General features: G+C 68.7%; 113 protein-coding genes, 3 tRNA genes and 3 pseudogenes (1 of these 119 running past the window's edge). 51 read left to right on the top strand and 68 right to left on the bottom strand.

The annotated features are described in order from the left end of the window. From A5750_RS10830 to A5750_RS10865, 8 genes are all read right to left on the bottom strand, one after another. On the bottom strand, nucleotides 1-1242 hold a 1242-nt coding region (locus A5750_RS10830), incomplete at its 3' end, for a DUF6779 domain-containing protein (protein ID WP_231989171.1). An 86-nt stretch (nucleotides 1243-1328) separates the two neighbouring features. Next, entirely contained in the window at nucleotides 1329-1805 is a 477-nt protein-coding gene (locus tag A5750_RS10835; protein ID WP_066955524.1) for a DUF3180 domain-containing protein, read from the bottom strand. Beyond that, nucleotides 1805-2338 carry a 2-amino-4-hydroxy-6-hydroxymethyldihydropteridine diphosphokinase gene (gene folK / locus A5750_RS10840; RefSeq protein WP_066955527.1) on the bottom strand — a complete coding sequence of 178 codons (534 nt, stop codon included), beginning with the start codon at nucleotides 2336-2338 and terminating at the stop codon, nucleotides 1805-1807. The genes A5750_RS10835 and folK overlap by 1 nt, the downstream gene beginning before the upstream one ends. Then, entirely contained in the window at nucleotides 2335-2736 is a 402-nt protein-coding gene (gene folB, locus A5750_RS10845; protein ID WP_066955530.1) for a dihydroneopterin aldolase, read from the bottom strand. Before folB ends, folK begins: the two co-directional genes overlap by 4 nt. Beyond that, nucleotides 2729-3562, bottom strand: coding sequence for a dihydropteroate synthase (gene folP / locus A5750_RS10850; RefSeq protein ID WP_066955533.1), 834 nt, complete (start codon nucleotides 3560-3562; stop codon nucleotides 2729-2731). The genes folB and folP overlap by 8 nt, the downstream gene beginning before the upstream one ends. A 19-nt stretch (nucleotides 3563-3581) precedes the next feature. After that, complete coding sequence (folE, locus tag A5750_RS10855; RefSeq protein WP_066955536.1) at nucleotides 3582-4196, bottom strand: GTP cyclohydrolase I FolE; 615 nt, start codon at nucleotides 4194-4196, stop codon at nucleotides 3582-3584. A 15-nt stretch (nucleotides 4197-4211) separates the two neighbouring features. After that, complete coding sequence (ftsH, locus tag A5750_RS10860; protein WP_067262697.1) at nucleotides 4212-6599, bottom strand: ATP-dependent zinc metalloprotease FtsH; 2388 nt, start codon at nucleotides 6597-6599, stop codon at nucleotides 4212-4214. A gap of 322 nt (nucleotides 6600-6921) precedes the next feature. Further along, nucleotides 6922-7338 carry a VOC family protein gene (locus A5750_RS10865; protein WP_067262875.1) on the bottom strand — a complete coding sequence of 139 codons (417 nt, stop codon included), beginning with the start codon at nucleotides 7336-7338 and terminating at the stop codon, nucleotides 6922-6924. Nucleotides 7339-7469: 131 nt separating this feature from the next. Here A5750_RS10865 and A5750_RS10870 point away from each other — a divergent pair, with 131 nt between their 5' ends. From A5750_RS10870 to A5750_RS10880, 3 genes are read left to right on the top strand one after another with little or no spacing between them, the layout of a single operon-like run. Further along, nucleotides 7470-8441 (top strand): alpha/beta fold hydrolase, encoded by a 972-nt coding sequence (locus tag A5750_RS10870; RefSeq protein ID WP_369828686.1) that lies wholly within the window; start codon nucleotides 7470-7472, stop codon nucleotides 8439-8441. Continuing rightward, nucleotides 8438-9625 (top strand): LLM class flavin-dependent oxidoreductase, encoded by a 1188-nt coding sequence (locus tag A5750_RS10875; protein WP_066955542.1) that lies wholly within the window; start codon nucleotides 8438-8440, stop codon nucleotides 9623-9625. The genes A5750_RS10870 and A5750_RS10875 overlap by 4 nt, the downstream gene beginning before the upstream one ends. Then, the gene (locus A5750_RS10880; RefSeq protein WP_066955545.1) at nucleotides 9625-10638 is read left to right on the top strand and encodes a zinc-binding dehydrogenase; all 1014 of its coding nucleotides are present in this window, start codon (nucleotides 9625-9627) and stop codon (nucleotides 10636-10638) included. Before A5750_RS10875 ends, A5750_RS10880 begins: the two co-directional genes overlap by 1 nt. 4 nt (nucleotides 10639-10642) lie before the next feature. Here A5750_RS10880 and A5750_RS10885 read toward each other — a convergent pair whose 3' ends face one another. The 4 genes and pseudogenes from A5750_RS10885 to A5750_RS26315 form a co-directional block, all read right to left on the bottom strand. Further along, nucleotides 10643-10927, bottom strand: a complete 285-nt coding sequence (locus A5750_RS10885) for a WXG100 family type VII secretion target (protein WP_066955548.1) — start codon at nucleotides 10925-10927, stop codon at nucleotides 10643-10645. A gap of 30 nt (nucleotides 10928-10957) precedes the next feature. Further along, complete coding sequence (locus A5750_RS10890; protein ID WP_066955551.1) at nucleotides 10958-11254, bottom strand: WXG100 family type VII secretion target; 297 nt, start codon at nucleotides 11252-11254, stop codon at nucleotides 10958-10960. A gap of 74 nt (nucleotides 11255-11328) precedes the next feature. After that, nucleotides 11329-12423 carry a PPE family protein gene (locus tag A5750_RS10895; RefSeq protein ID WP_066955554.1) on the bottom strand — a complete coding sequence of 365 codons (1095 nt, stop codon included), beginning with the start codon at nucleotides 12421-12423 and terminating at the stop codon, nucleotides 11329-11331. 615 nt (nucleotides 12424-13038) lie between these two features. Continuing rightward, nucleotides 13039-13320: pseudogene (locus tag A5750_RS26315) on the bottom strand (PE family protein); the annotation flags it as partial. A gap of 173 nt (nucleotides 13321-13493) precedes the next feature. Between A5750_RS26315 and A5750_RS10905 the strand changes: the two are divergent. The 5 genes and pseudogenes from A5750_RS10905 to A5750_RS26320 all read left to right on the top strand — a co-directional run. After that, nucleotides 13494-13844 carry a hypothetical protein gene (locus tag A5750_RS10905; protein WP_066955561.1) on the top strand — a complete coding sequence of 117 codons (351 nt, stop codon included), beginning with the start codon at nucleotides 13494-13496 and terminating at the stop codon, nucleotides 13842-13844. 51 nt (nucleotides 13845-13895) lie between these two features. After that, nucleotides 13896-14609: pseudogene (locus A5750_RS25290) on the top strand (DUF222 domain-containing protein); the annotation flags it as partial. A gap of 39 nt (nucleotides 14610-14648) precedes the next feature. Continuing rightward, nucleotides 14649-15110 (top strand): DUF2834 domain-containing protein, encoded by a 462-nt coding sequence (locus A5750_RS10915; RefSeq protein WP_066956001.1) that lies wholly within the window; start codon nucleotides 14649-14651, stop codon nucleotides 15108-15110. Between the two features lie 389 nt (nucleotides 15111-15499). Next, nucleotides 15500-16330: a hypothetical protein gene (locus A5750_RS10920; RefSeq protein ID WP_156664311.1), complete on the top strand. Its 831-nt coding sequence runs from the start codon at nucleotides 15500-15502 to the stop codon at nucleotides 16328-16330. A gap of 37 nt (nucleotides 16331-16367) precedes the next feature. Continuing rightward, a pseudogene (locus tag A5750_RS26320) lies at nucleotides 16368-16589 on the top strand (hypothetical protein); the annotation flags it as partial. On the opposite strand, the gene A5750_RS10925 reads toward A5750_RS26320, so the two are convergent. After that, nucleotides 16561-17793: a PPE family protein gene (locus tag A5750_RS10925; protein WP_066955570.1), complete on the bottom strand. Its 1233-nt coding sequence runs from the start codon at nucleotides 17791-17793 to the stop codon at nucleotides 16561-16563. The pseudogene A5750_RS26320 and the gene A5750_RS10925 overlap by 29 nt on opposite strands. Before the next feature lie 10 nt (nucleotides 17794-17803). Further along, on the bottom strand, nucleotides 17804-18103 hold the full coding sequence (locus tag A5750_RS10930; RefSeq protein ID WP_066955573.1) for a PE family protein: 300 nt from the start codon (nucleotides 18101-18103) through the stop codon (nucleotides 17804-17806). Nucleotides 18104-18490: 387 nt separating this feature from the next. Here A5750_RS10930 and A5750_RS10935 point away from each other — a divergent pair, with 387 nt between their 5' ends. After that, on the top strand, nucleotides 18491-19237 hold the full coding sequence (locus tag A5750_RS10935; RefSeq protein WP_066955576.1) for an SIMPL domain-containing protein: 747 nt from the start codon (nucleotides 18491-18493) through the stop codon (nucleotides 19235-19237). A gap of 115 nt (nucleotides 19238-19352) precedes the next feature. Here the strand turns inward: A5750_RS10935 and hpt are convergent, their stop codons facing one another. The 4 genes from hpt to dacB are packed head-to-tail and all read right to left on the bottom strand — an operon-like array spanning nucleotide 19353 to nucleotide 23384. After that, nucleotides 19353-19964, bottom strand: a complete 612-nt coding sequence (gene hpt, locus A5750_RS10940; protein ID WP_066955579.1) for a hypoxanthine phosphoribosyltransferase — start codon at nucleotides 19962-19964, stop codon at nucleotides 19353-19355. 50 nt (nucleotides 19965-20014) lie between these two features. Next, complete coding sequence (tilS, locus tag A5750_RS10945) at nucleotides 20015-20977, bottom strand: tRNA lysidine(34) synthetase TilS (RefSeq protein WP_066955582.1); 963 nt, start codon at nucleotides 20975-20977, stop codon at nucleotides 20015-20017. Next, a complete protein-coding gene (locus tag A5750_RS10950) occupies nucleotides 20956-22002 on the bottom strand; it encodes a zinc-dependent metalloprotease (RefSeq protein WP_067262709.1) in 1047 nt (348 codons plus the stop codon). Before A5750_RS10950 ends, tilS begins: the two co-directional genes overlap by 22 nt. Further along, on the bottom strand, nucleotides 21999-23384 hold the full coding sequence (dacB, locus tag A5750_RS10955) for a D-alanyl-D-alanine carboxypeptidase/D-alanyl-D-alanine-endopeptidase (protein ID WP_067262712.1): 1386 nt from the start codon (nucleotides 23382-23384) through the stop codon (nucleotides 21999-22001). The genes A5750_RS10950 and dacB overlap by 4 nt, the downstream gene beginning before the upstream one ends. Before the next feature lie 114 nt (nucleotides 23385-23498). Here dacB and A5750_RS10960 point away from each other — a divergent pair, with 114 nt between their 5' ends. Continuing rightward, a complete protein-coding gene (locus A5750_RS10960) occupies nucleotides 23499-23987 on the top strand; it encodes an inorganic diphosphatase (protein ID WP_066955591.1) in 489 nt (162 codons plus the stop codon). A 64-nt stretch (nucleotides 23988-24051) separates the two neighbouring features. Further along, on the top strand, nucleotides 24052-24744 hold the full coding sequence (locus A5750_RS10965; RefSeq protein WP_066955594.1) for a hypothetical protein: 693 nt from the start codon (nucleotides 24052-24054) through the stop codon (nucleotides 24742-24744). On the opposite strand, the gene A5750_RS10970 is transcribed toward A5750_RS10965, so the two are convergent. Continuing rightward, nucleotides 24741-25820, bottom strand: a complete 1080-nt coding sequence (locus A5750_RS10970) for a DUF475 domain-containing protein (protein WP_067262879.1) — start codon at nucleotides 25818-25820, stop codon at nucleotides 24741-24743. The genes A5750_RS10965 and A5750_RS10970 overlap by 4 nt on opposite strands. A gap of 92 nt (nucleotides 25821-25912) precedes the next feature. Here A5750_RS10970 and A5750_RS10975 point away from each other — a divergent pair, with 92 nt between their 5' ends. Genes A5750_RS10975 through A5750_RS10985 form a run of 3 tightly spaced genes read left to right on the top strand, consistent with a single transcriptional unit; the run spans nucleotide 25913 to nucleotide 28253 of the window. Then, nucleotides 25913-27190, top strand: a complete 1278-nt coding sequence (locus A5750_RS10975; protein ID WP_066955597.1) for a hypothetical protein — start codon at nucleotides 25913-25915, stop codon at nucleotides 27188-27190. Between the two features lie 23 nt (nucleotides 27191-27213). After that, the gene (locus tag A5750_RS10980) at nucleotides 27214-27915 is read left to right on the top strand and encodes a glycosyltransferase family 2 protein (RefSeq protein ID WP_067262717.1); all 702 of its coding nucleotides are present in this window, start codon (nucleotides 27214-27216) and stop codon (nucleotides 27913-27915) included. Beyond that, nucleotides 27912-28253, top strand: a complete 342-nt coding sequence (locus A5750_RS10985) for a DUF2304 domain-containing protein (RefSeq protein WP_066955604.1) — start codon at nucleotides 27912-27914, stop codon at nucleotides 28251-28253. The genes A5750_RS10980 and A5750_RS10985 overlap by 4 nt, the downstream gene beginning before the upstream one ends. On the opposite strand, the gene A5750_RS10990 is transcribed toward A5750_RS10985, so the two are convergent. Beyond that, nucleotides 28250-29194 carry an NAD-dependent epimerase/dehydratase family protein gene (locus tag A5750_RS10990; RefSeq protein WP_156659636.1) on the bottom strand — a complete coding sequence of 315 codons (945 nt, stop codon included), beginning with the start codon at nucleotides 29192-29194 and terminating at the stop codon, nucleotides 28250-28252. The two genes, A5750_RS10985 and A5750_RS10990, sit on opposite strands and share 4 nt — an antisense overlap. Here A5750_RS10990 and A5750_RS10995 point away from each other — a divergent pair. Then, nucleotides 29160-30968, top strand: coding sequence for a hypothetical protein (locus tag A5750_RS10995; RefSeq protein ID WP_231989172.1), 1809 nt, complete (start codon nucleotides 29160-29162; stop codon nucleotides 30966-30968). The genes A5750_RS10990 and A5750_RS10995 overlap by 35 nt on opposite strands. 96 nt (nucleotides 30969-31064) lie before the next feature. On the opposite strand, the gene A5750_RS11000 is transcribed toward A5750_RS10995, so the two are convergent. Both A5750_RS11000 and A5750_RS11005 read right to left on the bottom strand, forming a co-directional pair. Further along, nucleotides 31065-31140 (bottom strand) — tRNA-Thr (locus A5750_RS11000). Nucleotides 31141-31194: 54 nt separating this feature from the next. Further along, nucleotides 31195-32403 (bottom strand): DNA polymerase III subunit delta', encoded by a 1209-nt coding sequence (locus tag A5750_RS11005; protein WP_066955610.1) that lies wholly within the window; start codon nucleotides 32401-32403, stop codon nucleotides 31195-31197. A gap of 106 nt (nucleotides 32404-32509) precedes the next feature. On the opposite strand from A5750_RS11005, the gene A5750_RS11010 reads away from it, so the two are divergent. After that, nucleotides 32510-34183, top strand: coding sequence for an adenylate/guanylate cyclase domain-containing protein (locus A5750_RS11010; protein WP_231989174.1), 1674 nt, complete (start codon nucleotides 32510-32512; stop codon nucleotides 34181-34183). Nucleotides 34184-34189: 6 nt separating this feature from the next. Here the strand turns inward: A5750_RS11010 and topA are convergent, their stop codons facing one another. From topA to cspA, 3 genes are all read right to left on the bottom strand, one after another. Continuing rightward, a complete protein-coding gene (gene topA, locus A5750_RS11015; protein ID WP_066955615.1) occupies nucleotides 34190-36988 on the bottom strand; it encodes a type I DNA topoisomerase in 2799 nt (932 codons plus the stop codon). 193 nt (nucleotides 36989-37181) lie between these two features. Further along, nucleotides 37182-37772, bottom strand: coding sequence for a hypothetical protein (locus tag A5750_RS11020; RefSeq protein ID WP_066955618.1), 591 nt, complete (start codon nucleotides 37770-37772; stop codon nucleotides 37182-37184). A gap of 143 nt (nucleotides 37773-37915) precedes the next feature. After that, nucleotides 37916-38119, bottom strand: a complete 204-nt coding sequence (gene cspA / locus A5750_RS11025) for a cold shock protein CspA (protein WP_066955621.1) — start codon at nucleotides 38117-38119, stop codon at nucleotides 37916-37918. A gap of 257 nt (nucleotides 38120-38376) precedes the next feature. On the opposite strand from cspA, the gene A5750_RS11030 reads away from it, so the two are divergent. Continuing rightward, nucleotides 38377-40707, top strand: a complete 2331-nt coding sequence (locus A5750_RS11030; protein WP_066955624.1) for a DEAD/DEAH box helicase — start codon at nucleotides 38377-38379, stop codon at nucleotides 40705-40707. A gap of 238 nt (nucleotides 40708-40945) precedes the next feature. Then, nucleotides 40946-41983, top strand: coding sequence for a PAS domain-containing protein (locus tag A5750_RS11035; protein WP_066955626.1), 1038 nt, complete (start codon nucleotides 40946-40948; stop codon nucleotides 41981-41983). Here the strand turns inward: A5750_RS11035 and A5750_RS11040 are convergent. Genes A5750_RS11040 through ssd form a run of 10 tightly spaced genes read right to left on the bottom strand, consistent with a single transcriptional unit; the run spans nucleotide 41980 to nucleotide 49254 of the window. After that, on the bottom strand, nucleotides 41980-43521 hold the full coding sequence (locus tag A5750_RS11040) for a radical SAM protein (RefSeq protein WP_066956010.1): 1542 nt from the start codon (nucleotides 43519-43521) through the stop codon (nucleotides 41980-41982). The two genes, A5750_RS11035 and A5750_RS11040, sit on opposite strands and share 4 nt — an antisense overlap. 5 nt (nucleotides 43522-43526) lie before the next feature. Then, nucleotides 43527-43961, bottom strand: a complete 435-nt coding sequence (locus A5750_RS11045) for a hypothetical protein (protein ID WP_066955629.1) — start codon at nucleotides 43959-43961, stop codon at nucleotides 43527-43529. Then, a complete protein-coding gene (locus tag A5750_RS11050) occupies nucleotides 43958-44743 on the bottom strand; it encodes a prolipoprotein diacylglyceryl transferase (RefSeq protein ID WP_066955632.1) in 786 nt (261 codons plus the stop codon). The genes A5750_RS11045 and A5750_RS11050 overlap by 4 nt, the downstream gene beginning before the upstream one ends. Before the next feature lie 29 nt (nucleotides 44744-44772). Further along, nucleotides 44773-45063, bottom strand: a complete 291-nt coding sequence (locus A5750_RS25825; RefSeq protein WP_369817289.1) for an Rv3654c family TadE-like protein — start codon at nucleotides 45061-45063, stop codon at nucleotides 44773-44775. Between the two features lie 31 nt (nucleotides 45064-45094). Next, nucleotides 45095-45397, bottom strand: coding sequence for a TadE family type IV pilus minor pilin (locus A5750_RS25830; protein ID WP_156659638.1), 303 nt, complete (start codon nucleotides 45395-45397; stop codon nucleotides 45095-45097). Nucleotides 45398-45420: 23 nt separating this feature from the next. After that, on the bottom strand, nucleotides 45421-45612 hold the full coding sequence (locus tag A5750_RS11065; RefSeq protein WP_066955635.1) for a DUF4244 domain-containing protein: 192 nt from the start codon (nucleotides 45610-45612) through the stop codon (nucleotides 45421-45423). Nucleotides 45613-45639: 27 nt separating this feature from the next. Then, complete coding sequence (locus tag A5750_RS11070; RefSeq protein WP_197505408.1) at nucleotides 45640-46236, bottom strand: type II secretion system F family protein; 597 nt, start codon at nucleotides 46234-46236, stop codon at nucleotides 45640-45642. Next, a complete protein-coding gene (locus tag A5750_RS11075; RefSeq protein WP_066955638.1) occupies nucleotides 46233-47036 on the bottom strand; it encodes a type II secretion system F family protein in 804 nt (267 codons plus the stop codon). Before A5750_RS11075 ends, A5750_RS11070 begins: the two co-directional genes overlap by 4 nt. Continuing rightward, a complete protein-coding gene (locus A5750_RS11080; RefSeq protein ID WP_066955641.1) occupies nucleotides 47033-48205 on the bottom strand; it encodes a TadA family conjugal transfer-associated ATPase in 1173 nt (390 codons plus the stop codon). Before A5750_RS11080 ends, A5750_RS11075 begins: the two co-directional genes overlap by 4 nt. Beyond that, nucleotides 48202-49254, bottom strand: coding sequence for a septum site-determining protein Ssd (ssd, locus tag A5750_RS11085; RefSeq protein ID WP_066956013.1), 1053 nt, complete (start codon nucleotides 49252-49254; stop codon nucleotides 48202-48204). Before ssd ends, A5750_RS11080 begins: the two co-directional genes overlap by 4 nt. Nucleotides 49255-49766: 512 nt before the next feature. On the opposite strand from ssd, the gene A5750_RS11090 reads away from it, so the two are divergent. Next, nucleotides 49767-50612 carry an HAD-IB family hydrolase gene (locus A5750_RS11090; RefSeq protein ID WP_066955644.1) on the top strand — a complete coding sequence of 282 codons (846 nt, stop codon included), beginning with the start codon at nucleotides 49767-49769 and terminating at the stop codon, nucleotides 50610-50612. A gap of 440 nt (nucleotides 50613-51052) precedes the next feature. Here the strand turns inward: A5750_RS11090 and A5750_RS11095 are convergent, their stop codons facing one another. Genes A5750_RS11095 through A5750_RS11115 form a run of 5 tightly spaced genes read right to left on the bottom strand, consistent with a single transcriptional unit; the run spans nucleotide 51053 to nucleotide 56864 of the window. After that, a complete protein-coding gene (locus A5750_RS11095) occupies nucleotides 51053-51811 on the bottom strand; it encodes an oxidoreductase (protein WP_066955647.1) in 759 nt (252 codons plus the stop codon). A gap of 22 nt (nucleotides 51812-51833) precedes the next feature. Continuing rightward, complete coding sequence (locus tag A5750_RS11100) at nucleotides 51834-53450, bottom strand: ABC transporter ATP-binding protein (protein ID WP_067262884.1); 1617 nt, start codon at nucleotides 53448-53450, stop codon at nucleotides 51834-51836. Next, complete coding sequence (locus A5750_RS11105; protein ID WP_067262723.1) at nucleotides 53447-54310, bottom strand: ABC transporter permease; 864 nt, start codon at nucleotides 54308-54310, stop codon at nucleotides 53447-53449. Before A5750_RS11105 ends, A5750_RS11100 begins: the two co-directional genes overlap by 4 nt. Then, nucleotides 54303-55229 (bottom strand): ABC transporter permease, encoded by a 927-nt coding sequence (locus tag A5750_RS11110; protein ID WP_067262727.1) that lies wholly within the window; start codon nucleotides 55227-55229, stop codon nucleotides 54303-54305. The genes A5750_RS11105 and A5750_RS11110 overlap by 8 nt, the downstream gene beginning before the upstream one ends. Nucleotides 55230-55232: 3 nt before the next feature. Then, nucleotides 55233-56864, bottom strand: coding sequence for an ABC transporter substrate-binding protein (locus A5750_RS11115; RefSeq protein WP_067262731.1), 1632 nt, complete (start codon nucleotides 56862-56864; stop codon nucleotides 55233-55235). Nucleotides 56865-56939: 75 nt separating this feature from the next. On the opposite strand from A5750_RS11115, the gene A5750_RS11120 reads away from it, so the two are divergent. Continuing rightward, the gene (locus A5750_RS11120; protein WP_067262735.1) at nucleotides 56940-57767 is read left to right on the top strand and encodes a hypothetical protein; all 828 of its coding nucleotides are present in this window, start codon (nucleotides 56940-56942) and stop codon (nucleotides 57765-57767) included. A gap of 6 nt (nucleotides 57768-57773) precedes the next feature. Here A5750_RS11120 and A5750_RS11125 read toward each other — a convergent pair whose 3' ends face one another. Then, entirely contained in the window at nucleotides 57774-58316 is a 543-nt protein-coding gene (locus A5750_RS11125) for a DUF4232 domain-containing protein (RefSeq protein WP_197505409.1), read from the bottom strand. A 115-nt stretch (nucleotides 58317-58431) separates the two neighbouring features. Between A5750_RS11125 and acs the strand changes: the two genes are divergently transcribed. Then, complete coding sequence (acs, locus tag A5750_RS11130; protein WP_066955662.1) at nucleotides 58432-60390, top strand: acetate--CoA ligase; 1959 nt, start codon at nucleotides 58432-58434, stop codon at nucleotides 60388-60390. 12 nt (nucleotides 60391-60402) lie between these two features. On the opposite strand, the gene A5750_RS11135 is transcribed toward acs, so the two are convergent. Next, nucleotides 60403-61101: a peptidase gene (locus tag A5750_RS11135; protein ID WP_066955665.1), complete on the bottom strand. Its 699-nt coding sequence runs from the start codon at nucleotides 61099-61101 to the stop codon at nucleotides 60403-60405. A gap of 351 nt (nucleotides 61102-61452) precedes the next feature. Here A5750_RS11135 and A5750_RS11140 point away from each other — a divergent pair, with 351 nt between their 5' ends. Continuing rightward, nucleotides 61453-61980: a phage holin family protein gene (locus A5750_RS11140; protein WP_066955668.1), complete on the top strand. Its 528-nt coding sequence runs from the start codon at nucleotides 61453-61455 to the stop codon at nucleotides 61978-61980. Further along, a complete protein-coding gene (locus tag A5750_RS11145) occupies nucleotides 61981-62934 on the top strand; it encodes an alpha/beta fold hydrolase (protein WP_067262739.1) in 954 nt (317 codons plus the stop codon). Here the strand turns inward: A5750_RS11145 and marP are convergent. From marP to nth, 4 genes are read right to left on the bottom strand one after another with little or no spacing between them, the layout of a single operon-like run. Next, a complete protein-coding gene (gene marP, locus A5750_RS11150) occupies nucleotides 62927-64120 on the bottom strand; it encodes an acid resistance serine protease MarP (protein WP_156664312.1) in 1194 nt (397 codons plus the stop codon). The two genes, A5750_RS11145 and marP, sit on opposite strands and share 8 nt — an antisense overlap. 11 nt (nucleotides 64121-64131) lie before the next feature. After that, nucleotides 64132-64956 (bottom strand): CoA pyrophosphatase, encoded by an 825-nt coding sequence (locus A5750_RS11155; protein ID WP_066955677.1) that lies wholly within the window; start codon nucleotides 64954-64956, stop codon nucleotides 64132-64134. A gap of 29 nt (nucleotides 64957-64985) precedes the next feature. Next, nucleotides 64986-65633, bottom strand: coding sequence for a TlpA disulfide reductase family protein (locus A5750_RS11160; protein WP_066955680.1), 648 nt, complete (start codon nucleotides 65631-65633; stop codon nucleotides 64986-64988). 12 nt (nucleotides 65634-65645) lie between these two features. Further along, the gene (gene nth / locus A5750_RS11165; RefSeq protein WP_067262746.1) at nucleotides 65646-66326 is read right to left on the bottom strand and encodes an endonuclease III; all 681 of its coding nucleotides are present in this window, start codon (nucleotides 66324-66326) and stop codon (nucleotides 65646-65648) included. 173 nt (nucleotides 66327-66499) lie between these two features. Here nth and A5750_RS11170 point away from each other — a divergent pair, with 173 nt between their 5' ends. Further along, nucleotides 66500-66895 carry a hypothetical protein gene (locus tag A5750_RS11170; RefSeq protein WP_066955686.1) on the top strand — a complete coding sequence of 132 codons (396 nt, stop codon included), beginning with the start codon at nucleotides 66500-66502 and terminating at the stop codon, nucleotides 66893-66895. A gap of 98 nt (nucleotides 66896-66993) precedes the next feature. Further along, nucleotides 66994-67668: a cAMP-activated global transcriptional regulator CRP gene (gene crp, locus A5750_RS11175; RefSeq protein ID WP_044508824.1), complete on the top strand. Its 675-nt coding sequence runs from the start codon at nucleotides 66994-66996 to the stop codon at nucleotides 67666-67668. Between the two features lie 80 nt (nucleotides 67669-67748). On the opposite strand, the gene A5750_RS11180 is transcribed toward crp, so the two are convergent. From A5750_RS11180 to A5750_RS25835, 3 genes are read right to left on the bottom strand one after another with little or no spacing between them, the layout of a single operon-like run. Further along, nucleotides 67749-68540, bottom strand: a complete 792-nt coding sequence (locus tag A5750_RS11180) for an MBL fold metallo-hydrolase (RefSeq protein ID WP_067262750.1) — start codon at nucleotides 68538-68540, stop codon at nucleotides 67749-67751. Then, nucleotides 68537-69001: a RidA family protein gene (locus A5750_RS11185; RefSeq protein ID WP_067262753.1), complete on the bottom strand. Its 465-nt coding sequence runs from the start codon at nucleotides 68999-69001 to the stop codon at nucleotides 68537-68539. The genes A5750_RS11180 and A5750_RS11185 overlap by 4 nt, the downstream gene beginning before the upstream one ends. After that, a complete protein-coding gene (locus A5750_RS25835) occupies nucleotides 69002-69163 on the bottom strand; it encodes a DUF4177 domain-containing protein (RefSeq protein ID WP_073871548.1) in 162 nt (53 codons plus the stop codon). Between the two features lie 77 nt (nucleotides 69164-69240). Here A5750_RS25835 and A5750_RS11190 point away from each other — a divergent pair, with 77 nt between their 5' ends. Next, complete coding sequence (locus tag A5750_RS11190; RefSeq protein WP_067262756.1) at nucleotides 69241-70263, top strand: ArsA-related P-loop ATPase; 1023 nt, start codon at nucleotides 69241-69243, stop codon at nucleotides 70261-70263. Further along, the gene (locus A5750_RS11195) at nucleotides 70260-71429 is read left to right on the top strand and encodes an ArsA family ATPase (RefSeq protein ID WP_067262760.1); all 1170 of its coding nucleotides are present in this window, start codon (nucleotides 70260-70262) and stop codon (nucleotides 71427-71429) included. The genes A5750_RS11190 and A5750_RS11195 overlap by 4 nt, the downstream gene beginning before the upstream one ends. Before the next feature lie 18 nt (nucleotides 71430-71447). On the opposite strand, the gene A5750_RS11200 is transcribed toward A5750_RS11195, so the two are convergent. Next, nucleotides 71448-71798 (bottom strand): WhiB family transcriptional regulator, encoded by a 351-nt coding sequence (locus tag A5750_RS11200; RefSeq protein ID WP_067262763.1) that lies wholly within the window; start codon nucleotides 71796-71798, stop codon nucleotides 71448-71450. A gap of 363 nt (nucleotides 71799-72161) precedes the next feature. Here A5750_RS11200 and ponA2 point away from each other — a divergent pair, with 363 nt between their 5' ends. The 5 genes from ponA2 (at nucleotide 72162) to A5750_RS11225 (ending at nucleotide 77524) form a co-directional block, all read left to right on the top strand. Beyond that, nucleotides 72162-74591, top strand: coding sequence for a transglycosylase/D,D-transpeptidase PonA2 (gene ponA2, locus A5750_RS11205; RefSeq protein WP_067262766.1), 2430 nt, complete (start codon nucleotides 72162-72164; stop codon nucleotides 74589-74591). 68 nt (nucleotides 74592-74659) lie between these two features. After that, a complete protein-coding gene (locus A5750_RS11210) occupies nucleotides 74660-75619 on the top strand; it encodes a metallophosphoesterase (protein WP_067262770.1) in 960 nt (319 codons plus the stop codon). Next, on the top strand, nucleotides 75616-76731 hold the full coding sequence (locus A5750_RS11215) for a PLP-dependent cysteine synthase family protein (RefSeq protein ID WP_066955712.1): 1116 nt from the start codon (nucleotides 75616-75618) through the stop codon (nucleotides 76729-76731). The genes A5750_RS11210 and A5750_RS11215 overlap by 4 nt, the downstream gene beginning before the upstream one ends. Before the next feature lie 61 nt (nucleotides 76732-76792). Beyond that, a tRNA-Pro gene (locus A5750_RS11220) sits at nucleotides 76793-76866 on the top strand. Between the two features lie 82 nt (nucleotides 76867-76948). Beyond that, the gene (locus A5750_RS11225; RefSeq protein WP_066955715.1) at nucleotides 76949-77524 is read left to right on the top strand and encodes a hypothetical protein; all 576 of its coding nucleotides are present in this window, start codon (nucleotides 76949-76951) and stop codon (nucleotides 77522-77524) included. A gap of 41 nt (nucleotides 77525-77565) precedes the next feature. On the opposite strand, the gene A5750_RS11230 is transcribed toward A5750_RS11225, so the two are convergent. Both A5750_RS11230 and A5750_RS11235 read right to left on the bottom strand, forming a co-directional pair. Next, nucleotides 77566-77868, bottom strand: coding sequence for a DUF4193 domain-containing protein (locus A5750_RS11230; protein ID WP_066955718.1), 303 nt, complete (start codon nucleotides 77866-77868; stop codon nucleotides 77566-77568). Nucleotides 77869-77943: 75 nt separating this feature from the next. After that, a complete protein-coding gene (locus A5750_RS11235) occupies nucleotides 77944-78234 on the bottom strand; it encodes a hypothetical protein (protein ID WP_067262774.1) in 291 nt (96 codons plus the stop codon). Between the two features lie 369 nt (nucleotides 78235-78603). On the opposite strand from A5750_RS11235, the gene A5750_RS11240 reads away from it, so the two are divergent. Beyond that, on the top strand, nucleotides 78604-79296 hold the full coding sequence (locus A5750_RS11240) for an HAD family hydrolase (RefSeq protein WP_067262777.1): 693 nt from the start codon (nucleotides 78604-78606) through the stop codon (nucleotides 79294-79296). On the opposite strand, the gene A5750_RS11245 is transcribed toward A5750_RS11240, so the two are convergent. Together A5750_RS11245 and A5750_RS11250 are read right to left on the bottom strand one after the other, a co-directional pair. Beyond that, nucleotides 79264-79764, bottom strand: coding sequence for a DUF6328 family protein (locus A5750_RS11245; RefSeq protein WP_066956023.1), 501 nt, complete (start codon nucleotides 79762-79764; stop codon nucleotides 79264-79266). The two genes, A5750_RS11240 and A5750_RS11245, sit on opposite strands and share 33 nt — an antisense overlap. Nucleotides 79765-79945: 181 nt before the next feature. After that, nucleotides 79946-80314 carry an STAS domain-containing protein gene (locus A5750_RS11250; protein ID WP_156659645.1) on the bottom strand — a complete coding sequence of 123 codons (369 nt, stop codon included), beginning with the start codon at nucleotides 80312-80314 and terminating at the stop codon, nucleotides 79946-79948. A gap of 162 nt (nucleotides 80315-80476) precedes the next feature. Here A5750_RS11250 and A5750_RS11255 point away from each other — a divergent pair, with 162 nt between their 5' ends. From A5750_RS11255 to A5750_RS11280, 6 genes are read left to right on the top strand one after another with little or no spacing between them, the layout of a single operon-like run. Next, nucleotides 80477-81376 carry an STAS domain-containing protein gene (locus tag A5750_RS11255; RefSeq protein WP_066955729.1) on the top strand — a complete coding sequence of 300 codons (900 nt, stop codon included), beginning with the start codon at nucleotides 80477-80479 and terminating at the stop codon, nucleotides 81374-81376. Nucleotides 81377-81398: 22 nt separating this feature from the next. Beyond that, entirely contained in the window at nucleotides 81399-81788 is a 390-nt protein-coding gene (locus A5750_RS11260; protein ID WP_066955731.1) for an STAS domain-containing protein, read from the top strand. Then, nucleotides 81778-82188: an anti-sigma regulatory factor gene (locus tag A5750_RS11265; RefSeq protein ID WP_066956026.1), complete on the top strand. Its 411-nt coding sequence runs from the start codon at nucleotides 81778-81780 to the stop codon at nucleotides 82186-82188. The genes A5750_RS11260 and A5750_RS11265 overlap by 11 nt, the downstream gene beginning before the upstream one ends. Continuing rightward, nucleotides 82181-82807 (top strand): SpoIIE family protein phosphatase, encoded by a 627-nt coding sequence (locus A5750_RS11270; RefSeq protein WP_066955734.1) that lies wholly within the window; start codon nucleotides 82181-82183, stop codon nucleotides 82805-82807. The genes A5750_RS11265 and A5750_RS11270 overlap by 8 nt, the downstream gene beginning before the upstream one ends. Further along, a complete protein-coding gene (locus A5750_RS11275) occupies nucleotides 82804-85020 on the top strand; it encodes a SpoIIE family protein phosphatase (RefSeq protein WP_067262781.1) in 2217 nt (738 codons plus the stop codon). Before A5750_RS11270 ends, A5750_RS11275 begins: the two co-directional genes overlap by 4 nt. Before the next feature lie 49 nt (nucleotides 85021-85069). Further along, nucleotides 85070-86089: an iron-containing redox enzyme family protein gene (locus A5750_RS11280; RefSeq protein ID WP_067262886.1), complete on the top strand. Its 1020-nt coding sequence runs from the start codon at nucleotides 85070-85072 to the stop codon at nucleotides 86087-86089. Here the strand turns inward: A5750_RS11280 and A5750_RS25305 are convergent. The 10 genes from A5750_RS25305 to selD all read right to left on the bottom strand — a co-directional run bounded on the left by A5750_RS25305 (nucleotide 86037) and on the right by selD (nucleotide 97345). Further along, nucleotides 86037-86285 (bottom strand): CDGSH iron-sulfur domain-containing protein, encoded by a 249-nt coding sequence (locus A5750_RS25305; RefSeq protein ID WP_082959087.1) that lies wholly within the window; start codon nucleotides 86283-86285, stop codon nucleotides 86037-86039. The two genes, A5750_RS11280 and A5750_RS25305, sit on opposite strands and share 53 nt — an antisense overlap. After that, nucleotides 86282-86971 (bottom strand): HemK2/MTQ2 family protein methyltransferase, encoded by a 690-nt coding sequence (locus tag A5750_RS11285; RefSeq protein WP_066955740.1) that lies wholly within the window; start codon nucleotides 86969-86971, stop codon nucleotides 86282-86284. Before A5750_RS11285 ends, A5750_RS25305 begins: the two co-directional genes overlap by 4 nt. A gap of 99 nt (nucleotides 86972-87070) precedes the next feature. Then, nucleotides 87071-87625: a type 1 glutamine amidotransferase domain-containing protein gene (locus A5750_RS11290; RefSeq protein ID WP_067262784.1), complete on the bottom strand. Its 555-nt coding sequence runs from the start codon at nucleotides 87623-87625 to the stop codon at nucleotides 87071-87073. 25 nt (nucleotides 87626-87650) lie between these two features. Further along, nucleotides 87651-88823 (bottom strand): zinc-dependent alcohol dehydrogenase, encoded by a 1173-nt coding sequence (locus A5750_RS11295; RefSeq protein WP_067262786.1) that lies wholly within the window; start codon nucleotides 88821-88823, stop codon nucleotides 87651-87653. Further along, a complete protein-coding gene (locus tag A5750_RS11300; protein ID WP_067262790.1) occupies nucleotides 88820-89749 on the bottom strand; it encodes an SRPBCC family protein in 930 nt (309 codons plus the stop codon). The genes A5750_RS11295 and A5750_RS11300 overlap by 4 nt, the downstream gene beginning before the upstream one ends. Before the next feature lie 179 nt (nucleotides 89750-89928). After that, complete coding sequence (locus tag A5750_RS11305) at nucleotides 89929-90915, bottom strand: LLM class F420-dependent oxidoreductase (RefSeq protein WP_067262794.1); 987 nt, start codon at nucleotides 90913-90915, stop codon at nucleotides 89929-89931. Between the two features lie 46 nt (nucleotides 90916-90961). Next, on the bottom strand, nucleotides 90962-92047 hold the full coding sequence (nrfD, locus tag A5750_RS11310; RefSeq protein WP_067262798.1) for an NrfD/PsrC family molybdoenzyme membrane anchor subunit: 1086 nt from the start codon (nucleotides 92045-92047) through the stop codon (nucleotides 90962-90964). Between the two features lie 7 nt (nucleotides 92048-92054). Then, on the bottom strand, nucleotides 92055-93026 hold the full coding sequence (locus A5750_RS11315) for a 4Fe-4S dicluster domain-containing protein (protein WP_067262801.1): 972 nt from the start codon (nucleotides 93024-93026) through the stop codon (nucleotides 92055-92057). After that, entirely contained in the window at nucleotides 92989-96312 is a 3324-nt protein-coding gene (gene fdh / locus A5750_RS11320; RefSeq protein WP_082959088.1) for a formate dehydrogenase, read from the bottom strand. Before fdh ends, A5750_RS11315 begins: the two co-directional genes overlap by 38 nt. A gap of 40 nt (nucleotides 96313-96352) precedes the next feature. Then, a complete protein-coding gene (gene selD, locus A5750_RS11330) occupies nucleotides 96353-97345 on the bottom strand; it encodes a selenide, water dikinase SelD (RefSeq protein ID WP_067262812.1) in 993 nt (330 codons plus the stop codon). A 27-nt stretch (nucleotides 97346-97372) separates the two neighbouring features. On the opposite strand from selD, the gene A5750_RS11335 reads away from it, so the two are divergent. The 3 genes from A5750_RS11335 (at nucleotide 97373) to A5750_RS11345 (ending at nucleotide 100463) form a co-directional block, all read left to right on the top strand. Then, nucleotides 97373-97467 (top strand) — tRNA-Sec (locus tag A5750_RS11335). An 18-nt stretch (nucleotides 97468-97485) separates the two neighbouring features. Beyond that, nucleotides 97486-98766: an L-seryl-tRNA(Sec) selenium transferase gene (selA, locus tag A5750_RS11340; protein ID WP_067262816.1), complete on the top strand. Its 1281-nt coding sequence runs from the start codon at nucleotides 97486-97488 to the stop codon at nucleotides 98764-98766. Then, nucleotides 98754-100463, top strand: coding sequence for a selenocysteine-specific translation elongation factor (locus A5750_RS11345; RefSeq protein ID WP_067262821.1), 1710 nt, complete (start codon nucleotides 98754-98756; stop codon nucleotides 100461-100463). The genes selA and A5750_RS11345 overlap by 13 nt, the downstream gene beginning before the upstream one ends. On the opposite strand, the gene A5750_RS11350 is transcribed toward A5750_RS11345, so the two are convergent. Beyond that, nucleotides 100447-100911 carry a GatB/YqeY domain-containing protein gene (locus tag A5750_RS11350; protein WP_066955779.1) on the bottom strand — a complete coding sequence of 155 codons (465 nt, stop codon included), beginning with the start codon at nucleotides 100909-100911 and terminating at the stop codon, nucleotides 100447-100449. The genes A5750_RS11345 and A5750_RS11350 overlap by 17 nt on opposite strands. On the opposite strand from A5750_RS11350, the gene A5750_RS11355 reads away from it, so the two are divergent. From A5750_RS11355 to A5750_RS11375, 5 genes are read left to right on the top strand one after another with little or no spacing between them, the layout of a single operon-like run. Continuing rightward, nucleotides 100910-102214, top strand: a complete 1305-nt coding sequence (locus A5750_RS11355) for a hypothetical protein (protein ID WP_197505410.1) — start codon at nucleotides 100910-100912, stop codon at nucleotides 102212-102214. The genes A5750_RS11350 and A5750_RS11355 overlap by 2 nt on opposite strands. A 14-nt stretch (nucleotides 102215-102228) precedes the next feature. Next, entirely contained in the window at nucleotides 102229-102882 is a 654-nt protein-coding gene (locus tag A5750_RS11360) for a DUF4129 domain-containing protein (protein ID WP_066955782.1), read from the top strand. After that, a complete protein-coding gene (locus tag A5750_RS11365; protein ID WP_066956034.1) occupies nucleotides 102882-104027 on the top strand; it encodes a DUF4350 domain-containing protein in 1146 nt (381 codons plus the stop codon). The genes A5750_RS11360 and A5750_RS11365 overlap by 1 nt, the downstream gene beginning before the upstream one ends. Then, a complete protein-coding gene (locus A5750_RS11370) occupies nucleotides 103922-105001 on the top strand; it encodes an AAA family ATPase (RefSeq protein ID WP_369828693.1) in 1080 nt (359 codons plus the stop codon). Before A5750_RS11365 ends, A5750_RS11370 begins: the two co-directional genes overlap by 106 nt. After that, nucleotides 105001-106323 (top strand): DUF58 domain-containing protein, encoded by a 1323-nt coding sequence (locus A5750_RS11375; protein WP_066955789.1) that lies wholly within the window; start codon nucleotides 105001-105003, stop codon nucleotides 106321-106323. Before A5750_RS11370 ends, A5750_RS11375 begins: the two co-directional genes overlap by 1 nt. 250 nt (nucleotides 106324-106573) lie before the next feature. Here A5750_RS11375 and A5750_RS11380 read toward each other — a convergent pair whose 3' ends face one another. Continuing rightward, nucleotides 106574-107566, bottom strand: coding sequence for a stage II sporulation protein M (locus A5750_RS11380; protein ID WP_066955792.1), 993 nt, complete (start codon nucleotides 107564-107566; stop codon nucleotides 106574-106576). Nucleotides 107567-107602: 36 nt separating this feature from the next. On the opposite strand from A5750_RS11380, the gene A5750_RS11385 reads away from it, so the two are divergent. Further along, the gene (locus A5750_RS11385) at nucleotides 107603-108481 is read left to right on the top strand and encodes an RDD family protein (protein WP_066955793.1); all 879 of its coding nucleotides are present in this window, start codon (nucleotides 107603-107605) and stop codon (nucleotides 108479-108481) included. On the opposite strand, the gene A5750_RS11390 is transcribed toward A5750_RS11385, so the two are convergent. Continuing rightward, complete coding sequence (locus A5750_RS11390; RefSeq protein WP_066955797.1) at nucleotides 108478-108870, bottom strand: hypothetical protein; 393 nt, start codon at nucleotides 108868-108870, stop codon at nucleotides 108478-108480. The genes A5750_RS11385 and A5750_RS11390 overlap by 4 nt on opposite strands. Nucleotides 108871-109078: 208 nt before the next feature. On the opposite strand from A5750_RS11390, the gene A5750_RS11395 reads away from it, so the two are divergent. After that, nucleotides 109079-109795 (top strand): PadR family transcriptional regulator, encoded by a 717-nt coding sequence (locus A5750_RS11395; protein ID WP_067262825.1) that lies wholly within the window; start codon nucleotides 109079-109081, stop codon nucleotides 109793-109795. Nucleotides 109796-109822: 27 nt separating this feature from the next. Here A5750_RS11395 and glpK read toward each other — a convergent pair whose 3' ends face one another. After that, a complete protein-coding gene (gene glpK / locus A5750_RS11400) occupies nucleotides 109823-111343 on the bottom strand; it encodes a glycerol kinase GlpK (protein ID WP_082948014.1) in 1521 nt (506 codons plus the stop codon). Nucleotides 111344-111427: 84 nt separating this feature from the next. On the opposite strand from glpK, the gene A5750_RS11405 reads away from it, so the two are divergent. Beyond that, nucleotides 111428-112900 (top strand): glutamate--cysteine ligase, encoded by a 1473-nt coding sequence (locus A5750_RS11405; protein ID WP_066955802.1) that lies wholly within the window; start codon nucleotides 111428-111430, stop codon nucleotides 112898-112900. 20 nt (nucleotides 112901-112920) lie between these two features. Beyond that, a protein-coding gene (locus A5750_RS11410; RefSeq protein ID WP_067262829.1) for a class I SAM-dependent methyltransferase crosses the window boundary here: on the top strand, nucleotides 112921-113432 show its 5' portion. 169 nt of this gene lie beyond the right edge of the window; only the first 512 of its 681 coding nucleotides appear in the window; the start codon lies at nucleotides 112921-112923; its stop codon lies off the right edge, out of view.

A 113432-nucleotide genomic window follows, 5' to 3' on the forward strand; every position in this document is an offset into this window, starting at 1 on the left:
GCCACCCCCCGCCGCCGAGCAACCACCGCGCCTGGCACCGCCGCCCGCGCCGGAACACACGCCCCGACACGGCGGCGGTGGCGGGGGCGTGGCCGGAACGGGCGGCGGCGGTGCGAAGGCCGGCTCGTTCGTGGGCGTGAAATTGCGCACGCCATAGTCGCGGTATTCCGCCGAGTGGCGCGATCGCGCCCGGCGACCCGATTCGCCGTACGGCGGCGTCACCGGCTGGGCGGGCGGGCCGGCCCAGGCCTCGTCCGACTCGGTCTGCCGGGCGCGCCGCCGCCGGCCCGATGTTTCGTCGGCCGGTGTCACGGACGATTCGGAGCCGGTCCAGCTACTGCCCGGCGTTCCGGGCGGCAACCACAGTCCCGACGCACCCGCCGGCTGCCAGCCCTGCACTTGCGGCTGAGGCGCCGGCTCCGGCTGCGGCGGGGGCGGTGGCGGCTGCTGCTGCTGGGGCGGCGGAGGGCGAGGTTCGAACCGCGGCTCCGGCTGGGGCGGCGACGCGCTGTACGACGGCTCCGGCTGGGGCGGGGGCGCCGGCTCCTGCGGCGCTTCGTACTGGTGAGGTACCCGCTCGCGGCGGGGCTGCGCCTGCCGGGGTGGCAACAGCGGTTCCTCGGGCACGTCGATGATCGCCGTTTCGTCGGCACGGCCCGGCTGGTTGTCCTGGGGGACGGAGGTGACCCGGTCGCTGGCGACCCAGTCATAGGGCGCGTCACGCGGGGTTTCGCCGTTGCGGTCCCACTCGCTGTAGGCGCGCTCGCGTGGCGCCTCGGTCTCTGGCGTCTCCAAGGCCGGGCGCTGCGCGAGGTCGGTGTCGAACAGGATCTCCAGGCTGGTGCGCAACGCGCTCAACTCCGCCCGCAGCTCGGCCAGGTCGTCGGCGGCCTGAGCGCGCAGCTCGGAAGCCAACTCGCGGCGCAGCTGGGACTCCACGGTCAGTTCATACTCGCGACGGGCCGAAATTTCGCGATCCAGCTGCAGGTCGTACACCAGCTTCAGGTCGCGGACGCGGGATTGATCCGCGTCGCTCTGGCGGCGGTACAGCACCGATACGAAGGCACCGGCGACTGCGGCCCACAGCGCCAGGATTACAGCGAGCTTGAGGAGTTCCACCCGATTGGTGAAAACCAGTGCGGAACTGGCCCCCATCGCGAGGACCAGCAACGCGGTCAAGAGCACCCAACCCGGCCTGCGGCCGCCGCGCCGAACGCGGGCGCCGCGGGACAGAACGGTCATGGCCTGACTGTACCTGCGCGAGGTCATTCAGCGTGTCGCCCTAGTCCGGCGATTCTCACGCGGGTTGTCGACGGCATACGTGTGGGCTAGTTTTCCGCGCCTTCACCGTGCTCGGTCTGATCCGGCGGGGACTTGCAGCAATGCTGCAGCCACAGCGCGGCGACGAGTAACGCCAGCGCGCTGACGGCCGCGACCACGGCGCCGCTGGTGTCCTCGGCGGCCGAACGCAGCCAGGACCGCCGCGGCAGGAAATACACGAGCACGCCGACCCACCAGCCCAGCACCAGCGCGCCCACCCAGGCCGACGCCTTGGCGACCATGAGGCTGCGCGCCACCGCCAGCGGGTGCAGCCAGCCGGTGCCAACGCCGATTTCGCCGTCGGTGATCTTGGCCCGCACGTGGCGCGCCCATAAGGCTTCCGCGATGGCCACCGCCAGCAGCGACAGGCCCGTCCAGACCGTGATGGGCGGAAACCACCGGTAGAGGGCATTCACCAGCAGATAACCCACCACCGCAGCGGCGACGACCGCGGCCGTGAGGTCACGTTTGCGGGTCGGGCCCATCAGGCTTCCGGTCCCGGGCCGGCCCGGTCGAGCGTCAGGCTGGTCAACCGAACGCTTTCCCGGTCGGCCGGCTCCAGTTCGGCGAGCAGGCTCGCAACCGGTCGCGGGCCCTCGCCGACGGTCAGCTGGGCATCGGGGTCGATGGCAATCCACGGGATCATGACGAAGGCCCGCAAATGGGCCAACGGATGCGGCAGCGTCAGGTTGTTCTCGCGGGAGACCACCTCCGCCTCGCCGTAACAGGCGATCAGGTCGACGTCGAGGGTGCGCGGGCCCCAGCGCTCGCCGCGCACGCGGCCCGCCGCCCGCTCGAATTCCTGGGCTCGGCGCAGCCAGCACTGCCCGTCGCACCCCGGATCGTTGGCGATCAGCACCGCGTTGAGAAACGGCGCCTGATCGACCCGGCCCCACGGATCGGTCTCATACACCGGCGACACCGCGAGCACCTTCTCATCCAGCCCGTCGACGACCGACTGCAGGCGCGCCAGTCGGTCGCCCAGGTTGGAGCCGATGGACAGCACCACCCACGTCATAGGCGCCGCTCCACCGGAACCACCGAACCGCGACCACCGCGCCGCGACCGCCGCACCACCACCGCGACGTCGGCGAACTGCTGCGGGATCGGGGCCTGCGGCTTGTGCACCACCACCTCGACGGCGTGCACTCTGTCGTCTTCCATCACCCGGTCGGCGATCTCGCCACCGACCGCTTCGATCAAGTTGCGCGGCGGTCCGGCCACGACGTCGGTCGCCAGCTCGGCCAGGGCGGCGTAGTCGTAGGTGTCGGCCAGCTCGTCGCTGGCGGCGGCCCCGGCGAGGTCGATCCACACGGTCATATCGACAACAAACTCTTGCCCGTCGGCCCGCTCGTGATCGAAAACTCCGTGTCTTCCACGAATCGTCAACCCCCGCAATTCGATTCGATCAGCCATTGTCTCCAGCCAGGTCGGTCTGCTGCGTTTCGCTCTGCGTCCAGGTCCCCACCACCTTGAGCGCGTCGGTCGTGGCCCGCACGTCGTGCACGCGAACACCCCACGCTCCGTACAACGCTGCCAGCGCGGAGATCACCGCGGTCGCAGTCTCGCGGCCGGCGGGCGGGCGCGGCGAGCCATCCGGCCCGGCTAACAACGTACCGAGGAACCGTTTGCGTGAGGCGCCCAGGAGCACCGGGATCCCCGTGTCGACCAGCTGCGGCAACGCGCGCAGCAGCGCCCAGTTGTGTTGACCCGTCTTGGCGAACCCGAGCCCCGGATCGATCACCATGTTGGCGGGGTCCACGCCGGCGGCCACCGCGGCATCAACGCTGGCGAGCAGCTCGGCGCGCACTTCGGCGACCACGTCGTCGTAGTGCGGGGCCGCATGCGGGCGATCGGCCGACACCGACCGCCAATGCATAAGCACCCAGGGCACCCCGGCGTCGGCCAGCAGTGGCGCCATCGCGGGATCTGCACGACCGCCCGACACATCGTTGACGATCCGCGCGCCATTCTGCAGCGCCGCCCGCGCGACGCCCGCGTGCATGGTGTCGATACTCACCGTAATTCCCTCTGCCACAAGCTCTTTGACGACGGGGATCACACGAGCGGTCTCCACCCCCGGGTCGATCCGGGTGGCGCCGGGGCGAGTCGACTCCCCCCCGACATCGACGATGTCCGCGCCGTCGGCGGCCAGCGCCAGTCCGTGCGCCACTGCGTCGCCGGTGTCGAGATAGCGGCCGCCATCGGAGAACGAGTCGTCGGTGACGTTCAGGACTCCCATAACCCGCACAGGCGCCGACTCACTTACGCAGGATGAGATCGAGGGCTTCGGCTCGGGAAGCGGCGTTGGATTTGAACTGTCCGCGTACCGCCGAGGTGGTGGTGACCGCGCCGGGCTTGCGGACGCCGCGCATGGCCATGCACAGGTGCTCGGCCTCGATCACGACGATCACGCCGCGCGGATCGAGTTTCTTCATCAGGGCGTCGGCGACCTGGCTGGTCAGCCGCTCCTGCACCTGCGGTCGCTTGGCGTAAAGGTCGACCAGTCGCGCGATCTTCGACAGCCCGGTCACCCGGCCGTCGTTGCCAGGGATGTAGCCGACGTGGGCCACACCGTGAAACGACACCAGGTGGTGCTCGCAGGTGGAGTACAGCGGGATTTCCTTCACCAGCACCAGTTCATCGTGGTCTTCGTCGAACATCGTGTTCAGCACGCTGTCGGGATCGGTGTAGAGCCCGGCGAACATCTCCTGGTAGGCACGGGCGACGCGAGCCGGCGTTTCCCGCAGACCGTGCCGGTCCGGGTCCTCGCCGATGGCGTACAGCAATTCCCGGACCGCGGCTTCGGCGCGCGCCTGGTCAAACACCCGAGTCGTGGGAGTGGCTGTGTCGGGCCCCAAACCAGTTAAGGCCATCGAATCCTCCGTTCGTCAGCCGTGCGCCGGTGGGTTGGATCGGCTCACGTCGTCGTCCTGCTGGTCGGGAGACTTTCCACCATTCGGGTCGGGCAGCCCGGGCGGCGGGTAAGGCGGATACGGCGGGTAAGGGGGCTGCGCCTGACCCTGCGGACCGTGCTGACCCGGACGAGCGGGGTGGCCCGGATAACCCGGGTGGTTCCCCGCCGGCTGCGGCCAGTAGGGCTGCTGCGGGGCCTGGGGCGGCGGATACCAGTTGGGCTGTTGATCATGTGGTGGCCATCCCGGCGCGTGCCAGCCCGCCGGCGCACCGTAGTCCGGTTGGGTGGGGCCGTGCGGCACGCCCGGGCGGGGGCCGTTCCCTTGAGAACCATTGCCGCCGTTGTTGTTTCGGTCGGCGTCCGCTCCCGCGGCCGCGGCGGCTTGGCTGGCCGGCGCGATGGCCGCCTTGAAAGCCGGTTCGGGAACCGGTGGTGGCCACGGCTCGCCGCGCTCGATGGCCAGCTCGCCGGGCGTCTTGATCGGCGGTTTGTCGGACGGGATGCGGCCACCGAAGTCGTCGAACATGGTGAGTCGGGGCCGCTTTTCGACGTCGGCGAAGATGCCCTCCAACTCGGCGCGGTGCAGCGTTTCCTTTTCCAGCAGCTCGCCGGCCAGCGTGTCGAGTACGTCGCGGTATTCGGTGAGGATCTCCCACGCCTCGGTGTGGGCCGCCTCGATGAGCTTGCGGATTTCGTCGTCGATGTCGCGGGCGACCTCGTGGGAGTAGTCGGCCTGCGTCCCCATGGTGCGGCCCAGGAACGGGTCGCCGTGTTCGGTGCCGTATTTGACCGCACCCAGCTTGGAACTCATCCCGAACTCGGTGACCATCGCGCGGGCCACCTTGGTGGCCTGCTCGATGTCGGACACCGCGCCGGTCGTCGGCTCCCGGAACACCAGTTCCTCGGCCGCACGCCCGCCCATCGCGAACACCAGCTGCGCGATCATCTCCGAGCGTGTCCGCAGGCCCTTGTCTTCCTCGGGCACCGCCACCGCGTGACCGCCGGTGCGTCCGCGGGCCAGGATCGTGACCTTGTAGATCGGCTCGATGTCGGGCATCGCCCAGGCGGCCAGGGTGTGGCCGCCCTCGTGGTAGGCGGTGATCTTCTTTTCCTGCTCGCTGATGATGCGGCCCTTGCGGCGCGGCCCGCCGATCACCCGGTCCACCGCCTCTTCGAGCGCGGCGGTGGTGATGACGGTGCCGTTCTCCCGTGCGGTCAGCAGCGCGGCCTCATTGATGACATTGGCCAGGTCGGCACCGGTCATGCCGACGGTCCGCTTGGCCAATCCGTCGAGGTCGGCGTCGGGGGCGATGGGCTTGCCCTTCGAATGCACTGCCAGCACCGCGCGGCGACCCGCCAGGTCCGGGTTGGACACCGGGATCTGCCGGTCGAAGCGGCCGGGCCGCAGCAGCGCGGGGTCGAGGATGTCGGGCCGGTTGGTGGCCGCGATCAGGATGACGCCGGCCCGCGGGTCGAACCCGTCCATCTCGACCAGCAACTGGTTCAGCGTTTGCTCCCGCTCATCGTGGCCACCGCCGAGCCCGGCGCCGCGCTGGCGGCCCACCGCGTCGATCTCGTCGACGAAGATGATGCACGGGTTGTTCTGCTTGGCCTGCTCGAAAAGGTCGCGTACCCGCGACGCGCCGACGCCGACGAACATCTCGACGAAGTCGGACCCGGAAATGGTGAAGAACGGAACTCCCGCTTCCCCGGCCACGGCACGGGCCAGCAGCGTCTTGCCGGTCCCGGGTGGGCCGTAAAGCAGCACGCCCTTGGGGATCTTGGCGCCCAGCGCCTGATAGCGGCCGGGGTTCTGCAGGAAATCCTTGATCTCGTAAAGCTCTTCGACGGCCTCGTCGACGCCCGCAACGTCGGCGAACGTGGTCTTGGGCATGTCCTTGTTGAGCAGCTTGGCGCGCGACTTGCCGAAGCCGAAGCCCATGCGGGCGCCGCCCTGCATCCGGGAGAACATCACGAACAGGCCCACCAGCAACAGCAGCGGTAATACGTAGACCAGCAGCTCGCCCAGGATGCTGCCCTGGTTGACGACCGTACTGACCTTTGCGTTCTTAGCGCTCAGCGCGTTGAAAAGGTCGACCGCGTACCCGCTCGGGTATTTGGTGATGACCTTGTCGGAATTGTCGGTGTCGTTGTTGCCCTTTTTCAGGGTCAGCCGCAGCTGCTGCTCGCGATCGTCGATCTGAGCGCTCTTGACGTTGTCGCCGTTGATCTGCGCCACCGCTACCGACGTGTCGACTGGCTTATAGCCGCGGGTGTCGTCGCTGAAGTAGAAGAACGACCAACCGAGCAGCACCACGACTGCAATCGCCGTGATGGTGCGAATAACGTTTTTCCGGTTCATCAATCATCGGCCTTGCCGGCCAGGTCCTTCCCCGATATACACGCAGCTAGAAACGTCCAGGTTACCGCTAGTGGCGATCGCCAGCTCCGGCAGAGCCGGAGCGCAACGGGTCGCCACCATTGTCGCCGCGGCGATCGCCAGCTCCGGCAGAGCCGGGCGCTGGGGGTACCGCCCGCTTGCGGGGGCCGGGTCATCGCCGTTGTCGATATAACGAGCGGGGGTTCCCCCGGGGGCGTGCCGAGCGTCACGCCAGCGCGACGGTGGCCGGTGGTGGCCACGCCAGCGTGACGTTCGATGGCGGGCGGACCCTTCTAGAGTTTCGCTACTCGTAATACCGGGCCTCGATCACATTGCCGTCCGGATCGGTGAAGTAGTACCCCTGCGGCGCCCAGCCGCGGGCCCCAAAAGTGCGACTCAACCGCGCGCTGGTGTCCACTCCTTCGGCTTGCAGACGCTGATCCAGTGCCTCGTACTCGGCCTTCGACAAAGCCAGGCAAACGTGGTTCACCGGATAGCCGGCGCTGCCTTGCGCCCGTGTCATCGACTCGGTGGTGGCGACAGCGGCACGCGGCGACAAGCCGATGATCGATTCCTCACATACCCGCACGCTGGGGAACGGCGCATCGCCCGCCTCGAACTCGGCAAACCGGACCGGCTCCAAGCCAACCACCCTGGTGTAGAAATCCATCGACGCGCGCGGATCTCGCGTCCAGAGGACGACGTGGTCGAGCCGCTTCATTTCCGGGTTCACCTGCCTTCAGTCGTGCGAGCGCTCACGGCGATATCTACCAGGCGACCAAAGCCGTTGGAATGCAAATCGCGATCAAACGCGAATACTTCTCAGCCCGGTGGGGGGTGTGCTTTGGTGACATGGTGCTCAAATCAACCGAACGGTTAGTCGAGACCAACGGTGTGCAGCTGCGGGTGGCTGAGGCGGGAGAGCGCGGCGCACCCGCGGTGATCTTGGCCCACGGCTTTCCCGAACTGGCCTATTCGTGGCGCCACCAGATACCGGTCCTCGCCGAGGCCGGCTACCACGTGCTGGCACCGGATCAGCGCGGCTACGGCGGCTCCTCGCGCCCGGACGCCATCGAGGCTTACGACATCCACCAGCTGACGGCCGACTTAGTCGGTCTTCTCGACGATGTCGGCGCCGAACGCGCTGTCTGGATCGGACACGACTGGGGCGCCGCCGTGGTGTGGAATGCGCCATTGCTGCACCCGGATCGGGTCGCCGCCGTCGCCGCGCTCAGCGTCCCGGCGGTGCCCCGCTCGCACGTTGCGCCGACGAAGGCGTGGCGCAAGATGTTAGGCGACAAGTTCTTTTACATCCTGTACTTCCAGGAGCCGGGCGTCGCCGACGCGGAGCTCAACGGTGATCCCGCCCGCACGATCCGCCGGATGCTGGGCGGGCTGCGCACGTCGGATGACCCGCTCTCCGCGGCACGCATGGTAGCGCCGGGTACCGAGGGATTCATCGATCGCCTTCCGGAACCCGACCGGCTGCCGGACTGGCTCAGCCAGGATGAGCTCGACCACTACATCAGCGAGTTTTCTCGCACCGGGTTCACCGGCGGCCTGAACTGGTATCGCAATTTCGACCGCAATTGGGAGACCACCCCGGAGCTGGCCGACGCCAAAATCACTGTGCCTGCGCTCTTTATCGGTGGGACCGCCGATCCGGTGCTGACGTTCACCCGCGCCGACCGCGCGTCGCAGTTGATCACCGGCCCCTACCGTCAGGTCATGATCGACGACGCGGGACACTGGCTGCAGCAGGAGCGCCCGGACGAGGTGAACGCGGCCCTACTGGACTTCCTCAACGAATTGGAGCTGCGATGAGTGCCCCCCTGCGCTTCGGTGTCTTCATCACACCGTTTCACCCGATTGGCCAATCGCCAACGGTGGCTTTGGAATACGACATGGAACGCGTGGTCGCGCTGGATCGGCTCGGCTTCGACGAAGCCTGGTTCGGCGAACACCACTCCGGTGGCTACGAATTGATCGCCTGCCCGGAAGTTTTCATCGCGGCGGCGGCCGAGCGGACGAAGCACATCCGGTTGGGCACCGGGGTGGTTTCGCTGCCCTACCATCATCCGCTGATGGTGGCCGATCGCTGGGTGTTGCTCGACCACCTCACCCGCGGCCGGGTGATGTTCGGCACCGGCCCCGGCGCGTTGCCATCGGATGCCTACATGATGGGCATCGACCCGGTCGACCAACGGCACATGATGCAGGAGTCGTTGGAAGCGATCCTCGCGCTGTTCCGCGCCGGGCCCTCCGAGCGAATAGACCGTCATGCCGACTGGTTCACCTTGCGTGACGCGCAGTTGCACATCCGGCCCTACACCTGGCCCTACCCGGAAATCTCAACGGCGGCAATGATTTCGCCGTCCGGGCCGCGGCTGGCGGGTGCACTGGGCACGTCGTTGTTATCACTGTCGATGTCGGTGCCGGGTGGCTACGCAGCTCTGGAAATCACCTGGGACGTGGTGCGCGAGCAGGCCGCAAAAGTCGGACGCGACGAGCCAAATCGGTCCGACTGGCGTGTTCTGAGCATCATGCACATCGCGGACAGCCGCGAGCAGGCCATCGACGATTGCACCTACGGGTTACAGGATTTCGCCAACTACTTCGGCGCGGCGGGGTTCGTCCCGTTGGCCAACGCCGTGGAGGGCGCCCAGACACCGCACGAGTTCGTCGAGGATTACGCGGCCAAGGGCAATTGCTGCATAGGTACCCCCGACGACGCGATCGCCCACATCGAAGACTTGCTCGACCGCTCAGGCGGGTTCGGCACGCTGCTGATGCTCGGCCACGACTGGGCGTCCCCCGAGGCGACTTATCACTGCTACGACCTGATGGCGCGCAAGGTGATTCCCCATTTCAAGGGCCAGCTCGAGGCGGCGCGGTCATCCCACGACTGGGCCAAGGGCAATCGCGACCAGCTGATCGGCCGAGCGGGTGAGGCCGTGGTGAAAGCCATCACTGAGCATGTCGAGGAGCAGAAGGGCGCGGGAAGCTGATGCGCGCGGCGGTACTGCGAGATGGACGGATGGTCTACCGGGACGACGTGCCGGAGCCCGTGCCCGAGGCAGGGCAGGTGCTCGTCGGCGTGCGGGCGTGCGGAATCTGCGGGTCCGACCTGCATTTCGCCGCTCACGGCGCACAGGTGCTGGAAATGAGCAATCGAGTGGCCGCGGGTGCGGGCGGCATGCACGTCGACCTGGGCCACGACGTCTTCATGGGACACGAGTTCAGCGCCGAGGTGCTCGACGCCGGGCCCGACACCGAAACCCACCCGCCGGGAACGCTGGTCACCTCGCTTCCGGTCTTGCTGTCCGCCAAGGGCGTGGAGCCAATCGTTTACAGCAACAGCACAATCGGCGGCTACGCCGAACGAATGCTGCTCTCGGCACCGCTGCTGCTCCCCATCCCGAACGGCCTGGACTTCAAACATGCGGCGCTGACCGAGCCGATGGCGGTGGGGTTGCACGCCGTCAACAAGTCCAACATCGCGCCGGGCGAGACGGCGCTGGTCATCGGCTGCGGCCCGATCGGCATCGCGATCATCGCTGCCCTGCGTGCCCGAGGCGTCGAAAACATTGTCGCGGCGGACTTTTCGCCGAAGCGGCGCGAACTCGCCGCCGCCATGGGCGCCCATCGGGCGCTCGATGCCGCACAGGGTTCGCCGTTCGACTCGGTCAAACCCGCGGTGGTGTTCGAGGCGGTGGGAGTGCCGGGGATCATCGACGACGTGTTGCTTCGGGCCCGGCCCGGCACCCGCCTGGTAGTCGCCGGTGTTTGCATGCAGCCCGACACAGTGCATCCGTTCTTCGCGATTGCCAAAGAGATCAGTGTTCAATTCGTGCTCGCCTACACCCCGGAGGAGTTCACCGACTCGCTGCGCGCGCTGGCCGAGGGCGACATCGACGCGACCCCGCTGATTACCGGCGAGGTCGGCCTCGACGGGGTCGGCGCGGCCTTTGACGACCTCGCCGACCCCGAGCGACACTGCAAAGTCCTCGTCACTCCTTAGGCCGTCAGGCCCAGCTGGAGCCGACGGCGCTGTCGGTGCTGGCCATGTTGCTGCCGGCGCTCTGCACCTTCTGCCCGTGGGCGTTGGCCTGCTCATAGATCACCTGGAAGTTGCGGCCCAACTGGGTGATGAACTCCTGGCAGGCCACCGAACCGGCACCGCCCCAAAAGTCCCCGGCCGCAAGCACATCGCGAACGATGGCCTGGTGCTCAGCCTCCAGAGACGCGGCCTGCGCGCGGATGGTGGCCCCGTGAGTGTCGACATCGCCGAATTGATAGTTGATGGTCATCGTCAATCGTCTCCTGTTTTGGTTGGTGGGCTAGCTGCCCAGGATCTGCTGTGAGGCCTGCTCTTGCTGCTCGTAGTTGTTCGCGTCTCGAACCAGTCCGTCGCGGACGCCGTGCAGCATGTTGACGATGTTGCGGAACGCTTGATCGACCTGACCCATGGTGTCGTACGAGGTGGCCTGCGCCTGACCGCTCCAGCCGGAGCCGGCGATGTTCATCGAGGACGCCCACATCTTGCGAGCCTCATCCTCAACCGTCTGGGCGTGCACCTCGAAGCGGCCCGCCATCGCCCGCATTTCGTGCGGATCGGTCATGAATCGTGTTGTCATTACATGTCTCCTTCGAAAGTTGTTGTCAAGCTGGAAGTTTGGCTGCCGATGCGTTCAGTCTTTTCTCCTTTCCGTTATCCGACCACGCGCGGCAATACGCTGGCAGGAGCCGGCATGGTGGCGCCGAATCCGCGCATCTCCATGCCGCCCGTTTGGGTCGCGGAGCTATGCGGGGGTCTCAGCATTCGAGCCGCCGCGCCGGCTCCCGACAGGGGAGCCCCGGCGGGTGCGGCAACTTGGGAAGTCGCCGCGGTCCAGTTCGGGGGAACCGAGAGGCCCCCGACGGATGAGGCCTGGCCGAAACTTGCCGCCGGCGACAGCCTCTGCGGTGCGGGTACTAGCGGCTGGCCGGGACGGAAACGTTGCATATCGGCCAGCCCCACCGGGGAGGATGCGCCCACGCCGCTCGCAAGGCCCGCGTTGGACGCGGTGATCCCGCCCAGTCCCGATGTGGCGGTGCCGCCACCCTGTCCGAAGGGCATGCCGAGCAGGCCGGTGAGACTGCTGATCGCCGACGGGAAGCTACTGGCCAGCGACGAGGCGGACGAACTGAGCGTCGACGGCAACCCCATGGTCGCTTGGGTGGCCAACCCCTGCATGTTGGCCTCGCCGGCCGCCATGGCGCTGGCCGCGACCCCGCCGGGATTGGTGGTGGGCGGGGCGACCGTCATCGGCGCCAGCATGGCCGCCGCCGCCGAGGAGCCGGCGTAGGCGTACATGGCCATCGTGTCCTGGGCCCACATCTCGCCGTACTGCGCCTCAGTGGCCGCGATCGCCGGTGTGTTGATGCCCAGAAAGTTGGTCGCGATGAGCTGCATCAGCAAGGCGCGGTTGGCCGCGATCACCGGCGGAGGCACGGTCGCCGCAAACGCCACCTCGTGCGCGACGGCGGCTGCGGTCGCCTGCATACCAGCCTGCTCGGCCTGCGCCGCCGTGGCGTGCATCCAGGCCACGTAGGGGGATGCGGCGGCCGCCATCGCTTCCGACGACGGGCCCTGCCAGGCGGCATCGGTGAGCTCGAGGATCGCCGTCCCGTAGCTCGTCGCGGCTGAACGCAGCTCCGCGGCGAGCCCCTCCCACGCGGTCGCCGCCGCCAGCATTGACACTGGGCCGGGGCCCGCGTACATCAGGCCCGAATTGACCTCCGGGGGCATCGCACCGAAATCCATGACTACCTTCCTTTTCTCTATGTCGTTTCGCTATGCCAGCGCCGGCATGGGCTTCGGGCCGGCAGCTTTGAGGGCGGCGTGCGCCTGCACGACGTGTTCGTTGGGCATGCCGGCGGGCAGGTGCATGGGGGCGACGTGTTCGGCCGGTATCGCGGCGGCCGCCAGCGGCATCCGGTGGACGGGCGCCGTCGGCGCCAGCTGCGAAGGCGAGATGTGCTGACCGGCCGCCAATTCCGCACCTGCGACGTGGCCGGCGGGCGCCGGGTGAGCGCCGTAATTGGCATTGGCGTATCCGCCGTGCTGCCGTGTCATGTGGCCGTAATTGGCATTGGCATAGCCGCCGTGCTGCGGTGCGGGGTGGGCGCCGTAATTGCCAGCGCCGTAACCGCCGCCCCCTTGCCAGCCCGCGCCGACGGGCGTCGCCGCCCCCAGGGGTCCGGGCGCGGCCGGGCCCGAGCCGACCGGGGCGCCGGGCACTGCCCGGCCCGGGGCGTTCGGGGTCACGCGGCGCGGCGCAGGTGGCGAAACGTGAGCGGGCGCGGCGGGTGCGGGGCGAGCGGGCGCGACAGGCGCCATACGGGCGGGGGCGACGTGGCCCCCCACCATCTGCGTCCGATTGGCAGCCTCGGTGGCTGCGTACGAATCGGCGCTGCGTCCCAACGCGCTGACGAACTGCTCATGAATCATGCTGGCCTGGGCGCTGATCGCCTGATACTGCTGGCCGTAACCGGCGAAGGCGGCCGCAGTCATCGCCGAGACTTCGTCGGCCGCCGCCGGAACCACTCCGGTGATCGAAAACGCGGCCATCGAGTTCGCGGCGGTTACCGCGGAGCCGATCGCCTGCAGCTGGCCGGCCGCGGCTAGCAGCAGGTCCGGCTGTGTGGTCACGAACGACATGTGTCTTCTCCTCATTGAATGCCTGGATCTGGGGTGTCCCGTCGTGCTTCCGGAGACTATGTCATAAATTAGGAATCTATGTCTAGTACTAAGTACTAATTTCTTATTTTTCGTCATCGACTCGCAGATCTAGATGCTTTGCCCGTCTTTCGGCACCGGGTTACTCTGGACGGATGCCACGCACTAACTCCGCAGGCTGGGGACTCAAGCGCCTGCTCGAGGCGACGCTGAACCGCGACATCACGGTCGAGCAGTTGCGCGACGCCTGTGGCGTCACCAAAGGACGGTGGTATGGGGGCGCCGGTCGCGCGAACGCCGACGACTTCCCCGACGCCGAGGAGGCCAGGCGCGCCGCGCACGCGTTCGGGCTCAGCGCTACCTGGCTACAGGTGGAACTGGGCCTGATCACGCCCGAAGATGTGCATGCGGCGTTGGGTGACGGGCAGTCGCTGGATCCGTTCCGCGCCACGACCCGCCAGCGAGTGTTGATGCCGAATCCCACGGCGGAGGGCTCGGGCGGCTGAGTCGCTTCCGGTCGACGCTGCGTGTCAGTGCCGGGGCATGCTATCGAGCGTATGTTCGATACACCGCCGAATCCCGCCGCCCTGGTGGAGCTGATCGAGTAGTCGCACCGGCAGGAACCATGCTGGTGGCCCGCCGGCTGGCTGCGGTAGCAGCATTGCTGCGGCATCGGGTGGCCACCGCCGAGCGGCCCGAGTTGGACCATAAATACGCGGCAATCGACGGCTTCGAGCAGACCGCTGCCGAGGTCGCCGCCGCGATGAACCTCTCGCCCGTGGCGGCGGGCTATCTGGTGTCGTACGCGGAGGCGCTGGACACCAGGCTGCCGAAAGTTGCGGCCCTGCTCGGGAAGGGCCGGACGGACTGGCGCACGGTGCGCTTGATCATCAGCCGCAGCGATCTGGTCACGACGAGAAACTGATCAGGTGGTCATCAACGTGGTGGCCAGCGAACGGACCGTCCATTCCGATGGCGCCGAGCCCGGCTACTGGAGGGCGACGGCGTCATCCGCCGAGCAAGTGCGCCAACTGGCCGCGGCCGCATCCTTTCGTCGCCGATCCGATGACGAGTCCGGTCGAGGCCCTGCGCTATCAACCGTCCGCCGTCCGGTGCCGCGATCTCACCTGTCGCTTCCCCGGGTGCAGCCGGCCGGCCGTTGTCTGCGACCTCGACCGCACCATTCCGTTCAGCCACCGCAATCCGGCTGCGGGTGGCGGACCGTCGCGGACAACCTCAAATACCTTTGCCGACAACATCATCGGTTCAAATTGCTTTAGCGAGCGGTCGTGTTCCTCTAGCGTGTGGTCGTGACAACAACAGAGCAGGTGCAACCGGCATCCATTCCCACGTCCCGCAAAGTGTTGTGCGCCGTGTACGCGCTGATCGCGGTGCTGGCGCTTGTTGCGACGTGGAGTCAGACCGTCGCGTACACACACAGCGGCCTTGCCGCGTTCTTCGACAATTTCTGGCACGACACAAGGGTCAACGCGTCGTCGCGCAATCTCACCGCCGACGCCCTGATGCTAGGTATGTCCGTCGCCATCCTCATGGTCGTCGAAGCCAGGAAGTACGGCGTGCGATTCGTCTGGCTCTACATCGTCGGCGGGTTCTTCGTCGCCATCAGTGTGACGGTTCCACTCTTCCTTATCGCTCGCGAGATTCGGATCGGTGCAGCAGAACCCCCGCGTCTTCGCCCGTTCGATGTGATCCTCCTGGCCGTGGCTGGTGCCGGTGTCTTGGCCCTGACCTTTTGGGTTGACATGGGGTGAATTACTCAAGAGAGTAATTCCGCGTCGCTCCCATCATCGACTTAAACCCTTCGGCGAGTGGCGCGATAAGCAACTGGCCGACGGCACGGTAACTCTTGCGGGATATCCGCTCTCAAAACGGCGCCGCGGCGCGACTTCAAATCAGAAACCCCATAGCTGCACGCCGTTAGACGAATATCCCTAAAATCCTGTGCAGTCAGCCATATCACCCGACATCGTCGACAAACAGGTACGGACATGACTGAAGCGAACCAAAAGGGCGAAAGCGTTAGTCATCCGGAAGTGTGGGCAGCGTGAGCCAGCCAACGGGCACGGGCGGCCAAGGCCCGCGTCGGACTCCCATGACGCTTGCCATATACCGTGACTTACGCGTCGCCATGGTCGTACTAATGGTGATGCTCGCTGCGGGCGTGATCATCGAAAGGATATCGGCACCCTGCTGGCAATCGGCCATCAGCACTTACTATTACACGTCCGCGCACAGCATCGTCGTCGCCGCGCTCCTGGCGCTCGGCACGCTATTCATCATCTATAGGGGCAGCACCGACACCGAGGATGTCTTGTTGACTCTGGCCGGGGTCAGCGCATTGACCGCCGCGATAGTGCCGCAGCCTCGACCCAACGACCTGTGCCCCGGGCCAGCTAATCTGCCGCTCGACTTCGACGACAATGCCAAGGCCGCCATGCTGCCCAATGTTTGGGCGGTCGCCATCGCATTGGGTCTGGGCTATTTGGTGATCTGGTCGGTGATGCTGGACCAATGGAGGCGCGGTCGCCCCCCGCGGAAGCGAAGGCCGGGGGGAATAGTGTCGCTGTGCGTTTTCTGGCTGATTATGGTGCTCGGCCTGATTGCGCTGATCTTCTTTCGGGACACGTTCAAGGAGTACGCACACGGTGCAGCCGCAGTACTACTGCTCTCGGCCTTCATCGCCACCACGTTCTGCACCGCATACGTCGTCGGGCGAGAGGACCCGTCGAAGTCACCGCATCAGCGCGGTTACAAGCGCATCTACTGGGGGATTGCCTGGCTGATGCTGGCTACGTTAATTGCAGTTCTCTGGGTTCATTACTCAAGAGGGTTGGGCGGCCATTGGGGCCTTCTGGCCGAGGTGGCGCTGATCCTCGAGTTCGCCGCGTACTGGGTGGTTCAAACGATCGACCTGTGGACAACACCTGACCGGATTATGCGCTTTACCAAACGTCCTCCGCCGTGTCTGTAGTGCTGGCCGTCGCGGACGGGCACGAAATCGCGGCGCGCAATTCCGTAATCACATGCGCGACATGCTCTTCGCATTCAAAGGCACACCTAGCACCAGCCCCTTCTGCACTTGGGTGAACGATCCCAAAGAGCCCGAAGAACTACCGCCGGACTGGATTCCCGACGAGCCGGCCGTGGAACCCGTCCCGGACGATCCCACCCTTCTGACGCGCGGAGCGAGTGCGTCTCGAATCAGCCCCCCGCGGGTGGTTGAGCAATGACCGTGGGCTTGAAACCGTATCGCGGCGCGACGAAGTGGGCCGCTGCACTACGCCCCGTCCCGCCAACAGGCATCATCGGCACCCCGCCAACCGCGTTCGTGGCAGGTTCCATAGCCGACGCAGCAGTGAGGCCGTTGAGAGCCAAGGTGACCGGTGGCGCCGCCGGGGCCGCGCTGGTCCATGCCGCCGGCACCGACAACCCACCGATCGATGCGGCCTTGCCGACGGCTCCGCCGATCGAGCCGATCGAACCCAGGCCCGGCCCTGCAATGGCCGCGGGCAGAGCCGCTTCCGCGGCTTTGGCGGCACCCTCGGCCGCGGACTTCGCGGCGGGGATCATGCCCTGGGCAATACCTTGGATGTCTTTGAACGAGGTGGTGAATAGCCGGGTCGGCGAAATCAACCGGATGAACGCGTCAAAGGGCGTACTGGCGTCAAGGGTTTGCGACCCGGTCAGACCCTCCAACAAATCACCCAACGGACCGCTGACGACGAGCCCGTCGCCCTCGGGGTTGAGGGCGATTCCGCCGAGGGAAAACGCGGGATTGGGATTGTTCGCCGACCCGGCCAGCGACGACAACGCCTGAGGCACCGTGTCTAGCCCCTGCATGCTGTTACCTCCACCGCTGCCGGCCGCTTGGGCCACCGCCGCGGCCTGATTGGCGGCCCCGGCCGGGTTGGTGCTGGGCGCTGCGGGCTCGAACGGTGCCAACGTCGACGCCGCGGCCGACGTGCCGGCGTATCCATACATCGCGGCGGCGTCTTGAGCCCACATCTCGCCGTATTGCGCCTCGGTCGCCGCGAGCGCCGCGGTGTTCTGCCCGAGGAGGTTCGTCGCCAGCAACTCCATCAGCAGCGCCCGGTTGGTGGCAATCACCAGCGGGGGCACCGTTTCGGCGAACGCCGCCTCGTAGGCTCCCGCTGCCGCCACCGCTTGGGCGGCGGCATGTTCCGCCCGCCCCGCGGTGCCCCGTAGCCACGCCACTTGCGGCAGGGCCGCCGTCAGCATGGACGACGCAGCCGGCCCCTGCCATGGCCCGTCGGTAAGGCCCGCAATCGCCGAGCCGTATGAGGATGCTGCGGAATGCAACTCGGCGGCCAGCCCGTCCCAGGCCGCCGCGGCGGCCAGCAGCGGTCCCGAGCCGGGGCCGGAATACATCAGCGCGGAGTTGACCTCCGGCGGCAACTGCGCGAAATCCAGCATGTGTGCTCGCCTAACCGACCGCGGCCGTGTTGGCCATCTCCGTGGCGGCGTACGAGCCGGCACTGATGCCGAGCGTCGTCGCCAGCTGATCACGAACCGCGGCGGCCTCGGCGCTGATCTCCTGGAAGAGCTTTGCGTGCCAGGAGAACTGCGCGGCGGTCAGCATCGACACCGCATCAGCGGCGGCGGGAACGATCCCGGTCGTCGGGCCTGCCACGGCCGAGTTGCCCTCCCGCACGGCCTCATTGATGCTGTGCAGTTCACCGGCCGCCGCATCCAGGATTTCCGGTTGCGCCATCAGATAAGACATTTCCCCTCCTCTAATTCCCTTCGAATCAACAGCTTTCAGCCCGCACGCATGCATCGAGCCGGGCGCCTGGCCACGTTAGGTCAGTCGCGTCCAGAGAAGACAGTCTCAGGCTCGCCAATTCATTACCGAGTCGATAACTGTTCACTTTGCTGGACAGAAATGCTGGAACATTTGGGTTGGATATGAAAGATATTGCAAACCAATATGTTTGGAGTCATATATGTACTTATATGTGGCCGCCACGCCAGCCCGAGAGATTTGCCATCCACGGCGAGAGCAACTGAAACGCTTGCACAACAATCGTTTTCGAACCCGTACGCCAGCCGAACAGGACGGCGGGGGCCGGCCCGTAGCATCTGCGGCGCCCCAGCGGCTAGGGTGCCAGGCATGCCGGTCGCAAATAAAGCCCCGAGGTTTGCCCGCACGCTGATCGCCTTGGCCGTCGCCGGATTGGCGGCCGCCATGGTGTCGGCCTGCGATTCCCCGCCTTCCGCGCCCGCGCCGGGGGTCAATCCCCGTCAGGTCACGGTCTTCGGATCGGGGCAAGTCCAGGGCGTCCCGGACACCCTGACCGCCGACGTCGGAATCGAGTTCACGGCACCCGACGTGACCGCAGCGATGAACCAGACCAACGACCGACAGCAAGCGGTCATCAACGCGCTGGTCGGCGCGGGCGTCGACCACAAAGACATCAGCACGACCGAGGTCACGCTGCAGCCGCAGTTCAGCAATCCCGGACCCAACGGCACCGAGACCATCACGGGGTACCGCGCGACCAACGCCATCACGGTCAAGATCCACCCCCCCGACGCCGCGTCGCGGATGCTGGCCCTGATCGTCGGCACCGGCGGCGACGCCACCCGGATCAAGTCGGTCAGCTACTCCATCGCCGATGACTCGCAGCTGGTCAAGGATGCCCGCGCGCGGGCGTTCAACGACGCGAAAAACCGCGCCGAGCAGTACGCCCAGCTGTCCGGACTTCGGCTGGGCAGGGTGCTGTCCATTTCGGAGGCGACGGAACCAACACCCGGGGGACCACCCGCGCCCCCGAAGGCCATGCCGAGCATGGTCCCGCTGGCACCCGGGCAGCAGACGGTGAGCTTTTCGGTGACCGCGGTGTGGGAGTTGGACTAGCGCGATGGCGGCGACCCGCCGCGCCCGGCTTCGCCGCGCTTGCGATCGCCGACTAGCGCGATGGCGGCGACCCGCCGCGCCCGGCTTCGCCGCGCTTGCGATCGCCGACTAGCGACTACTGCTGGTACACCCTCGGGTCCAACGTGCCGATGTACGACAGGTCGCGGTAGCGCTCGTCGTAGTCCAGGCCGTAGCCCACGACGAAGTCGTTCGGGATGTCGAAGCCGACGTAGGCGATGTCGACGTTGGCCCCCTTGGCATCGGGTTTGCGCAGCAACGTGCAGACGCGCAAGGAACGCGGATGGCGGCTGGTGAGGTTGCGCAGCAGCCACGACAGCGTCAGGCCCGAGTCGACGACGTCCTCGACGATCAGCACGTCGCGGCCCTGGATGTCGCGGTCCAAGTCCTTGAGGATTCGCACCACACCCGAAGACGACGTCGAGGTCCCGTAGGAGCTGACGGCCATGAACTCGAACTGGGTGGGCACCGGAATCGCCCGGGCCAGGTCGGTGACAAAGATCACGGCGCCTTTGAGCACGGTGATCAGCAGCAGATCCTGGCCGGTCTCGGTCATGGCGTCGCGGTACTGCCCGCCGATCTCCTCACCGAGTTCGGCGATCCGCGCCTGGATCTGCTCGGCAGTAAGCAGCACTGACTTGATGTCCCCCGGGTACAGCTCCACAGGCTGGGCGGGGGTGATCGCCGAGGAGATCTGGGCCACGCCCACAGAGTGCCACGCCAACGGCCGAATAACCAACGGCGACCCCGGTATTGCACCTATCGAACCGGTTCGCGCCACAGAGTGAGCAGGCCGTCGCGCCGCCCGGCGATCAGCCGCTCGTCCCGCAGTGCGGACCCGACCGCCACCCCGCCCTGCCCGCGCCAGGCGGTGACAAGGGCGTCGACGGAGCGGATCTGCTTGTCGGTCAGGCCCGTTGCGCCGCCCGCCAGGAGCCAGCCGCGGATCACCCGGCGCCGAACCGGGACGGGCAGCACGGCCAGCGCCTGCGTCTGCAGTCCCGCGCCCGCCTTCGCCTCGGGCAGCGCCTGGGCCGCGAGCGAGTCGATGAGCTCGGTGTCCTCCCGCAACGCCGTGGCCGTGCGGGCCAGCGCCTCGGCCACCCCACCGCCCAGCACATCCTCGAGCAGCGGCAGCACCTCCAGGCGCAGCCGGGTCCGGGTGAAGCGGTGGTCGACGTTGTGCGGGTCCTGCCACGCGGTCAGCCCCAGCTCGCGGCACGCGGCGTGGGTCACAGCGCGCCGCACACCCAGCAATGGCCGGCCCCAGGGCGCGTCGTACGGGCGCATCCCGGCGATCGACCGCACGCCCGACCCGCGGCCCAGCCCCAGCAGCACCGTCTCCGCCTGATCGTCGAGCGTGTGGCCCAACAGCACCGGTCCGCCGTGGTACGCGCTCAACGCCGCATACCGGGCGGCACGGGCGGCGGCCTCTGGACCGCCTTCATTTCCGACGTGCACGCGAACGACCTGTGCCGCAACGCATCCCAAGGTGACGGCTTGCGCCCGGGCGGTCTCGGCGACCGCGGCGGAGTCGGGTTGCAGGCCGTGATCGACGATCACGGCGGTGGTGGGCAGCAGCTGGGCCGCCACCGCCGTGAGCGCGAGGGAATCCGGGCCGCCGGACAGCGCCACGCACCATTGTTCGGCCGTGGCGACATGGGCCTGGATGAACGCCTCGACGGCAGCGCGCAGCTGCCCTACAGCACCCTGTCGATCCATCGCTGGGGTTCCTCGATTTCGGCGGGCAGGGGCAGCGTATCGGGACCCGTCCAGATCGCGTTGAACCGTTCCATGCCGACCTTCCCCACCACGTGGTCGACGAACGCCTTGCCGCGCGTGTACTGGTTGAGCTTCTCGTCGAGCCCCAACAACGCGCGCAGCAGGCGCTGCAGCGGCGGTTGCTTGCGATTGCGGCGCTCGTCGAATCGACGGCGGATGGTGGTCACCGACGGCACCACCATCGGCCCCACGGCGTCCATCACGTGGTCGGCGTGGCCCTCCAGCAGCGTGCCGAGCACCAGCAGCTGATCGAGGGCCTGCCGCTGCGGCTCGGACTGCACCGCACGCACCAGACCCACGATTCCCGACGAGCTGCCGTCGGCCGTCCCGTTGCCGCGGGTGCGGACGTACTCAGCCAGCCGGCTCGCCACCTGCGCGATGTCTTCACCGGCGTCCCGCGTCAACAGCGCCAAGGCGCGGGACATGTGCTCGGACAGCCACGGGTTGGCGGTGAACTGCACCCGGTGGGTCACCTCGTGCAGGCAGACCCACAACCGGAAGTCGGAGGGATTGACCCGTAGCTGCCGCTCGACGGCGATGACGTTCGGATACACCAGCAGCAGGCAGCCCTCTTTCGCGGCGGCGAACGGGTCGTACTGACCGAGGATTCCGGACGACACGAACGCCAGCACGGCGCCCGTCTGCGCGCCGGTGACGCGGCCCGTCAGGAACCCACGCGGCTTCTCGGCCCCGTTCATCATCACCCGCATCGACTCGGCCGCCGCGCCGATCCATTCGGGGCGGTCGACGATGCGGGCCGCGGGCACGACACCGTTGGTGACCAGGCCCGTGACCTCGCGCACCGGCGGTTCGGCCTTGGCGGCCGAACTGGTGAGCTCGTCGATCACCTGACGCCGGGTGTATTCACTGGACGGCGGACCGGGCCGGGCCAGCCGCTGACCGACGGTGGCGGCGAAGCGCCAGTCGACAGCGGTACCGAGGGTCAGCTCCGAGGGCGCGCTCATGAACAACCACACGACCAGAGCCGGCTGGCCAGGGCGTCCATCACGTTGCGGCCGTTCGGACCGGCGGCGTTGGAGATGAAGGCGAACGTGAGCACCCGCCCGCTGCGGTCGGTGAGCACCCCGGCCAGGGCATTGATGGCGGTCAACGAGCCGGTCTTGGCGCGCAACCAGCCGGCCGGCCCCTGATTGGAGGCCGCGTCGGTGAAGCGGTCGGCCAGCGTCCCGCTACCGGCGGCGATCGGGAGCAGATCCAACAGCGCCCGCAGCGTCGGCTGGTCGGGTCCGGCGGCGGCCTGCAGCACACCATCGAGGGTCTTGGCGGTGAGCCGGTCGTCGACGGAAAGGCCGCTGGAATCCATCAGCGTGACGCCCCCGGTGTCGACGTGGGCGGTGCTCAACCGGTTCGTCACCGCGTCGGCCGCTCCGGCGAAGCTGCGCGGGCGGTTGATCGCGGCCGCCACCTCGCGGGCGATGCACTCGGCCATCACGTTGTCCGAGTGGTCCATCATCTCGGACAGCCGCTGCACCAGCGGCGCCGACTGCACGACGGCGAGCTGCCGCGCCCCCGAGGGTGCCGTCGCGATCGTCACGGCGCCGGGATCGAGGCCCAGCGCCTTGGCCAGCTCTCGCCCGGCGTCGAGCGCCGGGGTTCGCGACCGCCGGGAGTTGACCGTGCTCGGCTGGATGCGCCCGGCGTCGATCATCACCGACTCGATCGGCGCGATGTCGCCGTTGTCGACGTCGGCCCCATCCCAGCCCTGCGCCATCGTCGGCCCGGCGAACGCCGAGGTGTCCACCTGCACCGCCGTCGGCGTCACGCCGCTGCGGCGGATCTGCTCGACCAGGTCGCCGAGCCGAGCGGATCCCCGATACCAGGTGTCCACGCCGGGCGGCGCCGCCGACAACACCGGGTCGCCGGCACCGACCAGCACGACGGGGCCCTGGGCGTTCTGGCTGCCGGCCACCACCCGCGTGCTGATCCGCGCCTGGTGGTCCAGGGTCAGCAGGGCCGCCGCCGCGGTCAGCACCTTGTTGGTCGAGGCCGGCACCAGCGGCATGTCGTCGGCCACCTGCCAGAGCTCTTTCCCGGTCAGGGCGTCGGTGACCCGGGCGCCCAACCTGCCCAGGTTCGGATCGGCCGCGATGGGCGCCAGCGCGGCGGCCACCCCGGCCGGGCTCGGTGTCTCGGCGGTGTCACTGACCGGGATCATCCCCGGCTTGACCGTCGGCGCATGCGGGGGCGGTATCGGGGCGTGCGAGCTGTTGCCGCCGTGCCCCGCCGAGGTGAAAAACGTTGCCGCCGCCACCACGGCGGCGACAAACGCCAGCACGGCCAACCCGACGAACACGTGGGTGGATTTCTGCCAGCGAGTGGGACCCATCGCTCTCCTGACTCTCTTCAGCCCATTCTGCCGAATCCGCCGCAAATGCCTCGACTAGGGTGATCCCCGACGCAGACGGACCACCGCGATACGCCCAGATCTAAGGAGCACACAGTGCAATTCGACGTGACCATCGAAATTCCGAAGGGCCAGCGCAACAAGTACGAGGTCGACCACGAGACCGGCCGGGTGCGTCTGGACCGCTACCTCTACACCTCGCTGGCCTACCCCACCGACTACGGCTTCATCGAGGACACACTGGGTGAGGACGGCGACCCACTGGACGCCATGGTGCTGCTGCCGCAGTCTGTGTTCCCGGGCGTGATCGTCGAGGCGCGCCCCGTGGGCATGTTCCGGATGGTCGACGAGGCCGGGGGCGACGACAAGGTGCTGTGCGTGCCGGCTGGCGACCATCGGTGGGACCACATCCAGGACATCGGCGACGTGCCCGAATTCGAACTGGACGTGATCAAGCACTTCTTCGAGCAGTACAAGGCGCTGGAGCCGGGCAAGTTCGTCAAGACCGCCGACTGGGTCGGCCGCGCGGAGGCCGAAGCCGAGGTTCAGCGTTCGGTCGAGCGGTTCAAGTCGAACGGGCACTGACCGCTTACCTGCGGTAACGCTCGTGGCATAACCGCACGCCGATTTCCGGTGGCATCCTGGCGATGTGACCCCGGTGCTGCATTTCGCCACCAATTTCTGGTGGCTGGTTTTCCCGCTGGGCGGTGCGATCGGCGGCGGCCTTCGGGCCATAGCCGCCGCGAATGAGCGTCGGGCCGAGCGTCGGCTGGAACGATATCGGCTGAAGCAGCAGGCCAAGATCGCGGTGGCCGAGGCATCGGGCCGGGCACGGACCAACGACGAAAGTGATCGGCGAGAGATCGCCAAACTCGTTGCGGCGCATGACCGTACCGACATCCGGTGGTTCGACTACGAAGTCGATATCGCGCGATTGCTGGATTTCCCGATGATGACCGATATGCGGGCCCCGCTGACCATCGCGTTCCATCGGGCGAAGCGGCACGCGGATTTGCTGCGGCCCGAACCGCCCGAGAGCCTGGTCGGCAACCGGGACGCGTTGGTGGAATACCGCGACGCCGTCCACGAGTACATCAGTGCGTTCGAGATCGCCGAGGCCGAGGCGATCCGCCGGCGTCGCAGCGACTTCTCTGCGGACGAGCAGCAACGGATGGCGCGGGCCCAGAGCTTGCTGCACCTGGCGCAGGACGAGGCGGCCACCCGCGACGAACGACAGAATGCCTACGCGCGGGCGAGCAAGGAACTCGACGGCCTGATCGTGCTGCCGGCCCCCGCAAGAGCCGGCATCGAAAGGCGCATCGCGGGCCAGATCGAGGCCTAAGCGGCCGACGCGGCCTTTGCGTTGCGCCGATTGCGCAGCACGCTCCAGCTCAGCGCCGCGCCGATGAACACCACTCCCACCGACGCGGTGATCGCCTCGGGAACCTGGTATCGCGGGTTGACGGAGAGCAGCATTATCACGGCAAGCACCCCGATCGCCCAGTGTGCGCCGTGCTCCAGGTACACGTAGCGGTCCAGCGCATCCTGCTTCACCAGGAAGATGGTGATGGACCGGACGAACATCGACCCCACCAGTCCGAGGCCCAGCGCGATGACGATCGGGTCCGACGTGATCGCGAATGCGCCGGTGACCCCGTCGAACGAGAAGGCGGCGTCGAGGACCTCGAGATACAAGAACAACGTCAAGCCGGCCTTGCCGACCGCCGTGCCGGCCGACGCCGCCTCGAGGTCCGGCGGGCGAAACGCCCGACTGAGACCGTTGACGACCAGATAGGTCACCAGGCCCAGCAGTCCCGCGGTGAGCACCGTCTGGCCCTCGTCGGTGGAGTGCGTCAATCGCGTCCCGACGAGCACCAGCGTCACGACGGCCACCGCCACCGATACCTGCCCCAGCCGCCCGATGCGGGCGAACGGAGCCTCAATCCACTTGAGCCATTTGATGTCTCGGTCGTAGACGATGAAGTCCAAAAACAGCATCAGCAGGAACGTCCCGCCGAACGCCGCGATCTGTGGGTGCGCGGCGACGATCAGCTTTTCGTAGCTGGGCGAGCCATCGGGGAACTCCAGCGCGCCGTGCGGCGGCGGGTGCAGCGCCAACTCCATCGCCCGGACCGGATCGAGGTGCGCGGTGGCCCAGACGATCAGCAAGGGGAAGATCAGCCGCATCCCGAACACGGCGATGAGAATCCCGACGGTCAGGAACATCTGCCGCCAGAACGGGCTCATCTGCTTCAGAATCGCGGCGTTGATGATGGCGTTGTCGAACGACAGCGACACCTCGAGGGTGGCCAGCACCAGCAGGAGAAAGAGGTCCTTCAGGCCGCCGTGGGCATACCCGACCGCGAGGGCCGCGATGCTGACCAACAGCGAGATCCCGAAGATGCGCAAGGCGGCCAAGGTGTCCTTTCCGACAGCCGCCCACGATAGCGAACCCCGGTCGCCGCCACCGACCAGCATCCACGGCCACTTACTATTTTCGAATTGTGGCCATGCCCGAAGTCGGCGGTACCCAAGCCTCCACTGGCGCCGGTCCGATCACGCGCGGCAGCGTGGCCCGGGTCGGCGCCGCGACGGCGCTGACCGCCCTGTGCGGTTACGCCGTGATTTACCTGGCCGCCCGTGACCTGGCGCCGGGCGGCTTTTCGGTATTCGGGGTGTTCTGGGGGGCATTCGGCCTGGTCACCGGCGCCGCGAACGGGTTGCTTCAAGAGACCACCCGGGAGGTCCGCTCCAGCCGCCACCTCCCGGCGGCCTTGCCGGGCGGAGACGAACCCCGGACCCATCCGCTGCGGGCCGCCGCGCTGGTCGGCCTGGGCGCGGCCGTGGTGATCGCCGGTAGCTCGCCGCTCTGGAGCGGGCGGGTATTCGTCGAGCAGCGCTGGCTGTCGGTGGCGCTGCTCAGCGTCGGGCTGGCCGGGTTCTGCGTGCACGCCACCCTGCTGGGCATGCTGGCCGGCACCGATCGGTGGACCGGGTACGGGGCGCTGATGGTGACCGACGCCGTCATCCGGGTGACCGTCGCCGCGGCCACCGTCGTGCTCGGCTGGCGCCTGGTCGGCTTCCTGTGGGCCACCGTCGCGGGCGCGGTCGCCTGGCTGATCATGCTGGTGGCGTCGCCGTCCGCGCGGGCAGCCGCCCGAATGCTGACGCCCGGTGGCGCCCAGACCTTCCTGCGCGGGACCGCCCATTCGATCACCGCCGCGGGCGCGAGCGCGATTCTGGTCATGGGTTTTCCGGTGTTGCTCAAGCTGACCAGCAACGAGCTGGGAGCCGAAGGCGGGGTCATCATCCTCGCCGTGACGTTGACGCGGGCGCCGCTGCTGGTGCCGCTGACCGCCATGCAGGGCAATCTGATCGCCCATTTCGTCGACGCGCGCAGCAATCGGGTTCGTGCCCTGATCGCGCCGGCAGGGATCATCGGCGGCATCGGTGCGGTCGGCGTGGTGGCCGCCGGGATCGTGGGCCCGTGGCTGCTGCGGGTCGGCTTCGGGCCGCAGTACCAGGCCAGCGGCGCGCTGCTGGCCTGGCTGACCGCGGCCGCGGTGGCGATCGCCATGCTGACGCTCACCGGCGCCGGCGCGGTAGCGGCGGCGCTGCACCGGGCGTACTCGCTGGGCTGGGTCGGCGCGACGGTGGCGTCGGGGTTGCTGCTACTGCTGCCGCTGCCGCTGCAGACGCGGACCGTCGTCGGCCTGTTGTGCGGTCCGTTGGTGGGAATCGGTGTTCATCTGGTGGCGCTCTCGCGCGCCGAGCGCTTGACCGGCTGATCCTGGCTAACCTTGTGGGCTAGATGGTTACTGACTCCAAATACTCGGGCGCCTGGATCGTCATCCCCGCCTTCAACGAAGCCACCGTCATCGGCGAGGTGGTCGCCGATGTGCGCTCGATCTTCGACAATGTCGTCTGCGTGGACGACGGCAGCACCGACGGCACCGGCGAGGCGGCCAGGCGGGCCGGTGCTCATCTGGTGCGGCATCCGATCAACCTGGGCCAGGGCGCGGCCATCCAGACCGGCGTCGAATACGCCCGCAAACAGCCTGGGGCGCAGGTGTTCGCCACGTTCGACGGCGACGGGCAGCATCGGGTCAAGGATCTGGCCGCGATGGTGGACCGGCTTTGCGCGGAGGACGTCGACGTGGTCATCGGGACGCGGTTCGGCGCGCCCGGTGGCACCCGGCCGCCGTTCGTGAAGCGGCTGGTTCTGCAGACCGCCGCGCGCCTGAGCCGTCGTGGTCGCCGACTTGGCTTGACCGACACCAACAATGGGTTGCGGGTCTTCAACAAGAAGGTTGCCGACGGACTGGATATCACCATGAGCGGCATGAGCCACGCCAACGAGTTCACCATGCTGATCGCCGAAAACCATTGGCGCGTTGTCGAACAACCGGTCGAGGTGCTCTACACCGATTACTCCAAGTCGAAGGGACAGCCGCTTCTCAACGGCGTCAACATCATCTTCGACGGGTTCCTGCGAGGGAGGATTCCAAGATGAACTGGATCCAGGTGCTGCTGATCGGGTCGATCATCGCGCTGCTGGTCTATCTGCTGCGGTCGCGGCGGAACGCGCGGTCCCGGGCCTGGGTCAAGGTGGGCTACATCGTCTTCGTGCTGGCCGGTGTCTATGCCGTGCTGCGGCCCGACGACACCACGGTCGTGGCGCAGTGGTTCGGGGTGCGCCGCGGCACCGACCTGATGCTGTACGCGCTCGTGATGGCCTTCTGCTTCACCACGCTCAGCACGTATATGCGGTTCAAGGACCTGGAACTGCGATATGCCCGGCTCGCCCGCGCCCTGGCGCTCGAGGGCGCGCAGGCGCCCGAACACAGCTAGACCGTCTGGCCGCTGCGGAAGTACTCGACCGTGCGGCGCACGCCGTCGTCGAGCCGGACCTGCGGACGCCACCCCAAAACCCGTTCGGCCAAACCGATGTCGAGGCACGACCGCCTCAGGTCGCCCAGGCGGTCCGGATGAAACTCCGGGTCGTCGGGCCCCCCGACCGCCGCGGCCACGGCCGAATGCAGTTGCCGGTCCGAGGTTTCCATTCCGGTGCCGATGTTGAACCGCTGGCCGCCGCCGGCCTCCCCCGCGGCCTTGACGAAGGCGTCCACCACGTCGTCGACGAACACGTAGTCGCGGGTCTTGCTGCCGTCGCCGAACACCTTGGTGGGCTTACCCGACAGCAGCGCCTGGGCGAAGATCGCCACGACGCCGGCTTCGCCGTGCGGGTCCTGCCGCGGTCCGTAGACGTTGGCCGGAGCGATGTGCGAGCAGTCCAGGCCGTAGAGGTGGCGGAAGGTGTTCAGGTAGATCTCGCCCGCCACCTTTCCCGCGGCATACGGCGAGGCCGGGTCGGTCGGCACCGTCTCGGGCGTCGGGTACACCGGCGGGGTGCCGTAGATGGATCCGCCCGACGAGGTGTGCACGATCTTGCGCACCCCCGTCCGCCGCGCCGCCTCCGCCACGCGCACCGTACCGATCACGTTGACCGAGGCGTCGAATTGCGGGTCGGCCACCGAGTGCCGCACGTCGATTTGAGCCGCCAGGTGGAACACCACCTCGGGCCGGTGCTCGTCGAGGATGGCCTGCAGATCGGCGGTGACGATGTCCGCCTCGACAAAGACGTGCGCGGGGTTGTCGGCCAGGTGCTCGAGGTTGGTCGCGCGACCGGTGGCGAAGTTGTCCAGCCCCACCACGGTGTGGCCGTCGGCCAGCAGACGGTCGACTAGCGTCGACCCGATGAATCCGGCTGCCCCGGTAACCAGTGCGCGCACCGGCCCACCATACATACTGGCCCTGGCCGCGGCGCTGATCGCCATTCAGCTGGGCATACGCGCGGTGCTGGCGTTCGGCGGCTATTTCTACTGGGACGACCTGATCCTCATCGGGAAGGCCGGCACCCACAACCTGCTCTCGCCGGCGTACCTGTTCGACGACCACGACGGCCACGTCATGCCGGGCGCTTTCCTGCTCGGCGGCGCCATCGTCCGGCTGGCTCCGCTGAACTGGACCGGGCCGGCGATCAGCCTGCTGGTGCTGCAGCTGCTGGCCTCGCTGGCGCTGCTGCGCGCCCTGTACGTCATCCTCGGCCGGCGGCCGGTGCTGCTGGTCCCGCTGACCTTCGCGCTGTTCACCCCGTTGGCGGTACCGGGGTTCGCGTGGTGGGCGGCGGCGCTGAACTCACTGCCGATGCTGGCGGCGCTGGCATGGGTGTGCGCCGACGCCATCCTGCTGGTGCGGACGGGAAACCAGCGCTATGCGATAACCGGGACGCTGGCCTACTTCGGTGGGCTGCTGTTCTTCGAGAAGGCGGCGGTCATCCCGTTCGTCGCGTTCGCGGTGGTAGCGCTGCTGCGTCACGTCGACGGCGACCGGGCGGCGCTGCTGACGGTGTGGCGCGCCGGGCGGCGGCTATGGGTAGCGACGCTGGCGCTCACCGCGGGCTGGATCGCGCTCTACCTGGCCGTCGTCAACCAAGGCCGGTGGAGCTCGGACCTGGCGATGACGGCGGACCTGCTGGCGCGATCGATCACGCACGGCATCGTCCCCGGGCTTGCCGGGGGCCCGTGGCACTGGGACCGGTGGGCGCCGGCCTCACCGTGGGCCACGCCCCCGCCGCTCGTGATGGCGCTCGGCTGGCTGGTGCTGGGCGGCACCGTGGCGGTCTCGCTTGTGCGCAAGCAGCGCATCGTACCGGTGTGGCTGACCGCGGCCGGCTACGCCGTCGCCTGCCAGGTGCCGATCTATCTGATGCGCTCGTCGAAGCTGACCGCGCTGGAACTCGCCCAAACCTTGCGCTATTTCCCGGATCTCGTCTTCGTGTTGGCGCTGCTGGCCGCCGTCGCGTTCTGCGCGCCGAACCGGCCCGCCGCGCCGCGCTGGCTGGACGCCTCACCCAGACGCACCGCGGCGACGCTGGGTGTGACGGCGTTGTTCGTGGCCAGCAGCCTGTATTCGACGGCGACCTTCTTGATCAGCTGGCGGGACAACCCGGCCCAGCGCTATCTACAGAACGCCCGGGCCGATCTGGCCGCGGCGCACGCGGCCTCCACGGCGCCGCTGCTGGACCAAGAGGTCGATCCGCTGGTGCTGCAACGGGTGGCGGCGCCGGAGAACCTGGCCAGCCACCTGTTCGCCCTGCTGCACGACCGGCCCGAATTCGCCTCCGCCACAACTCAATTGCGCATGCTTGACAGCTCGGGCCGACTGGTCAAGGCGCGGGTGACCTGGGTGCGGACCATCGTGCCCGGCCCCATGCCGCAGTGCGGCTACTTCGCGCAGCCGGACAAGCCGGCGCGCCTGGTCCTGGACGGCCCGCTGCTGCCCGCCGACTGGAGCGTCGAGCTCAATTACCTGGCCAACAGCGAGGGAACGATGACGCTGGCGCTGACGCAGGGACCCGACGTCAAGGTCCCCGTGCATCCCGGGCTCAACCGGGTCTTCGCCCGGCTGCCCGGCGCCGGGGACGCGATCACCGTGCGCGCCAACACCACCGCGCTGGCGTTATGCGTCGCGTCGGGTCCGGTGGGGTTCCTGGCGCCGGCCTAGCCGCGCACTCGCCGAGCCATCGGCACCGACGGTCACGCCGGCGTGGCGCTGGACGCCGAACGTCGCCCTGGCGTGATGCTGGGTGGAGAAGAATTGTGGAGCCGCCTGGGGGAATCGAACCCCCGACCTATTCATTACGAGTGAATCGCTCTACCGACTGAGCTAAGGCGGCACACCCTCACGCCGGGCGGCACGAGTCTACGGCAGGCGGGCGGGCGCGACGAAATTAATCGCGCAGTTCCTGGCCAAAGGTGGCCACCATGGCGTCGACGGCGAACTTGGGCTTGACGTTGATCGCCAACGCCTCGCGGCACTCCAGCACCGCCTCGATGCAGCGCAGCAACCGCTGCGGCGGGGCGTGGGCGGCCAGCGCCGCCACCCGATCGGCCATATCCGGATGATTGGGCCGCACCGAGCCCGCGCCCGACGAAACCATGAGCGCGTCCCGGAAATAGTTCGCCAAGTCGATCAGCGCCCGATCCAGCGCGTCGCGTGAGGCCCGGGTTTGACGCGACTTCTGGCGCCGTTCCAGGTCTTTCATCGCGCCCGTGGCGCCCCGCATCGCCCCGGCGGTGCCCTTACCCGTGCCGCCGGCGCCCAGCGCCGTACGCAACTCCTCGGTCTCGGCCTCGGCGCGGTCCGCCGTGAGCACCAAGGCCTCGGCTTCGGCCGCGGCCACCAGCTCCTCGGCGGCGGCGTACGCCCGCGACGGCGTCGCGGCGTCGCGCACCAGCGCCAGCGCCCGCTCGCGGCGTTCCCGGGCCTCGGAATCGGTGGCCAGCCGGCGCGCCCGGCCCACGTGGCCGCCGCTGACCGACGCCGCCCAGTTCGCGGTGTCCGGAGTCAAGCCGTCGCTCTCGATCAGGACGCGCGCGATCGCCTCGGTCGGCGGGGTGACCAGCGCGACGTGCCGGCAGCGGGAACGCAACGTGATGGCGATGTCCTCGGGATCCACCGACGGCGCGCACAGCAGGAACACGGTCGACGGCGGCGGCTCCTCGACGACCTTGAGCAGCGCGTTGGCGGCGCCCTCGGTGAGCCGGTCGGCGTCCTCGATCACCACGATCTGCCGGTGCCCGGTGGCCGGACGCCGGGACGCGATCTGCACGATGGCACGCATCTCGTCCACCCCGATGGACAGCCCTTCGGGGATCACCCGGCGCACATCGGAGTGGGTGCCGGCCATGGTCGTCGTGCACGCCCGGCATTGCCCGCACCCCGGTTCCCCATCGGAGGTGCACTGCAGCGCGGCGGCGAAGCACAGCGCCGCGACCGAGCGCCCCGACCCGGGGGGACCCGTGATCAGCCATGCATGTGTCATAGTCCCGGCGCCCGCTTCGCTGTGAACCAGATCACCGCGCGCCGCCCTCGCGGCGGCGAGCAGTTCGGCCGTCACCACGTCCTGGCCTACCAGCCGCGTAAACACCCCGGACATCACGGGTAACAGTAGCCACCACCGCCGACATATACCGATCGGCCACCGTATTGGGACAATCCCGTTACATTTCGGCTCTTTTCGGCCCGAATGGGGGCCCGCCGAGATCGTTGTAAGTTTCCGACAAGTCCCTGCTGACCGATACGGTGGGATCGTGGCAACAGCGGGAGCACTGCCCGGGCGGATCAGCGCATTCGTCCGGTGGGTGGTGCGTACCCCGTGGCCGTTGTTCTCGCTGAGCATGCTCCAGGCCGACATCATCGGCGCCCTGTTCGTGCTGGGCTTCCTGCGTTACGCCCTGCCCCCCGAGGATCGCATCCAGTTGCAGGATCTGCCGGTCCTGAATCTGGCGGTCTTCGCGACCGCGCTGGTGGTGCTGTTCCTGGCCGGCTGGATGGTCAACCTGAAGCTGCTGATGCCGGTCTTCCGCTGGCAGCGCCGCGACAACCTGCTCGCCGAGGCCGACCCGGCCGCCACCGAGCTGGCGCGCAGCCGCGCCCTGCGAATGCCCTTCTATCGCACGCTGATCAGCATGGCGGCCTGGTGCATCGGCGGCGTGGTGTTCATCATCGCCAGCTGGTCGGTGGCCCGATTCGCCGCTCCCGTCGTCGCCGTCGCCACCGGGCTCGGCGCCGCGGCGACCGCGATCATCGGCTACCTGCAGTCCGAGCGGGTGCTGCGGCCGGTGGCCGTGGCGGCCCTGCGCAGCGGCGTGCCCGAGAACGTGCAGGCGCCCGGCGTCATCCTGCGGCAGATCCTGACGTGGATGCTGTCCACCGCCGTCCCGGTGCTGGCCATTGTGCTGGCGGTGATGGCGGACAAGGCATCCCTGCTGCACGCCACGCCGGAGAAGCTGTTCACCCCCATCCTGTTGCTGGCGCTGGCAGCGTTGGGCATCGGCTTCGTCAGCACCCTGCTGGTGGCCATGTCGATCGCCGACCCGCTGCGCCAGCTGCGCTGGGCGCTGTCCGAGGTGCAGCGCGGAAACTACAACGCGCACATGCAGATCTACGACGCCAGCGAGCTGGGCCTGCTGCAGGCCGGCTTCAACGACATGGTGCGTGACCTGTCCGAGCGGCAGCGGCTGCGCGACCTGTTCGGCCGCTATGTCGGTGAAGACGTCGCGCGCCGCGCCCTGGAACGCGGCACCGAGCTGGGCGGTCAGGAGCGCCACGTTGCGGTGCTGTTCGTCGACCTAGTCGGCTCCACCAAGCTGGCCGCGACCCGCCCGCCCGCCGAGGTGGTCCACCTGCTCAACGAGTTCTTCCGCGTGGTGGTCGAAACCGTGGGCCGGCACGGCGGTTTCGTCAACAAGTTCCAGGGCGACGCCGCCCTGGCCATCTTCGGTGCGCCGATCGAACACCCCGACGCTTCCGGCGGGGCGCTCGCCGCGGCGCGCGAGCTGCACGACGAGCTGCTCCCGGTCATCGGGTCGGCGGAGTTCGGCATCGGCGTCTCGGCGGGCAGGGCGATCGCCGGGCACATCGGCGCGCAGGCCCGCTTCGAATACACCGTGATCGGCGACCCGGTCAACGAGGCCGCTCGGCTGACCGAGCTGGCCAAGCTCGAGTCCGGCCACGTGCTGGCGTCGGCGATCGCCGTCAGCGGCGCGCTGGACGCCGAGGCGTTGTGCTGGGACGTGGGCGAAGTCGTCGAGCTGCGGGGCCGCACCGCCCCCACTCAGCTGGCCCGGCCGGTCAAGCTGGCCGGAGTCACGGACTCCCAGCCCGTGCGGGCCCCCGAAGAGGTGCACAGCGAGTCGATCGGTCCGGGCTACTAGCCCGGGCTAGCTGCTGCGCTTGGCGGCCTTCTTGGCCGGGGCCTTCTTGCGGGCGGCCTTCTTCGCGGGACGCTTCACCGGACCACGGGCCCGCCGATCGGCCAGCAGTTCGGCGGCGCGTTCGTCGGTGATCGACAGGACGTCGTCGCCCTTGCGCAGGCTCGCGTTCGTCTCGCCGTCGGTGACGTAGGGACCGAATCGGCCGTCCTTGATCACCATCGGCTTGCCGGTCGCCGGGTCGGCGCCCAGCTCCCGCAACGGTGGCGCGGCCGCGGCCTGCCTGCCGCGGCGTTTGGGTTCGGCGTAGATCTTCAGCGCCTCGTCGAGCGTGATCTCGAAGATCTGGTCCTCAGTAGCCAGTGAACGAGAGTCGGTGCCGCGCTTGAGGTATGGGCCGTAGCGGCCGTTTTGTGCGGTGATCTCCTCACCCGTCTGCGGGTCCACGCCGACCACCCGGGGCAGCGACAGCAACTTCAGCGCGTCCTCGAGGGTGACGGTCTGCAGGTCCATGCTGCGCAGCAGCGAGCCGGTGCGCGGCTTGGGTCCCGTCGGCTTCTTCCCCTTCTTGGCCGGGGCGCCGCCTTCGTCGTCTTCCGGTGGCGGCGGGAGGATCTCGGTCACGTAGGGGCCGTACCGGCCGTCCTTGGCGACGATCTCGTGACCAGTCTCCGGGTCGACGCCCAACGCGCGTCCCTCTTGCGGCGTGGCGAACAGCTCCTCGGCCACCTCCAGGGTCAGCTCGTCCGGCGTCAGCGAATCGTTGAGATTGGCGCGCTGCGGCCCGAGCTCACCCTCGTCGTTGGTCACCATGCGTTCCAGGTAGGGCCCGTTCTTGCCCACCCGGACGTACACGGGGCGACCCTGATCGTCGTCAAACAGCTTGATGGAGTTGACTTCTCGGGCATCGATGCCTTCGAGGTTGACGCCGACGAGCTTCTTCAGGCCGCCGGAGCGCGCCACCGAATCGGCCACTCCGTGGTCGCCGCCGAAGTAGAAGCGGTTGAGCCAGTCGGTGCGCCGCTCCTGCCCCGAGGCGATCGCGTCGAGCTCGTCCTCCATCGCGGCGGTGAAGCCGTAATCGACCAGCCGGCCGAAATGGCGCTCCAGCAAACCGATTACAGCGAACGCGACCCACGAGGGCACCAGGGCGCTGCCCTTCTTGTGCACGTAACCGCGGTCCTGGATGGTCTTGATGATCGACGAGTACGTCGACGGCCGGCCGATGCCCAGCTCCTCGAGCGCCTTCACCAGCGACGCCTCCGTATAGCGTGCCGGCGGGTTGGTGGCGTGGCCGTCGGGCGTCAGCTCGATGGCGTCCAGCCGCTGGCCCTGCGTCAACTGCGGCAGCCGGCTCTCGGCGTCATCGGCCTCGCCGCCGGCCAATTCGTCGACGGTCTCCACGTAGGCCTTCAAGAAGCCGGCGAAGGTGATGGTGCGCCCGCTGGCGCTGAAGACGACCTGGCGGCCGTCGGATTCGCCGTTGATCCGCAGGCTCAGCGTCGTCCCGCGCGCGTCGGCCATCTGCGAGGCCACGGTGCGCTGCCAGATCAGCTCGTAGAGCCGGAATTCGTCGCCGTCGAGCTCGCGGCGCACCGCGTCCGGGGTGGCGAAGGTCTCACCGGCGGGCCGGATCGCCTCGTGCGCCTCCTGAGCGTTCTTCACCTTGCGGGTGTACTGGCGCGGCGACGGGGAGACGTACTCCTCGCCGTAGAGCTGCCGCGCCTGCGTGCGCGCGGCGTTGATGGCCGACTGCGACAGCGTCGTCGAGTCGGTACGCATATAGGTGATGTAGCCGTTCTCGTAGAGCCGCTGGGCGATGCTCATGGTGCGCTCCGAGGAGAACCGCAACTTGCGGCCGGCCTCCTGCTGCAGCGTCGACGTCATGAACGGCGCGTAGGGCCGGCGGGTGTAGGGCTTCTCCTCCACCGAGGCGACCGACAGCTGCGCCCCGTGCAGCCCGCTGGCCAGCTCGGTCGCCCGGGCCTCGTCCAGCACGGTCACCTCGTCGGCCTTGCGCAGCTGGCCCAGCGAGTCGAAGTCGCGGCCGGTGGCAACGCGCAGGCCGTCGACGCTGGTCAGCCGGGCGGTGAAGGTCGGCGGTGCGGCCTGCGGGTCGGACACGCTGGCGTCCAGCCGGGCCAGGATGTCCCAGTAGGAGGCGCTGCGGAACGCCATGCGGTCGCGTTCCCGCTGCACGATGATGCGTGTGGCCACCGACTGGACCCGCCCCGCCGACAGCTTCGGTGCCACCTTCTTCCACAGCACCGGGCTGACCTCGTAGCCGTACAGCCGGTCCAGGATGCGGCGGGTTTCCTGCGCGTCGACCAGGTCGATGTCCAGGTCACGGGGGTTCTCGGCGGCCTCCAGGATCGCCGGCTCGGTGATCTCGTGAAACACCATCCGCTTGACCGGGACGTTCGGCTTCAGGGTCTCCAGCAGGTGCCAGGCGATGGCTTCGCCCTCGCGGTCACCATCCGTGGCCAGGTAGAGCTCGTCGACGCCCTTGAGCAGGCCCTTCAGCTCGCTTACGGTGCTCTTCTTCTCGGGGCTGATGATGTAGAGCGGCTCGAAGTCGTGATCCACGTTGACACCGAGGCGGGCCCACGGCTCCGACTTGTATTTCGCCGGCACGTCGGCCGCGGCGCGGGGCAGGTCGCGGATGTGGCCACGCGAGGATTCGACGATGTAGTTGGAGCCCAGGTAACCGGCCAATTTGCGCGCTTTGGTCGGCGACTCGACGATGACGAGTCGCCTACGGCTCCCAGCCCGGCCGCTCTCGCGGTCCTTGAGATTCGGGTCGGCCAACTACGCTTACGCTCCATCCTTGATCCCGGCCCCCCTGCGAGGCCGCCCCGCAGAAGAATGACAGGCCGGCGTCAAAAATTCCGCGGAAATTCAGATACGCCAGCGTTCCTTCGCCCTCGGGCACCTGACAATTTCGCACCCTGAGGCGCGACTGCGCAAACCGGCCGCCGGAAACACAAATCTTTTTCGACGGTTATACCCGCGGCCACACCGATGACGCGTCGACGCCGTCGGGGGCGTCCCCCACGTTCTCTACCAGGCGCGATAGCCGGCGACGGCCGCTGATCCGCAGTGCCGGCCTGCCGCCGCGGGTGCCGATCAATGTGGGGGCGATTCCGACCCGCATCAAAGCCGACGCCAGTGGGGAATGGGTATCGGGCGCGTGGGGATCCAGGCCCAACAGGTAATGGTCGCCCTCGGGATGACCGGCCGCCAGCGTCCAGGCCCGCAATTCCCGCGGCCCGGGCAGCCAGCGCGGCGGCACCGTTTTGACCGCGCCGCGCGTCCATTCGGCGGCCAAACTCACCAATGCGGCGGTGACCGCCGTCCGCACCAGCGGGGTGTCCTCGTCGGTGTGGCCGATCTCGGGCTCCAGCCCCGCTTCGCGGATCATCTCGGCCAGCGCGGCGGCCCGCCAGGCCTGGTCCACCACCACGGAAAGTCGCGCGCCCTGCGCCCCCGGACCGCCGACCATGACGATCTGACCGGAAGCCGCCAGCACCCCGGAGAGATCGGCTACCGCGGGCGGCACCGACTCCGCTGTGAAGAAGGAAAGCTGGCTCACGCCACCGACAGTAGGCCAGGTCGACCATCCGCGTCTTGAGGCAACCGGCGCGGCGGCGCTTCGGGACCGGACGGAATACGAAAACCCCCCGACGGGCCCGCTGGGCGGGACTGCACGGGGGGTTCGTGGAAGACCTGCTCCGGTTAAGCGGGGCGGACTCCGGTGGCCTGGGGGCCCTTAGGGCTGTGGCCGATTTCGAACTCGACCTTCTGGTTTTCTTCGAGGGTACGGAAGCCCGAACCCTGGATCTCCGTGTAGTGGACAAAAACATCTGCGGAACCGTCTTCGGGGGCAATGAACCCGAAGCCCTTCTCCGCGTTGAACCACTTCACAGTTCCCTGTGGCATCTCTCGATCTTTCCTTTTCTTCTGGGTGCGGGGCACCGCCTGCCGATGCCCCGGGCCTGGTACGACCGCCATACCTCGCTCAGTCGCCGGAACTTCACCCGACCGATTAACCTCGCAGGAACCGCGGCCGCAACGTCGATCCTGCGAAAGTTTGCACGAACACAGAAGCTGCGACCGCGAATAGTCAACCATGTTCATCGCTTCGGCGACAGACTTGCGTCTTGGACTCATTCCAAGCCGATCCCAGGAGGGTGCGAATGGCGAGTTTCGGCAGCGACCTGCTCGCCGCCGCGCTCGCCGGTACCGACGCCGACGAGCATCCACTGCGGCACGTCGCCGAACTGCCGCCACGAAGCGGCCGTCCGCACAGTTGGCCGGGTTGGGCCGAGCCGGACGTGGTGCGCGCGTTCACCGACCGCGGGGTGATTTCGCCCTGGTCACACCAGTCGGCCGCCGCGGAACTGGCGCACGCCGGCCGTCATGTGGTGGTGAGCACCGGGACCGCGTCGGGCAAGTCATTGGCGTATCAGCTTCCCGTTCTCAATGCGCTGACCATCGATCCGCGCGCCCGGGTGTTGTATCTGTCCCCGACGAAGGCGCTGGGCCACGACCAGTTGCGGGCCGCGCACGCGCTGACGGCCGCCGTTCCACGGCTGCATGACGTGGCGCCCACCGCCTACGACGGCGACAGCCCCCCGGAAGTCCGCCGGTTCGCGCGGGAGCGATCCCGGTGGCTGTTCTCCAATCCCGACATGATCCATTTGTCGATTCTGCGCAACCATGCCCGCTGGGCCGTGCTGCTGCGCGGTCTCCGCTTCGTGATAGTCGACGAATGCCATTACTACCGTGGGGTTTTCGGCTCCAACGTGGCGATGGTGTTGCGGCGGTTGCTGCGGCTGTGCGCGCGCTACTCGTCCGCGCCCACGGTCATCTTCGCCAGCGCGACCACCGACGAACCGGGCGCGACGGCCGCCGAGCTCATCGGGCTACCGGTCGAGGAGGTCACCGAGGACGGTTCGCCGCAGGGCGCCCGGACGGTCGCGTTGTGGGAACCGGCGCTGCGCGCCGACCTGCTCGGTGAGAATGGCGCGCCAGTGCGTCGCTCGGCCGGAGCGGAGGCGGCGCGGGTGATGGCCGACCTGATCGCCGAAGGGGCGCAGACGCTGACGTTCGTGCGGTCGCGCCGCGCCGCTGAGTTGACGGCGTTGGGCACGCAGGCGCGATTGGACGAGATCGCCCCCGGGCTCTCCGGCAAGGTGGCGTCGTATCGGGCCGGGTATCTCGCCGAGGACCGCACCGCGTTGGAGCGGGCCCTCGCAGAGGGCCGGTTGCGCGGCCTGGCCACCACGAACGCCCTGGAGTTGGGTGTCGACATCGCCGGGCTGGACGCGGTGGTCCTCGCCGGGTTCCCGGGCACGGTCGCCTCGTTCTGGCAGCAGGCCGGCCGGTCGGGCCGGCGCGGGCAGGGCGCGCTGGTGGTGCTGATCGCCCGCGACGATCCGCTGGACACGTATCTGGTGCACAATCCCGCCGCGCTGCTGGGCAAGCCGGTCGAGCGGGTGGTGATCGACCCCGCCAACCCCTACATTCTGGGGCCCCAACTGCTCTGCGCCGCAACCGAAATGCCACTCGACGAGGCCGAGGTGCGCGACTTCGGGGCAACCGAGGTGGCCGAGGGTCTGATCGACGACGGACTGCTGCGGCGGCGCAACGGCAAGTACTTTCCCGCGGCAGGCCTAGAACCGCATGGGGCGGTGGACATCCGGGGGTCGTCGGGTGGCCAGATCGTCATCGTGGAGGCGGACACCGGGCGGCTGCTGGGCAGTACCGGTGTCGGTCAGGCCCCGGCATCGGTCCATCCGGGCGCCGTCTACCTCCATCAAGGGGAGAGCTATGTCGTCGACTCGTTGAACCTCGAGGATGCGATCGCCTTCGTGCACGCCGAGGACCCCGGGTACGCGACGTTTGCGCGGGAAATCACCGACATCACCGTCACCGGTACCGGCGAACGCACGCGGTTCGGGTCCGTCACCCTGGGTCTGGTGCCCGTCACCGTCACCCACCAAGTGGTGGGGTATCTGCGTCGCCGCCTTTCCGGTGAGGTGATCGACTTCATCGAGTTAGACATGCCGGAACACACGCTGGCGACTACCGCGGTCATGTACACCATCACCGAAGAGGCCTTGCTGCGCAAGGGGATTGATGCGCCGCGGATCCCCGGATCACTGCACGCCGCCGAGCACGCGGCGATCGGCCTGCTGCCGCTGGTGGCCAGCTGCGATCGGGGCGATATCGGCGGCTTGTCCACCGCGGTGGGACCGGACCCGGCCGGTCTGCCCAGTGTCTTCGTGTACGACGGGTATCCGGGCGGCGCCGGGTTCGCCGAGCGCGGTTTTCGCCAGGCGCGTACCTGGCTGGGAGCGACCGCCGCCGCCATCGAGGCATGTGAGTGCCCCCGGGGTTGTCCGTCCTGCGTGCAGTCCCCGAAATGCGGCAACGGCAACGACCCCCTCGACAAGGAGGGTGCGGTGCGGGTGTTGCAACTGGTCCTCACGGAGCTGCCGCACGTCGAGCAATCCGGCGGATGACGACCGACCCCTCGACGGTCGACCCCACGGATGCCAGCTGACGGGCCAACGGACGCTCATCGGTGAGCGGCGACACCCCGACCTCGCGGGCGCAGCAGCAAACTACCAAGGCCACAACAACATTGGCAAGTTTCACCGGCTCACCGGCGGGGCGACGCTGAAGGCCCGCGGACGGCGCCGACATGGCCGGTAGGCCCGAGGTCCCAACAATGCGGGCCGTCGCCGTAAAATCGGCGGCATGGGCCACGACTGGTTGCTCGTGGAGACGCTGGGGGGTGAACCCACCGTGGTGGCGCAGGGACGCCAATTGAAAAATCTCGTCCCGATCACCACGTTCATGCGCCGCAGTCCCTATCTCTCCGCGGTTCGGACGGCGATCGCCGAGTCGGTACAGACTGGTCAGAGCTTGACCAGCATCACTCCCAAGCGCGACCGCGTCATTCGCACCGAACCGGTGGTGATGTCCGACGGCCATATCCACGGGGTGCACGTGTGGACCGGCCCCGCCGACGTCGAGCCGCCCGAGCGGCCGACCCCCGGGCCGCTGAAGTGGGACCTGACCATGGGTGTCGCCACCGACACCCGGGAGTCGTTGGCCAACAGCGGAAAAAATCCCGAAGTCGAGGTCACCTTCGGCAGGGCCTTCGCGGAAGACCTTCCCTCGCGCGAGCTCAACCCCAACGAGACCAAGGTGCTGGCCATGGCCGTGAAGGCCGAGCCCGACCAAACACTGTGCAGCACTTGGGATCTCACCGATTGGCAGGGCAACCCCATGCGGATCGGCTTCGTCGCGCGCACCGGCCTGGAGGCGGGGCCCGACGGCCGGGACCACCTGGTCGCGCGGGCGATCAATTGGCGTGCCGAACTCAAGGGCCCGGGGGTCTCGACAGACGATCTGGCGCAACGGATCCTGAGCGGGCTCGCTCAGGCCGGCGTCCACCGCGCGCTGATCGACCTGAAGAACTGGGCTTTGCTGAAATGGCTGGACGAGCCCTGCACGTTCTACGACTGGCGCGGCAGTGAGACCGGCAAGCCGAAGGTTCACCCCGACGATCAGCACTTGGTGTCCTCGATGACCGAAGAATTCGCCCACGGTGCGACCAGCCGGGTGCTGCGAATGCCCGGCCATGACAACGATTGGGTGCCGGTGCACGTCACGGTCAACAGGGTGGAACTCGAACCGGATACCTACGCCGGACTGGTCTCGCTGCGGTTGCCCTCGGAAGAGGAACTCGCCGCCGCCGGATTTTCGGGCGGCCCCGACCCGACGGCCTAACCCACGACGGGCAGCAAGCGGTCGGCGGCGACCGACAGCCGCTGGCCCCCGAGTTGCGGCCACGCCTGCACCGCGCAGAACGGCGCGCACTGATCCTGCGACGACCTCGTGCCGACGTGCACGCAGCACTGCACCAGCCGCTCTTCGATCATCGTGGACATGTCCATGAACGGTTTGACCGTGACCCGAACGACACGCTCACCCAGCATCCGCCTCAGTTGGCGTCGCCGCCCCGGCAGGGCGGCCGACGCCACGGTGAGCAACGTCGCCATGCCCAGATCGCAGTTCTCGCAGATCATGCGCCACACGTCCGACATCGCAGGATGCGACAACGAAGACTGCTCCGACAGCAACCCCATCAGGGATTCCCGTACGGCCAGCCGCAATTCCCGGGGAATGTCGGAGTCGGCGATCCGGTTGGCGATCAACCCCAGCTTGTCCTTGAGGTTGTCGTGGCCCATCAGTGCGACCAGCGAGCGCCAGTTCCCGTTGTCCTCACGAAGCAGGTACCCGACCGAGCAGCAATGGGGGTGCGAGCATGGCAGCGCGGTCAGATCCCGCCAGGTGACCAGGCCGGTCGTCTGCGGTCCCAACCGCTTCAGCACACCGGTGTGGGTGAGGCGGCTGGCCGGGTCAATGAGACCCGAACGCCCGGAACCGAATTGCGGCTGGATGCAAACACCACCGACATAGGGCGTGTCCAGCGCCAGCTTGACGATGTCGCCGATCTCGGTGTCGTTGACACCGAGTGCCGCCGTCATCACGAGCGTGGTGAAGACCTCGCGTTCGGAAAGTCGCCGCAGCGCCGACTCCTTGAGGCGCGATAGGTCGCCGCCACGGTGATAGCGGTGCGCGGCCGGCGAGAGCCCGTCGTACTGCAGGTACACCTCGGTGCGTTCCCGGTGCTCGGTGAGCAGGTCGAGCAGCTCGTCATCCTGAGCTATCCGGATACCGTTGGTGTTCAGCAGGATTCGTGTTATCGGTCGCGAGCTGAGCTCGGCGAGCAGCTCGGGCAGCTGCGGGTGCAGGCTGGGCTCGCCACCGCTGAGCATCACCACATCCAGGCGGCCGTTCTCCCGTGCGAGCCGCTGGTCGACGTTGGCCAGCACGTCACCCACCGCGACGACATTGCGGAGGTCCGGCGAGGAATCGGCGAAACACGTTGGGCAGCGCAGGTTGCAGGTCGCGGCGATGTCCTCCAGCAGGATGCAGGTGTGTTGAGTCTGCATCGGCGGCAGGCCGCGTAGATAGGCCGACGGGATCGGGTCGAAGTTGTCCGGCTCATCGGGGACATGCGCCTTGGTGGGCGCGGTCCACTCCTCGAGGTAGGCAAGGATCTCGGGGTCTTCGTCGTACAGCGTTCGAACGAGCCCGTGTCTCGGGCAGCCCCGTTCCAGCCAGACCTGCCCGTCGCCGCGCACGGCCAGCCAGCCGCTGAGCCGTGCCACGTCGCCCAGCGGACGATCGGGTTCCTCGGCGTGACACTGGGGGCAAAACGCGTTGACGTAGCGGTGGATTCGGTCGCCCCGCAGTTCCATGCCGCTCATCGGGTGATGTGATAGAGCATCGGGTTCAATCCGGTACAGATGCCGACGGTGAAGATCGAGGTGAGTGCCCAGCCGATCATCAATCCCATGCCGATTCCCCTCGCCCAGGCACTCGTCTTCACGAACAACAGCGCTCCCCCGCCTGCGAACGCGATCAGCCCGAGCATGACGGCTCCGGCCGCGAAGGCGATCTTCGGAGCGACGGCATTGGCGAGCCCGAACAGCACCAGCGGGCCGACGACGGTGTTGATTCCGGCATACAGCGCCATCCCGGCGATGGCCGCGCCGAAGATTTCGCCGCCGCTCGGCTTGCTCGGCGGCGGTTGCCAGCCGGGGTAGGGCCGGTTCATGTCATAGGGATAACCGGGTGGGGGCCAGTCCGGGGGGCGCCAGCCGTCCGGCGGAGGCGGACCCGGCGGTGGGTTCGTCATGCGGGAACCGCCTCCCGTCGCAGCAAGGTGTCGTAGTGGCCCCGCCGATACCCCAGGCGCAGCCGGATGGCGATGAGCAGGAGCGAGGGCAGGAGAAACCACTGCGGCCGGGTCAGGCCCAGCCACACGGTCTCGTTGGCCCGGACGAACTCGACCAGGAACCGGAACACCGCATACCCCGCCACGTAGAGGACGAACAGCTCACCCGGATGACTTATCCGGTTGCGCAACCACAGCAGGACCGCGAACGCGGCCAGCTGAAAGGCGATTTCGTAGAGGAACGACGGGTGCATTGCCACGCCCGCGAGGCAACCGGGACATTTCGGTGTGCCGGCCGGGGCGTGGATGCCCCACGGCAGGCCGGTCGGGCGTCCCGGCGCTTCGGTGAGGTGGCAGCCGACGCGGCCGATCGCCATGCCCAGCGCGACCGCCGGAGCGAACAAGTCACCCGTCTTGCCGGTGTAGCCGCCGATGCGCTTGGCGATCAGGACGCCGAGGTAGGCGCCGCACAGTCCGCCCAGAATGCTGCGCGACCCGAATTCCCAGGCCTGTAGCAGCGACGGGTTGAGGCGGACGTCGAGGTGCTCGGCCCAACCGGAGAGGCGCATGCCCACCGCGCCACCGACCAGGGCGCCGGTCACCGCCACCAACGATTGTTCGTTGACCGCTCCGCGCCGGCGGGCCTCGACGATGAACACGACGGCGGCGGCCAGGACGCCCAGCGCGACGAAGACACCATGCACCGGCAACACGAACGGGCCGATCCGCCACTGCGGCACCACGTCGACAGACTATTACGCACGGGCCCGCGTCAGCCGCTAACGGGCCCCGCCCGCGCGGCGGCGATCGCCGCGCCGCCGAAGACCGCCACCCGGACCCTGACGACGACGTCGAGATCGTCCACGGCACAACTGGCGTCGCCGGTTTGCATCTGGTGGGCCACCGCCGTCGCGCGGGCGCAGGCGGCTTCGGCCCCCGCCGGCAGCCGGGCCGCCGCGGCCAACGCCGCCAGATCGGCCGCCGCCTGCGCGCGATGCCGCGCCACCACCACCGAACCGAGGTACGCCCCGCCCCCCGTGACGCACAGCAGCACCGCGACCATCCAGGCCGCGACCAGGGTGGCCGAGCCCCGATCATCCCGACGGCTCCGCCATCGAGACCGCTTTGGCCGCGATGTCGAGCGCCGGCAACAACTTCGAGCGCGCGACGACGGTGGCCACCAGGAACTCGCCGTCGCGCTGCACCTCGACCCGCGCCCCGCCGGGGGCGATGCGGCGAGCCGCGCCGAGCGCCGTGCGTTCGTCGCCGCGGGCCGCGAGCCGGGCCGCCTCGCGGGCGGCGTCCACGCAGCGAATCTGCATCGACACCGCGGTGACGCCGGCCAGACACAGCACCAGCACGACGACCAGCGTGGCGACGCCCAGCGCCGCCTCCACGGTGCTGGCACCCGCACCGCCGGCTAGACCTTGGTGTTGAGCGCGCGACCGATGATGTTGGTCAGCGCCGACACGACGGAGTCGCCGGTCACGACTGTGTACAGGATCGCACCGAAGGCGGCGGCGGCGATCGTGCCGATGGCGTATTCGACCGTGGACATGCCCGACTCGTCGGACACCAGGACCGTCACGCGGGCCAGTAGCCCTCGAAACATGTTGTGCAGCAATGCTTCCCTTTCTTCTCACCACAATCCCGACTGCAAGACGTTGCCGGCGAGCCCGGCCACCACCGGAACGATCCCCAGGCACACGAAAGCCGGCAGGAAGCACAATCCGAGCGGTCCGGCGATCAGCACCCCCGCGCGCTCTGCGGTTGCGGTGGCCGCGTGCGCGGCGTCGTGACGGGCCTGGTCGGCCAGGTCGGCGACACCCTCGGCCAGCGCCGCACCCGAGGCCGCCGACCGCCGAGCCAGCCGCAGCAACGCTTCGGCCTGGGCATCAGCGGAGTTGGCCCGCGCATCCGGCGTAATCGTCCAGGCGACAACGGGATCGGCGCCCAGCGCCAACAGATCGGCCGCGCGCCGCAGCACGCGGGCCAACGTCGGCGGTGCGGACGCCGCGGCGGCCGCCGCGGCGGTGGCCACCGCCATGCCCGCTCCCAGGCACACGGCCAGCACGTCGAGGCAGGACGCCACCGCCAGCGGGTCGGGCCCGTGCGCCGGCCCGCTCCCCGGGCGCGCTCGGTGCTCGCGGACCGGCATCCGCGCCCGCGCCCGCACCAGCGACGGACCGGGGCCGATCCACGCGGCCACCGCCAGCAACACCGCCGCCGTCGTCATGACTCGAGCCGATCGGTGATGCGGTCGGCCCACAACAGGCCGCCGCACGCCAGGGCTGAACCGACCACCAAGAGCCATCCGCCCGCGTGCCCGCCCAGCAGGAAGGCCAGCGGTCGCGCCCCGATCAGTTGGCCCAGCAGCACGCCGAGCACCGGCAGGCCCGCCAGGATCACCGCGGTTGCGCGCGCACCGGCCATGTTCGATGTCACCCGCGCCGAGAACCGTTGCCGCTCAGCGATGTCGCGCTGCGCGGCGCGCATCAGGGTGGCTATCGCCAGGCCGTGATCGCTGGCCAGTTGCCAACACAGCGCGAGGCGATCCCATTGTGCGGGCAGCGCAGACGACTTCGCCGCCACGCGCAGGCCGGCCGCGACGTCGGCCCCCAACCTGGCGCGGGCGGCCACCGCCCGCAACGACTCCGCAACCGCGCCGGCGGATTCACCGGCGGCCACGCCGAATGCGCGCACCGGATGCGACCCGACCCGCAATTCGCCGACGAGCACGTCGAGTGCGCCTTCCAGCGCGTGGCCCTCGCGCTGGGCGGACCGGATGCGGTGGCGGCGGTGATAGCGCAGGCCCGCAGTCGCCGCAACGACCGCGACCGCCAGCAGCGTCGTCAACGGCACCAGCACGGCGGCCGCGCCCACGACCGCCGCGGCAAACCAGCCGGCCCCACCCGGCCCGGTGCGCGGGCGCCACCGACTGCCCGACGGCGCCGGCGCGAGACGGCGCCGCGGTGACGCCGGAAGGACGACGAGCGCGAGCGCCAACAGCAGCGCGCCCGCTATCGGGCCGTTCATGCCGGCATCCGGCTTTGCAACAGGCGATGCAGGAGGTCGGCGTCGTCGGTCAAGCCCGCCTCGGCATGCCACACCGTGACCGCGCGGACTCGTCCCGCAATCTGGCGCAGCACGGCGACTTCACCGAGCCGGCGCCGCCCGCTGCGATCCCGGGTGACATGCAACAGCACCTGCACGGCCGCGGCGAGTTGACTGTGCAGCGCCGCGCGATCGAGACCGCCCAGCGCGCCCAGCGCCTCCAGCCGGGCGGGAACTTCGGCCGGATTGTTCGCGTGGACCGTGCCGGCTCCCCCGTCGTGGCCCGTGTTCAACGCCGCCAGCAGATCAACCACCTCGGCGCCCCGCACCTCGCCGACCACGATGCGGTCGGGCCGCATCCGCAACGCTTGGCGCACGAGTTGGCGCACCGGAACCTCGCCGACGCCCTCGACGTTGGCGCACCGCGCGACCAGCTTCACCAGGTGCGGATGCCGGGGCGCCAGCTCGGCGGCGTCCTCGACGCACACGATCCGTTCGGTGGGCGCGACGGCACCGAGCATTGCCGCGAGCAAGGTCGTCTTGCCGGCGCCCGTGCCGCCGCACACCAGGAAGGCCAGCCGGGCGGCGATGATGTCGGCGACCAGGGCGGCCGCCTCGGGAGTCAAGGAGCCCGCCGCGGTCAGGGCGGCCAGGTCCTGGCTGGCCGGCCGCAACACCCGCAGCGACAGGCACGTGCCGGCGGCCGCCACGGGCGGCAGCACCGCGTGTAAGCGCACCGCGAACCCGGCGCCGATGCCGGTGAGCTGGCCGTCCACCCACGGCTGCGCGTCGTCCAGCCGCCTGCCGGCGGCCAGCGCCAGCCGCTGTGCCAGGCGCCGCACCGCCGCCTCGTCGGCGAACCGAACTTGCGTGCGGCGCAAACCATTCCCGTCGTCGACCCACACCGCATCGGGCGCGGTGACCAAGACATCGGTGGTGCCGTCCGCGCACAACAACGGTTCGAGGATGCCGGCGCCGGTCAGCTCGGTCTGCAACACCCGGAGATTGGCCAGCACCTCCGTGTCGCCCAGCATCCCGCCGGACTCGGCCCGAATCGCGGCGGCCACGGCGCTCGGCCCCACGGGAGCGCCCAGCGGGGCGGCTTCGGCGGCCAGCCGCTCACGCACCCGATCGATCAGCGAACCACTCACGCGGCCCTGCCGTTTCGTGCCGGCCCTGACGAGGCACGCGGTAATACGGCTAGCACCTCGCGGGCCGCGGCGGCGAGCGCGGATCGCCGTCCGACCCGTAGGCCGCCGCGCTCCAGCTGCTCGGCGAAGCGCGGCTCCGCCCTCATGGACGCCAGCAACGGAAGCCCGGTGATGTCGGCGATCTCGCCCGCACGCAACCCACCCGGCGACGGACCGCGCACCACCAATCCCACGTTGGGGTTGACGGTGCCCAGCACCGCAGCCAGTGCGCCGGCCGCTGCGCACGAGCGCACATCGCACCGGCTGACCACGACCACGAGGTCGGCGGCATCAAGCGCCGCCTGCACCGCATCGGTGAGGCGACGCGGAAGGTCGCAGACCACCGTGACGGGGCCGCGGCGACCGGCATCGACGATGGCTTGCACGGGCCCCGCCGCCAACTCGTATCCGCGCCGCGTGCCGGACAGGAAGCTGACTCCGCGGTGCCGCGGCAGCGCCGCACGTACGGACGGCCAGTTGAGGCGGCCGCCCTGCAGCGCCAGATCCGGCCAGCGCAGGCCCGGCACGCTCTCGGCGCCCAGCAGTAGATCGATGCCGCCGCCCCACGGGTCGAGGTCCACCAACAGCGCGTCGGTGGCGGCCTGCGTCAGGGCGACCGCCAGCGACGAAGCGCCTGCCCCGCCACACCCTCCGGTGACGGCGACGACTTCGCCGCGCGACCCGTCGTCGCGCGACGACTCGGCGGCCTCGGCGAGCGCGCCTACCAATTCGCGCTCCTGCTCGGGCAGCCGCAACACAAGCCCGGCCCCCACCGCAACGGCAGCCGCCCATGTCGCGGTCGCCGGGTCGGCCGCCGTGAGCACAATCACATGCGGGCGGCGGGGAAGCGTCGCCCGCCCGCACCTGTCGGCCGCTGCCTCGTCCAGCACCACGGCCGCGGCGGCAGACCACGTCTTGCGACTCAGGGCGCCGCCGGCGTGGACCACCCGGACACCGACGGCCGCGGCCACGCGATCCAAATCCCCGCGCAGTCCCGGGTCCGCCAGCACCGCCAAGAGGCCCGCGGAAGCCCCCACTTCGGGCGGGGAGGTGCTCGTCACGCGCCCACTCTGGCGGGTTCGCGATGTTGGACGCCAGTCCCAAATGCGGATCTGGGGATAGAGACGCGAGTGTGCACAAAGACATCGACCGGCGCTCGGTCGGCGTAAAGGAGATGGAATGTCCGCAACCAATTGAGCGGTCGCGTCGCGCGGTCCGTATGCGCGGAACCGGCCTTGAAAAGACCTGAAAAATACCCCAGAAAAGGGACGACCCCCGCCAGGGGGGGAGGAGGCGAGGGTCGTCGTGCATCAGCCCCGGGGGGTCGGGCTGATACACCCTCGGCTCAGGCCGAGTAATGCTTACTATACACATGACAAGCCGCGATAACGCAATAGCTCTTTCTATGAAAGAACACGTTGAGCCGCAAAAACACTGGCGTTACCAGTGGTCCCACTTTGCTGAGCGGCCTTTTCGGGCCCAGAATCTCGGCGCCGCCGCGCGACCGACCTATGCTGGGTCGGTGACCGTCTTCGACCCGGCCGCGGAGCAGCACACGGCGGCAACGTCCGCTTCCCGGGCCCGCACCGCGGCCTTCTTCGATCTGGACAAGACGATCATCGCCAAGTCCAGCACGCTGGCGTTCAGCAAACCGTTCTTCAACCAGGGACTGCTGAACCGCCGCGCCGTGCTCAAGTCGAGCTACGCGCAGTTCATCTATCTGCTCTCCGGTGCCGATCATGACCAGATGGACCGGATGCGCCTCCATATGACCAACATGGTCACCGGGTGGGATGTCGATCAGGTCAAGTCGATCGTCAACGAGACGCTGCACGACATAGTCACGCCGCTGGTATTCGCCGAAGCCGCGGACCTGATCGCCGCCCACAAACTGTGCGGCCGCGACGTGGTGGTGGTCTCCGCCTCCGGCGAGGAGATCGTGGCTCCGATCGCGCGGGCGCTCGGCGCCACCCACGCGATGGCAACCCGCATGGTCGTCGAGGACGGCCGGTACACCGGCGAGATAGCGTTCTACTGCTACGGCGAGGGCAAGGTGCAAGCGATCCGCGAGCTGGCCGCCCGCGAGGGCTACCCGCTGGAGCATTGCTACGCGTACTCCGACTCGATCACCGACCTGCCGATGCTCGAATCCGTCGGCCATCCCAGCGTGGTGAATCCAGACCGCGGATTGCGCCGGGAAGCCGTCGAACGTGGTTGGCCGGTGCTGTCGTTTTCGCGACCGGTATCGCTGCGCGACCGCATCCCGGCGCCGTCGGGGGCGGCGATCGCGACGACCGCGGCGGTGGGCGTCAGTGCGCTGGCCGCCGGCGCGGTCACCTATTCGCTGTTGCGCCGCTTCGCGTTCTAGCCCCGGCCAAGGAAGTCAGCAAACACATTTCGGCATGGCTTCGCAATTTTTGCAAAATTGGGCCTTGCTGCGCTAAGGGTCTAGTAGTACAAAGGAACCACGGAAGCCCGGTGAGGCCTAGGTCGATCCGGAGGAGAAGGTTCGATCTCCCGACCCGGGCGCCCAGCACGGTGCTCGGCACCCACGCGGAGTCATAGCCGCGATAATGGCAGAAGTGTTGCGGGCCTGCGTAATTGCGAAATGTGGACGGTGTCGACGGCCCTTTGGGTGGGGTTGCGACCGGAAGCATCGCAAGATCGCCGAGGCCAACCCACGCAGCCCCGAAATGCACGCATGGTAACCGAGTTCCGTGCTAGCGGGCGGCGGACCGAATACTTCGGGACGTCGCCCGCTTCGTATTGTCCGGTGGCGTTTCTGCGGCCGCCCGGCTACCGATTCAGCTATCGGTTCGACAGCGACTCGGCGATCGTCACAGCCTCCTGCGCGCCGGCCCGCATCGCCCGGCAACACAGCACCAGCCAGGCTCCCACCCCGGCCGGCGTGCCGTCCGCGAAGCCTTGTGCGGCGTCGCGATAGTCGGCCGGCTGGCGCATCCAACTCACCTCGGGCACACCCAATCCGTGTGGATCCAACCCGCTGGCAATGGTCACCAACCGCGACACCGCGCGGGCGACCACACCGTCGGCGCTGCCGAACGGCTTCAGCGTCAGCAGTTCGCCGTGCGCGACCGCGGCGACCACCGGCGCAGGCGCCTGGGTGCCGCCGCTTACCAAATCCGCCAGCAACTCCAGTCGCGGCCCGACGCCGGCATCGGCGCGGGGCCGGCCCAGCCGGTCCTCGTCCACCTGGTCAGCCGCCGCCAGCATGTGCAAGCGGGCCAGCGCCTGCAGTGGTGCCCGCCGCCAAATCCCGACCAGGGGGCCCTCTCCGCCTTCCAGCGCCTGGGCCACCCGCAGCGCCCCGCCGAACACCGGATCGCTGACGGCCCCGGCGTCCGCGAGGTCTTCCAGCCGGACTGGACCACCGTCCAGCACCGACGAGGCTCGGGCCGCCCGCAACGCCGCTTCGGCTGCGGTCACCGGCCATCCGCGCAGGTTGGCTCGGTGCCGGTGGGCGCGGCCCAGCGCGTCGCGGGCCCGGTCGCTGGCCTCGGCGACGCCCGGCAACTCCATCAACGGAGCGAGTGGATCAGCCGTCACAGGTTGCCAACCTATCCCGGCTTCAACGATCGGATGCCGGCACGTGCGGGATGGCCTCCAGCAGCCGGCGGGTGTATTCGTGCCGGGGCCGGGTGAACAGCTCGTCGGTGGCGGACTGCTCTACCACCCGACCGGCGCGCATCACCAAGACGTCGTCGGCGATCTGCCGGATCACCGCCAGGTCGTGGCTGATGAACAGGTACGTGAGGCCCAGTTCGGCCTGCAGCTCGGCCAGCAAATCCAAGATCTGGGCCTGCACCAGCACGTCGAGCGCGGAGACCGCCTCGTCGCAGACCAGCACCTCGGGCCGCAGCGCTAGCGCCCGGGCGATCGCGACTCGCTGCCGTTGGCCACCCGACAGTTCCCGAGGCAGCCGCCCCAGAACCGATGACGGCAGCGCCACCTGGTCGACGAGTTCATGCACCGCTCGCGCGCGTTCCCCGCGGTCGCCGACGCGGTGGATGCGCAGCGGTTCCTCGATGGCGCGAAACACCGTGTACATGGGATCCAGGCTGCTGTAAGGATTTTGGAAGACCGGCTGCACCCGCCGCCGGAAGGCCAATTGCTGATCCCGGCCCAGTGCGTCGTCGATGCGGGTGCCGTCGAAAACGACCGTGCCCGAGCTCGCCGGCAGGAGGCCGAGCACCATCTGCGCCAGGGTGGACTTGCCAGAACCCGACTCCCCGGCGATCGCCAGCGTGCTCGCCCGCCGCAGCCGAAACGAAACCCCGTCGACGGCACGAAATTCCGCTCGCCGCCACGGCGCGCCTTGCGACTCGCGGTAGACCTTGGTCAGCTCCGAGGCGACCAGGATGTCGTCGGACGCCCCGCGATCCGCCGGACGCTGCCGGGCCGGGCTGTGCACCGTCAGCGACGGCGCGGCGGCCACCAGCCGCCGGGTGTACTCGTGCCGCGGCTCCCGCAAGATCGACCGCGTCGCACCGGATTCCACCACGACGCCCTCGCGCATCACGACGACGGACTCGGCGCGTTCGGCGGCTAGCGCCAGGTCGTGGGTGATCAACAGCAGCGCGGTGCCGAGCTCCGCGGTGAGCTCCTGCAGGTGGTCGAGCACCTGGCGCTGGACGGTGACGTCGAGCGCGGACGTCGGCTCATCGGCGATCAGCAGCCGCGGCCGTCCCGCCAACCCGATCGCGATCAGGGCCCGTTGACACATGCCGCCGGACAGCTGATGGGGATAGCGACCCGCTTGTTTCGCCGGGTCCGCCATGCCCGCCTGCGCGAGCAGCTCCACCGCGCGCCGCCGCGTCCGCCGGTCGGAGGTGTTGGCCCGCAACGCTTCCGATACCTGGAATCCGACCTTCCAAACCGGGTTGAGGTTGGTCATCGGGTCCTGGGGTATGTAGCCGATCTGGCGCCCCCTGATGGAGCGCAGCGTCCGGCGGTCGGCCCGGGCGATGTCCGATCCGTCGAAGACGATGCGCCCGGCGGTAATTCGGCCGCCGGGGGGAAGCAGCCCGAGGATCGCCGCCGCCGTGGTGGACTTCCCCGATCCCGACTCGCCCACCACCGCGACCGTGTGGCCCCCCAAGACGGTGAAATCGACGCCGCGGACCGCAGCGTGATCGCCGAAGCCTACTTTGAGGCCCTCGACCGACAGCAGCGGCGTGTCGTTCATGGCCGCCACGCCCGCGACGCCGGATCGAGGGCGTCGCGCAATGCGTCGCCCATCATCATGAAGGCCAGCACCGTGGTCGCCAGTGCGCCGGCGGGATAGAACAGGATGGGTGAGCCCGCCCGCAACCGCGTCTGGTCGAGGTTGATGTCGCCGCCCCAGGACACCACCGACGTTGGCAGTCCGACGCCCAGGTAGGACAGCGTGGCCTCGGTGACGATGAAAACGCCCAGGGCGATGGTGGCCATCGCGATGACCGGACCAAGGGCGTTGGGCATTGCGTGGCGCACCAGAATTTGAAAGCGGCTCAGCCCCAGCGCTTTCGAGGCGAGCACGTAATCGCTGCTGCGCACTGCGAGCACCGATCCGCGCGCGATGCGGGCGATCTGCGGCCAGCCGAACAAGGCCAGGATGGCGATCACGGTCCACACCGTGCGGTGGTGCATGACCTGCATGAGCACGATGGCGGCCAGCAGCAGCGGCAGGCCGAAGAACACGTCGCTGATGCGGGAGACCACCGCGTCGATCCAGCCTCCGTAGAACCCGGCCACTGCGCCGAGCGCACCGCCGACGACGAACACGACCAGGGCAGCCCCCAACCCGACGGTGACCGAGGCCCGCGCGCCGTAGACGGTGCGGGCGTAGACGTCGTGACCCTGCAGGTCGGTGCCGAACCAGTGCGCGCTCGAGGGCGGAAGGAGGCTCTGGCCGGGGTCGGCGTAGGTGGGGTCGGCCCCGGTGAACAACGCCGGAAACATCGCGACCGCGACGATGAACAGGATCAGCAGGCCGGCCACGACGAACTTCGGGCGGCCGCGCAGCCCGCGCCACGTGTCGCGCCAAAAACCCGACCGCTCAGCCATACCGGATCCTCGGGTCCAGCGCGGCGTACAGCAGGTCCACCGCCAGATTGGTGATCAGGTAGATCAGCACCAGCACCGTGACTATCGACACCACTGTCGGCGCCTCCTGCCGGGTGACGGCCTGATACAGCACACCGCCGACGCCGTGGATGTTGAAGATGCCTTCCGTCACAATGGCTCCGCCCATCAGCGCCCCCAGGTCGGCGCCCAGGAAGGTGATCACCGGGATCAGCGAATTGCGCAGGATGTGCACCGTCACCACGCGCTGCCGGGACAACCCCTTGGCGGTGGCGGTGCGGACGTAATCGGCGTGCGCGTTGGCGGCCACCGCGGACCTGGTCAGCCGCACCACATAGGCGAACGACACCGAGCCCAGCACGATGCCGGGTAGCAGCAGACGCCCGAACGTCGAGCGCTCCCCCACGGTGACCGGTGCGATGCCCAACCGCACCCCGAAAACGAATTGGGCAAGGAACCCCAGGACGAAAATGGGGATCGCGATGATGACGAGTCCGGCGATCAGGACGGTGGAATCGAAGCCTCCCCCCGTGCGCAGTCCGGCGATCACGCCGAACCCGATGCCCAGCACCGCCTCGACGGCCAGGGCTATCAGCGCCAGCCGCACCGTCACCGGAAAGGCATGTGCGAGAACGTCACTCACCGGCAACCCGGAGTAGGACCGGCCCAAGTCGCCGTGCAGCACGCCGCCGAGGTAGCGGAGGTACTGCACCAGGAACGGATCGTCGAGGTGGTAGCGGGCCCGCAGTTGCGCGGCGACCTCGGGCGTGAGCGGGCGGTCCCCGGCGATCGCGGCCACCGGGTCACCGGGCAACAGGAAGACCATGCCGTAGATCAGCAGCGTGGCGCCGAGGAAGACGGGCACCATGACGGCGATCCGGCGCGCGATGTACCAACCCATCTGTCAAGCCTTGACGATGTTCTCGTAGTCGGGCAGACCGTTCCAGGTGAGCTTGACGCTACCGACCTGTGGCGACCATCCGACCACCGCGATGTAGTACCACAGCGGCACAGCGGGCATGTCGTGCAACAGGATTCGCTGTGCCTCGTTGACCAGCACATCCGCTTGCTGCAGATTTGGCGCGGCCTCGGCGGCGGCCAACCCGGCGTCGAATTCCCGGCTCGAGTACCCGACGTCATTGGATCCCGCCCCCGTGGCGTACAGCGGGGCCAGGAATTCGATCATCGACGGGTAGTCACCGATCCAGCCCGCGCGGAACGCGGTATCGATGGTGCGGTTGGTGATCTGGGTGCGGAAGCCCGCGAACGTGGGGTGCGGCGCGCCGACGGCGTCGATGCCCAGCACGTTCTTGATGCTGTTGGCCACCGCGTCCACCCATTCCTGATGGCCGCTGTCGGCGTTGTATGCGATCCAGTACCGCCCGCTCCAGGGCGAAATCGCGTTGGCCTGCGCCCAAAGTTGGCGTGCCCGTTCGGGGTTGAAGTCCAATGCGGCGCTGCCCGGGATGTTCCGATCGAAGCCGGGCAACGAGCTGGCGGTGAAATCGCGGGCCGGGCTGCGGGTGCCGTTGAAGATCTGCTGGCAGATCTGCGGCCGGTTGATGGCCGCCGACAGCGCCAGGCGGCGCAGTCGGCCTTCTGCGCCGCCGAAGTGCGGCAACCGCAATGGCGTGTCGAGCGATTGGCTGACCGCGACGGGCCCACTCGCGGCGTTGCCGCCGAGGTCACGCTGGTAGATCGTCAGCGCGCTGGACGGAATCGTGTCCAGCACATCCAGATTGCCGGACAGCAGATCGGCGTAGGCGGTGTCCAGGTTGGCGTAGAACTCGAACCTCAGACCTTTGTTATGGGGTTTGCGATTGCCGTGGTAGTCGGGGTTGGGTTTCAAGTCGATCTTGACGTTGTGTTCCCAGGCCGGCCCGTCGGGACCGTTCGCCAACTCGTACGGCCCGTTGCCGACCGGGTTGCGGCCGAACGCGGCCATGTCCCGAAAAGCCTTGTCCGGTAACGGGTAGAACGCATTGTGTCCAAGCCGCAACGTGAAGTCGACGGTCGGCGCCTTGAGCCGCACATCGAACTCGAGATCGTTGACCACTTGCAGCCCGGACATGGTGGTCCGGGTCGGCTTTCCGCCACCGGTCAGGCCGGCGACCTCGTCGTACCCGACGATCGGGCTGAAGAAGCTTTGTTGCAGTTGGGCATTGGTACTCAGCGCCCCGTAGTTCCACGCGTCGACGAACGAATGGGCCGTCACCGGTGAGCCGTCGGTGAACTTCCAGCCGGGCTTGAGGATGATTCGGTAGTCGATGTTGTCGGTTGTCTCTACCGACTGCGCCACCTCCGGCGACGGCTTGCCCGCGGAGTCGTAGGACACCAAACCGGCGAACAGCCGATCCAGGATCCGCCCGCCGAGGCTGTCGTTCGTGCCGGTCGGAATCAGCGGGTTCGGCGGTTCACCGCCGTTCACCACCACCGACTCAGGGGTCAACGCGCCGCCGCCGCACGCGGCCAGCGACGCGACCGCCAGGAAGCCGGCGGCCGCCATCCCGGCGGAAAGGGCCCGCATGCGACGCATGACACCCGACCCTAGGGCCTGCCACCCGCGGCCGGTGAAGTGCCCGCGCCCACTTCATCAACCTAGAATCCCGTCGTGACCGTCGCGTATCTGGCCTCGGACGAATCGGCTGAGCTAGCCGGCCGATTGATCTTCGCGGTCGGCCTTCCCGCAGTCGGCTTGGTCTGTCTGATCATTGGCCTTCTAGAGCGCTCGCGCAGGCGTCGGCAGTCCCCGCCGCCGTACCACCCCGGCTACCCGTATCGGCCGCCGCCTCCGGCCATCGAGTATCCGGGCCCGTATCCCGCTCCACCGCCCTATCCCGGTTACCCTCCCGCGGTACCGCCACCGCGGCCGGCGAGCAAGTCGGCCATCGCGCTGATCACCATCGGTATCGTGCTGTTGACGTTGGGCGGGCTGAACGTCCTCGTCCACGTTGCGCGCGCCGTGTCGCGCGACGATCGTGGCTCGCACACGACCGCCCAGCCAACCCCATCGGCCAGAGCCGCGATGCCCGAAATCGGTCAGTGCTTCACCGAATTCGAGGTCCAAATGGGTTCGCTCAACCAACCGACCGACTGCGGTGATCCTGTGGCGACCTATGAGCTCGCCTCCATAGGCGGGCCGACGGCGACGTGCCCCGACAACAAGCGCGGCGGCTCTGTTTACGCGCGCCTCACCAACGAATCCCACACGCTGTGTTTTGTCCCGAACCTCAAACAAGGACTCTGCTACCTGAGGACGGGCCAGCGTGAGACGACGACGTTGACACCGGCCGATTGCGGTGAAGCACGCTACGCAAGATTAAGGGTCGACAAGCGCATCGACGGCAGCGCCGACGAAACGCAGTGTCCGCCGGGGACAAAGGCCAACGCGTATCCCACGCCGCCGCGGGTCTACTGCTTGGTGCAAGCCGAGTCGTGACGTCGATCAGACGGGCGTTACCGGATGCACCTGCAACGCGCAGGCATCGATGGCGGCCGGCACAGTCAGCACCACGGTCGTGTCCGGCGGGTTGACCAGCAGCTCGGTATAGGTGGGGCAGGGCTCGCCGTTGACGTCGATGGCGGTGCCCTCAACGATGGCCTGCGCCTGGGTGGACAGGGACAGGATGACGGTGGGCGGCACCTCGGCGCCCCCCGGCAGGCCCCCCATGTAGCCGCGCAGCGTGGGCTGGGCGTGTATGGGCGGCCCGCCCGCGCCCGAGTCGACCCCGGGGTACCCGGTCAGCGTGCAGGGCTCCGCGCCCCCGGCGAGGCTGAACACCAGGGTCGCCGCGCGGTGGCCGACCGCGGCCTGCGTCGACGAGGCGGTGACCGCGATCTGGTCCGACCAGCATGGGGTGGGCGCGTCGGCGGTGTCGGTCGGCATGGCCCACGCCGGGGATCCCAGCATGGCGGTGGCCGCGTAACCCGTTGCGGCCGCGGCGAAGCTGGGAGCTAGTCGGCGGTTGCGCCGCCCGTGACCGGGCACACCGGTGATTATCCGCTACGGGGCCGGCTTTGACCTTCGATTTGCAGCTTCGCTTTTCACCTTGTGGGGCTAGGCTCTCTGACGATTGACGAGCCTCGACACCAGGAGGAAGCCAGTGACCGCCACAGACGCCGTAGGCCCGTCGTCGTATCCGCCGCCGCCGGCGTTCGCCGAACAGGCCAACGCGGGTGAGGAGCTCTACCGCGAGGCCGACGAGGACCGGCTGGCCTTCTGGGCCAAGCAGGCCAATCGGCTCTCCTGGTCGACGCCGTTCACCGAGGTGCTCGACTGGTCGCAGGCGCCCTTCGCCAAGTGGTTCGCCGACGGCAAGCTCAACGTCGCCTACAACTGCGTGGACCGTCACGTGGAGGCCGGCCACGGCGACCGCGTGGCCATCCACTGGGAGGGCGAGCCCGGCGACAGCCGCAGCCTGACCTACGCCGACCTGCAGGCACAGGTGTGCAAGGCGGCCAACGCGCTGACCGGCCTGGGCCTGGTCGCCGGTGATCGGGTCGCGATCTACATGCCGCTGATTCCCGAGGCGGTGATCGCGATGCTGGCCTGCGCCCGGCTCGGCGTCATGCACAGCGTCGTGTTCGCCGGTTTCACCGCAAAGGCGCTGCGGGCCCGGATCGCCGACGCGCAGGCCAAGGTGCTGATCACCAGCGACGGGCAGTTCCGCCGCGGCAAACCGGCACCGCTGAAGGACGCGGCCGACGAGGCGGTCGCGTCGGGCACAGACGGTGACAGTCCCGTCGAGCGCGTTCTGGTGGTGCGGCGCACCGGGATCGACGTGTCGTGGAACGACGATCGGGACCTGTGGTGGCACGACGCCGTCGACGCCGCGTCGCCCGATCACACGCCGGAGCCCTTCGATGCCGAGCAGCCGTTGTTCCTGCTGTACACCTCCGGCACCACCGGAAAGCCCAAAGGCATCGTGCACACCAGCGGCGGCTACCTGGCCCAGACCTCCTACACGCACTACTACGTCTTCGATCTCAAGCCAGAGACGGACGTGTTCTGGTGCACCGCCGACATCGGCTGGGTAACCGGGCACACCTACGGTGTCTACGGCCCGCTTTCCAACGGCGCCACCGAGGTTCTCTACGAGGGCACGCCCGACTCACCCACCCAGCACCGCCATTTCGAGATCATCGAAAAGTACGGTGTGACAATCTATTACACCGCACCGACGCTGATCCGGACGTTCATGAAGTGGGGTCGCGAGATCCCTGACGCCCATGACCTGTCCAGCCTGCGGCTGCTGGGCACGGTGGGCGAGCCGATCAACCCCGAGGCGTGGCGCTGGTACCGCAAAGTGATCGGCGCCGAGCGCCTTCCGATCGTGGACACCTGGTGGCAGACCGAGACGGGCGCGGCGATGATCTCCCCGCTGCCCGGGGTGGCCGCGGCCAAACCGGGCTCGGCGATGCGGCCGCTGCCGGGCATTTCGGCGAAGATCGTCGACGACCACGGCGTCGAGCTGGTGCCGGGCATCCACAAGGGCGAGCACGTCACCGGCTACCTGGTCCTGGATCAACCGTGGCCGTCCATGCTGCGCGGCATCTGGGGTGATCCCGACCGATACGTCGAGACGTACTGGTCCCGGTTCGCCGAGCAGGGCTGGTACTTCGCGGGCGACAGCGCCTATTACGACCGCGACGGCGCCATCTGGGTGGTGGGCCGCATCGACGACGTGATGAACGTTTCGGGGCATCGGCTCTCGAGCGCCGAACTGGAGTCGGCGCTGGTCGGTCACCACGGGGTGGCCGAGGCCGCGGTGGTCGCGAAGACCGACGAGACCACGGGCCAAGCCGTCTGCGCGTTCGTCGTCTTGTGCGCCGAGTACGAGGTGCACGACGGGGTCGTCGACGAACTGCGCGCCGAGGTGGCCCGGGAGATCTCCCCCATCGCCAAGCCACGTGAGATTCACGTGGTGCCAGAGCTGCCCAAGACCCGCAGCGGCAAGATCATGCGCAGGCTACTGCGCGACATCGCCGAAAACCGCGAGCTGGGTGACACATCGACGCTGCTCGACGCCAGCGTCTTCGACGCGATCCAAGCCGCCAAGTAGCACTCAGGCCGGCTAGGCCGGTAGCGGCGTGAACCCGGCACCGGGCCGGTGCTTGGCATTGATGTCGGCCAGGACCGCGTTGAACGACTGGACGACCGCAGGCGTGTGCAGCGGAATGTACTTGATGACGCAGGTCGGCAGGTTGTCGCTGAACGCCCCGTGGATCATGCCGACCAGCAGGTTGTTCACGGTCACCGGCGCCCCGGAGTCCCCCGGCTGGCCACAGACCTGCATGACGATGGTCCCCGGGTCCTGGCCCGGTCCCCAGGTGACCCCGCACGAGTTTCCGGTGGTTCGGCCCTGCTTGCAGGCGATCTCACCGAAGGCCGGATCCGGGCCGAGGCCATTGATCGCGAAGCCGTTGTAGTTGGCCGTCGGCGTCACCTTGGCGGGATCGAATTTGATGACGGCGTAGTCGAGGTTGTCGTTGCCGGCCACCATGGTGCCCAGCACGCCGGCGTTCTCGGCGCCCTCGGCGGCCACCTGCGCGCCCGGACCACCGCAGTGCGCGGAGGTGAAACCGATCAGCTCACCGGCGGCATCGCCCCCGATGGTCGTCAGGGTGCACATCGTGTCCCCGTTGATCACGATGCCGGCGCCACCGCCCATCGGGATCCGGACATCGGCGGCCGCGGCGCGAGCGGGGCAGCCCACCAGGACCAGGAGCACCGCCGCGATTGCCGCCGCGAAGCACCGGTGCGCCGTCTGCACAGCACCACTCCCATCGACAGGCCGGACCCGGACCGGCGTGACCATTCTAGTCGGCCGGGCGTCCCGTTCGCCGTGCCCAGCGCGGCCGAAGGCCCGCACCGACCGCTCCCGTTGTGCCCGTTGCGCATCTGAGCGGAATGAAACCCCACGGCACGGCGGCTCGCTGACCCCATAGAGGTTTGGAAACTGTCCGCGTGGGCATCTGGTTGAACGCCCTCGCGACGCCGCCGGTCGACCTCCGACAGGCGCCGGGCCGGCCGCCGCCTTCGGCTGGCCTCGTCTGGCATCACGCCGCATGGCAACATGAACCGCGACGACAGCGCCGGGCAGTGACGAAAGAGGGGACCGTCTGTGAGCAAACCCGATGGCAAGAACGGTGTGCCCAGCACCCTGACCACGATCCCCCTGACCGACCCGCACGCCCGGCCCGCCGAGCCCTCGATCGGTGACCTGATCAAGGACGCCACCACGCAGGTCTCCACGCTGGTGCGCGCCGAGGTCGAATTGGCGCGGGCGGAGATCACCCGGGACGTGAAAAAGGGCTTGACCGGCAGCGTCTTCTTCATCGCCGCGCTGGTGGTGCTGTTCTACTCCACGTTCTTTTTCTTCTTCTTCGTCGCCGAACTGCTCGACACCTGGCTCTGGCGCTGGGTGGCGTTCCTGATCGTGTTCGCGGTCCAGGTGGTGGTCGGGGCGCTGCTGGCCCTGCTGGGCTTCCTCAAGGTGCGCCGGATCCGGGGACCGCGGGAGACGATCGAATCGGTCAAGGAGACGCGCACCGCGCTCACCCCGGGCCACGACAAGGCGCAGGGCGCCCCCAAGCAGCTCGCCGACCGTGGCAGGCACGAAAAGCCCGAAACCGATCCATCGGGTTGGTAAATGGCACCGCCGGATCCGTCGGTAACCCGCATCGACGGGCCGTGGCGCCATTTCGACGTGCACGCCAACGGCATCCGGTTCCACGTGGTCGAGGCCCTACCCACCGGCGCTGACACGACCGCACCGCCCACGGCCGGGCCGCTGGTGATGCTGCTGCACGGTTTCGGTTCGTTCTGGTGGTCGTGGCGTCATCAATTGCGGGGACTGACCGGGGCGCGGGTGGTAGCAGTCGACCTGCGCGGCTACGGCGGCAGCGATAAGCCGCCCCGCGGCTACGACGGCTGGACGCTGGCCGGCGACACGGCCGGCCTCATTCGGGCGCTGGGACACTCGTCGGCGATGCTCGTCGGTCACGCCGACGGCGGGCTGGCCTGCTGGGCCACCGCGCTGCTGCACGCGCGATTGGTGTCGGCCATCGCGCTGATCAGCTCGCCGCACCCGGCGGCGCTGCGCCGGTCCACGCTGACCCGGCGCGACCAGGGGTATGCACTGCTGCCGACGTTACTGCGCTATCAAGTGCCGATCTGGCCGGAGCGCCTGCTGACCCGCGACAACGCGGCGGAGATCGAGCGCCTGGTCCGCAGCCGTAGCTGCCCCAAATGGGTTGCCTCCGAGGACTTTTCCGAATCCATCGGTTACCTGCGGATGGCCATCCAGATTCCGTCGGCGGCGCACTGCGCTCTGGAGTACCAGCGCTGGGCGGTGCGCAGTCAGCTGCGTGACGAAGGCCGCCGCTTCATGAAATCGATGGGCCGGCAACTCAGCGTGCCGCTGCTGCACCTGCGCGGCGACGCCGATCCCTACGTGCTGGCCGACCCGGTCAACCGCACGCGGCGCTATGCTCCGCAGGGGCGTTACGTATCCATCGACGGTGCAGGGCATTTCAGCCACGAAGAGGTGCCTGAGGAAATCAACAGACACTTGATGAAATTCATCGACTACGTGGTCAGCTGACGCAGGCCCCGGTGGTCACCTGCTGAGTGTCACCGATTTTGGCGAGCTGACTGGCCACCTCGTCGGCCGTCAACACGAAGCCGGTGTCGGGATCGTCGACGGCCGCGCCGAACACCACGCCGAGCACCTGACCGCTGAGGTCGATCAACGGCCCACCCGAATTGCCTTGTTCCACATTGGCTCTGATGGTGTAGACGTCGCGGGTTACCGGCGCGGGGTCGCGGTAGATGTCGGGTCCGCTGAGCTTGATGACCTCGCGGATGCGGGCCGGGGTCGCGGTGAAGTTACCGCCGCCCGGATACCCCAGCACCACAACGCTTGTGCCCGTTTTCGCCTCGGCCGACGCGAAGGCCAGCGGCTGCGGCGGCAGGTTGGGGACGGCAAGGATAGCGATGTCGACCGACGGATCGTAGGAAACCACGGTGGCGTCCAGGGGACTGCCGCTGGCGTAGATCTGCACGCTGTTGGAACCGGCCACCACGTGCGCGTTGGTCATCACACGGTCGGGAGCGATCACAAATCCGCTGCCCTCCAACACTTTCTGACAGCTCGGCGCCAGGCTGCGAACCTTGACGACGCTGGCCGCGGTGGCCTGCACCACCGGATTGCTGGCCAGCGCGGGATCGGGCGAGGCGACCGGAATCACCGGAGTCCGGCTGAACGGCTCCAGCACCGCCGGCAGGCCGGAGGTGTTCAGCAATGCCGACAACCGCTTGGGCACCGTCTTCAGCCACGGCGGGGCGACCTCGTTGACCTGGGCCAGCACCCGCGAGCCGCGGACCGCGGCGGCCAGCTCGGGCTGGTCCTTGGACTGGGTCAGCGGCGTCGCCAACAACCACGCCGCGGTCAACACCACCACGAGCTGGACGCCCACCCCGATGAACGAGTCGACCGTCCGGATCGTGCGGCTGCGGATCGCGCCGCGAACCGCCCGCCCCAGCACCACTCCCGCGACCTCGCCGACGACGACCAGCGCCAGGATCAGGAAGAGGGCGGCGAACAACTTGGCCCGCGGCGCGGCGATGTGGCTGACGAGGTGGGGCGCCAGCAGCACGCCCGCGATCGCGCCCAGCAACACACCCACGAACGAGAACAGCGACCCCACCGCGCCGGAACGCCAGCCCGATACGGCCGCGATGAAGGCGACCGACAGCACGGCCACGTCAAGCCACTGTGACGGGGTCATCGAGTTCATGTTCATCGGGTGGGGCCGCCCTGCTCGCCGACCAGCGCCATCGCCGCGTCCAGCTCGCGGACGTCGGTGATGTCCCAGGGCTGGGCCCAGCCGGCGACGTCGAGCATCGCACAGATCACCTGGCCAGTGAATCCCCAGACCAGCATCTCGTTCAGCAGAAACGCCGGGCCGGCCCACCGGCGGCCGAGGTCACCCCGGTAGACCATCAGCCGGTTGGCCGGGTTTATGAAGGCGCGCAACGGAACTCGCGCCACGATCGCGGTTTCGGCCTCGTTGACGACGGCCACCGGCCCGGGATCCGGTGAGTAGGCCAGCACCGGGACGACGTGAAACCGCGACGGCGCAATGAACGTGCGCTCCATGGTGACCAAGGGACGCAACCGCGAAACGTCGATCCCGGTTTCCTCCTGGGCTTCGCGCAAGGCGGTGGTGACCGGGCCGTCATCGGTGGGATCGGAGGCGCCGCCGGGAAACGCCGCCTGGCCGGCGTGGTGGCGCAAGGTCGAGGCCCGCACGGTGACCAGGAGGTCGGCGTCGTCGGGGACTCCGCCGTCGGCCGGCGCGGTCTCCGGGCCCGAGAACAGCACCAAGACTGCGGCTTCGCGACCGCTGCCGCGCATCGCCGACAAAGACGACGCGGCCTTGCCGGTGATCATCGCCAGCACGTCGGCCGGCAGCCGGCGCCGGTACGCGTCCGGCATCCGCTCGACGTTGTCGACCAGGGGGCGCAGCCACGGCGGGGAGGCGTCGGGGCTCAGCGCCACCGTCCCGCGCGCGTGGGTGCGGTTACCACCTCCCGCGGGCGGGGGGGTACCCCCAACACTCACGGGGCGCTCCAGTCGGTCCAATTTTCGGCTTATCCCTTGTCATTTCCGACCGCGGCGGCGATCTCGTCGGCGCTGTCGAAGGCCCGCGGCAGCATCTGGGCAACGCTACCGTCCGGCCGCAGAACCACCGTCGCGGGCATCACGTTTACCACGCCCAGCGCCGCCGCGACCCGCCGGCGACCGTCCTGCAGGGTTGGCAGCCGAACGCCCAGTTCGGCCAGCCGCAGCAACGCGGCCGTCTCGTTCTCGTCCTGATGCACCGTCACCACCATCACGTCAGACCCGACTCGCCGTTGATACTCGGCCATCGCGGGCAGTTCGGCCGCACACGGCGCGCACCAATACGCCCATAAGTTGAGGACCACCCGCCGCCCGGCCAGCGCGCGGGCGACGTCGACAACCGAACCGTCGGCGGCACACTCGGCCGTGACACCGCGCAGCGCGGGGGGGCCCGGGCCATCACCGGCGGCGGGACAGGGCGCCAGGTCGGCCCGTTGCCGCGGACCCGCCAGCGCGGCCGCCGTGTCGGCGTCGCGGTGTTCGCGGTCGGGTGGGCTCACGGCCGTGCCGGGCTTCGGGGCCGGCGCGGACTCGTCGCGCAGCTGGGCGACGAGGGCCGCCGCCAGCGCCGCCACCACCGCGAGGATCGCGATGGTCCAGCGCGTGGTCCGCGTCAAGGTGGTAGGCGCCTACAGGCCGGCCAGGGCCAGCAGGTGCTCGGTTTCCGGGCCCCGCACCAGGGGCGCGGCCAGTAGCGGTTCGGTGGGGCCGAGGCCGAAGGAGGGGCAGTCCTTGGCCACCACGCACACACCGCAGGCCGGCTTGCGCGCGTGGCACACCCGGCGGCCGTGGAAGATCACGCGGTGGCTCAACATGGTCCACTCGCTGCGTTCGATCAGTTCGCCGGCCGCGCGCTCGATCTTCACCGGGTCCTTGTCGCTGGTCCAGCGCCACCTGTGCAGCAGCCGCGCGAAGTGGGTGTCGACCGTGATGCCGGGGACGCCAAAGGCGTTGCCCAGGATGACGTTGGCGGTCTTGCGGCCCACCCCGGGCAGCGTGACCAGTTCCTCCATGGTGGAAGGCACCTCGCCGTCAAACCGTTCGACCAGCGCCTGCCCGAGGCCGATGAGGGAGGTCGCCTTATTGCGGAAAAACCCCGTCGGACGGATCAGGGCTTCCAGTTCGTCGCGATCCGCCTGCGCATAGTCCAGCGCCGACGGGTACCGCTTGAACAACGCCGGCGTGGTCAGGTTCACCCGTTTGTCCGTGCTCTGCGCGGAAAGGATCGTGGCGACGGTCAGCTCCAGCGGCGTGGTGAAGTCCAGCTCGCAGTGCGCGTCCGGAAACGCCTGCGCCAGCGCCCGATTCATCCGGCGGGCCCGCCGCACCAAGCCGGCCCGCGTCTCCTCAGACCAGCGCCGTGCACCGTTGCCACCCGGTGGGACCGAGGTGGACTTCGAGCGCCCGGACGACTTTGCCGCTGTCACCTACGACAGAGTACTGATTTCGTGATCTCGCCGAGACCACGTGTTGATTGAAGTCCATGTTTACTCTCCTTGTGTCGTGGTTGCTGGTGGCCTGCGTTCCGGCGTTGCTGATGCTGGCGGCGCTCGGATTGGGGCGGCTCGAACGGGGGCTCGCCCGCGAAGACGTCACCATGCTCGCGGTCACCGAGCTTTTCGAGTACGCCGAACTTGTCGACGTGCGCACCCTGGCCCGGGAGGGCATGCCGGAGGCGGTGGAATTTCTGCACCGGCGCGAGGCCCGGGAACTTTCCGAGGCCGCGCTGGCCGGGCTGACGGCCGGGCCGCGGCATGCGGCGCCGTCGTTTGCCGCCAGCTTCATTGACCCTGCCGAGCTGACATTGCCGACGCGAATACAAGCGCATTCGCAGATCAATCCGCAGTTTAAGGCCACTCGACACGTCAATCGTGTGTAGCGTTGCACGTTGGACAAAATGTCCTACCGCTAGACTCATCACGCGAGCAAGGGATTAACCTGCCCGTACACAAATCATTGGAAAGCTGAAGAGGCAACGTGGACGAGATCCTGGCAAGGGCAGGAATCTTCCAAGGGGTTGAGCCCGGCGCGGTCGCCGCGCTGACCAAGCAACTGCAACCCGTCGACTTTCCCCGTGGGCACACGGTCTTCGCCGAAGGCGAGCCGGGTGATCGGCTGTACATCATCGTCTCGGGGAAGGTCAAGATCGGCCGTCGCTCACCCGATGGCCGGGAGAACCTGCTGACGATCATGGGCCCGTCGGACATGTTCGGCGAGTTGTCTATTTTCGACCCCGGCCCACGGACTTCCAGCGCCACCACCATCACCGAAGTGCGCGCCGTGTCGATGGACCGCGACGCGTTGCGGGCGTGGATCGCCGACCGTCCCGAGATCGCCGAGCAGCTGCTGCGGGTGCTGGCCCGCCGGCTGCGCCGCACCAACAACAATCTGGCCGACCTCATCTTCACCGATGTGCCCGGCCGGGTGGCCAAGCAGCTGCTGCAGCTCGCCCAGCGGTTCGGCACCCAGGAGGGTGGCGCCATGCGCGTCACCCACGACCTGACCCAGGAGGAGATCGCCCAGCTGGTGGGGGCGTCCCGGGAGACGGTGAACAAGGCGCTGGCCGATTTCGCCCACCGCGGCTGGATCCGTCTGGAAGGCAAGAGTGTGCTGATTTCGGACTCCGAAAGGCTCGCGAGGCGCGCGAGGTAAGCGCGCGAATTGCGTCGAGATCGACGTTTTCGACACGTTCACTCGAACTTTTCCGCGATAGCGGCGATTTCGGCGCGAGTTCAGCGCTGCAAATAGTCCAGCTGCGCCTGAACGGACCATTCGGCCGCGTCCCAGAGTTTCTCGTCGACGTCTACATAGACGTGTTCGACGACTTGGCGCGCGGTGGCGTCGTCGCCGATGTCCCGCAACGCGGCGCGCACCTGTTCCAGCCGTTCCTGCCGGTGCACCAGGTAGCCGGACGCGACGGCCTGCAGGTCGGGCAGGTCGGGCCCGTGGCCCGGCAGCACCGTACGTCGCCCCAGACCACGCAAGCGCCGCAACGATTCCAGGTAGTCGGCCAGGCTGCCGTCTTCGGAATCAATGACGGCGGTGCCGCGGCCCAGCACGCTGTCGGCGGTGAGGACGGCGTCGTCGAGCACGAACGAGAACGAGTCGGCGGTGTGGCCGGGGGTGGCCATCACCCGGATCTTGAGGCCGGCCGCGTCGATCACCTCACCATCGGTGAGGTGACCGCCGAGGCCGCGCAGAAACCCGCTGCCCGCCGACCGCACGGTCGCGCCGGTCCGCTCGACCAGCTTGTCGATGCCGTCGGTGTGATCGCCGTGCCGGTGGCTGATGAGCACCAGCGTGATACGGCCCAACTCGGCGACCCGGGCGATGTGGTCGTCGTCGTCGGGCCCGGGGTCCACCACGACCAACTCGTCGCTGCCCTTGCCGCGCAGCACCCACGTGTTGGTGCCCTCGAGCGTCATCAACCCGGGGTTGTCGGCCAACAGAACCGAGGCAGTGTCGGTGACCGCCCGCAGGGTGCCGTATGCGGGATGACTCGGCGACTCCGGCGCATCGGTCACGATCGCGAGCCGACCTCCACGATCAGCTCCACTTCGACCGGCGCATCCAGCGGCAGCTCGGAAACGCCGACGGCCGACCGTGCGTGTGCGCCGTCCTCGCCGAACACCTCGGCGAGCAGCTCCGAAGCGCCGTTGATGACGCTCGGCTGGCCGTTGAAACCCGGAGCGGAGGCGACGAAGCCGACGACCTTGACCACTCGGGTCACCGCGTCGATGCCCACCAGCGAATCGACGGCCGCGAGGGCGTTGAGCGCGCAGATCCGCGCCATCGCCTTGCCTTCTTCCAAGCTGACCTGCGCCCCGACCTTGCCGGTCCCGGCCAGCTGTCCCGCCTGCAGCGGCAGCTGACCGGCGGTGTACACCAGGTTGCCCGTCCGCACGGCGGGCACATAGGCGGCCAGCGGCGCCACCACCTCCGGAAGCGCGACCCCGAGTTCGGCGAGCCGGGCGGAAGCAGTCATCTACTTGGGGCGCTTCAAATACGCGACGTGTTGCTCACCGGTTGGCCCGGGCAGTACGGACACCAACTCCCAGCCGTCGGCACCCCACTGGTCGAGAATCTGTTTGGTGGCGTGCGTGAGCAGCGGGACGGTGACGTATTCCCATGCGATCGGTTGGCTCATGGCGCGAGCTTATCGGTCGGATGTGAACGGCTCTGGCCTGCCCGGGGGCCGGACGCCGGTCGGGCTAGCATGCGAAGGTGGCAAACACATCGAGCGGCGGTAGCGCCGTCGGCTGGCCGGCGCGGCTCTCAAAGGCCCGCCTGCATTTCGTCACCGGTAAAGGCGGCACGGGCAAGTCGACGATAGCGGCCGCACTGGCACTGACCCTGGCAGCCGGGGGCCGCAAGGTCCTTCTGGTGGAAGTCGAAGGGCGGCAAGGCATTGCGCAACTCTTCGACGTCCCGCCGCTGCCCTACCAGGAGGTCAAGATCGCGACCGCCGAACGCGGCGGTCAGGTCAACGCGCTGGCAATCGACATCGAGGCCGCGTTCCTGGAATACCTGGACATGTTCTACAACCTCGGCATCGCCGGGCGGGCGATGCGGCGCATCGGCGCCATCGAGTTCGCGACGACGATCGCGCCCGGCCTGCGCGACGTGCTGCTCACCGGAAAGATCAAGGAATCGGTGGTGCGGCTGAACAAGGGGACCAAGAACCCCGTCTACGACGCGGTCGTCGTAGACGCACCACCGACGGGACGGATCGCCCGCTTCCTGGATGTCACCAAGGCTGTGTCGGATCTGGCCAAGGGCGGCCCGGTGCACTCGCAGAGCGAGGGGGTGGTGAAGCTGTTGCACTCCGAGCAGACGGTCATCCACCTGGTCACCCTGCTGGAGGCGTTGCCGGTGCAGGAAACCCTGGAAGCCATCGAGGAACTCGCCGAGATGGAGCTCCCGATCGGTAGCGTGATCGTGAATCGCAACATCGCGTCTTATCTGCAGCCCGCCGACCTGGCGAAGGCCGCCGAGGGGCACGTCGACGCAGACTCGGTGCGGGCGGGGCTGGAAATGGCGGGAATCAAGCTGAACGACACCGAGTTCGCGGGACTGCTGACCGAGACCATCGAGCACGCGACCGTCATCGCCGCGCGGGCCGAGATCGCACAGCAACTCGACGCGCTGCAGGTGCCGCGGCTGGAACTGCCGGCGATCTCCGACGGCGTCGACCTCGGAAGCCTCTATGAGCTTTCGGAATCGCTTGCACAGCAGGGGGTTCGATGAGCACCACGCCGAATAGGCTTGACATGGCCTCGATCTTGGCCGACACGACCAACCGGGTCGTGGTGTGCTGCGGCGCCGGCGGGGTGGGCAAGACCACCACCGCCGCCGCGATGGCGTTGCGCGCGGCCGAATACGGACGCAACGTATGCGTTTTGACGATCGACCCGGCCAAGCGGCTGGCTCAAGCGCTGGGGGTCAACGACCTCGGCAACACCCCGCAGCGGGTGCCGCTGGCGTCCGAGGTTCCCGGCGAGTTGCACGCGATGATGCTCGACATGCGCCGCACGTTCGACGAGATGGTGGTCCAGTACTCCGGAAACGGCCGGGCGCAAGCGATTCTGGACAATCAGTTCTATCAGACGGTCGCCAGCTCGCTCGCCGGCACGCAGGAATACATGGCGATGGAGAAGCTGGGCCAGCTACTGGCCGAGGATCGTTGGGACCTGGTGGTGGTGGACACCCCGCCGTCGCGCAACGCGCTGGACTTCCTGGACGCGCCCAAGCGGTTGGGCAGCTTCATGGACAGCCGGCTGTGGCGGCTGCTGCTCGCGCCCGGCCGCGGCATCGGCCGATTGGTCACCGGGGCAATGGGTTTGGCGATGAAGGCGATGTCCACCGTGCTCGGCTCACAGATGCTGAGCGACGCGGCGGCTTTCGTGCAATCGCTGGACGCCACCTTCGGCGGTTTCCGGGAGAAGGCGGATCGGACGTACTCGCTGCTGAAGAGGCGCGGCACGCAGTTCGTGGTGGTGTCGGCGGCCGAACCCGACGCGCTGCGCGAGGCCTCCTTCTTCGTCGACCGGCTGTCCACCGAAGGCATGCCCCTGGCCGGGCTGGTCTTGAACCGCACCCACCCGACGTTGTGCTCGTTGCCCGCCGAGCGGGCGATCGACGGAATCGAAACGCTGGCGGCCGAGCCGGGTTCCGAGGCGGCCTCGCTGGCCGGGGCCGTGCTGAGGATTCACGCAGACCGCGCGCAGACCGCCAAGCGGGAGATCAGGTTGCTGTCGCGGTTCACCGGTGCCAATCCGCACGTGCCGATGATCGGCGTTCCCTCGCTGCCATTCGACGTCTCGGACCTGGAGGCATTGCGCGCGCTCGCCGATCAGATCACGTCGACGGGTGACGACGCGGCCCGCGCCACGGCCCAAGGGCCCCTGCGCTAGGGGCCCGGCCGAACTCGGTCAGCCGACGTTGCGGGTTCTGCTCTTGTCGAAGAAGTCCGACCAGGACACCACTTCCGGGTGTTGCTTGAGCAGGGCCCTGCGCTGACGCTCGGTCATGCCGCCCCAGACGCCGAACTCGACTTTGTTGTCCAGCGCGTCCGCCCCGCACTCCTGCATGACCGGGCAGTGCCGGCAGATGACGGCGGCCTTGCGTTGGGCGGCCCCTCGAACGAAGAGTTCGTCCGGGTCCGTGGTCCGGCACAGTGCTTGGGAGACCCAGGCGATCCGTTCCTCGGCATCAACGCTGCGGAGTACCCCTTGTGCGGCCGCAATGTTTGTCCTACGCGCCGCAGGCCGTGTTCCTGACACGAACTGTTCCCTTCCCTACCGGCCGCTCTCACGACCGCCCTCCTGGGGTGCAGATCCACACCTGCGATCTACGCCACACTGTGTACATCGGTGTTACCTGAATCTCACCGTGTGTCTAAGTTAGGTGGTCAGCAGGCAATTGCGCAACAGTCCGATAACGCTTTTTTTGGGACGGGCGTGCCGTCTCGTCTCAGAAGGGCCGGCGATCGAAGTGATCTTGCACACGTGCGCGGGGGCGCAAACACTGACGCACGCGCAAATTTTATCGCACTCACGGCAGTAAAGCGCAGGTCAATGACGGGGGTAAAAAGGGGGTGAACTCGCAGCGTGGCGGCGTGACTGGGGGCCGCTACTGTAGTAGCCATGTCAGACCGCCCCCCGGCCCTTCTCACGATTTTGAAGCTTGCCGGGTATTGCTTGCTGGCCGGCGTCGTCGCCACGGCGCTGATGTTTCCGTTCGCGGGCGGATTGGGACTGGTGTCCAACCGGGCCTCCGAAGTCGTCGCCAACGGCTCGGCCCAACTCCTCGAGGGCGAGGTGCCCGCGGTGTCGACGATGGTCGACGCGAAGGGCAACACCATCGCCTGGCTGTACTCCCAGCGCCGCTTCGAGGTGCCCAGCGACAAGATCGCCAACACGATGAAGCTGGCGATCGTGTCCATCGAGGACAAGCGGTTCGCCGACCACAACGGGGTGGACTGGAAGGGGACGCTGACCGGGCTGGCGGGCTACGCGCGCGGCGACGTCGACACCCGTGGCGGTTCGACCATCGAGCAGCAGTACATCAAGAACTACCAGTTGCTGGTGACGGCGAAGACCGACGCCGAGAAGCGCGCCGCCGTGGAAACCACCCCGGCCCGCAAGCTGCGCGAGATCCGGATGGCGCTCACGCTGGACAAGACCTTCACGAAGCCCGAGATCCTGACCCGCTACCTGAATCTGGTGTCGTTCGGCAACGGTTCGTTCGGCGTGCAGGACGCGGCCCAGACCTACTTCGGCATCAACGCCTCGGACTTGAACTGGCAACAGGCGGCGCTGCTGGCGGGCATGGTGCAGTCGACCAGCGCGCTGAACCCTTATACCAACCCCGAGGGTGCGCTGGCGCGGCGAAACCTGGTGCTGGACACCATGATCGAGAACATCCCCCAGGAAGCCGACGCCCTGCGCGCCGCCAAGGCCACCCCCCTGGGTGTGCTGCCGCAGCCCAACGAGTTGCCGCGGGGCTGCATCGCGGCCGGCGATCGCGCATTCTTCTGCGACTACGTCCAGGAGTACCTGTCCCGCGCCGGCATCAGCAAAGAACAGGTGGCCCGCGGCGGCTACCTGATCCGCACCACGCTGGACCCGGACGTGCAGATCCCGGTGAAGGCGGCCATCGACCAGTTCGCCAGCCCGACCCTGCCCGGCATCTCCAGCGTGATGAGCGTGATTCAGCCCGGCAAGACGTCGCACAAGGTGATGGCGATGGCCAGCAACCGCACCTACGGCCTGAACCTCGACGCCGGTGAAACCATGCGGCCGCAGCCGTTCTCGCTGGTCGGCGACGGCGCGGGGTCCGTTTTCAAGATCTTCACGACGGCCGCCGCCCTGGACATGGGCATGGGCACCAACGCCACGCTCGAGGTACCGAGCCGATTCCAGGCCAAGGGCATGGGGAGCGGCGGGGCCAAGGGCTGCCCCAAGGACACCTGGTGCGTGGTCAACGCCGGCAACTACCGCGGCTCGATGAACGTCACCGAGGCGCTGGCCACCTCGCCGAACACCGCGTTCGCCAAGCTGATTCAGCAGGTCGGGGTCACCCGCACGGTGGACATGGCGATCAAGCTGGGCCTGCGCTCCTACGCCGATCCCGGCACCGCCCGCGACTACAACCCCGACAGCAACGAGAGCCTGGCCGACTTCGTCAAACGGCAGAACATCGGCTCGTTCACCCTGGGCCCCATCGAGGTGAACGCGCTGGAGCTGTCCAACGTCGCCGCCACGCTCGCCTCCGGCGGCACGTGGTGCCCGCCGAACCCCATCGACAAGCTGATCGACCGGCACGGCAACGAGGTCGCGGTGACCACCGAGACCTGCGACCAGGTGGTGCCCGAAGGCCTGGCGAACACCATGGCCAACGCGATGAGCAAGGACGCGGTGGGCGGCGGCACGGCCTCCGGCTCCGCCGGTGCGGCGGGCTGGACGCTGCCGGTGTCCGGTAAGACGGGCACCACCGAGGCGCACCGTTCCTCCGGCTTCGTGGGATTCACCAACCACTATGCGGCGGCCAACTACATCTACGACGACTCCACGACGCCGACGGACCTGTGTTCGTCGCCGCTGCGCCATTGCGGCGAGGGCGACCTGTACGGCGGCAACGAGCCGGCCCGCACCTGGTTCACGGCGATGAAGCCGATCGCCACCAATTTCGGGCCGGTGCAGTTGCCGCCCACCGATCCCCGGTACGTCGACGGGTCGCCCGGGTCGCGGGTGCCGAGCGTCGCCGGCCTGGACATCGACGCGGCCCGCTCGCGCCTCAAGGAGGCGGGCTTCCAGGTCGCCGACCAGAACAACTTCGTCAACAGCACCGCGAAGCAGGGCGAGGTGGTCGGAACCACGCCGAGCGGCGCAACGATCCCGGGGTCGATCATCACCATCCAGGTCAGCAACGGCATCCCGCCGGCTCCTCCGCCGCCGCCCGAGGGCGGGCCGCCGCCGGTCGGGTCACAGGTGGTGGAGATCCCGGGTCTGCCCCCGATCACCATTCCGCTGTTGGCGCCGCCGCCGCCCGCGCCGGGGCAGCCGCCTCCGTAGGCCGCCATCTTTGGTGCTGTGGCGCAAGGTATGCGTTGCCAAAGCGCAACCGGCAGTAGGCTGCCAGCATGGCTGATGTTTTGCCCACGCTGATTCGCACCGGTGCCGCCGCACTCGGTTCGGCCGTCGCCGGCATCGGTTACGCCGCCGTCGTCGAGCGCAACGCCTTCGTCCTGCGCGAGATAACCATGCCCGTCTTGGCGCCCGGTTCGACGCCGCTCCGGGTGCTGCATATCAGCGATCTCCACATGCTCCCCAATCAGCGCCGCAAACAGGCATGGCTGCGCGAGCTGAGCAACTGGGAGCCGGACCTGGTGGTCAACACCGGCGACAACCTGGCCCACCCCAAGGCGGTGCCCGCGGTGGTGCAGGCCCTCGGGGATCTGCTGTCGCGGCCGGGTGTCTTCGTTTTCGGCAGCAACGACTACTTCGGTCCGCGCCTGAAGAACCCGCTGAACTATCTGACCAACCCGTCGCACCGGGTTCGCGGTGAGCCGCTGCCCTGGCAGGACCTGCGCGCGGCCTTCACCGAGCGCGGCTGGCTCGACCTCACCCACACGCGGCGCGAGTTCGAGGTGGCCGGCCTGCACGTCGCGGCCGCCGGCGTCGACGACCCGCACATCGACCGGGACCGCTACGAGACGATCGCGGCCCCGGCCAGCCCGGCCGCGAACCTGCGACTCGGGCTGACCCATTCCCCGGAGCCGCGGGTGCTGGACCGCTTCGCCGCCGACGGCTACCAACTGGTGATGGCCGGCCACACCCACGGCGGCCAGGTCTGCCTGCCGCTCTACGGCGCCCTGGTGACCAACTGTGGCCTGGACCGGACCCGGGCGAAGGGCCCGTCCCGGTGGGGCGCGAACATGCAGCTGCACGTCTCCGCCGGCATCGGCACCTCACCGTTCGCGCCGGTGCGCTTCTGCTGCCGGCCCGAGGCCACCCTGCTGACGTTGATCGCCACCCCGATGGGCGGCCGCGATTCGGCCAGCGACCTAAGCCGTTCGCAGCCAACAGTTTCGGTGCGTTGACCGAGCGGACCCGGATCGCGGTCCGCAGCCGCTCGCGGTGCTGGACGGACAGCGCGGTCCGGCTGATCCACGCCGACGCGCGCCGCAGCGCCGACACGCACCTGTTGCGCTACCCGCTGCCGTCGGCGTGGGGCTCGGATGGCCCCGGCGCTCAGGTGGCGCTGTACCTCAAAGACGAGACCACGCACATCACCGGCAGCCTCAAGCACCGGCTGGCCCGCTCCTTGTTCCTGTACGCGCTCTGCAACGGGTGGATCGACGAGGGCACCACGGTGGTCGAGGCCTCGTCGGGTTCGACGGCGGTGTCGGAGGCGTATTTCGCGGCCCTGCTGCGCCTGCCCTTCGTCGCCGTGATGCCGGCGTCCACCAGCTCGGCCAAGGTGGCGCTAATCGAAGCCCAGGGCGGCCGTTGCCATTTCGTGCAGAACTCTTCGGAGGTGTACGCCGAGGCCGAGCGCGTCGCCCGCGACACCGGTGGGCATTACCTGGACCAGTTCACCAACGCCGAACGCGCCACCGACTGGCGGGGCAACAACAACATCGCCGAGTCGATCTTCGAGCAGATGGGCGAAGAGACGCATCCCATCCCGGAATGGATCGTGGTGGGCGCGGGCACCGGCGGCACCAGCGCGACGATCGGCCGCTACATCCGCTACCGCGGGCACACGACCCGGCTGTGCGTCGTCGACCCGGAAAACTCCGCGTTCTTTCCGGCCTACGCCGACGACCGCTACGACGTCACGATGCCCGTCTCGTCTCGGATCGAGGGCATCGGCCGGCCGCGGGTCGAGCCGTCGTTCCTGCCCGGTGTGGTCGACCGCATGGTGTCGGTGCCCGACGCGGCGTCCATCGCCGCCGCCCGGCACGTGAGCGCCGTTCTCGGGCGCCGCGTGGGGCCGTCGACGGGTACCAACCTCTGGGGCGCCTTCGGCTTGCTCGCCGAGCTGGTCGCCCAGCGGCGCAGCGGTTCGGTGGTCACGCTGCTCGCCGACAGCGGCGACCGATACCACGACACCTACTTCAGCGACGAGTGGGTCAGCGCGCAGGGACTCGATCCGAGCGGTCCCGCCGAGGCCCTGGCGCAGTTCGAGCGCTCCTGCCTCTGGCAATGAGCCGCCACGCCGCGGTTTGGCCAGCCGATGGGCCGGTGCGATAGGCTGTCGAAGCTTCAAGCGGGGTGTGGCGCAGCTTGGTAGCGCGCTTCGTTCGGGACGAAGAGGCCGTGGGTTCGAATCCCGCCACCCCGACCCAGTTGTATTAGCTGGCGTGACAGCCGAACGCCGAGTTTGACACTGCGGCGTCGCGGCTTTGCCGTTAAGCTCTGCCCGCATGGCGCTGGTAAGCCCGCCGCCCGAGCAGGGCGAGCCACGCGGGGTCGGCCCCAAGGTCACCGGATTTGCTGATTCGCCGGCGCCGGTCCGTAGTCCCGGTCACCCCACCCTGGCGGAGATCGCCCGGCGACAGCAGGAGATCCAGGCGTGGGAAGCGCTGAACGTCGGCGGCTACCGATTCGCTAAACCCGGCACCGTCATCGGCGCGCTGATCTCCGCGGTGCTGGTTGTTCTCGTGGTGACGCCCCTCCCGCCGAACTGGCCGTGGGACATCCCGACGATGATCCTGGCCGTCTTCACGGCGGTGGCGACCGTGACCTGCGGCCTGTTGTGGTTCGACAATCCGCACCCCACTCCCCGCCCCGAGTCGTTGGCGATCGTGCCGTTCTCGCGGGCGGAAAACCTGCGGCTGATGCAAGACCAGCCGGTCGAGCCCTACCGCGCCGTCTGTCCCTGCCCCGGCTGTGGCGACTTATCCACGCACCTGATCCGCGAGCCCGTCAAGGACGAACCCGACTGGGCGATGGTCACCCGGCGTTGCGCCGTGTGTCAACGCGAGTGGTCACAAGCCTGAATCGGTTGTGCGCCAACGATTCCGCCCCCGCCATTGCGGCGCTAGGCGCAGTCGGCGCAGATGGAGATGCCCCCGCTCGAGCTGTGCAACCGGCTGCGGTGCTGGACCAGAAAACAGCTCGAGCACATGAACTCGTCGGACCGCTGGGGAATCACCGTCACCGACAGTTCCTCGCCGGACAGGTCGGCGCCGGGAAGCTCGAAGAAGTGCACATCGTTGGGATCCTCGTCGACCACCGTGGTGGCGGACCCCTGCAGCGTCGGGGCTAGCTCGCGTATCGGGGATTTGTCCTGGGTTTCGGAGTCGGAGACCCGGCGTGCGTCATAGTCGCTTGCGGTCGCCATGGCAGTTCCTTCCTGCTGATGAGCCCGGGTTGACGCACTTTGCTGTACTCACCCGTGGCGCAGGCAGTACCCCATTCAGGCGCGAGTTACACCGACCGGCCCGAGAAAGTCACGCCGCCGGCCAGTGAGCCGCCTCAGCCGCCTGGCGATCGCGGGGTAATGCGCGAGGGCCAGGCCCAGCCACGGCGCGACGACCGACACGGTCAGCGCGACGATCGCGACCCCTTCGTGCCCAAACAGGAGCTCGAACAGCCCGACTGCCAGACTGAGGGCCCAGACCACCACGGCCGCGAGACCGAGCAGGGGGAAATCACGCTCGTACTCGACCGAGTAGTTTGCTGCTCGTAACGAAACGGGCGCGACCATGATCGGCTTTTACCCGGTCATCGCCGCGATTAAACGTCTCGGCGGGCGAATTCGCGCTGGTCGGTGTTGGTTAGCTCACAGCGGTCAACTAGTCGGCGGCGGGGCGGGCTCATCGGAATTCGCGGCGTGCCAAGCAAGTTCGGCGTCGCGCACCCGTCGGTGCGTGCGCAGCAGCCACTCTCGTGAGAAAGTCTGTGTATCAGGGTGATTCATGCGACATGCGGTTCGCCGATCGGGCCGCCGCCCGACCCGGCGGCTAGGGAGCCGCAGCCGATTCGCGGACAACGCTTCGCGGTTACCCCCCATCCCCGAACCCAAACGACGCGGCATGCCGGTGTCAGCCGGCCCCGGCCTGGGTATGCCGCGCAGATGAAACCCGCCGTTCTGTTCGACGTCGACGGAAGCCTGGTCGACTCCAACTATCTTCACGTCCACGCGTGGCTACGCGCCTTCGACGCCGAGCGCCTGCCCGTCAGCGCCTGGCAGATCCACCGGTGCATCGGCATGGACGGCTCCACGCTGGTGCGAACGCTCTCCAACGACGCCCCGGACGAGGTCCAGGAGCGGCTGAGCGACGGGCACAGCCGCTACTACCGGGAGAGCACCCCGCTGCTCGCGCCGCTACCGGGTGCCCGCGCGCTGCTGCGCCGCGTCGCGGAGCTGGGGCTGCAGGTCGTGCTGGCCACCTCGGCACCCGACGACGAGCTGGAGATCCTGCGCAAGGTCCTCGACTGCGACGACGTCATCTCCGAAACGACGTCCTCGCGTGACGTCGACACCGCCAAGCCCGAACCCGGCATCGTGCAGGTCGCGCTGGACCGGGCCGGGGTGGATGCCGACCATGCCGTGTTCGTCGGGGACGCGGTGTGGGACGCCCATGCCGCGGCGGGCGCCGGATTGCCCTGCATCGGGCTGCTCAGCGGTGGCATCGCGCGCGAGGAGCTGCAGGCGGCGGGCTCGGCACCGATCTTCGCCGATCCACAAGACCTGCTCGAGCATCTGGACTCGACCCGCATCGCCGAACTCGCGCTACATGCCGCGGGTGCGGAGCAGAATCGGTAGCAACCACCAGAAGAACGTAAAGAGCGTCAGCGCACACGCTCCCGCGATCAGGGCCGGCCCGCGGCCGGCCACCGCCGCGAACACGATGATCGTCACCCCGGTCAGGGCGAGGCCGAGCAGCGCCAGGCCCGCATACGCGCAGCGATGCGCGGCGGACACCAGCACCTGGAGACGATGGCGCCGGAAGAGCATCCGGTGCATGCCCACCGGGGCGATCAGCAGCACTGTCGCGCCGACCGAGCACCCCACCGTCGCGAGATAGGCGTCGCGCAGGAGCGGGGCCAGGACGTCGAAACGTTGCTGGAACGGCAGGGTCAGCAGGAAACCGGTGAGCAGCTGCACGCCCGTCTGCACGACGCGCAGCTCCTGCAGCAGGCTGTTCCAATTGCGGTCCAGCCGTTGGATTTCGGTTTCGCCACGCTCGTGGCTGTCCCACCGCTGGTCGTCTTGCGGATTATCGACGTCCATAGGCGTGATCATCGCACCTGTCGCATGCGCCAGCGCCGTTTCACGCCGAAGGGTCGCGGAATTCGTTATCCGCTTTCGCAATGTGAATTGATTTCGGCGCCCGCCAATTTGGAAACCATATATCGCAACGGGACCCCGGCTATTGTCAAAAACCTTGTCGCGCAACCACGCGCAGCGGCGACTACCGGCTGATGTTGTCGTCCCGCACCGCGGTCAACGCGTCGTCCAGCGTCGGGTACAGCGGGAACGTCTTGTCCAGCCCGGTCAGGTGAATCGGCCGCCTGGTCGCCGGGCCGCGCGCAACCACCCCGAATCCGGTCGCGTTGCCCAGCTTCTCGTACGTCGCAGCCAGGATCTTCAGACCCACCGAACCGAGGAATTCCACCGCGGAGAGATCGATGACCAGTGCCGTTGGGCTCTCCGCGACAACCGCGCCGATGGCCTGTTCCAGGGCCGGCGCCGTGACCAGATCGATTTCGCCGCTCACACTGACCACGGACACCCCATCGTGGTCCTCGACCAAGGTGGTAATCGAATCAGGAGCTGACAATGGCGATCCTTTGTCCTGGGCTTCAGGTGTGGTGCAAGCCTAGCCTGCGTTGCGAACTGCGAGAAGAATATGCCCTCAACACCTGCCCCGCGACAACCCAGGCTAGTCTCGCAAAATCGAGCCTGCACACAGCGGGGTGCGGACCGGCACTCGGGAGGCAACATGTCAGATTCGCCGGCGGAGTTCAGCGGCGCGGCCACCGCGCAGGCGGTCAGCATTTCCAGCGAGGGCCTGCTGCCACAGCTCGTCCAGCACCTGCGGCAGAACCGCACCGTGCTGCGCGAGGAGTGGGCGCGCAGAATCACCGAGGCCGAACTGCTCACCGCGATGACGCCGGAGGAGCTGTTCTCCGAGGCGACTGCCGTCTACGACAACTACGTGGAGGTGCTCGAGACCGGTAGCGTCGAGGCGCTGCAGGCCTACGCCCGCGACCTGTCCGAGCGCATCATTCCGCGGGGCGTGGAAACGGACGAGGTCGTCGGCATCGTGTTGTTGCTGCGCGACGTGCTGGCGCGCTCGTTGTTCGAGAAGTACCAGACCGAATTCGAGATGCTCAATCGGGTTCTGGACGCCTACGAACCGGCGGCCAACCGCATCGCCAACACCGTGGCGGTCAGCTTCGTGCAGGAACGCGAGCGCATCATCCGCCAGCAGCAGGAGGCCATCCGCGAGCTGTCGACGCCGGTGCTGCAGGTGCGCGAACAGCTGCTTATTCTGCCGATCATCGGTGTGCTCGATTCTCAGCGCGCCCGCCAGGTCACCGAGCAACTGCTGAGGGCCATCCGCGCGAACCGCGCGAAAGTGGTGGTCATCGACATCACCGGTGTGCCGACCATCGACTCCACGGTGGCCAACCACCTGGTGCAGACGGTCGACGCGTCGGGGCTGATGGGCGCCAGCGTCATCATCACCGGCCTGTCCTCCGAAATCGCCCTGACGCTGGTGACCATCGGGCTGGACCTGTCGAAGATGAACGCCGTCGGCGACCTGCAGGGCGGCATCGAGGAAGCCGAACGCCTGCTGGGCTACGAGGTCACTCGCACCGGCGAGCAGCCAGGATAGCTACGAGGAACACGAGCGCGCCATGCCCGTACCGATCCTGAAACAGGGTGCGATCCTCATCGCCTCAGTCCAGGCCGCGCTCAGCGACTCCGACGCCGAGCGGCTCCGCTATGACCTGATGGAGCGGGTCAGCCGGTTCCGCGCGCAGGGCATCATCGTCGACGTCACCGCCATCGACGTGATGGACTCGTTCGCGGCCCGGTCGCTGCGGACCATTGCGCACATGACGCGGCTGCGTGGCGCGGACACGGTGATCGTCGGCCTGCAGCCGGAAGTGGCCTTCGCGATGGTCCAGCTGGGTTTGGCGTTCGACGACATGAATACGGCGCTGGACCTCGAAGAAGGCCTCGCCCTGCTGAATCGTCAACTGACGCAGCGGAAACCGATGATCGGGCGCGATGGTGGCGACTGATATCGTCGTCGCCATCGACAATTCCGACGACATCGTCGAAGCTCGCAAAGCCGGACACCAACTCGCACTCGACCTGGGATTCTCCCTCACCGACGTCACGATGATCGCGACGGCGATCTCCGAGATCGCGCGAAACATCACCAGCTACGCCGGCCGCGGCAGCGTCCGGGTCTTCGTGGCCGACCGGGAGGGCCACAAGGCCCTGGTGGTGCGGGCCGAGGATCAGGGACCGGGCATCGCGGACATCGAGCGGGCAATGGAAGACGGGTATTCGACCGGGCGTGGGCTGGGGATGGGCCTACCGGGCTCCCGCCGGCTGATGGACAGGTTGCTCGTGGAGTCCGCGCTCGGCCGGGGGACGGTCGTCGAGATGTGGAAATGGGTCCCTCCCCATGCGTGACAACGGCCGGTTCGGTCCGATCGAGTGGGCAAGGGCGGGCCGCCCGTTGCCCAGCGAGTATGTCTCGGGTGATCGGGGTCTCGCCGTCGACATCGGCCGCGAAGCCGCGCTGTTCGGCGTGGTGGACGGTCTCGGCCACGGTCCGGATGCCGCGGCCGCTGCGCTGTGCGCCATCGAAGCGGTCAAACGCTCCAGTTCGGAGCGGCTCGAAGTATTGATCCAGCTTTGCCATCGTTTGCTGGAGGGCACCAGAGGGGTGGCGATGACGTTGGCACGGGTGGACTTCGCCGCCAACACGCTGACCTGGACCGGCGTCGGCAACGTCAGCGCCGACCTGGTGGCCAAGTCCCCGACCGGCGTCCAAATCCGATCCAGCGCACGGCTTATCGCGGGAATCGTCGGCTACCGCATACCGGAAATCAGACCGGCGCAAGTTATCTCGATCCGGCCGGGAGACCTGCTCGTGATAAGCACAGACGGGATCGCCGAAAACTACCTTGACCACATCGACTTCTCGGCCACCGCCGTCGTCATCGCCGAAGAATTACTCGGTAAGGACGCCAAAGAAACCGACGATGCCATGGTGCTCACCGCTCGTCATCGGGGTGTCTCGACATGAGTGACAGCGACGAGTTCCACGCCCAGTACGCCGCGGCGCTGCGCACCTACATGGAGGCGCGTGACGAAGACAGCCTGGCGACCGCGTATGAGCTCGGCCGCCGAGCCCTGCAGGAGGAAGTCAGCCTGCTCGCGATCATCGAGCGGCACGTCCAGCTGATCCTCGATCTGGCCAAGGACATCCAGATAGACGCGCCGATCGCGCTGGAATTCCTGTTGCAGCTGCTGGTCCCGCTCGACATCGCCACCCGCGGCTTCCTGGACGGCACCAGGCGCTTCGCGCGCGAGCGCGCCCGCGCCGAGGGGCTGGCCGACCGCGACAAATTCCGTACCGCAGTTGTCAATTCGTTGCAGGAGGGGTTTTTCGTCGCCGATCACGAGGGCTCCGTGATCGAGATGAACAACGCCCTGATCGAGATCCTCGGTTATCCAGCCGAGGGCCTGCCCTACCGCTGGCCCCACCCGTGGTTGGTCGACCAAAAGGGCGCCACCCAACAGCAGGCGCTGGTCCAGAGCATCGGCACCACCGCCTACGAGACGCCGATTCGGCACCGCGACGGGCACCTGGTCTGGGTGACGGTCAGCATCAACGCCGTTCAGGGCAGCGGCAGCGACCAAAACGTCTTCGTGGGGACTATCCGTGACATCACCGCCGAACGGGCCTTCGCCGCAAGGGAAAGCGCGGTCCTGCGCCTGGCGACCGCGGTGGCGGTGGCCAAAAGCGTGGACGAGCTGCTGTCCATCACCCTCGACGAGTGCAGCACGGCGATCGACGTAAAACGGGTGGTCGCGATCTTCTGGCCGAACGGCGACGGCGAACCGACCGTCCAGGTGGCGGGCGAGACGTCCAAAACCTCCTGGCGCAGCCTGGATCCGTGGTTGCGCCATACCTTCGAGGACGCGCGTCACCAGCTGCCGCTCACCGCCAAAACGGTCGAGCGACCCGACAATCCCGGCAAGGCACACGGATTGGTGGCCGTGCTCTCCGGCGCGGGCGACCTGGCGTTGTGGTTGGAGCTGCGCACGCCGCGCTGGATCAGCGCCGAAGACCGGCTGCTGGTTACCGTGCTCATCGGCCACCTCAGCCTGGCGATGCAGCACGTCCGCCAATTCGAAAGCGCCCGTGAGACATCGCTGACCCTGCAGCGTGCCCTGTTGCCGACGATGCAGCCGCCGCCGGGCTTCGCCGTGCGCTACGAGCCCGCGGTCCCGCCCCTGGAAATCGGCGGCGACTGGTATGACGTGCTGCCGATCGGCGACCATCGCATCGGCATCGTCGTCGGTGACTGCGTGGGTCGCGGGCTGCCGGCCGCGGCGGTCATGGGCCAGCTACGCAGCTCGGCGCGGGCCCTGTTGATCAACGGGGCCGAGCCCGCGCTGCTGCTCGAGCAACTCGACTCGGCGGCATCGCTCATTCCGAACGCGTACTGCACCACCGTTTTCCTGGCGATCCTCGACACCGAATCCGGTGTCCTGCAATACAGCAACGCCGGCCACATGCCCGCCGTGCTCGTCGGGTCCGAGCCGCGGACGACGTCGATGTTGACCGATGCCTCGTCGGTGCCGCTCGCGGTCCGCCGCCCCGAACCCCGCCCGCAGACCAGCCGCGTGTTGCCGCCCGGCTCTACCCTGATTCTGTTCACCGACGGGCTGGTCGAGCGCAAACACGAGTCCATCGATGACGGGATAGATCGCGCCGCAGCGGTTCTGGCGAAGACGACGACGTTGCCGTTGGACTCCGTCGCCGATGCGGTCCTGAGGGAGCTGGCCCCCGCGGCGGGGTATGACGACGATGTGGCGATGGTGATCTACCGGCACCAGCAGTCCCCGCTTCGGATCGAAAACGAGGCCAGCGCAGCGCGGTTGGTCGGCATCCGGCATCGGTTGGCCGAATGGCTGCGCACCGCCGACGTGCCGGACGAATTGGCCGCCGACATCGTGCTGGTGGTCAACGAGGCCTGCACGAACTGCGTCGAGCACGCGTACACCGGACAACCGCTGGGCACGATGCTGCTCGACGTCGAACTTGCCGATGGCGAAATCCGCGCCCGGATCACCGACGAGGGCTCGTGGAAGCCACCGGAGGTCAACCCCGGCAATGGTGGGCGGGGCCTGGTGCTGATGCGGGCGCTCAGCACCGCGGTCGAACTCGACTGCACCCCCACCGGGACGACGGCCGACATCACCTTCCGGCTGCCGGCCGAGGGTGGGTAGGGGTGGTGCCGCACCGTTTGTGGCCCCTGGATTGCGGGTAGTCGTGGGCGTGACCCGCGCATCGATCATCACCGAACCCGCCCTGCCGGCGGCACACGGGCCGCTGTCGACCGCAGTCCGTCGCGCCCTGACCGGACCGCCGTCGCATGACCACCTGACCCGCATCGGCGCGTCGGTGCGCGATTCGGATCCCTACGGCCTGGATCTGCAGCTGGCGCTGTGCATGTGCTACGAGCTGCACTACCGCGGCTTCGCGGGCGTCGACCCCGGCTGGGAATGGAATCCGGCACTGCTGGCACTGCGCGGCGAGCTCGAACGCGTTTTCCTGGCCGGCGTGCGCCGCGACGTCGGACCCATCGCATCGAATCAGACCGCCGCCGCCGAAATGGACGCCATCTCCGTCGAACCGGCCGACGGCACGGGTCCGTCGTATTACCTGCGCGACACCGGAACGTGGCAGCAGATGCGTGAGTACTTCGTTCACCGGTCCGTGTATCACCTCAAAGAGGGCGATCCGCACGCGTGGGCGATCCCGCGGCTGACGGGTGTCGCGAAAGCCGCTTTCGTGGCAATCGAATTCGACGAGTATGGGGCGGGGCAGGGCCCCCGTCTGCACCAGCAGCTCTTCGCCGATCTGATGGCGGCCGCGAATCTGGACACGACGTATCTGGCGTACGTGGACGCGGTTCACGCCGAAGCTTTGGCGGCGGTGAACCTGATGTCGCTCTTCGGGCTGCACCGCGAGTTGCGTGGCGCGGCGATCGGGCACTTCGCTTCGACGGAGATCACCTCCCCGCCGGGGTCCCGGCGGATGGTGCAGGCGCTGCAGCGGATGGGGGCACCTTCGCCGTGCGTCGAGTTCTACGCCGAGCACGTCGAGGCCGACGCCGTGCACGAGCACGTGGTGCGCATAGACGTGGTCGGGGATCTCGTCGAACGGGAGCCGCACCTCGACTGCGACATCGTGTTCGGGATCCGCGCGCACGCGGTGGTCGAAAACCGTTTGGCCGACGCGGTTATGGCGTCGTGGCAGCAGGGTCGGTCGTCGTTGCGGAGGGCGCTGGACTAGACGTCCGGCGGGCCAGGTTCTGGCATCTGCGATGGCTGGTGTCGCACAAGGGATACTTCTCGCTGCGCCGGCAGGTGCAGATCGCCACCATGAACCGGTCGGACTCGACGACCTCACCGTTCGGCATCTCGATGCGCACCGGGCCGGACACCAGCACCGGCCCGCCTGCAACCACCTGGACGCGGGTGGTGGTCACCGCTTGTCCGCCCGGATCACGATCAACTCCTCTTCCCGGCGTCCGCGGGGTATCAGGCCGACGCTCTCGAGCCAGTTCGCCCGCGCCGTCATCACGGGGCCGAACGGTATCCATTTCGACGCAATGACTTTGGCATCCATGCCGGCCCACTTCAGGGAATCCAGCGATTGCCGGACACCGGCCAGCGCCGAGTGCACGAGCAGCAGGGACCCACCGTCGCACAACAACTTCGGCGCCGCTTCGCACAGCGGATCCAACACCATCCGGCCATCAGGGCCGGCGTTCCAGGCCCACGACGGACCCGCGCTTGGGCTGATGTACTCCGTGTCGCCGTTCGGCGGTGTCGGCACGTACGGCGGGTTCGACACGACAACGTCGAACGGCGCGCAGTCGAGCGCATCGCTCCAGGTGCCCTTTCGCACATCGACATTCACACCGACGGCGGCCGCGTTGCCGCGAGAGCAACCCACGGCGTGCGGGCAGATGTCGAAGGCTGTCACGTCGGCGCCACCCATCTCGGCGGCGGCGATCGCCACGAATCCGCTGCCCGTACACAAGTCGAGAACGCGCCGGCCCGGAATGAGCGCGCTTTCTTGCATCACATTTACCAGTAATCGGGAATCGTCCTGGGGCTGATACACGTTCGAAACAGCCGAGACAGCGGGTCCTGGATATGTTGTGGTCAACTCTGGCCTTTCGACAGATCGCCGGGGCGATCACTGCTTGGCCTGTGTAATGCCCGCAAACCGATGGGTTCAAACGGAGTGGGCAAAGGCCATTTTCGGCTAACTCGCAGGCGCATGGGCGAATTGCTTGACAATGGTCGCGCAAAACGCCGGCAGGTCCTTGGGTGAGCGGCTGGAGATCAAATTGCCGTCGACGACGACCTCCTCGTCCACCACGTTTGCGCCGGCATTGCGCAGATCGGTGCGAATGGACGGGTAAGACGTCAGCGTGCGGCCCTCTGCTACACCGGCTTCCAGCAGCGTCCAGGGGCCGTGGCAGATCGCTGCGACCGGCTTTCCGGAGCCGACGAAGTCGCGCACGAAGGAGACTGCGGTGGCGTCCATCCGCAGCTTGTCCGGATTCACGGTGCCACCCGGAAGTACCAGGCCGTCGAATTCGGCGACCGACGCGTCCGATACAGCGCGGTCGACCTTGAAGGTTCCGGCCGGTTCGAGGTCGTGATTGCGAGCCTGGATTTCTCCGGTCTTCAGCGAAAGCAGCTCGACCTGTGCGCCGGCCTCTTCGAGCGCCGCACGAGGTTGCTCGAATTCCACCTTCTCCACGCCGTCCGCAGCGAGAATCGCGACTTTCTTGCCTTCCAATTCATTTGCCATGGCTATTCCCCTTCGCCCCTTTCGATTACGTCGGATTGAGGATGACTTTGGTGCAGCGGTCCTCTTTGTTCTTGAAGATCTCGTAGCCGTGGGGTGCCTGATCGAGGCTCAGGTGGTGGCTCACCACAATGGTCGGGTCGATGTCGCCGTTGCGAATCCGGTCCAGCAGCGGGCGCATATAGCGATGCACGTGGCACTGACCGGTCTTGATGGTCAACGACCGGTTCATCACCGCCCCGATGGGAAACTTGTCCATCAGGCCGCCGTACACCCCGATGATCGAAAGGGTGCCGCCGTTGCGGCAACTCATCGCCGCTTCCCGGATAGCATGCGGGCGTTCGGTTTCCAGGCGTGCGGCCTGTTTGACGCGGTCGTAGGCATCAACCGGGGTGGACCCGCTGCGCGCTTCCATGCCGGCGGCGTCGATGCAATGGTCGGGACCCCGACCGGCGGTGAGGTCACGCAGTTCCTCGAGCACCGACGTCTCGGCGAAGTTGACCGGCACGGCGCCGATCTTCTGCGCAAGCTCGAGGCGATACGGAACCCGGTCGACGACAATGACTTTGGAGGCCCCGAGGAGATACGCACTCATGATCGCGAACAGGCCGACCGGTCCGGCGCCCCACACCGCCACGATGTCACCGGGGGAGATGTCACACATCTCCGCGCCCATGTAGCCCGTCGGCAAGATGTCCGACAGGAACAGCACCTGCTCGTCGGTCAGGTCGTCTTCGATCTTCAGCGGCCCGACATCGGCGAACGGTACCCGGGCGTATTCGGCTTGGCCGCCGGCGAAACCGCCCAGCATGTGCGAATAGCCGAACAGCCCCGCCGGCGAGTGGCCCATAAATTTCTCGGCGATGCCGGCGTTGGGGTTGGAGTTCTCGCACAGCGAGTACAGGTCACGTTGGCAGGCCGAGCACGCCCCGCACGCGATCGGGAACGGGACCACCACCCGGTCGCCGACCGCCAGGTTGTTGACCCCCTTACCGACTTCGACCACTTCACCCATGAATTCGTGCCCGAGCACGTCGCCGTGCTTCACGGTGGGGATGTAACCGTCGTAGAGGTGCAGGTCCGAACCGCAGATCGCCGTCGAGGTGATGCGCACGATGGCGTCCCGATCGTTGAGGATCTTCGGGTCCGGGACCGACTCCACTTGGACGCTGTTGCGGCCCGCCCAGACGGTGGCCTTCATACGCTGGCTCCTTTGTTCGGTTGCGCGGGCTGCTGGTGCATCTGCCGGACCGCCGCCGTGCCCTCGGGAGAGCCGTCCGAACGCAGCACCTGCCCGGTTTCGAGGATTTGCTTGAAGCGGCGGAGGTCGTCGTTGACTTGCTGCTCGGGGGACTCCCCGAAGAGGCTCGCCGCCGCCTTGCCGAACAGGCCACCCGGGATGTGGTAGCCGATCCTGACGCGAATTTCGGTGCCGTCGCCGGTGGCGGTGGGCGTGAACTCGACGCTGCCGCCGTTCTCGATCACCGAGCCGGGCAGCGACTGCCACGCGAGCCGCCTGTTGGTGTCGTCCTCGGTGATCTGCGCGTCCCACTCCACCGACCGGCCGGCCGGGGCGTTGGCGACCCAATGCGACTGCCCGTCGGTGGTCGGCGTGACCGACTTCAGGTGGTGCATGAAGCTGGGCAGGTTTTCCAGGTCGCGCCAGAAGCGGTACACCTCCTCGGGGGGGCGACGCACGGTGACCGCGGCCCGCAAGGTGCGATGCCGGGAGCCGCTCACGTGCCGGCCGCCGCCGTCGACCGTGCGCAGCGCCGTGTAGAGGTCCAGCCCGCCGATGCCGGCGAGCACGACGGCCGAGATGGTGCCCCGCCTCCGCCGGCCCGGGCCGCGGGCGGTCACCCCGGCCACCAGCAGCGCCACATCCAGGACGTCACCGGCCACCCGGGTCCAGACCAGCTTGTCGGGACCGCCCAGCAGCGCCGCGCCATGGCCGCATTCCCGCGCGCCCAGCGCGCGGATGACCTTTCGTGACCGGGAGGTGTCGTCGACTCCCGCAACGGCAGCAACTTTTCCCGGGGCGATCAGCTCGCTCAAACCCAGCCCGAAGCTGGCGCCGCTGAGTGCCTTGACCAGAGCGGAGGTGGTGGTGGCGGATCGATCGCCCATGGTCAACTCTCCTTGCCTAACGGCGAACGTGAATCGGGGCGAGTTGCTGCAAGACAGCCCCTTTGCGGGTCTTCGGGTAGTCGGCGCTGCCAACCGGATTCGCGCGGCCCATCGCCCGTACTCACCTGGTGCGCACGATTGAAGCCGGATACCCGGGCAGCTACCGCCCAAACGTGGGATTAGCTCGCCGCGTCACGCAGTGCCGCAAGCAAAGGTTCGGCGGCTTCGGAGAGGAACAGGTCCTGCGATTGGCCGCCGACCTGGACGAGCGCCACGTCGGTGAAGCCGGCTTCCCAATAGGGCTTGACGGCCTCGACGATCGCGTCCAGGTCGGGGCCGCAGGGGATGGACTCGGCGACGTCTTCGGGGCGGACGAACTGGGTCGCGCCGGCGAAGCCGGCCGGCGTCGGCAGGTCGGCGTTCACCTTCCAGCCGCCGGCGAACCAGCGGAACTGGTCGTGAGCGCGTTTGATCGCGGTGTCGCGGTCGGGGTCCCAGCACACCGGGATCTGGCCGACGACGCGACCCCCGCCGGCGAGGTTGGCGGCCTGCCGCGCGGCGTGCCAGGCGTCGACGAGTTCGCCGTCTGGCTCGACCGCGACGAAGTGGTCGGCCAGCCGGCCGAACTTGTCGATGCCCTTGGCGCCGGCCATCGCCACCGCGATGCCGACCGGAACCTCGGGCACGTCCCACAGGCGAGCGGAGTCCACCCGGAAGTAGTCGCCGGTGAAGTTCACCAGCTGGCCACCGAACAGCTCGCGGATGATCTTGATGGCTTCGCGCAGCATGTCCTGGCGACGTTCCACGGTCGGCCAGCCCTTGCCGATGACGTGCTCGTTGAGGTTCTCGCCGGTGCCCAGGCCCAGGGTGAACCGGCCATCGGACAGGATCTGCACGGTCGCGGCCTGCTGAGCGACGATCGCCGGGTGATAGCGCATCGTGGGGCACGTCACGTACGTGTACAGGTCGACCCGCTCGGTGGCGTGCGCCACCGCGCCCAGCACGGCCCAGGCGTTGGGCGCGTGCCCCTGCGTGGTCAGCCAGGGCGAGAAGTGGTCGCTGCACACCTCGAAGTCAAAACCCCGCTCTTCGGCTGAATGAGCTTGTCGTACAAGGTCTTTGGGTCCACTCTGCTCGGTCATCAGAGTGTAGCCAAAATTCGTCATGTTCCTATACTTACCCCGGTCCGCCTGGCGCAAACCGCACCAGCGCTCAGCCCGCGGTGGTGATCGAATCTCCGGCGGTCCCGGCGGCCCTGCGCGCCGCCAGCCTGCGTTTCTGCGGCTCGATCGTGTACCGGGGATCGCGGGCCGACTCCAGCCCCGCCTCGAAGAAGCCGAACCGCAGCATTGCCGACGCCGCCAGCAGCGCCAGGCCGGACAGGGCGGCGACACCGCGGTGCCGCCCGCCGAGCAATGCGCCCAGACCACCCGCGGCGGCCAGCCGTTCGCTCCAGGCCAGCAGCCGGCCGGGCCTGCCCTCGTGCAGCGGTTCCCTGGTCACCGGATCCATCCGATACTCGGTGAACCTGGCGGAGACCAGGTCGCCGATCGCACCGATGACGGCCAGCCTGCGGGCGGGCCCGGCCTGCGCGACCGGGGTGGTGATCATCGCCAATCCCGATGCGGCCAGGCTCGCCGAGCTGACGAACACGAACGGCAGGTCTCGGTACGCGGCGTTCCACGTCGGGGTGGCGGTGTCGGTGAGCAGCACCGCCGTGTAGACCGCGAGTGGCGGCGCGAAGACCGCCGCTTCCAATCCGGCGGGTCCCTCCACGGCGCGCAGAACGGCGCGCAACGGCCCCAACGGGATTCGCTCACCGGTCATCCGGTCGACCTCGGACACCGCGGCCACCCCGATGCCGGCACTGAAGAAGCTGAGGATCCACGAGCCGATGCTCATCGGCGAGGTCAGCTTGACGGTGCGCAGCATGTTGACGAATCGCTCGGGCCGACCGAGGTCCTTGACCAGGGCGACCGCGCCCAGCATCACCGAGATCAACGCGGACAGCCTGGCGTTGCGGCGCAATGTGTCTCGCCCGGTGAGCTGGGCCCCGGCCGCGAGCAGGCCGGACCCGCCCGCGACGCCGCCCAGGAACAGGTACGCCGCGACCTCATGTCCCCAGGGGGCGGGCTTGACCACCGGGCGCCCGTAGTACGAGCCGAACTCGACCTCCGGGACCATCGGCATCTCGCGCGCACCGTCGCCGCCGCCCCGGCGGCCCGCCCGCCTGCCCCGGCGCCGCTTGCCGCCCGCCGGCTCCGGCGGACGCAGGCTGTCGTATTCCGAAGTGCTCATGGCGTTTTCACCGACCCTTCCAGAAGGCCAGCGCCGCGGCGGCGAACATCCCCGCCGCGGCCATGCCCGCTCGTTTGAACATCTGGGGCAGGTCGGCCGTGCAGACGCGCGGGTCCGGCGGCAGGCCGTAGACCTCCGGCTCGTCGAGCAGCAGGAAGATCGACCCGGTGCCGCCCACGCCGTCGCGTTCGTTGGCGCCGTAGAGGCGGGCCTCCGTCAAACCCTGGGCGTGCAGCGCGGCTACCCGTTCGGAGGCCGTTACCACCAGGTCGTCGTGGTCGCCGAACTTGATCGACGTGGTCGGGCACGTCTGGGCGCACGCCGGGATCTGGTCGTCGACGAGGCGGTCGTAGCACAGCGTGCACTTCTGGGCGACGCCGGTGGCCGGCGTTTCGGCGGGGCGGCCGGGTCGCTGTGCCGGCGTCGCATACGTGCCGTCGCTACGACGCTCCACCACGCCGAACGGGCACCCGGCCACGCAGGTGCCGCACCCGTTGCAGACGTCGTCCTGCACGACGACGGTGCCGAACTCGGTGCGGAACAACGCCCCCGTCGGGCAGACGTCCAGGCAGCCGGCGTGGGTGCAGTGCTTGCACACGTCCGACGACATCAGCCAACGGAATTCGGGGGTGTCCGGTGGCGTGATGTCTGGGCGTGGCGCGTGGCCGGGAAGGGAGGGCATGCCCAATTCGGTTAGGGCGCGCCCGGATTCGCGCGCCTGGTCGATCCGGTCGCGCCCCTGCTCGATGAACGCCACATGCCGCCAGGTGCTGGCGCCCAGCGCGCCGGTGTTGTCGTAGGACGAACCCAGCAGCTCCAGGTCGCCGTCACGGGGATTGCGATTCCACTCCTTGCAGGCCACCTCGCAGGCCTTGCAGCCGATGCAAATCGAGGTGTCGGTGAAGAATCCCTTGCGCGGCTTGGGTTCGACCCAGCCGGCGTCACTCGTCGGGTCGGTCGGTCCGCTCAGCTGACCCATCGGCTCCCCCTTCCCATACGCCGTCGCTGATCCGCACATTGCCGGTCTCGGTGGTGGCCCCCGACCGGGACTGATATTCGGCGATCAGGCGCAGCAGGTCCTCGCCCTGCGGGCGGCGGCCCGGGCGGATGTCGCACGAGCCGGCCTTGGATTCCTGGATCTGCACGTTGGGATCCAGCGTCACGCCGAGCAGGTCGTTGGCCGCGTCCCCGCTCACCACGGCGTCGCTGCCCACACCCCAGTGGTACGGCAGGCCGATCTGGTGCACCGTGTGCCCATTGATCACCAGCGGGGCAACACGTTTGGTGACCAGCACCCGGGCTTCGATCGCCGCGCGCGGCGAGACGATGGTGGCCCACCCGTACGGCTCGAGTCCGCGTTCGGCGGCCAACTCCGGGGACACCTCGCAGAACATCTCCGGTTGCAGCTCCGACAGGTAGGGCAGCCAGCGGCTCATCCCGCCGGCGGTGTGATGCTCGGTGAGCCGGTAGGTGGTGAACACGTACGGGTACACGTCGGCCCCGGGCTCTCCGGCGCTCGGCGCGCTCAGATTGTCCTTGCGCGGGAAGGTAATTCGTCCGGGGTTTCGCTGCTGAGGATACAGCGCGTTGGCGACCGGCGATTCCTGCGGTTCGTAGTGCGTGGGCAACGGCCCGTCGACCAGACCCTTCGGCGCGAACAGCCAGCCCTTGCCGTCGGCCTGCATGATGAACGGGTCGTCGCCGGCGAGCGCGTCGGGACCGCCGACGTCCGGGTCGGGCCTGCTGCCCGGCGCCCGGTCGGCGACGAAGTCCGGCACGTCGTAGCCGACCCACCGTTGTTGGTCGACGTCCCACCACACGTACCGCTTGCGTTCGCTCCACGGCTTGCCGTCGGGGTCGGCCGACGCGCGGTTGTAGAGAATTCTCCGGTCGGCCGGCCATGCCCAGCCCCACTCCTGCTGGCTCGGCGACGAGCCGCCGTGCGGGACGCGGCGCGCCGCCTGGTTGGTGGCGTTCGCGTACACGCCGGTGTAGATCCAGCAGCCGGCCGCGGTCGACCCGTCGGCGCGCAACTCGGTGTACGACGACAAGGGAGCGCGGTCGGCGGCGTGATACCCGTTGATCTCGGCCAGTACGGCTTCGCCGTCGGGCTCGCCGTGCTCGTCGGTCGGGTAGTCCCACGTCAGGTCCAGGAGGGGCCGGTCGCGCTCATCGGTCGACCCGGCCAACCGCTGCCTGATCCGCTTGCCGAGTTCGAAGAAGAACTGCAACTCGCTCTGGCACTGGCCCGGCGGCTCGACGGCCTTGTGCCGCCACTGCACCAGGCGTTGGGTCTGGGTGAACGATCCCGCCTTCTCCACGTGCGTGGCGGCGGGCAAGAAGAACACCTCGGTCTCGATGTCCTCCGTTTTCAGTTCGCCCGAAGCGATTTCGGGCCCGTCCTTCCACCAGGTGGCCGACTCGATGAGGTTGAGGTCGCGCACCACCAGCCACTTGAGGTGGGACATGCCCATGCGCTGCATCCGGCCGTGCGCCGACCCGACCGCCGGGTTCTGGCCCAGCAGGAAGTAGCCCTCGACCTCGTCGGCCAGCATGCCCATGACGGTCTGATAGGTGCCGTGCGGGCCGGACAGCCGCGGCAGGTAGTCGTAGGCCCAGTCGTTGTCCTCGGTGGCCGCCTCCCCCCACCACGCCTTGAGCAGGCTGATCGCATAGGCGTCGGAGTTGGCCCAAAAACCCTTCTGCTTCTTCGATCCCACCGCGTCGAGATAGTCGGCCAGGGTGTCGTGCGTGCCCGCCTTGGGCATCGCCAGGTAGCCGGGCAGCAGGTTGAACAGTGTCGGGATGTCGGTGGAGCCCTGGATGGTGGCGTGGCCGCGCAGCGCCATGATGCCGCTGCCGGGGCGGCCGACGTTGCCCAGCAGGAGCTGCAAGATGGTTGCGGTGCGGATGAATTGGGCGCCCAGGGTGTGCTGCGTCCACCCGACGGCGTACGCGAAGCACGTGGTGCGCTCGCGCCCGGAGTTTTCGACGATGGAGCGGGCCAGGTAGTCGAAGTCGGCGCGGCTGATGCCGCAGACGTCCGTGACCATCTCCGGGGTGTAGCGGCTGTAGTGGCGCTTGAGGATCTGGAACACCGTGCGCGGGTGCTGCAGGGTCTCGTCGCGTTTGACGCGGGCATGGGCGAGCGGCGGTCCGCCGCTGCCGTGCTCCTGACCCGCCCCGCTCTGCGCGGCCGACGCCCCGTGTGTGTGGCCGCCGCCGGCGGACTCGATCTGGCCGTTCCCCTCTTCGTCGTACGCCCACGTCGACGTGTCGTACTGCCCCGTCTCTGGGTCGAAGCCGGAGAACAGACCATTCAGATCCTCGGTGTCCCTAAACTTTTCGTTGATCAGGGTGGCGGCGTTGGTGTACGCGATGACGTACTCGGAGAACCACAGGTCATTGCTCAGCACGTGGTTGATGAGCGCGCCCAGCAGCACCACGTCCGAACCGGCCCGAATCGGGATGTGTTTGTCCGACACCGCCGAGGTGCGGGTGAAGCGCGGGTCGACGTGGATCACCCGCGCGCCGCGGGCCCGGGCCTCCTCGACCCACTGGAATCCGACCGGGTGGCACTCGGCCATGTTGGAGCCCTGGATGACGATGCAATCCGCGTTGGCCATGTCCTGCAGTGTTTGGGTGGCGCCGCCGCGCCCGAAGGAGGCTCCCAGACCGGGAACCGTGGCGGAGTGTCAAATGCGGGCTTGGTTCTCGATCTGAATGGCGCCCGCGGCGGTGAAGAGCTTCTTGATGAGGTAGTTCTCTTCGTTGTCCAGCGTCGCCCCGCCGAGCGCGGCGATGCCCATGGTGCGGCGCAGCAGGTTGCCGTTCTTGTCGATGTCCTGCCAGGTGTGGCGGCGGGATTCGATGAACCGGTCGGCGATCATGTCGATCGCGGTGTCCAGCTCGAGGGGCTGCCATTCGGTCGCTCGCGGCGCGCGGTAGAGCACCTGCAGCTGCCGGCCCGGTGAGTTCACCAGCTGCTCGCTGGCAGCGCCCTTGGGGCACAAGCGGCCTCGCGAGATCGGCGAGTCGGGATCGCCCTCGATCTGCACCACCCGCTCGTCCTTGACGTACACCTTTTGCCCGCAACCCACCGCGCAGTACGGGCAGATGCTCTGCACCACGCGGTCGGCCGTCGTCGTGCGCGGCGTGACGGCGCGGGTCTGCCTCGATGTCACGGCCGAGCCCCGGCCGAGCTTGTCGCCCGAACGCAACTGACGCACGACGGGCCACTCCAGGAAAAAGTTCCGCATAGCCATGGCCTTTACCCTAGTGCGCGCGGCCGAAACCCCGCCGGGTTCAGCGCACCACGATCGTGCGCTCGCCGCGGGGCACCAGCTCCCCGATCACGGGGGCGCCCGGGATCTCGCCGGCGATCAGCAGCCCACCCGAGGTCTGCGCGTCGGCGAGCAAAAGCGCCTCCTGGTCACTGACGGCGGACAGGTCGACGTGCGGTGCCACCCAGTCGAGGTTGCGCCGCGTGCCCCCGCTGACGTAACCGGCCGCCAGCGCCTCCCGCGCGCCTTCCAGGTAGGGCACGGCCGCGGCGTCGATCATCGCCGTCACGCCGCTGGCCCGCGCCAGCTTGTGCAGGTGCCCGAGCAGTCCGAAACCCGTTACGTCCGTGGCGCATTCGATACCGGCGGCCAGCGCCGCCGCGGCCGCGTCGGCATTCAACGTGGTCATCGCCTCGATCGCCTGCTCGAAGCGCTCACCGGTGGCCTTGTGCCTGCTGTTGAGCACGCCGACGCCGAGCGGCTTGGTCAGCGACAGCGGCGTGCCGGGCTTGCCGGAGTCGTTGCGCAGCAACCGGTTCGGGTCCGCGATCCCGGTGACGGCCAGGCCGTATTTGGGCTCCGGGTCGTCGACGCTGTGCCCGCCGGCGAGGTGGCAGCCGGCCAGCCCGCAGACGTCGAGCCCGCCGCGCAGCGTCTCTGCTGCCAGCTCGAATGGCAGCACGTCGCGCGGCCAGCCGAGCAGATTGACCGCCACCACCGGACGCCCGCCCATCGCGTAGACGTCGGACAGCGCGTTGGTGGCCGCGATGCGACCCCAGTCGTAGGCGTCGTCGACCACCGGGGTGAAAAAGTCCGTCGTCGCGATCAGCGCCACGCCCCCCTCGATGCGGACCGCCGCCGCGTCGTCGCCGTGCTCCAGCCCGACCAGCAGCTCGCCGACCGGGTCGCGCGGCGCGCTCACCCCCAGCCCGCGGACCACATCCTCCAGCTCGCCGGGCGGGATCTTGCAGGCGCAGCCGCCGCCGTGGGCGTACTGGGTCAGTCGATAGGTCACGCGTCCATACTTGTCCCTATGGTTCGAGGAGGCGTGTCCGGTCTGGTGACCGGCGCGGTCTTCAAAACCGTCGAACGGCAGACGCTGCCGCTGGCGGGTTCGATTCCCGTCCGCCTCCGCCATACTTCTTCGAGCCTGACATGACCGACCCGCGCCGGCGGGTGCCGCGCACCGACACGCTGCTCGCCGACCCGCGCCTGGCCGAAGCCCAGCGGGTGCTGGGCCGCGATCTGGTGAAGTCCGTGATCGCCGACGCGCAGCAGCGGGCGCGCGGGGGGGAGATCGAACCCGAGCGCGTCGCCGAGCACGCCGTCGCCGCACTTCCGGCCACCGCGTCGAGCCTGCGGCCGGTCATCAACGCCACCGGCGTCGTGGTGCACACCAATCTGGGCCGGGCGCCGCTGTCGCGGGCGGCCGTCGACGCGGTGGTCGCCGCGGCGGGGACCACGGACGTGGAGCTGGACCTGGCGACGGGCCGCCGCGGCCGCCGGGGCCGGGGGGCGCTGGCCGCGCTGGCGCAGGCGGTGCCCACCGCGGGCGGCGTGCACGTGGTCAACAACAACGCCGCCGCGCTGCTGCTGACCGCCCTGACGCTCGCCCCGGGCAAGGAGATCGTGCTCAGCCGCGGCGAGCTCGTCGAGATCGGGGACGGGTTCCGCATCCCCGAGCTGCTGGCCTCCACCGGATCCCGGCTGCGCGAGGTCGGCACCACCAACCGCACCAGCCTGCGCGACTACGCCGGGGCGATCGGGCCGCAGACCGGTTTCATCCTGAAGGTCCATCCGTCCAACTTCCATGTCACCGGGTTCACCTCGGCGGTCGGCGTGGCGGAGTTGGCGAAACTCGGTGTGCCCCTGGTGGTCGACATCGGCTCCGGCCTGCTCTCCCCGCACCCCCTGCTGCCGGACGAGCCCGACGCCACGTCGACCCTGCGCGACGGCGCCGACCTGGTCACCGCGAGCGGCGACAAGCTGCTCGGCGGCCCCCAGGCCGGCCTGCTGCTGGGCGACGCCGAGCTGATCGAGCGGCTGCGCCGGCACCCGGCGGCGCGCGCGCTGCGGGTGGACAAACTCACCCTCGCCGCCCTCGAAGCGACCCTGACGGGCCCGCCAACCCCGGTGGCCGAGGCGCTGATCGCCGACGTGGCGGAGCTGCGGTCGCGCGCCGAGTCGCTGGCCGCGAGGCTGCCGGACGCCGAGGTGGTGGATTGCATCGCGGCCGTCGGCGGCGGCGGGGCGCCGGACGTCCAGCTGCCCAGCGCCGCGGTGAGCCTGCCCGAGTCCTACGCCGCCGCGCTGCGCGCCGCCAGCCCGCCGGTCGTCGGCCGGCTCGAGGCCGGCCGGTGCCTGCTCGACTTGCGCACGGTCGCTCCCGTGGACGACGCGCGGCTGGCGGCGGCGGTGCTCGCATGTTCGTCATAGCCACCGCCGGGCACGTCGACCACGGCAAGTCCACCCTGCTGCAGCGGCTCACCGGCATGTGGCCGGACCGGCTGGCCGAGGAGCGGCGCCGGGGTCTGACCATCGACCTCGGCTTCGCGTGGACCGAGCTCGGCGGGCGACGGCTGGCGTTCGTCGACGTGCCGGGCCACGAACGGTTCGTGGCCAACATGCTCGCCGGGGTGGGCCCGGTCCCGGCCGTCATGTTCGTCGTCGCCGCGACCGAGGGCTGGATGCCGCAGTCCGATGAACACCTCACGGCGCTGAACGCCCTCGGTGTGCGCCACGGGCTGCTGGTGATCAGCAAGGCCGACCTCGCCGATCCCGGCCCGGCGATCGAGCAGGCACGCGAACGGTTCGCCGCAACCTCGCTGGCCGGGGCCGCCGCCGCGATCGGCACCGACCTCGAGCGGGTGCGCGCGGAACTGCTGGCGCTGACCGACCGGCTGCCGGTTCCGGACGCGGCTGCCGACGTGCGGCTATGGGTGGACCGGAGCTTCACCGTCCGGGGCGCGGGCACGGTGGTGACCGGCACCCTGGCGGCCGGCACGATCCGGGTGGGCGACGAGCTGGAGCACGCCGGCCGGCGCGTCACGGTCCGCGGGCTGCAATCGCTGGGCCGCGACGAGTCGGCGGTGCGCGCGGTGGCGCGCGTCGCGCTGAACCTGCGGGGCGTGGACCGCCGGGACATCGGGCGCGGCGACACCGTTCGGACGCCGGGCGTGTGGCTAGACACCGCGGAGATCGACGTCGCCCTGCGCTCGGCGGACGCGCTGCACCGCCAGCTGGTGCTGCACGTCGGGTCCGCGGCGGTGCCCGTGCAGGTGCGGCGGCTGGGGGAAGCGGCGGCCCGGCTGCGGCTGGCGAAGCCCCTGCCGCTGCGGGTTTCGGACATCGGGCTGCTGCGCGATCCCGGGGAGCACCGGATCGCGGCGGGGATCGAGGTGCTCGACGTCCGGCCGCCGGCGCTGCGCCGCCGCGGCGCGGCCAGGGATCGTGCCGCGGAGCTGGCAACCGGCCGCGTCCGTCCGCCCGATTACGCCCGGGCCGACGAACTGCGCGCGATGGGCCTACCGCTTGCGGGGCAACGGGTGGGTGACTGGGTGGTGCAGCCGCGGTGGTGGGCCGCGCGGCGCGAGTGCGCGACCGCCGCGGTGCGGGCCTGGGCCGAGGACCACGACATCGCGGCGGGAATGCCGCTCGAGACGTTGCGGCAGCGCGCCGGCCTGCCCGCCGCCGAACTACTGCCGACGCTGCTGGCGGGCACCGGACTTGCGGTGGTCGACGGGTTGGTCCGCTCGCCGGGGGCGGCCCTGCCGGCCCGCGTCGACAAGGCGGTGCGCACCGTCGAGGAGTGGCTGGCCGCCGAGCCCTTTCGGGCACCGGAGTCCGACGAACTCGCCGAGCTCAAGCTCGGGCCCCGGGAGCTGGCCGCCGCGGTGCGCGCCGGGCGGCTGACCCGGATCGCCGACGGCGTCGTGCTCGGGTCCGGCGCGCTGGACCGGGCGGCGGGCGTCCTCGCGACGCTGCCCCAGCCGTTCACGGTCAGCGAGGCGCGCCGCGCGCTCGGCACCACCCGCCGGGTCGCCGTGCCGTTGCTGGAGCAGCTCGACGCCCGGCGCGTCACCAGGCGGGCCCCGGACGGCACCCGGGTGGTGGTTCCTACAGCCGCTCCTTGACCGCCGCCGACAACCGGGCGCCGTCGGCCTTGCCCGCCGCGATCGCGGTGGCTGCCTTCATCACCAGCCCCATCTGCTTCATGCTCGGCCGCTCGCCGATCTCCTCGGCGACCTGGGCGATGGCGGTGTCCGCGACGTCGGCCACCTCGGCCTCGGTGAGCGGCGTCGGCAGGTATTCGTCGATGATCCGCGCCTCGGCGTGCTCATTGGCGGCGAGCTCCCCGCGGCCGTTCTGGGTGTAGATCTCCGCCGATTCGGCACGCTTGCGCGACTCCCTCGCCAGCACCTTGATGACTTCGTCGTCGGAGAGGTCTTTGGCCTGTTTGCCGGAGACTTCCTCGGTTTGGATCGCGGCGAGCAGTAGGCGCAGGGTCGCCGTGCGCAGCTTGTCCTTGCTCTTCATCGCATCGGTAAGGTCGGCCCGCAGCCGGGATTTGAGTTCGGCCATGCCAGAGACGCTACGCGCCGACCGCCTGGCCATGATTGAGAAATGCCCGGACCACCGACAGGATGGAGCCCATGACGAACGACGGGCCCGTCCGCATACACCGCGGAACACGTTGAGCGCGCCGCCGCCTGGCTATCCGGGCTACGGCCCACCACCGGGATACGGCCCCCCACCCGGATACGGCCCGCCACCCGCGTACGGTCCCCCACCCGGCTATGGACCCCCGTCGGGCTATGGCCCGCCACCCGGATACGGGCCACCGCCGGGATACGGGCCGCCGCCGGGGTACGGGCCGCCGCCCCCTTGGCAATACGGTCCGCCGCAACTGGTGCCGGGGGCGGTCAAACCCGGCATCATCCCGCTGCGCCCGCTGACCCTGGGCGACATCTTCAATGGCGCGGTCGGCTACGTCCGCGCAAATCCGAAGGCGGCTCTGGGCTTGACCGCCATCGTGGTGGTGGTCATCCAGATCGTCACCAAGGCCGCCGTTTTCGGACCGTTGGCGGCCTACGGCAGGTTGACGACCGACCACGCCAAGGAGCTGACCACCGGGATCGTCGGCGCGTGGTTGACGTCGATGGGCGCCGGCGTGCTGGTCGCCTGGCTGGGCGGCATGCTGCTGTCCGGGATGCTCACCGTCATAGTCGGGCGGGCGGTGTTCGGGTCACCGATCACCATCGGCGAGACGTGGGCCAAGATCCGTGGGCGCCTGGTGCCGTTGTTCGGTCTCGCGGTGATCGAGGGCGCGGTGATGGCGGTTGTCGCGGGACTGGCGGCGGTGATAGTCGCGGTCCTGGCAGCTATCGGCAACCCCGCGGCGGCGGTCATCCTGGGCTTGCCGCTCGCGCTTGCCGTGATCGCGTTGCTGGTGTTCCTGTACACGGTGGTGTTGTTTGCACCCGTGCTGATCGTGCTGGAACGGCTACCCGTCCTCGACGCCATCACCCGATCCTTCGCGCTGGTCCGCGGCGGCTTCTGGCGGGTGCTGGGCATCCGGCTGCTGACGTTCGTCGTGACATCCGTCGTCGGGGGCGCGGTCGCCGTGCCGTTCAACATCGTCAGCCAGTTCTTTTCGATCACCTCGTCTACCGCGGCTTTCCTCCTCGGCACCGTGGTCGCGTCGGTGGGCGCGGCGATCGGCGAGATCATTACCGCCCCGTTCAACGCGGGCGTCATCGCGCTGCTGTACACCGATCGCCGGATGCGCGCCGAGGCCTTCGATCTGGTCCTGCAGACCGGTGCCGCCGGCGGACCGTACGCGGCCGGCTCCACCGATAACCTCTGGCTGACACGGCCGGCCTGAGGACGAGTGAGACAGTGCCCTCCATCGACATCGACCGCGATGCCGCGCACCAGGCCGCCCAGGACGAGCTGAACAAACCGATCTACTCCAAAGGCTCGGCCGAGCAGCAAATAGCCGAATGGCTCAACGAGACGATCTACCGACTACTGCAGAAGACGGCCTCGCTGCCAGGCGGATGGCTCACGGCGACGGTACTTTTCATCATGCTGGGGATCGCGCTGGCGGTCGCCGTCCACATCGCGCGGCGCACCATGCGCACCAGGCGGGGTGCCGACTACCAGTTGTTCGAAGCCGCACAGCTCACCGCGGCCCAGCATCGCGCGACCGCCGAAAACTACGCGGCGCAAGGTGAGTGGGCCGCCGCGATTCGTCATCGACTACGGGCCGTCGCCCGTCAGCTCGAGGAGACCGGCGTGCTGAACCCGGCACCCGGCCGTACCGCCAACGAGCTGGCCTCCGACGCCGGCGCCGCATTGCCCCATCTGGCCGGTGAATTATCCCAAGCCGCAACAGCTTTCAACGACGTCACCTACGGCGAACAACCCGGAACCCAGGGCGCGTATCGGATGATCGCCGACCTCGACGACCACCTGCGGTCCCGCTCGGCGGCCGTGCCCGCCGGGCCGGCGCAGTCCGCCGCCACCGACTCGTGGGCGCAGGTGCGGTGATGGCGACCATCGGGCGTCCCGAAGCCGCCGGCCCGACGCCGATGGAGCGTTGGCGGTCCTGGCGCTGGGTCATCCTCACCCTGGTCGTGCTCGCCGCCATCGCCGGCGTCGATGCCTATCTGACCGCGCCGCGCCCCGGCGCCCGCATGGATCCGGCATCGACGGCTCCCGACGGCGCGCACGCGCTGGTGGCACTCCTGCGCGGCGGCGGCGTCGACGTGGTGGTCGCCGACGGCATCGCCGAGGTGGAACGGGCGGCGCGGCCCGACGCGCTGATCCTGGTGGCGCAGAGCCAATACCTGACCGCCCCGCTGCTGGACCGGCTGGCGAAGGCGCCCGGCGATCTGCTGCTGGTGGAGCCGACGGCGCGGACCCGCGAAGCATTGCTGCCCGGCCTGCGCGTCTCGGCGGCCGGCACCTTCGATACCGATCCAGACTGCACGCTGCGCGAGGCCACTCGGGCCGGTCCGGTGCGATTCGGGCCCAGCGACACCTACCGCGCCACCGACGGTCGGGCGATGACCCGTTGCTACCACGGTGCGTTGATTCGCTTCCGCGACGGCGGGCGGACGACCACGGCGGTGGGCAGCACCGACTTCCTGACCAACGGTGCTCTGCTGCAGGCAGGCAACGCCGCCCTGGCGATGAACCTGGCGGGCGCCCGGCCGCGGCTGATCTGGTACGCGCCCCACCGCATCGAGGGCGAATCACCGCCGCCCGGCTCGGTTGGCGACCTGATCCCGCAGAACGTGACATGGATCGTCTGGCAGCTCTGCCTGGTTGTGCTGCTGGTCGCCCTGTGGCGGGGCCGTCGACCCGGCCCGCTGATCGCCGAGGAGCTGCCCGTAGTGGTGCGCGCTTCGGAAACCGTGGAGGGCCGCGGCCGCCTGTACCGTTCCCGCCAGGCGCGCGACCGCGCCGCCGCGGCACTGCGCACCGCCACGCTGCAGCGGCTGGTGCCCCGGCTGGGTCTGAGCATCGGGGCGTCACCACCGGCGGTGGCGGCCGCGGTGGCCGGGCGAAGCGGGGCCGACCCGGCATTCGTCTCCTACCAGCTGTTCGGCCCGCCCCCGGCGACCGACCACGACTTGCTACAACTTGCCCGTGCGCTCGACGACATCGAAAGGCAGGTCACACGGACGTGACGCAACCATCTACCGCCTCGACCCCCACCGCTGAATCGGCGCGAGAGGCGCTGCTGGCGTTGCGTACCGAGCTCGGCAAGGCCGTCGTCGGTCAGGAGGGGGTGGTCAGCGGCCTGGTGATCGCGCTGCTGTGCCGTGGCCACGTGCTGCTGGAAGGCGTTCCGGGAGTGGCGAAGACGCTGCTGGTGCGCGCACTCGCGGCCGCGCTGCAACTGGAGTTCAAGCGGGTGCAGTTCACCCCCGACCTGATGCCCGGCGACGTGACGGGATCGCTGGTATACGACGCGCGCACAGCCGCTTTCGAGTTCCGGCCCGGCCCGGTGTTCACCAACCTGCTGCTGGCCGACGAGATCAACCGGACCCCGCCGAAAACCCAGGCCGCGCTGCTCGAGGCGATGGAGGAGCGCCAAGTCAGCGTGGAAGGCGTCGCCCAGCCGCTGCCCGATCCGTTCATCGTCGCCGCGACCCAGAACCCCGTCGAATACGAGGGCACTTACCAGCTGCCCGAAGCGCAGCTGGATCGATTCTTGCTCAAGCTGAATGTGACTCTGCCGCCGCGGGATTCGGAGATCGCCATCCTCGCCCGGCACGCACATGGCTTCGATCCCCGCGATCTGTCGGCGATCAAACCGGTGGCCGGGCCCGCCGAACTGGCGGCCGGGCGCGACGCCGTGCGCCACGTGCTAGTCGCCGACGAGATCCTGGGATACATCGTCGACACCGTCGGGGCCACCCGCTCCTCGCCCGCGTTGCAGCTGGGCGTCTCGCCGCGCGGGGCCACCGCGCTGCTGGCCACGGCGCGTTCCTGGGCCTGGCTTTCCGGCCGCAACTACGTCACCCCCGACGACGTGAAGGCCATGGCCCGCCCGACGCTGCGGCACCGGGTGATGCTGCGCCCCGAGGCCGAGCTCGAAGGGGCCACACCCGACGGTGTGCTCGACGGGATCTTGGCCTCGGTTCCGGTGCCCCGCTAGTGGTCCTGACCGGACGCGCCGGGCTGGTCGCGCTGATGTGCGTCCTGCCCATTGCGTTGTCACCCTGGCCGGCAAGGACTTTCGCCGTGCTGGCGGTCACGCTGGCGGCCGTGGTGGCCGTGGACATCGGGTTGGCGGCCAGCACCCGCAGGTTGCGTTACATCCGCTCGCCGGATCGCTCCGCCCGGCTCGCACAGCAGGTGGACGTCGGGCTGCTGATCCACAACGACGGCCGGCGGCGGTTTCGCGGCCAGGTTCGCGACGCCTGGCCGCCCAGCGCCGGCGCGCGACCGCGCATCCATCCCGTGAACATCCCCGCCGGGCAGCATCAGCACATCCAGTCCCAGCTGCGGCCGGTCCGCCGCGGCGAGCAGCGCGCCGCAGTGGTCACCGCCCGGTCCATCGGGCCGCTGGGGCTGGCGGGGCGGCAAGGGTCGCAGGCGGTGCCGGGCCTGCTGCGGGTGCTGCCGCCGTTCCTGTCCCGCAAGCACCTGCCGGCGCGGCTGGCCAAGCTCCGCGAGATCGACGGGCTGCTGCCGACGCTGATCCGCGGCCAGGGAACCGAATTCGACTCGCTGCGCGAGTATGTCGTCGGTGACGACGTGCGGTCGATCGACTGGCGCGCCACCGCGCGTCGCGCCGACGTCGTCGTCCGCACCTGGCGCCCCGAACGCGACCGGCGGGTGGTGATCGTGCTCGACACCGGGCGCACCTCGGCGGGCCGGGTGGGTGTCGATCCGACGGCCGCCGATCCCGCGGGGTGGCCCCGGCTGGACTGGTCGATGGATGCCGCGCTGCTGCTGGCGGCGCTCGCGTCGCGGGCCGGCGATCACGTCGACTTCCTCGCGCACGACCGGGTCAGCCGGGCCGGCGTCTTCGGCGCGTCGCGCACCGAGCTGCTCGCCCACCTGGTCGAGGCGATGGCCCCCCTGCAACCCGCGCTGCTCGAACCGGATTGGACCGCAATGGTTTCCGCCATTGCGCGGCGGGCCCGCCGACGATCGCTGGTGGTGCTGCTGACCGACCTCAACGCGACCGCGCTCGACGAGGGCTTGCTGCCGGTGCTGCCCCAGTTGTCGGCCCGACACCACCTGATGGTGGCCGCAGTCGCCGACCCTCGAGTCGACCAACTGGCCGCCGGGCGTTCCGACCCGGCCGCCGTCTACGACGCGGCGGCCGCCGAACGATCACGCAACGACCGCCGCGCGATCGCCACTCGCCTGCGCCGCAGCGGGGTGGAGGTCGTCGATGCCCCGCCCACCGAACTGGCCCCCGCCCTGGCCGACCACTACCTGGCGATGAAGGCCACCGGTCGGCTGTAGCCCGGCGACGATGCACGCCGCGCAGCGGCGTGAGAAGAAGCCGGGCCAATCGGCTGTAGCCCGGCGACGATGCACGCCGCGCAGCGGCGTGAGAAGAAGCCGGGCCAATCGGCTGTAGCCCGGCGACGATGCACGCCGCGCAGCGGCGTGAGAAGAAGCCGGGCCAATCGGCTGTAGCCCGGCGACGATGCACGCCCCGCAGCGGCGTGAGAAGAAGCCGGGCAATCGGATAGAGCCCGGCGACGAGCGCTCAGCTCGTCGGAACCACGTCGGGCGCGTCTTCGATGTCGCCGGTCTCCCCGGCCTTTGCCGCGCGGCGACCGAAATACACGATGTAGGTCAGGAACGCCGCCTCGGCGATGATCCCGATGCCGACCCGTACGACGGTCGGCAGCGGCGATGGTGTCACCAGCGCCTCGATCAACCCCGAGACCAGCAGCACACCCACCAGACCGATCGCGACCGACACGACGGCGCGACCCTGTTCGGCGAGCACTTGCCCGCGTGGCCGGTCGCCGGGCGAAATCACCGACCACCCCAGCCGCATCCCCGCCGCCCCCGCCAGGAACACCGCCGTCAGCTCCAGCAGCCCGTGCGGAATCAGCAGCCCGAGCAGCACACCGCCCTTGCCCGCCTGGAACATCAGCCCGGAGATCAGTCCCAGGTTGGCCGCGTTCTGGAACAGCACGATGGGGATCGGCAGCCCCAGCAGTACGGACAACGCGATGCACTGCGCGGCGACCCAGGAGTTGTTCACCCAGATCTGCAGGGCGAACGCGGCGGCGGGATGTTCGCTGTAGTAGGAGGCGACGTCGTGGTTCACCAATTGTTCGATGTCGCTTGGTGTTCCGGCGGCAGATTGCACCTCGGGATTGGCGGCCACCCAGAACGCCATCATGAACACCACGGCGAAGAACGCCACCGCGGTGCCCAGCCACCACCGCCACGACCGGTACGCGACCACCGGGAAAGACACCGTCCAGAACCGGGCGAACGTACCGCTCAACGGCGCGTGGGCGCCGGTCACCACGGAACGGGCGCGCGCGACGAGGCTCGAGAGCCGACCGATCAACAGCGAGTCCGACGAGGCCGAGCGCAGCATCGACAGGTGGGTGGACACCCGTTGGTAGAGCTCGACGAGCTCGTCGACCTCGGCGCCGGTCAGTGAGCGACGCCTTGCGACCAGCCGGTCGAGGCGGTCCCACGTACCGCGATGGGCCAGCACGAATGCGTCGACGTCCACCCTGCGCAGCCTAATCGCCCTGTACCGTTCGGTGTTATGTCGGAGGTGGTGACCGGCGACGCCGTCGTGCTCGACGTGCAGATCGCCCAGTTGCCGGTGCGGGCCGTGGGCGCACTGATCGATATCGCCGTGATCGTCGTCTGCTATCTCCTGGGGCTGATGTTGTGGGCCGCCACACTGACCCAGTTCGACACCGCGCTGAGCACCGCCATCCTGCTCATCTTCACCGTGGTGGTGATCGTCGGCTATCCGGTGGTGCTCGAAACGGCGACGCGCGGACGCTCGGTGGGCAAGATCGCAATGGGGCTTCGGGTGGTGTCCGACGACGGCGGGCCAGAACGCTTCCGGCAGGCCCTCTTTCGGGCCCTCGCGGCGGTGGTCGAGATTTGGATGCTGTTCGGCAGTCCCGCGGTCATCTGCAGCATCCTGTCGCCGAAGGCCAAGCGAGTCGGCGACATCTTCGCCGGCACCGTCGTCGTGAACGAACGCGGTCCCCGCCTCGGCCCCCCGCCCGTGATGCCGCCTTCACTGGCCTGGTGGGCCTCGTCCCTGCAACTTTCCGGCCTGTCCCCCGGTCAGGCCGAGGTCGCACGCCAATTCCTCTCGCGGGCAACACAACTCGATCGCCAATTACGACTGCAGATGGCCTATCGCATCGCCGGTGATGTGGTGTCCCGCATCGCCCCGCCGCCCCCGCCGGGCGCCCCGCCGGAACTGGTGCTGGCGGCCGTGCTCGCCGAACGGCACCGCCGCGAACTGGCGCGACTTCGACCCGCCATGCCGCCGCCGGGCGCGGCGCCGTGGCCGGCCTGGCCGGCCCCGCCACCACAGCAGACGGTCCCATGGCCGGACCCGGGTGCACCCCAGCAGGGGCCGCCGCATCCCGCGCCGGGCGGTTTCGCGCCGCCCGGTTAACCGGAGACGCTCGCCGCCATCAGGGCGACGTCGGCGATCAACAGCGCCCAGCCGCACAGCGGGACGGCGATGCCGCCGCGGCGTTTCGCGGTGAACAGGGAGATGACGATTACGACCACCGCAACCGCGGGCGCGCCGTAGAACGCGACCCCGAAACTGATGCCGCCGTGGCCGAGGTTGGGGCAACTGCGGTCGCTGCAGCCGTCGGTACTCATCACCGCGCCGAGCGCGAAGAGCATGACGATGGCGGCGGCGGGCACCGTGGCCAGCGCCAGGGCCCAGTTGACCCACGGCCACACGTTGCGCCCACCACCGGTGCCGCCCTGCGCGGGGCCGGCCGCGGTCGAGGTCCCGCTGCCCACCGAAAGGTCGGAGTTGTCGGCGTTCATCCCAAAGTTCCTACCCGCCGCCCGGCGAGTGCAAACGGGCCGGCGCGTCCCAACGAACCGACCCGCCGGCCCAACACCGCAGGTCATGCGTCTTAACGGCTGCGTTGAAGCACAACATAGGGTCGCCCGTTGCATCGCGATACTTTCCGATATATCGTGATACTTCGAAGCGCACGGTGCGCTTCCCCTTCAGACGTAAGGAACAGACATGTACAACCCCTTCCCCCCCACGGGCGGCCCGTTCGCAGGCGGCCCCGGTTTCGGCTTCGGTCCCGACACACATCGGCGCGCCCCGCACGGCGCCCGCCGGCGCGCTCGCCAAGAGTTCTTCGAACACCTCCGCGAGCACGGCCCCGACCACGACGGCCCGGGCTTCGGGCCCGGATTTGGTCCCGGATTCGGCCCGGGTTTCGGCCCCGGCTTCGGTCCCGGTTTCGGCTTCGGGCCGGGCGGCCGACGCGGCGGATGGCGCCGTGGCGGCCCGGGCCGCGGAAGACGCGGCGACGTCCGCGCGGCCATCCTGGCGCTGCTGGCCGAGCGCCCCATGCACGGCTACGAGATGATCCAGCAGATCGCCGAACGCAGCAAGGGGCTCTGGAAGCCCAGCCCCGGTTCGGTCTATCCGACGCTGCAGCTGTTGACCGACGAGGGCCTGATCACCGCCAGCGAAAGCGAGGGCAGCAAGAAGCTCTTCGAGCTGACCGACGAGGGTCGCGCGGCGGCGGAAAAGGTCGAGACACCGCCGTGGGACGAGATCGCCGAAGGCGCCGACCCGGGTCACATGAACCTGCGGGCGGCCATCGGCCAGCTGTTCGGCGCGGTCGCGCAGTCCGCGCACACCGCCACCGCCGAGCAGCAGCAGCGCATCGTCGAAATCCTCAACAACGCGCGGCGCGAGGTCTACGGCATCCTCGGCGAAGACTGAGCCCCGACAGACCCAGCGGACCCTGGATCAGGTGACGTCCACCCAATCCAGGGTCCGCTGCACGGCCTTACGCCAACCCGCGTACCCGGCGGCGCGCTGCTCGTCGGTCCAGGCCGGCGCCCAGCGCTTGTCCTCGTGCCAGTTCGCCCGCAGGTCGGACGGATCGGCCCAGAACCCCAGCGCCAACCCCGCCGCGTAGGCCGCGCCCAGCGCGGTCGTCTCGGCGACCACCGGACGCACCACGTCGACGCCGAGCACATCGGCCTGAATCTGCATGCACAGGTCGTTGCCGGTGACACCGCCGTCGACCTTCAATACCTCAAGGCGCACACCGGAATCCGCCGCCATGGCATCCACCACGTCGCGGCTCTGATAGCAGATCGCCTCCAGCGTCGCGCGGGCCAGGTGCGCGTTGGTGTTGAACCGCGACAGCCCGACAATCGCGCCGCGCGCGTCGGATCGCCAATAGGGCGCGAACAGCCCGGAAAAGGCCGGGACGAAATACACTCCGCCGTTGTCGGCGACCTGGCGCGCCAGCGACTCGCTTTGCGCCGCGCCGCTGATGATGCCCAACTGGTCGCGCAGCCACTGCACCGCAGCGCCGGTGACCGCGATCGAACCCTCAAGGGCGTAAACGGGTTTCGCGTCGCCGAACTGGTAGCACACGGTGGTCAACAGGCCGTTGTTCGACCGCACGATCGTCTCGCCGGTGTTGAGCAGCAGGAAGTTTCCGGTGCCGTAGGTGTTCTTCGCCTCGCCCTCCGACAGGCACACCTGGCCCACCATCGCCGCGTGCTGGTCACCGAGAACCCCCGTCACCGGCACCTCGCCACCGACCGGCCCGGCCTGCGCGGAGACGCCATACGGTTGCGGCGACGACGACGGCGCGATCGCCGGAAGCATCGCACGCGGGATGGCGAAGAACGACAACAGCTCGTCGTCCCAGTCGAGCGTTTCCAGGTCCATCAGCATGGTCCGGCTGGCATTGGTCACGTCGGTGATGTGCACGCCGCCGCGCGTGCCTCCGGTCAGGTTCCACAACACCCAGGTGTCCGGCGTGCCGAACAAGGCGTCACCGCTCTCGGCGGCCTCGCGCACCCCGTCGACGTTCTCTAGGATCCACTGCAGTTTGCCGCCGGAGAAATACGTCGCCGGCGGCAGGCCGGCCTTGCGGCGAATCACGTCGCCGCGGCCGTCTCGTTCCAGCGCCGACGCGATGCGGTCGGTGCGGGTGTCCTGCCAGACGATCGCGTTGTAGTAGGGCCGCCCGGTGCGCCGATTCCACACCAGCGTGGTCTCCCGTTGGTTTGTGATACCAAGCGCGGCAATGTGTTTGGCGGTCAAATTGGCACGATTCAGGACCGACATCAGCACCGACGAAGTACGCTCCCAGATTTCGACCGGGTCGTGCTCGACCCAGCCGGCGCGGGGCAGGATTTGTTCGTGCTCGAGTTGATGGCGGGCCACTTCGGCCCCGTCATGATCGAAGATCATGCAGCGAGTGCTGGTGGTTCCCTGGTCGATGGCGGCGACGAACTCAGCGGACACGTCAGGAGTCCATCACGTCCGGGTGAACTCGACAAGCGGCCGGGTAGCTTGCGTTACCGCCGGTAACCCTGTTCCATCGGCGGTGTGGGCGAAGAGGTCAAGCGCACCACGTACACCAGCGCACATCGGCGGGAATACGGGCGCAAGCTCCAGGTTTGCCTGGACGTGTTGGAGACGATGCTGGAACAGTCGCGCTTTGACTCGGCCAAGCCGCTGACCGGCATGGAGATCGAGTGCAACCTCGTCGACGCCGATTACCAGCCCGCGATGTCGAATCGCGACGTGCTGGATGCCATCGGGGATCCGGCGTTCCAGCCGGAATTGGGCGCCTACAACATCGAATTCAACGTGCCGCCCCACGCCCTGCCCGGACACACCGCGCTCGATCTGGAAGGCGAGGTGCGGGCCAGTCTGAACGATGCGGAGACCAAAGCCGGCGTGGGTGGCGCGCACATCGTGATGATCGGGATCCTGCCCACGCTGATGCCCGAGCATCTGACCACCGGCTGGATGAGCGACTCGAGGCGGTACGCGGCGCTCAATGACTCGATCTTCACCGCCCGCGGCGAGGACATCCCGATCAACATCTCCGGCCCCGAGCCGCTGAGCTGGCAGGCCGTGTCGATTGCGCCCGAATCCGCCTGCACCAGCATCCAATTGCATCTGCAGGTGGCCCCGGAAACGTTCGCCGCCAACTGGAATGCGGCCCAGGTGGTGGCGGGCCCGCAGCTGGCGTTGGGCGCCAACTCGCCGTACTTCTTCGGTCACCAGTTGTGGGCCGAGACCCGCATCGAGCTGTTCACCCAGTCCACCGACACCCGGCCGGAGGAGCTCAAGTCCCAGGGCGTGCGGCCGCGGGTGTGGTTCGGCGAAGGGTGGATCAGCTCGGTGCTCGACTTGTATCAAGAGAACCTCCGCTACTTCCCGTCCCTGCTGCCCGAGGTGTCCGACGAGGATCCGGCCGCCGAGCTGGCCGCCGGGCGCGCACCGCAACTGTCCGAACTGCGGCTGCACAGCGGCACGGTGTACCGGTGGAACCGTCCGGTCTATGACGTGGTCGACGGGCGCCCGCACCTGCGGCTGGAGAACCGGGTACTGCCGGCCGGGCCGACCGTCGTGGACATGCTGGCCAATTCGGCCTTCTTCTACGGCGTGCTGCGCACCCTCTCCGAAGACGACCATCCCCTGTGGTCTCAGATGGATTTCGCTGCGGCACAAGGGAATTTCCTCGAGGCGGCGCGACACGGCATCGATGCCCGGCTGCATTGGCCGGGTCGGGGCCCTGTGACGGCGACCGCGTTGGTGCTGGATACGTTGCTGCCGATCGCCGACGAGGGACTGCGCCGGTGGGGAATGGACGCCGAGGTGCGGGACCGCTTCCTCGGCGTCATCGAGGGCCGCGCCAGATCGGGCCGCAACGGCGCCAGCTGGCAGGTATCCACCGTCCGCGCTCTGGAAGACGGCGGGATGACCCGGCCGGCTGCGCTGGCAGAGATGCTGCGCCGGTACTGCGAGCACATGCACGCCAACGAGCCGGTGCACACCTGGGAGTCCTGACCGCGGGTACGTTGAAAACCATGACGGGCGATCACGTTATGGACTGGGACAGCGCATACCGCGAACGGGCGCACTTCGAGGGTCCGCCGCCGTGGAATATCGGTGAGCCGCAACCCGAACTGGCCGCACTGGGCGCGGCCGGGAAATTCCGCAGCGATGTGCTCGACGCCGGCTGCGGGGTCGCCGAACTGTCGTTGGCGCTGGCAGCCCAGGGCTACACGGTTGTCGGTGTCGACCTCACGCCGACGGCCGTCGCGGCGGCCACCAAGGCGGCCCAGGAGCGCGGCTTGACCACGGCCAGCTTCGTGCAGGCCGACATCACGTCGTTCAGTGGTTATGACGGCCGGTTTTCCACCGTCGTCGATTCCACGCTGTTTCACTCGCTGCCGGTCGAGGGCCGCGACGGCTACCTGAGCTCCATCCACCGCGCGGCGGCGCCGGGCGCCACCCTGTTCGTGCTGGTGTTCGCCAAGGGCGCCTTCCCAGCCGAGATGGAACCGAAGCCCAACGAGGTCGACGAGGACGAACTGCG

Origin of the sequence: Mycobacterium sp. 852002-51613_SCH5001154, from assembly GCF_001667425.1 — a bacterium.
GTDB lineage: Bacteria > Actinomycetota > Actinomycetes > Mycobacteriales > Mycobacteriaceae > Mycobacterium.

Bases quoted from the DNA above. Each gene is read 5' to 3' on its own strand.
- A5750_RS10835 (WP_066955524.1), bottom strand. From the start codon at position 1,805: ATGGGCCCGACCCGCAAACGTGACCTCACGGCCGCGGTCGTCGCCGCT.
- folK (WP_066955527.1), bottom strand. From the start codon at position 2,338: ATGACGTGGGTGGTGCTGTCCATCGGCTCCAACCTGGGCGACCGACTG.
- folB (WP_066955530.1), bottom strand. From the start codon at position 2,736: ATGGCTGATCGAATCGAATTGCGGGGGTTGACGATTCGTGGAAGACAC.
- folP (WP_066955533.1), bottom strand. From the start codon at position 3,562: ATGGGAGTCCTGAACGTCACCGACGACTCGTTCTCCGATGGCGGCCGC.
- folE (WP_066955536.1), bottom strand. From the start codon at position 4,196: ATGGCCTTAACTGGTTTGGGGCCCGACACAGCCACTCCCACGACTCGG.
- ftsH (WP_067262697.1), bottom strand. From the start codon at position 6,599: ATGAACCGGAAAAACGTTATTCGCACCATCACGGCGATTGCAGTCGTG.
- A5750_RS10865 (WP_067262875.1), bottom strand. From the start codon at position 7,338: ATGAAGCGGCTCGACCACGTCGTCCTCTGGACGCGAGATCCGCGCGCG.
- A5750_RS10870 (WP_369828686.1), top strand. From the start codon at position 7,470: ATGGTGCTCAAATCAACCGAACGGTTAGTCGAGACCAACGGTGTGCAG.
- A5750_RS10875 (WP_066955542.1), top strand. From the start codon at position 8,438: ATGAGTGCCCCCCTGCGCTTCGGTGTCTTCATCACACCGTTTCACCCG.
- A5750_RS10880 (WP_066955545.1), top strand. From the start codon at position 9,625: ATGCGCGCGGCGGTACTGCGAGATGGACGGATGGTCTACCGGGACGAC.
- A5750_RS10885 (WP_066955548.1), bottom strand. From the start codon at position 10,927: ATGACCATCAACTATCAATTCGGCGATGTCGACACTCACGGGGCCACC.
- A5750_RS10890 (WP_066955551.1), bottom strand. From the start codon at position 11,254: ATGACAACACGATTCATGACCGATCCGCACGAAATGCGGGCGATGGCG.
- A5750_RS10895 (WP_066955554.1), bottom strand. From the start codon at position 12,423: ATGGATTTCGGTGCGATGCCCCCGGAGGTCAATTCGGGCCTGATGTAC.
- A5750_RS10905 (WP_066955561.1), top strand. From the start codon at position 13,494: ATGCCACGCACTAACTCCGCAGGCTGGGGACTCAAGCGCCTGCTCGAG.
- A5750_RS10920 (WP_156664311.1), top strand. From the start codon at position 15,500: ATGGTGATGCTCGCTGCGGGCGTGATCATCGAAAGGATATCGGCACCC.
- A5750_RS10925 (WP_066955570.1), bottom strand. From the start codon at position 17,793: ATGCTGGATTTCGCGCAGTTGCCGCCGGAGGTCAACTCCGCGCTGATG.
- A5750_RS10930 (WP_066955573.1), bottom strand. From the start codon at position 18,103: ATGTCTTATCTGATGGCGCAACCGGAAATCCTGGATGCGGCGGCCGGT.
- A5750_RS10935 (WP_066955576.1), top strand. From the start codon at position 18,491: ATGCCGGTCGCAAATAAAGCCCCGAGGTTTGCCCGCACGCTGATCGCC.
- tilS (WP_066955582.1), bottom strand. From the start codon at position 20,977: ATGGATCGACAGGGTGCTGTAGGGCAGCTGCGCGCTGCCGTCGAGGCG.
- A5750_RS10950 (WP_067262709.1), bottom strand. From the start codon at position 22,002: ATGAGCGCGCCCTCGGAGCTGACCCTCGGTACCGCTGTCGACTGGCGC.
- dacB (WP_067262712.1), bottom strand. From the start codon at position 23,384: ATGGGTCCCACTCGCTGGCAGAAATCCACCCACGTGTTCGTCGGGTTG.
- A5750_RS10975 (WP_066955597.1), top strand. From the start codon at position 25,913: ATGCCCGAAGTCGGCGGTACCCAAGCCTCCACTGGCGCCGGTCCGATC.
- A5750_RS10980 (WP_067262717.1), top strand. From the start codon at position 27,214: ATGGTTACTGACTCCAAATACTCGGGCGCCTGGATCGTCATCCCCGCC.
- A5750_RS10985 (WP_066955604.1), top strand. From the start codon at position 27,912: ATGAACTGGATCCAGGTGCTGCTGATCGGGTCGATCATCGCGCTGCTG.
- A5750_RS10995 (WP_231989172.1), top strand. From the start codon at position 29,160: ATGAATCCGGCTGCCCCGGTAACCAGTGCGCGCACCGGCCCACCATAC.
- A5750_RS11005 (WP_066955610.1), bottom strand. From the start codon at position 32,403: ATGTCCGGGGTGTTTACGCGGCTGGTAGGCCAGGACGTGGTGACGGCC.
- cspA (WP_066955621.1), bottom strand. From the start codon at position 38,119: ATGCCACAGGGAACTGTGAAGTGGTTCAACGCGGAGAAGGGCTTCGGG.
- A5750_RS11030 (WP_066955624.1), top strand. From the start codon at position 38,377: ATGGCGAGTTTCGGCAGCGACCTGCTCGCCGCCGCGCTCGCCGGTACC.
- A5750_RS11035 (WP_066955626.1), top strand. From the start codon at position 40,946: ATGGGCCACGACTGGTTGCTCGTGGAGACGCTGGGGGGTGAACCCACC.
- A5750_RS11040 (WP_066956010.1), bottom strand. From the start codon at position 43,521: ATGGAACTGCGGGGCGACCGAATCCACCGCTACGTCAACGCGTTTTGC.
- A5750_RS11045 (WP_066955629.1), bottom strand. From the start codon at position 43,961: ATGACGAACCCACCGCCGGGTCCGCCTCCGCCGGACGGCTGGCGCCCC.
- A5750_RS25825 (WP_369817289.1), bottom strand. From the start codon at position 45,063: ATGGTCGCGGTGCTGCTGTGCGTCACGGGGGGCGGGGCGTACCTCGGT.
- A5750_RS11065 (WP_066955635.1), bottom strand. From the start codon at position 45,612: ATGTTTCGAGGGCTACTGGCCCGCGTGACGGTCCTGGTGTCCGACGAG.
- A5750_RS11070 (WP_197505408.1), bottom strand. From the start codon at position 46,236: ATGACGACGGCGGCGGTGTTGCTGGCGGTGGCCGCGTGGATCGGCCCC.
- A5750_RS11075 (WP_066955638.1), bottom strand. From the start codon at position 47,036: ATGAACGGCCCGATAGCGGGCGCGCTGCTGTTGGCGCTCGCGCTCGTC.
- A5750_RS11100 (WP_067262884.1), bottom strand. From the start codon at position 53,450: ATGAACGACACGCCGCTGCTGTCGGTCGAGGGCCTCAAAGTAGGCTTC.
- A5750_RS11105 (WP_067262723.1), bottom strand. From the start codon at position 54,310: ATGGCTGAGCGGTCGGGTTTTTGGCGCGACACGTGGCGCGGGCTGCGC.
- A5750_RS11110 (WP_067262727.1), bottom strand. From the start codon at position 55,229: ATGGGTTGGTACATCGCGCGCCGGATCGCCGTCATGGTGCCCGTCTTC.
- A5750_RS11115 (WP_067262731.1), bottom strand. From the start codon at position 56,864: ATGCGTCGCATGCGGGCCCTTTCCGCCGGGATGGCGGCCGCCGGCTTC.
- A5750_RS11145 (WP_067262739.1), top strand. From the start codon at position 61,981: ATGGCACCGCCGGATCCGTCGGTAACCCGCATCGACGGGCCGTGGCGC.
- marP (WP_156664312.1), bottom strand. From the start codon at position 64,120: ATGACCCCGTCACAGTGGCTTGACGTGGCCGTGCTGTCGGTCGCCTTC.
- nth (WP_067262746.1), bottom strand. From the start codon at position 66,326: ATGAATCGGGCGCTGGCGCAGGCGTTTCCGGACGCGCACTGCGAGCTG.
- A5750_RS11170 (WP_066955686.1), top strand. From the start codon at position 66,500: ATGTTTACTCTCCTTGTGTCGTGGTTGCTGGTGGCCTGCGTTCCGGCG.
- A5750_RS11185 (WP_067262753.1), bottom strand. From the start codon at position 69,001: ATGACTGCTTCCGCCCGGCTCGCCGAACTCGGGGTCGCGCTTCCGGAG.
- A5750_RS25835 (WP_073871548.1), bottom strand. From the start codon at position 69,163: ATGAGCCAACCGATCGCATGGGAATACGTCACCGTCCCGCTGCTCACG.
- A5750_RS11195 (WP_067262760.1), top strand. From the start codon at position 70,260: ATGAGCACCACGCCGAATAGGCTTGACATGGCCTCGATCTTGGCCGAC.
- ponA2 (WP_067262766.1), top strand. From the start codon at position 72,162: ATGTCAGACCGCCCCCCGGCCCTTCTCACGATTTTGAAGCTTGCCGGG.
- A5750_RS11210 (WP_067262770.1), top strand. From the start codon at position 74,660: ATGGCTGATGTTTTGCCCACGCTGATTCGCACCGGTGCCGCCGCACTC.
- A5750_RS11225 (WP_066955715.1), top strand. From the start codon at position 76,949: ATGGCGCTGGTAAGCCCGCCGCCCGAGCAGGGCGAGCCACGCGGGGTC.
- A5750_RS11230 (WP_066955718.1), bottom strand. From the start codon at position 77,868: ATGGCGACCGCAAGCGACTATGACGCACGCCGGGTCTCCGACTCCGAA.
- A5750_RS11235 (WP_067262774.1), bottom strand. From the start codon at position 78,234: ATGGTCGCGCCCGTTTCGTTACGAGCAGCAAACTACTCGGTCGAGTAC.
- A5750_RS11240 (WP_067262777.1), top strand. From the start codon at position 78,604: ATGAAACCCGCCGTTCTGTTCGACGTCGACGGAAGCCTGGTCGACTCC.
- A5750_RS11245 (WP_066956023.1), bottom strand. From the start codon at position 79,764: ATGGACGTCGATAATCCGCAAGACGACCAGCGGTGGGACAGCCACGAG.
- A5750_RS11255 (WP_066955729.1), top strand. From the start codon at position 80,477: ATGTCAGATTCGCCGGCGGAGTTCAGCGGCGCGGCCACCGCGCAGGCG.
- A5750_RS11260 (WP_066955731.1), top strand. From the start codon at position 81,399: ATGCCCGTACCGATCCTGAAACAGGGTGCGATCCTCATCGCCTCAGTC.
- A5750_RS11270 (WP_066955734.1), top strand. From the start codon at position 82,181: ATGCGTGACAACGGCCGGTTCGGTCCGATCGAGTGGGCAAGGGCGGGC.
- A5750_RS11275 (WP_067262781.1), top strand. From the start codon at position 82,804: ATGAGTGACAGCGACGAGTTCCACGCCCAGTACGCCGCGGCGCTGCGC.
- A5750_RS11290 (WP_067262784.1), bottom strand. From the start codon at position 87,625: ATGGCAAATGAATTGGAAGGCAAGAAAGTCGCGATTCTCGCTGCGGAC.
- A5750_RS11295 (WP_067262786.1), bottom strand. From the start codon at position 88,823: ATGAAGGCCACCGTCTGGGCGGGCCGCAACAGCGTCCAAGTGGAGTCG.
- A5750_RS11300 (WP_067262790.1), bottom strand. From the start codon at position 89,749: ATGGGCGATCGATCCGCCACCACCACCTCCGCTCTGGTCAAGGCACTC.
- A5750_RS11305 (WP_067262794.1), bottom strand. From the start codon at position 90,915: ATGACGAATTTTGGCTACACTCTGATGACCGAGCAGAGTGGACCCAAA.
- nrfD (WP_067262798.1), bottom strand. From the start codon at position 92,047: ATGAGCACTTCGGAATACGACAGCCTGCGTCCGCCGGAGCCGGCGGGC.
- A5750_RS11315 (WP_067262801.1), bottom strand. From the start codon at position 93,026: ATGGGTCAGCTGAGCGGACCGACCGACCCGACGAGTGACGCCGGCTGG.
- selA (WP_067262816.1), top strand. From the start codon at position 97,486: ATGACCGACCCGCGCCGGCGGGTGCCGCGCACCGACACGCTGCTCGCC.
- A5750_RS11345 (WP_067262821.1), top strand. From the start codon at position 98,754: ATGTTCGTCATAGCCACCGCCGGGCACGTCGACCACGGCAAGTCCACC.
- A5750_RS11355 (WP_197505410.1), top strand. From the start codon at position 100,910: ATGCCAGAGACGCTACGCGCCGACCGCCTGGCCATGATTGAGAAATGC.
- A5750_RS11350 (WP_066955779.1), bottom strand. From the start codon at position 100,911: ATGGCCGAACTCAAATCCCGGCTGCGGGCCGACCTTACCGATGCGATG.
- A5750_RS11365 (WP_066956034.1), top strand. From the start codon at position 102,882: ATGGCGACCATCGGGCGTCCCGAAGCCGCCGGCCCGACGCCGATGGAG.
- A5750_RS11385 (WP_066955793.1), top strand. From the start codon at position 107,603: ATGTCGGAGGTGGTGACCGGCGACGCCGTCGTGCTCGACGTGCAGATC.
- A5750_RS11390 (WP_066955797.1), bottom strand. From the start codon at position 108,870: ATGAACGCCGACAACTCCGACCTTTCGGTGGGCAGCGGGACCTCGACC.
- A5750_RS11395 (WP_067262825.1), top strand. From the start codon at position 109,079: ATGTACAACCCCTTCCCCCCCACGGGCGGCCCGTTCGCAGGCGGCCCC.